At 28.7% G+C, this 115,281-nt stretch carries 103 protein-coding genes, 10 tRNA genes, 3 pseudogenes and 2 riboswitches; of the genes and pseudogenes, 12 read left to right on the top strand and 104 right to left on the bottom strand.

Annotation, left to right across the window (positions count from 1 at the left end; translation table 11 throughout):
• Positions 1 to 67: 67 nt before the first annotated feature.
• The 10 genes and pseudogenes from Q0Y03_RS03755 to Q0Y03_RS03710 all read right to left on the bottom strand — a co-directional run.
• Positions 68 to 141: transfer RNA gene (locus Q0Y03_RS03755), tRNA-Gly, on the bottom strand.
• Between the two features lie 74 nt (positions 142 to 215).
• Positions 216 to 290: transfer RNA gene (locus Q0Y03_RS03750), tRNA-Glu, on the bottom strand.
• A gap of 97 nt (positions 291 to 387) precedes the next feature.
• Entirely contained in the window at positions 388 to 975 is a 588-nt protein-coding gene (locus tag Q0Y03_RS03745) for a nucleotidyltransferase family protein (protein WP_297712488.1), read from the bottom strand.
• A 520-nt stretch (positions 976 to 1,495) separates the two neighbouring features.
• Positions 1,496 to 3,775: a molybdopterin cofactor-binding domain-containing protein gene (locus Q0Y03_RS03740; protein WP_297712487.1), complete on the bottom strand. Its 2,280-nt coding sequence runs from the start codon at positions 3,773 to 3,775 to the stop codon at positions 1,496 to 1,498.
• Between the two features lie 2 nt (positions 3,776 to 3,777).
• Entirely contained in the window at positions 3,778 to 4,236 is a 459-nt protein-coding gene (locus Q0Y03_RS03735; protein WP_297712486.1) for a (2Fe-2S)-binding protein, read from the bottom strand.
• Positions 4,226 to 5,023 carry an FAD binding domain-containing protein gene (locus Q0Y03_RS03730; protein WP_297712485.1) on the bottom strand — a complete coding sequence of 266 codons (798 nt, stop codon included), beginning with the start codon at positions 5,021 to 5,023 and terminating at the stop codon, positions 4,226 to 4,228. The genes Q0Y03_RS03735 and Q0Y03_RS03730 overlap by 11 nt, the downstream gene beginning before the upstream one ends.
• 140 nt (positions 5,024 to 5,163) lie before the next feature.
• On the bottom strand, positions 5,164 to 6,486 hold the full coding sequence (locus Q0Y03_RS03725; protein ID WP_297712484.1) for a nucleobase:cation symporter-2 family protein: 1,323 nt from the start codon (positions 6,484 to 6,486) through the stop codon (positions 5,164 to 5,166).
• Between the two features lie 269 nt (positions 6,487 to 6,755).
• Positions 6,756 to 7,790, bottom strand: coding sequence for an XdhC/CoxI family protein (locus tag Q0Y03_RS03720; RefSeq protein ID WP_297712483.1), 1,035 nt, complete (start codon positions 7,788 to 7,790; stop codon positions 6,756 to 6,758).
• A 165-nt stretch (positions 7,791 to 7,955) separates the two neighbouring features.
• The gene (speC, locus tag Q0Y03_RS03715) at positions 7,956 to 10,106 is read right to left on the bottom strand and encodes an ornithine decarboxylase (protein WP_297712482.1); all 2,151 of its coding nucleotides are present in this window, start codon (positions 10,104 to 10,106) and stop codon (positions 7,956 to 7,958) included.
• Positions 10,107 to 10,316: 210 nt separating this feature from the next.
• Positions 10,317 to 10,520, bottom strand: a pseudogene (locus Q0Y03_RS03710) (Sir2 silent information regulator family NAD-dependent deacetylase); the annotation flags it as partial.
• Positions 10,521 to 10,701: 181 nt separating this feature from the next.
• On the opposite strand from Q0Y03_RS03710, the pseudogene Q0Y03_RS03705 reads away from it, so the two are divergent.
• Positions 10,702 to 10,971: pseudogene (locus tag Q0Y03_RS03705) on the top strand (helix-turn-helix domain-containing protein).
• A gap of 51 nt (positions 10,972 to 11,022) precedes the next feature.
• Here Q0Y03_RS03705 and Q0Y03_RS03700 read toward each other — a convergent pair.
• A pseudogene (locus Q0Y03_RS03700) lies at positions 11,023 to 11,319 on the bottom strand (pyridoxamine 5'-phosphate oxidase); the annotation flags it as partial.
• Positions 11,320 to 11,425: 106 nt separating this feature from the next.
• Here Q0Y03_RS03700 and Q0Y03_RS03695 point away from each other — a divergent pair.
• Positions 11,426 to 14,206 carry an ABC transporter ATP-binding protein/permease gene (locus tag Q0Y03_RS03695; RefSeq protein WP_297712481.1) on the top strand — a complete coding sequence of 927 codons (2,781 nt, stop codon included), beginning with the start codon at positions 11,426 to 11,428 and terminating at the stop codon, positions 14,204 to 14,206.
• Positions 14,207 to 14,287: 81 nt separating this feature from the next.
• Here Q0Y03_RS03695 and Q0Y03_RS03690 read toward each other — a convergent pair whose 3' ends face one another.
• The 6 genes from Q0Y03_RS03690 to Q0Y03_RS03665 all read right to left on the bottom strand — a co-directional run bounded on the left by Q0Y03_RS03690 (position 14,288) and on the right by Q0Y03_RS03665 (position 19,560).
• Positions 14,288 to 14,668: a thioesterase family protein gene (locus Q0Y03_RS03690; protein WP_294140640.1), complete on the bottom strand. Its 381-nt coding sequence runs from the start codon at positions 14,666 to 14,668 to the stop codon at positions 14,288 to 14,290.
• Between the two features lie 273 nt (positions 14,669 to 14,941).
• Positions 14,942 to 15,931: a choloylglycine hydrolase gene (gene bsh / locus Q0Y03_RS03685; RefSeq protein ID WP_297712479.1), complete on the bottom strand. Its 990-nt coding sequence runs from the start codon at positions 15,929 to 15,931 to the stop codon at positions 14,942 to 14,944.
• Between the two features lie 199 nt (positions 15,932 to 16,130).
• Entirely contained in the window at positions 16,131 to 17,486 is a 1,356-nt protein-coding gene (gene rlmD, locus Q0Y03_RS03680) for a 23S rRNA (uracil(1939)-C(5))-methyltransferase RlmD (protein WP_297712478.1), read from the bottom strand.
• A gap of 133 nt (positions 17,487 to 17,619) precedes the next feature.
• Positions 17,620 to 18,027 (bottom strand): hypothetical protein, encoded by a 408-nt coding sequence (locus Q0Y03_RS03675; protein ID WP_297712477.1) that lies wholly within the window; start codon positions 18,025 to 18,027, stop codon positions 17,620 to 17,622.
• A 45-nt stretch (positions 18,028 to 18,072) separates the two neighbouring features.
• The gene (locus tag Q0Y03_RS03670; RefSeq protein WP_297712476.1) at positions 18,073 to 18,741 is read right to left on the bottom strand and encodes a hypothetical protein; all 669 of its coding nucleotides are present in this window, start codon (positions 18,739 to 18,741) and stop codon (positions 18,073 to 18,075) included.
• A 126-nt stretch (positions 18,742 to 18,867) separates the two neighbouring features.
• Positions 18,868 to 19,560: a helix-hairpin-helix domain-containing protein gene (locus Q0Y03_RS03665; protein WP_297712475.1), complete on the bottom strand. Its 693-nt coding sequence runs from the start codon at positions 19,558 to 19,560 to the stop codon at positions 18,868 to 18,870.
• Positions 19,561 to 19,700: 140 nt separating this feature from the next.
• Between Q0Y03_RS03665 and Q0Y03_RS03660 the strand changes: the two genes are divergently transcribed.
• Positions 19,701 to 21,011 carry a D-alanyl-D-alanine carboxypeptidase family protein gene (locus Q0Y03_RS03660; protein WP_297712474.1) on the top strand — a complete coding sequence of 437 codons (1,311 nt, stop codon included), beginning with the start codon at positions 19,701 to 19,703 and terminating at the stop codon, positions 21,009 to 21,011.
• 73 nt (positions 21,012 to 21,084) lie between these two features.
• Here Q0Y03_RS03660 and Q0Y03_RS03655 read toward each other — a convergent pair whose 3' ends face one another.
• From Q0Y03_RS03655 to Q0Y03_RS03485, 35 genes are all read right to left on the bottom strand, one after another.
• Complete coding sequence (locus Q0Y03_RS03655) at positions 21,085 to 21,984, bottom strand: RluA family pseudouridine synthase (protein WP_297712473.1); 900 nt, start codon at positions 21,982 to 21,984, stop codon at positions 21,085 to 21,087.
• Between the two features lie 54 nt (positions 21,985 to 22,038).
• On the bottom strand, positions 22,039 to 23,394 hold the full coding sequence (locus Q0Y03_RS03650) for an LCP family protein (protein ID WP_297712472.1): 1,356 nt from the start codon (positions 23,392 to 23,394) through the stop codon (positions 22,039 to 22,041).
• A 53-nt stretch (positions 23,395 to 23,447) separates the two neighbouring features.
• Complete coding sequence (gene yqeK / locus Q0Y03_RS03645) at positions 23,448 to 24,023, bottom strand: bis(5'-nucleosyl)-tetraphosphatase (symmetrical) YqeK (protein WP_297712471.1); 576 nt, start codon at positions 24,021 to 24,023, stop codon at positions 23,448 to 23,450.
• 1 nt (position 24,024) lies between these two features.
• Positions 24,025 to 24,633 carry a nicotinate-nucleotide adenylyltransferase gene (gene nadD, locus Q0Y03_RS03640; RefSeq protein ID WP_297712470.1) on the bottom strand — a complete coding sequence of 203 codons (609 nt, stop codon included), beginning with the start codon at positions 24,631 to 24,633 and terminating at the stop codon, positions 24,025 to 24,027.
• Positions 24,634 to 24,635: 2 nt separating this feature from the next.
• A complete protein-coding gene (yhbY, locus tag Q0Y03_RS03635) occupies positions 24,636 to 24,941 on the bottom strand; it encodes a ribosome assembly RNA-binding protein YhbY (RefSeq protein ID WP_297712469.1) in 306 nt (101 codons plus the stop codon).
• Positions 24,942 to 24,955: 14 nt separating this feature from the next.
• Positions 24,956 to 26,242, bottom strand: a complete 1,287-nt coding sequence (obgE, locus tag Q0Y03_RS03630; RefSeq protein WP_297712468.1) for a GTPase ObgE — start codon at positions 26,240 to 26,242, stop codon at positions 24,956 to 24,958.
• A 155-nt stretch (positions 26,243 to 26,397) separates the two neighbouring features.
• A complete protein-coding gene (gene rpmA, locus Q0Y03_RS03625; RefSeq protein WP_297712466.1) occupies positions 26,398 to 26,697 on the bottom strand; it encodes a 50S ribosomal protein L27 in 300 nt (99 codons plus the stop codon).
• 5 nt (positions 26,698 to 26,702) lie between these two features.
• A complete protein-coding gene (locus Q0Y03_RS03620; protein ID WP_297712465.1) occupies positions 26,703 to 27,077 on the bottom strand; it encodes a ribosomal-processing cysteine protease Prp in 375 nt (124 codons plus the stop codon).
• Positions 27,078 to 27,086: 9 nt separating this feature from the next.
• Entirely contained in the window at positions 27,087 to 27,398 is a 312-nt protein-coding gene (rplU, locus tag Q0Y03_RS03615) for a 50S ribosomal protein L21 (protein ID WP_133014022.1), read from the bottom strand.
• Between the two features lie 131 nt (positions 27,399 to 27,529).
• The gene (locus Q0Y03_RS03610) at positions 27,530 to 28,972 is read right to left on the bottom strand and encodes a ribonuclease E/G (protein WP_297712464.1); all 1,443 of its coding nucleotides are present in this window, start codon (positions 28,970 to 28,972) and stop codon (positions 27,530 to 27,532) included.
• Positions 28,973 to 28,984: 12 nt separating this feature from the next.
• The gene (locus tag Q0Y03_RS03605) at positions 28,985 to 29,686 is read right to left on the bottom strand and encodes a TIGR03936 family radical SAM-associated protein (RefSeq protein WP_297712490.1); all 702 of its coding nucleotides are present in this window, start codon (positions 29,684 to 29,686) and stop codon (positions 28,985 to 28,987) included.
• Positions 29,670 to 31,529 (bottom strand): TIGR03960 family B12-binding radical SAM protein, encoded by a 1,860-nt coding sequence (locus Q0Y03_RS03600; protein ID WP_297712463.1) that lies wholly within the window; start codon positions 31,527 to 31,529, stop codon positions 29,670 to 29,672. The genes Q0Y03_RS03605 and Q0Y03_RS03600 overlap by 17 nt, the downstream gene beginning before the upstream one ends.
• A gap of 348 nt (positions 31,530 to 31,877) precedes the next feature.
• On the bottom strand, positions 31,878 to 32,741 hold the full coding sequence (locus tag Q0Y03_RS03595) for a site-2 protease family protein (RefSeq protein WP_297712462.1): 864 nt from the start codon (positions 32,739 to 32,741) through the stop codon (positions 31,878 to 31,880).
• Between the two features lie 62 nt (positions 32,742 to 32,803).
• Positions 32,804 to 33,196, bottom strand: a complete 393-nt coding sequence (locus tag Q0Y03_RS03590; RefSeq protein WP_297712461.1) for a hypothetical protein — start codon at positions 33,194 to 33,196, stop codon at positions 32,804 to 32,806.
• Positions 33,197 to 33,290: 94 nt separating this feature from the next.
• Positions 33,291 to 34,427, bottom strand: a complete 1,137-nt coding sequence (gene rodA / locus Q0Y03_RS03585) for a rod shape-determining protein RodA (RefSeq protein ID WP_297712459.1) — start codon at positions 34,425 to 34,427, stop codon at positions 33,291 to 33,293.
• Positions 34,428 to 34,697: 270 nt separating this feature from the next.
• Positions 34,698 to 34,967, bottom strand: a complete 270-nt coding sequence (gene minE / locus Q0Y03_RS03580; protein WP_297712458.1) for a cell division topological specificity factor MinE — start codon at positions 34,965 to 34,967, stop codon at positions 34,698 to 34,700.
• A gap of 15 nt (positions 34,968 to 34,982) precedes the next feature.
• Complete coding sequence (gene minD, locus Q0Y03_RS03575) at positions 34,983 to 35,780, bottom strand: septum site-determining protein MinD (protein WP_297712457.1); 798 nt, start codon at positions 35,778 to 35,780, stop codon at positions 34,983 to 34,985.
• A gap of 15 nt (positions 35,781 to 35,795) precedes the next feature.
• Positions 35,796 to 36,443 (bottom strand): septum site-determining protein MinC, encoded by a 648-nt coding sequence (gene minC, locus Q0Y03_RS03570; RefSeq protein WP_297712456.1) that lies wholly within the window; start codon positions 36,441 to 36,443, stop codon positions 35,796 to 35,798.
• A gap of 255 nt (positions 36,444 to 36,698) precedes the next feature.
• Positions 36,699 to 39,629 (bottom strand): penicillin-binding transpeptidase domain-containing protein, encoded by a 2,931-nt coding sequence (locus Q0Y03_RS03565; protein ID WP_297712455.1) that lies wholly within the window; start codon positions 39,627 to 39,629, stop codon positions 36,699 to 36,701.
• On the bottom strand, positions 39,626 to 40,117 hold the full coding sequence (mreD, locus tag Q0Y03_RS03560) for a rod shape-determining protein MreD (RefSeq protein ID WP_297712454.1): 492 nt from the start codon (positions 40,115 to 40,117) through the stop codon (positions 39,626 to 39,628). Before mreD ends, Q0Y03_RS03565 begins: the two co-directional genes overlap by 4 nt.
• Positions 40,118 to 40,121: 4 nt before the next feature.
• Entirely contained in the window at positions 40,122 to 40,964 is an 843-nt protein-coding gene (gene mreC / locus Q0Y03_RS03555) for a rod shape-determining protein MreC (protein ID WP_297712453.1), read from the bottom strand.
• Complete coding sequence (locus tag Q0Y03_RS03550) at positions 40,964 to 41,983, bottom strand: rod shape-determining protein (protein WP_133014034.1); 1,020 nt, start codon at positions 41,981 to 41,983, stop codon at positions 40,964 to 40,966. The genes mreC and Q0Y03_RS03550 overlap by 1 nt, the downstream gene beginning before the upstream one ends.
• Positions 41,984 to 42,000: 17 nt before the next feature.
• Complete coding sequence (radC, locus tag Q0Y03_RS03545; protein WP_297712452.1) at positions 42,001 to 42,690, bottom strand: DNA repair protein RadC; 690 nt, start codon at positions 42,688 to 42,690, stop codon at positions 42,001 to 42,003.
• Between the two features lie 36 nt (positions 42,691 to 42,726).
• Positions 42,727 to 43,293, bottom strand: a complete 567-nt coding sequence (locus Q0Y03_RS03540) for a Maf-like protein (protein ID WP_297712451.1) — start codon at positions 43,291 to 43,293, stop codon at positions 42,727 to 42,729.
• A 270-nt stretch (positions 43,294 to 43,563) separates the two neighbouring features.
• Positions 43,564 to 44,361: a hypothetical protein gene (locus tag Q0Y03_RS03535; RefSeq protein WP_297712450.1), complete on the bottom strand. Its 798-nt coding sequence runs from the start codon at positions 44,359 to 44,361 to the stop codon at positions 43,564 to 43,566.
• A 146-nt stretch (positions 44,362 to 44,507) separates the two neighbouring features.
• Positions 44,508 to 45,959, bottom strand: a complete 1,452-nt coding sequence (locus Q0Y03_RS03530) for an aminoacyl-histidine dipeptidase (RefSeq protein WP_297712449.1) — start codon at positions 45,957 to 45,959, stop codon at positions 44,508 to 44,510.
• 234 nt (positions 45,960 to 46,193) lie between these two features.
• Positions 46,194 to 47,339, bottom strand: a complete 1,146-nt coding sequence (gene rpsA, locus Q0Y03_RS03525) for a 30S ribosomal protein S1 (protein ID WP_297712448.1) — start codon at positions 47,337 to 47,339, stop codon at positions 46,194 to 46,196.
• 109 nt (positions 47,340 to 47,448) lie between these two features.
• On the bottom strand, positions 47,449 to 47,868 hold the full coding sequence (locus Q0Y03_RS03520) for a CBS domain-containing protein (RefSeq protein WP_294139112.1): 420 nt from the start codon (positions 47,866 to 47,868) through the stop codon (positions 47,449 to 47,451).
• A 101-nt stretch (positions 47,869 to 47,969) separates the two neighbouring features.
• On the bottom strand, positions 47,970 to 48,881 hold the full coding sequence (locus Q0Y03_RS03515) for a 3'-5' exonuclease (protein ID WP_297712447.1): 912 nt from the start codon (positions 48,879 to 48,881) through the stop codon (positions 47,970 to 47,972).
• Between the two features lie 52 nt (positions 48,882 to 48,933).
• Positions 48,934 to 50,730: a DNA mismatch repair protein MutS gene (locus tag Q0Y03_RS03510; protein ID WP_297712446.1), complete on the bottom strand. Its 1,797-nt coding sequence runs from the start codon at positions 50,728 to 50,730 to the stop codon at positions 48,934 to 48,936.
• Between the two features lie 79 nt (positions 50,731 to 50,809).
• Positions 50,810 to 53,515, bottom strand: a complete 2,706-nt coding sequence (locus Q0Y03_RS03505) for an AAA family ATPase (protein WP_297712445.1) — start codon at positions 53,513 to 53,515, stop codon at positions 50,810 to 50,812.
• Positions 53,505 to 54,635 carry a DNA repair exonuclease gene (locus tag Q0Y03_RS03500; RefSeq protein ID WP_297712444.1) on the bottom strand — a complete coding sequence of 377 codons (1,131 nt, stop codon included), beginning with the start codon at positions 54,633 to 54,635 and terminating at the stop codon, positions 53,505 to 53,507. The genes Q0Y03_RS03505 and Q0Y03_RS03500 overlap by 11 nt, the downstream gene beginning before the upstream one ends.
• Positions 54,636 to 54,890: 255 nt before the next feature.
• Positions 54,891 to 55,073, bottom strand: coding sequence for an alpha/beta-type small acid-soluble spore protein (locus Q0Y03_RS03495; protein WP_133014045.1), 183 nt, complete (start codon positions 55,071 to 55,073; stop codon positions 54,891 to 54,893).
• Between the two features lie 154 nt (positions 55,074 to 55,227).
• Complete coding sequence (locus tag Q0Y03_RS03490) at positions 55,228 to 55,482, bottom strand: hypothetical protein (protein ID WP_297712443.1); 255 nt, start codon at positions 55,480 to 55,482, stop codon at positions 55,228 to 55,230.
• 69 nt (positions 55,483 to 55,551) lie between these two features.
• Positions 55,552 to 56,502: a PD-(D/E)XK nuclease family protein gene (locus Q0Y03_RS03485; protein WP_297712442.1), complete on the bottom strand. Its 951-nt coding sequence runs from the start codon at positions 56,500 to 56,502 to the stop codon at positions 55,552 to 55,554.
• 142 nt (positions 56,503 to 56,644) lie between these two features.
• On the opposite strand from Q0Y03_RS03485, the gene Q0Y03_RS03480 reads away from it, so the two are divergent.
• Complete coding sequence (locus tag Q0Y03_RS03480; protein WP_297712441.1) at positions 56,645 to 57,490, top strand: phosphatase; 846 nt, start codon at positions 56,645 to 56,647, stop codon at positions 57,488 to 57,490.
• Positions 57,491 to 57,538: 48 nt separating this feature from the next.
• Here Q0Y03_RS03480 and licT read toward each other — a convergent pair whose 3' ends face one another.
• The 4 genes from licT to Q0Y03_RS03460 form a co-directional block, all read right to left on the bottom strand.
• On the bottom strand, positions 57,539 to 58,396 hold the full coding sequence (gene licT, locus Q0Y03_RS03475) for a BglG family transcription antiterminator LicT (protein ID WP_297712440.1): 858 nt from the start codon (positions 58,394 to 58,396) through the stop codon (positions 57,539 to 57,541).
• A 259-nt stretch (positions 58,397 to 58,655) separates the two neighbouring features.
• Positions 58,656 to 58,729, bottom strand: a tRNA-Trp gene (locus tag Q0Y03_RS03470).
• 86 nt (positions 58,730 to 58,815) lie between these two features.
• Positions 58,816 to 61,014, bottom strand: coding sequence for a DNA helicase RecQ (gene recQ / locus Q0Y03_RS03465; RefSeq protein WP_297712439.1), 2,199 nt, complete (start codon positions 61,012 to 61,014; stop codon positions 58,816 to 58,818).
• Between the two features lie 140 nt (positions 61,015 to 61,154).
• Positions 61,155 to 61,228, bottom strand: a tRNA-Trp gene (locus Q0Y03_RS03460).
• Between the two features lie 135 nt (positions 61,229 to 61,363).
• On the opposite strand from Q0Y03_RS03460, the gene tsaE reads away from it, so the two are divergent.
• Genes tsaE through rimI form a run of 3 tightly spaced genes read left to right on the top strand, consistent with a single transcriptional unit; the run spans position 61,364 to position 62,968 of the window.
• Positions 61,364 to 61,825, top strand: a complete 462-nt coding sequence (gene tsaE, locus Q0Y03_RS03455; protein ID WP_297712438.1) for a tRNA (adenosine(37)-N6)-threonylcarbamoyltransferase complex ATPase subunit type 1 TsaE — start codon at positions 61,364 to 61,366, stop codon at positions 61,823 to 61,825.
• A complete protein-coding gene (tsaB, locus tag Q0Y03_RS03450) occupies positions 61,822 to 62,538 on the top strand; it encodes a tRNA (adenosine(37)-N6)-threonylcarbamoyltransferase complex dimerization subunit type 1 TsaB (RefSeq protein ID WP_297712437.1) in 717 nt (238 codons plus the stop codon). Before tsaE ends, tsaB begins: the two co-directional genes overlap by 4 nt.
• Positions 62,522 to 62,968: a ribosomal protein S18-alanine N-acetyltransferase gene (gene rimI, locus Q0Y03_RS03445; protein ID WP_297712436.1), complete on the top strand. Its 447-nt coding sequence runs from the start codon at positions 62,522 to 62,524 to the stop codon at positions 62,966 to 62,968. Before tsaB ends, rimI begins: the two co-directional genes overlap by 17 nt.
• 21 nt (positions 62,969 to 62,989) lie before the next feature.
• Here rimI and Q0Y03_RS03440 read toward each other — a convergent pair whose 3' ends face one another.
• Together Q0Y03_RS03440 and Q0Y03_RS03435 are read right to left on the bottom strand one after the other, a co-directional pair.
• Positions 62,990 to 63,574 (bottom strand): ECF transporter S component, encoded by a 585-nt coding sequence (locus Q0Y03_RS03440; protein WP_297712435.1) that lies wholly within the window; start codon positions 63,572 to 63,574, stop codon positions 62,990 to 62,992.
• A gap of 232 nt (positions 63,575 to 63,806) precedes the next feature.
• Positions 63,807 to 63,921: riboswitch (FMN riboswitch) on the bottom strand.
• A gap of 83 nt (positions 63,922 to 64,004) precedes the next feature.
• The gene (locus Q0Y03_RS03435) at positions 64,005 to 66,167 is read right to left on the bottom strand and encodes a Tex family protein (protein ID WP_297712434.1); all 2,163 of its coding nucleotides are present in this window, start codon (positions 66,165 to 66,167) and stop codon (positions 64,005 to 64,007) included.
• Positions 66,168 to 66,311: 144 nt separating this feature from the next.
• On the opposite strand from Q0Y03_RS03435, the gene Q0Y03_RS03430 reads away from it, so the two are divergent.
• Together Q0Y03_RS03430 and Q0Y03_RS03425 are read left to right on the top strand one after the other, a co-directional pair.
• A complete protein-coding gene (locus Q0Y03_RS03430; protein WP_297712433.1) occupies positions 66,312 to 66,644 on the top strand; it encodes a hypothetical protein in 333 nt (110 codons plus the stop codon).
• Between the two features lie 67 nt (positions 66,645 to 66,711).
• Positions 66,712 to 68,229 (top strand): M28 family metallopeptidase, encoded by a 1,518-nt coding sequence (locus Q0Y03_RS03425; RefSeq protein WP_297712432.1) that lies wholly within the window; start codon positions 66,712 to 66,714, stop codon positions 68,227 to 68,229.
• Positions 68,230 to 68,250: 21 nt separating this feature from the next.
• Here the strand turns inward: Q0Y03_RS03425 and prfB are convergent.
• From prfB to Q0Y03_RS03395, 6 genes are all read right to left on the bottom strand, one after another.
• A protein-coding gene (gene prfB / locus Q0Y03_RS03420) for a peptide chain release factor 2 (protein WP_297712431.1) occupies positions 68,251 to 69,355 on the bottom strand; the annotation gives its coding sequence in 2 pieces (ribosomal slippage) (positions 68,251 to 69,276 and positions 69,278 to 69,355; 1,104 coding nt in all).
• Between the two features lie 129 nt (positions 69,356 to 69,484).
• On the bottom strand, positions 69,485 to 71,998 hold the full coding sequence (secA, locus tag Q0Y03_RS03415; RefSeq protein WP_297712430.1) for a preprotein translocase subunit SecA: 2,514 nt from the start codon (positions 71,996 to 71,998) through the stop codon (positions 69,485 to 69,487).
• Positions 71,999 to 72,256: 258 nt separating this feature from the next.
• Positions 72,257 to 72,784, bottom strand: coding sequence for a ribosome-associated translation inhibitor RaiA (gene raiA / locus Q0Y03_RS03410; RefSeq protein WP_297712429.1), 528 nt, complete (start codon positions 72,782 to 72,784; stop codon positions 72,257 to 72,259).
• A 437-nt stretch (positions 72,785 to 73,221) separates the two neighbouring features.
• Positions 73,222 to 73,878 carry a ComF family protein gene (locus Q0Y03_RS03405; protein ID WP_297712428.1) on the bottom strand — a complete coding sequence of 219 codons (657 nt, stop codon included), beginning with the start codon at positions 73,876 to 73,878 and terminating at the stop codon, positions 73,222 to 73,224.
• Positions 73,875 to 74,867, bottom strand: coding sequence for a hypothetical protein (locus Q0Y03_RS03400; RefSeq protein WP_297712427.1), 993 nt, complete (start codon positions 74,865 to 74,867; stop codon positions 73,875 to 73,877). The genes Q0Y03_RS03405 and Q0Y03_RS03400 overlap by 4 nt, the downstream gene beginning before the upstream one ends.
• Before the next feature lie 18 nt (positions 74,868 to 74,885).
• Positions 74,886 to 77,117: an ATP-dependent RecD-like DNA helicase gene (locus Q0Y03_RS03395; protein WP_297712426.1), complete on the bottom strand. Its 2,232-nt coding sequence runs from the start codon at positions 77,115 to 77,117 to the stop codon at positions 74,886 to 74,888.
• A 177-nt stretch (positions 77,118 to 77,294) separates the two neighbouring features.
• On the opposite strand from Q0Y03_RS03395, the gene nagA reads away from it, so the two are divergent.
• Positions 77,295 to 78,434 carry an N-acetylglucosamine-6-phosphate deacetylase gene (gene nagA / locus Q0Y03_RS03390; RefSeq protein ID WP_297712425.1) on the top strand — a complete coding sequence of 380 codons (1,140 nt, stop codon included), beginning with the start codon at positions 77,295 to 77,297 and terminating at the stop codon, positions 78,432 to 78,434.
• Positions 78,435 to 78,473: 39 nt separating this feature from the next.
• On the opposite strand, the gene metK is transcribed toward nagA, so the two are convergent.
• The 7 genes from metK to Q0Y03_RS03355 all read right to left on the bottom strand — a co-directional run bounded on the left by metK (position 78,474) and on the right by Q0Y03_RS03355 (position 80,616).
• Entirely contained in the window at positions 78,474 to 79,649 is a 1,176-nt protein-coding gene (gene metK / locus Q0Y03_RS03385) for a methionine adenosyltransferase (RefSeq protein WP_297712424.1), read from the bottom strand.
• Positions 79,650 to 79,740: 91 nt separating this feature from the next.
• Positions 79,741 to 79,931, bottom strand: a riboswitch (SAM riboswitch).
• Positions 79,932 to 80,062: 131 nt separating this feature from the next.
• A tRNA-Tyr gene (locus Q0Y03_RS03380) sits at positions 80,063 to 80,147 on the bottom strand.
• A gap of 5 nt (positions 80,148 to 80,152) precedes the next feature.
• Positions 80,153 to 80,227, bottom strand: a tRNA-Thr gene (locus tag Q0Y03_RS03375).
• Positions 80,228 to 80,232: 5 nt separating this feature from the next.
• A tRNA-Val gene (locus Q0Y03_RS03370) sits at positions 80,233 to 80,308 on the bottom strand.
• A gap of 24 nt (positions 80,309 to 80,332) precedes the next feature.
• Positions 80,333 to 80,417 (bottom strand) — tRNA-Tyr (locus Q0Y03_RS03365).
• 3 nt (positions 80,418 to 80,420) lie between these two features.
• Positions 80,421 to 80,495, bottom strand: a tRNA-Thr gene (locus Q0Y03_RS03360).
• 36 nt (positions 80,496 to 80,531) lie between these two features.
• Positions 80,532 to 80,616, bottom strand: a tRNA-Tyr gene (locus tag Q0Y03_RS03355).
• A gap of 400 nt (positions 80,617 to 81,016) precedes the next feature.
• Between Q0Y03_RS03355 and yyaC the strand changes: the two genes are divergently transcribed.
• On the top strand, positions 81,017 to 81,550 hold the full coding sequence (gene yyaC, locus Q0Y03_RS03350) for a spore protease YyaC (protein ID WP_297712423.1): 534 nt from the start codon (positions 81,017 to 81,019) through the stop codon (positions 81,548 to 81,550).
• Between the two features lie 54 nt (positions 81,551 to 81,604).
• Here the strand turns inward: yyaC and mreB are convergent, their stop codons facing one another.
• The 23 genes from mreB to Q0Y03_RS03235 all read right to left on the bottom strand — a co-directional run bounded on the left by mreB (position 81,605) and on the right by Q0Y03_RS03235 (position 102,085).
• Positions 81,605 to 82,639 carry a rod shape-determining protein MreB gene (gene mreB / locus Q0Y03_RS03345; RefSeq protein ID WP_297712422.1) on the bottom strand — a complete coding sequence of 345 codons (1,035 nt, stop codon included), beginning with the start codon at positions 82,637 to 82,639 and terminating at the stop codon, positions 81,605 to 81,607.
• 102 nt (positions 82,640 to 82,741) lie between these two features.
• Positions 82,742 to 82,996: a sporulation transcriptional regulator SpoIIID gene (gene spoIIID, locus Q0Y03_RS03340; protein WP_133014069.1), complete on the bottom strand. Its 255-nt coding sequence runs from the start codon at positions 82,994 to 82,996 to the stop codon at positions 82,742 to 82,744.
• Positions 82,997 to 83,112: 116 nt separating this feature from the next.
• On the bottom strand, positions 83,113 to 83,937 hold the full coding sequence (locus Q0Y03_RS03335) for a M23 family metallopeptidase (RefSeq protein ID WP_297712421.1): 825 nt from the start codon (positions 83,935 to 83,937) through the stop codon (positions 83,113 to 83,115).
• Positions 83,938 to 84,063: 126 nt separating this feature from the next.
• The gene (gene murA, locus Q0Y03_RS03330; RefSeq protein WP_297712420.1) at positions 84,064 to 85,326 is read right to left on the bottom strand and encodes a UDP-N-acetylglucosamine 1-carboxyvinyltransferase; all 1,263 of its coding nucleotides are present in this window, start codon (positions 85,324 to 85,326) and stop codon (positions 84,064 to 84,066) included.
• A gap of 20 nt (positions 85,327 to 85,346) precedes the next feature.
• A complete protein-coding gene (locus Q0Y03_RS03325) occupies positions 85,347 to 85,988 on the bottom strand; it encodes a hypothetical protein (RefSeq protein ID WP_297712419.1) in 642 nt (213 codons plus the stop codon).
• A 325-nt stretch (positions 85,989 to 86,313) separates the two neighbouring features.
• On the bottom strand, positions 86,314 to 86,715 hold the full coding sequence (locus Q0Y03_RS03320) for an ATP synthase delta/epsilon chain alpha-helix domain-containing protein (RefSeq protein WP_297712418.1): 402 nt from the start codon (positions 86,713 to 86,715) through the stop codon (positions 86,314 to 86,316).
• A gap of 12 nt (positions 86,716 to 86,727) precedes the next feature.
• Positions 86,728 to 88,122 carry a F0F1 ATP synthase subunit beta gene (gene atpD, locus Q0Y03_RS03315; protein ID WP_297712417.1) on the bottom strand — a complete coding sequence of 465 codons (1,395 nt, stop codon included), beginning with the start codon at positions 88,120 to 88,122 and terminating at the stop codon, positions 86,728 to 86,730.
• Positions 88,123 to 88,137: 15 nt separating this feature from the next.
• Positions 88,138 to 88,983, bottom strand: a complete 846-nt coding sequence (gene atpG / locus Q0Y03_RS03310) for an ATP synthase F1 subunit gamma (protein WP_297712416.1) — start codon at positions 88,981 to 88,983, stop codon at positions 88,138 to 88,140.
• 36 nt (positions 88,984 to 89,019) lie between these two features.
• Positions 89,020 to 90,534, bottom strand: a complete 1,515-nt coding sequence (gene atpA / locus Q0Y03_RS03305) for a F0F1 ATP synthase subunit alpha (protein WP_297712415.1) — start codon at positions 90,532 to 90,534, stop codon at positions 89,020 to 89,022.
• A 10-nt stretch (positions 90,535 to 90,544) separates the two neighbouring features.
• On the bottom strand, positions 90,545 to 91,084 hold the full coding sequence (locus Q0Y03_RS03300) for a F0F1 ATP synthase subunit delta (RefSeq protein WP_297712414.1): 540 nt from the start codon (positions 91,082 to 91,084) through the stop codon (positions 90,545 to 90,547).
• 2 nt (positions 91,085 to 91,086) lie between these two features.
• A complete protein-coding gene (locus Q0Y03_RS03295) occupies positions 91,087 to 91,566 on the bottom strand; it encodes a F0F1 ATP synthase subunit B (protein WP_297712413.1) in 480 nt (159 codons plus the stop codon).
• A 35-nt stretch (positions 91,567 to 91,601) separates the two neighbouring features.
• On the bottom strand, positions 91,602 to 91,835 hold the full coding sequence (gene atpE / locus Q0Y03_RS03290) for an ATP synthase F0 subunit C (protein ID WP_297712412.1): 234 nt from the start codon (positions 91,833 to 91,835) through the stop codon (positions 91,602 to 91,604).
• A gap of 16 nt (positions 91,836 to 91,851) precedes the next feature.
• Positions 91,852 to 92,535 carry a F0F1 ATP synthase subunit A gene (locus tag Q0Y03_RS03285; protein ID WP_297712411.1) on the bottom strand — a complete coding sequence of 228 codons (684 nt, stop codon included), beginning with the start codon at positions 92,533 to 92,535 and terminating at the stop codon, positions 91,852 to 91,854.
• Positions 92,536 to 92,907 (bottom strand): ATP synthase subunit I, encoded by a 372-nt coding sequence (locus tag Q0Y03_RS03280; RefSeq protein WP_297712410.1) that lies wholly within the window; start codon positions 92,905 to 92,907, stop codon positions 92,536 to 92,538.
• A gap of 654 nt (positions 92,908 to 93,561) precedes the next feature.
• Positions 93,562 to 94,743 (bottom strand): acetyl-CoA C-acetyltransferase, encoded by a 1,182-nt coding sequence (locus Q0Y03_RS03275; protein WP_297712409.1) that lies wholly within the window; start codon positions 94,741 to 94,743, stop codon positions 93,562 to 93,564.
• 281 nt (positions 94,744 to 95,024) lie between these two features.
• Complete coding sequence (locus tag Q0Y03_RS03270; RefSeq protein WP_297712408.1) at positions 95,025 to 95,522, bottom strand: dCMP deaminase family protein; 498 nt, start codon at positions 95,520 to 95,522, stop codon at positions 95,025 to 95,027.
• A 113-nt stretch (positions 95,523 to 95,635) separates the two neighbouring features.
• Positions 95,636 to 96,265 carry a uracil phosphoribosyltransferase gene (upp, locus tag Q0Y03_RS03265; protein WP_297712407.1) on the bottom strand — a complete coding sequence of 210 codons (630 nt, stop codon included), beginning with the start codon at positions 96,263 to 96,265 and terminating at the stop codon, positions 95,636 to 95,638.
• Between the two features lie 27 nt (positions 96,266 to 96,292).
• Positions 96,293 to 96,742, bottom strand: coding sequence for a ribose 5-phosphate isomerase B (rpiB, locus tag Q0Y03_RS03260; protein WP_297712406.1), 450 nt, complete (start codon positions 96,740 to 96,742; stop codon positions 96,293 to 96,295).
• Between the two features lie 95 nt (positions 96,743 to 96,837).
• On the bottom strand, positions 96,838 to 97,887 hold the full coding sequence (locus tag Q0Y03_RS03255; RefSeq protein WP_297712405.1) for an L-threonylcarbamoyladenylate synthase: 1,050 nt from the start codon (positions 97,885 to 97,887) through the stop codon (positions 96,838 to 96,840).
• A 19-nt stretch (positions 97,888 to 97,906) separates the two neighbouring features.
• Complete coding sequence (locus tag Q0Y03_RS03250; protein ID WP_297712404.1) at positions 97,907 to 98,494, bottom strand: hypothetical protein; 588 nt, start codon at positions 98,492 to 98,494, stop codon at positions 97,907 to 97,909.
• A 54-nt stretch (positions 98,495 to 98,548) separates the two neighbouring features.
• Positions 98,549 to 99,634: a peptide chain release factor 1 gene (gene prfA, locus Q0Y03_RS03245; protein WP_297712403.1), complete on the bottom strand. Its 1,086-nt coding sequence runs from the start codon at positions 99,632 to 99,634 to the stop codon at positions 98,549 to 98,551.
• Positions 99,635 to 99,725: 91 nt separating this feature from the next.
• Entirely contained in the window at positions 99,726 to 101,480 is a 1,755-nt protein-coding gene (gene prmC, locus Q0Y03_RS03240; RefSeq protein ID WP_297712402.1) for a peptide chain release factor N(5)-glutamine methyltransferase, read from the bottom strand.
• 17 nt (positions 101,481 to 101,497) lie between these two features.
• A complete protein-coding gene (locus Q0Y03_RS03235; protein ID WP_297712401.1) occupies positions 101,498 to 102,085 on the bottom strand; it encodes a thymidine kinase in 588 nt (195 codons plus the stop codon).
• 166 nt (positions 102,086 to 102,251) lie between these two features.
• Here Q0Y03_RS03235 and rpmE point away from each other — a divergent pair, with 166 nt between their 5' ends.
• Positions 102,252 to 102,458 (top strand): 50S ribosomal protein L31, encoded by a 207-nt coding sequence (gene rpmE / locus Q0Y03_RS03230; RefSeq protein WP_005212373.1) that lies wholly within the window; start codon positions 102,252 to 102,254, stop codon positions 102,456 to 102,458.
• A gap of 171 nt (positions 102,459 to 102,629) precedes the next feature.
• On the opposite strand, the gene rho is transcribed toward rpmE, so the two are convergent.
• The 10 genes from rho to Q0Y03_RS03180 all read right to left on the bottom strand — a co-directional run bounded on the left by rho (position 102,630) and on the right by Q0Y03_RS03180 (position 114,754).
• On the bottom strand, positions 102,630 to 104,060 hold the full coding sequence (gene rho / locus Q0Y03_RS03225; protein WP_297712400.1) for a transcription termination factor Rho: 1,431 nt from the start codon (positions 104,058 to 104,060) through the stop codon (positions 102,630 to 102,632).
• 259 nt (positions 104,061 to 104,319) lie between these two features.
• Positions 104,320 to 105,921, bottom strand: a complete 1,602-nt coding sequence (locus Q0Y03_RS03220; RefSeq protein ID WP_297712399.1) for a CTP synthase — start codon at positions 105,919 to 105,921, stop codon at positions 104,320 to 104,322.
• 152 nt (positions 105,922 to 106,073) lie between these two features.
• A complete protein-coding gene (locus Q0Y03_RS03215) occupies positions 106,074 to 106,376 on the bottom strand; it encodes a ribose-5-phosphate isomerase (protein WP_297712398.1) in 303 nt (100 codons plus the stop codon).
• 97 nt (positions 106,377 to 106,473) lie between these two features.
• On the bottom strand, positions 106,474 to 106,890 hold the full coding sequence (locus tag Q0Y03_RS03210) for a DUF1934 domain-containing protein (RefSeq protein WP_297712397.1): 417 nt from the start codon (positions 106,888 to 106,890) through the stop codon (positions 106,474 to 106,476).
• Positions 106,891 to 106,899: 9 nt separating this feature from the next.
• On the bottom strand, positions 106,900 to 107,889 hold the full coding sequence (locus Q0Y03_RS03205; protein WP_297712396.1) for a tRNA 4-thiouridine(8) synthase ThiI: 990 nt from the start codon (positions 107,887 to 107,889) through the stop codon (positions 106,900 to 106,902).
• Between the two features lie 13 nt (positions 107,890 to 107,902).
• The gene (gene spoIIR / locus Q0Y03_RS03200) at positions 107,903 to 108,595 is read right to left on the bottom strand and encodes a stage II sporulation protein R (RefSeq protein ID WP_297712395.1); all 693 of its coding nucleotides are present in this window, start codon (positions 108,593 to 108,595) and stop codon (positions 107,903 to 107,905) included.
• Positions 108,596 to 108,666: 71 nt separating this feature from the next.
• On the bottom strand, positions 108,667 to 109,512 hold the full coding sequence (ispE, locus tag Q0Y03_RS03195) for a 4-(cytidine 5'-diphospho)-2-C-methyl-D-erythritol kinase (protein WP_297712394.1): 846 nt from the start codon (positions 109,510 to 109,512) through the stop codon (positions 108,667 to 108,669).
• A 126-nt stretch (positions 109,513 to 109,638) separates the two neighbouring features.
• On the bottom strand, positions 109,639 to 112,254 hold the full coding sequence (gene cphA / locus Q0Y03_RS03190; protein WP_297712393.1) for a cyanophycin synthetase: 2,616 nt from the start codon (positions 112,252 to 112,254) through the stop codon (positions 109,639 to 109,641).
• A complete protein-coding gene (locus tag Q0Y03_RS03185) occupies positions 112,238 to 113,071 on the bottom strand; it encodes a cyanophycinase (RefSeq protein ID WP_297712392.1) in 834 nt (277 codons plus the stop codon). The genes cphA and Q0Y03_RS03185 overlap by 17 nt, the downstream gene beginning before the upstream one ends.
• 114 nt (positions 113,072 to 113,185) lie before the next feature.
• A complete protein-coding gene (locus tag Q0Y03_RS03180; RefSeq protein ID WP_297712391.1) occupies positions 113,186 to 114,754 on the bottom strand; it encodes an SPOCS domain-containing protein in 1,569 nt (522 codons plus the stop codon).
• Positions 114,755 to 115,281 lie beyond the last annotated feature (527 nt).

Genomic DNA, 115,281 nt, shown 5'->3' with positions numbered 1-115,281 from the left:
GAGATTCGAACTCCTGGCCCACGCCTTAGAAGGGCGTTGCTCTATCCAGCTGAGCTAAACACGCTTATGGAGCGGGTAGTGGGAATCGAACCCACCTTTCCAGCTTGGAAGGCTGGAGTATTACCGATATACGATACCCGCACAAATGACATTCTAAATCTTTGATTTAGTTAATGGAATTTACTCAACAAAGTTGATATTCCTTTTAGTCAAAATGGTGACCCCTAGGGGAATCGAACCCCTGTTACCACCGTGAAAGGGTGGTGTCTTGACCGCTTGACCAAGGGGCCTTGCACATGTCTTGCTGACTACTTTTTGTATATTACAGTGTTTTTAAACAAAAGTCAACACTATTTTTAAAAATTTTTATAAAAATAAAAAAATATTTTAATACAAACATTTTAAATCAGTAAATTCACCAAATTCTTCTTGTGTATCTATATCAATTAACTCAATTTCATTATCAACATTTACTATATTTAAATCATTTAAATGCCTTTTTAATATTCTCTTTCCACCTATATCTCCTTCTAGTAATAATAATTCATTAATATATCTTTTTGAAAATATAACCGGATTACCTGTATTATCTCCATAACCAATACAAACTATACCTTTATCTCCATTAATAAAATTATATATTATCGAATTTAATGTTTCTATTGATATAAATGGTTGGTCACATACCATAAACATATAGCCATCAGCATTTTTATCAAAATTTATACCTAATTTTATAGAACTAGAAATTCCTAAACTACTATTATCATTCATAACAACATTAATATTAGTATTTAATAAAGCTTCTTTTATCTCTTCATATTGAGTTACACATATTATTTTATCTACTTTCAAATCAAGCACTTTTTCAACTATATACATATATATTGGCTTATCTTTATAAATTGCCAATAATTTATTTCCATTAAACCTCTTACTATTTCCCGCCGCCAAAAGTATTAAATTAATCCTCATCCCTCATCCTCCTATATAAATTATTCATCAATATTTGAATGCCGTGATGACGAAAATTAATGATATTACCTCCAGGAATAGTGTAATTTACGTTAAGAATTTAATTACAATATTCCTTCCGATAATATCATTAATTTTTCTCTATCACTGGTTTTCAAACCAAAAGATATAATTTTCCTCATAACAAACTTAAAGGTTAACGACTTCTACTATATTTTATTTAAATATCATATGAGAAAAATTTGTAGCAGAAAACATTAACTATAAAAGTGTCATCTTATAGGTAAACACATGAAAAAAGAAAAAATGAAATATTAATTTGGAGAGAACATTGAAATTAAGCCGTAGAATTTAATCTTTGTGGAATTGAACTTGCGTAAAGAAGTTGTATTGAAGCGTAAGCGACTTTTACAACTTTAGCAAGTTCAATGGAACAAAGATATAAATTCTAGGTGAAAATTTCACAGTTCCCGGAAAATAAATATTTCACTTTTTCGCTCCCATGTGGTGCGTAATACTATTATTTTTTAAGCATTCCCATAACTATTTTTTCTGATGTTATTGGTAATGTTCTTATATTAACCTTAGTTGCATTATATACTGCGTGAGCTAATGCTGGAGATGGCGTATTAATAACAATTTCTCCTATAGACTTAGCTCCAAATGGTCCTGTTTGCTCAAAACTTGATTCAAATTCAACTCTAATATTACCAACATCAAGTCTTGTAGGTATCTTATATTGAAGGAATGAATCATTTCTCATCTTTCCTTTTTCAGTATAAGTTATATCCTCATAAAGTGCCATTCCTATACCTTGAGCTATTCCACCTTCTGCTTGAATTCTTGCTAAGTTAGGATTAACAACTGTTCCACAGTCTACAACTGCAACATAATCAATTATATCCACTTTACCTGTTAACTTATCAACTTCTGTTTCCACAATTCCAACCATAAATGGAGGAGGTGAAACTTCTGAATAATGTGATTCACTTTCGCTTATAGTTCTAAATCCACCAACTAAAGTGTTATTAGCTATATCAGCTAATGTTATTTCTTTTTCATCAATTACTGAAAATACTTTTTTACCATCAAATTCTAAATTTTCAACTGGACAGTTTAATGCTTTTGCGGCCTCTTCAATAATTCTCTTTCTCATTTTTTCACAAGTTTTAATAACAGCTCCACCTGTTATATAAGTTGTACTAGATGCATATGAACCTGTATCATATGGACTTTGATCTGTATCAACACCATGAACAATAATATTATCTATATCACAATCTAAACAATCTGCTGCCATTTGGGCTAATATTGTATCACATCCTGTTCCCATATCAGCAGCACCAATCATTAATGTATAGAATCCATCATCATTAAGTTTTATTTCAACTGCAGCAGTATCTACTGCTGATATACCAGATCCTTGCATAGCCATAGCCACACCAACAGACCTTACTTTTCCATTTCCCATATCTCTACATGGATATTTATTACCCCAATCAATCATTTCCTTAGCTTTTGATAAACATCTATCTAAGGCGCAGCTATTTGCTTGCTCATTATAATATGCAGGCATTATTTGTCCTTCAGCAACCATATTCATTTCTCTTAACTTAATAGGATCAATATTAAGCTTGTCTGCCAATTCATTTACAGCTGATTCTAAAGCAAATAATCCTTGAGTAGCTCCATAACCCCTATAAGCTCCTGCCCCCATAGTATTAGAATAAACAACATCATATTCAAATTTATATGCCTTTGCTCCGCTATAAAGAGGCATTGACTTATGACCTGATAAACCTACAGTTGTTGGTCCATGATCTCCATATGCACCTGCATTAGATAATGTATACATATAAATAGCTTTTATTATACCATTTTCATCTGCACCTAATTTAACTTTAATCTCCATTTCGTGTCTTGGACTACCATTAGTCATACTTTCTTCACGAGTATAAACCATCTTAGCAGGCTTTCCAGTCTTCATTGTAACTATAGCTGGGAATATTTCTGCAACAACACTTTGCTTTGCCCCAAATCCTCCACCTATTCTCGGCTTAATTACCCTTATATTAGATTTTGGAATATCTAAGGCATTAGCTAATATACGTCTTACATGGAAAGGAACTTGAGTTGCACTTGTTATATTTAATCTTCCATATGTATCAAGCTCTGTAAATGCTCTAAAAGTTTCCATCATAGCTTGGCTATTAGCTTTAGTATGATAAGTTTGCTCTATTATATGAGCACATTTACTTAATTCTTCATCTACATCACCATAAGTAAAATCACCTTTTGAACATACATTTCTCTTTTTATCTGCATTAATCCAATCATTTAAAACAACAAAATTTTCTTCTGGATGAACTACAACTTTATTATCTAAAGCCTCTCTAAAGTCTAAAACAGCTTCTAAAACTTCATATTTAACTTTAATTAAATTTAAAGCTTTATTAACAGCCTTCTCATTTTCACCAGCAACTATAGCAACTGGATCTCCAACACATCTAAGTCTTTTATCTAAAATTAATCTATCATATGGACTTGGTTCTGGATAAGATTGTCCTGCTGTTGTGAATCTCTTTTGTGGAACATCCTTATATGTTAATATACACTCTATTCCTGGAACTTTACTTGCTATTGTTGTATTTATGTCTTCTATTAAAGCATGTGCATGAGGACTTCTAAGAACTTTAACTACTAAACAATTACTTGGTACTATATCATCTGTATAAACTGGCTTACCAGTAAGTAATGACATGGCATCCTTTTTTCTTATACCTTTATTAACGTATTTCATCTCTAGTCCTCCTTTTTAGCTTCTAAGAAATTTTTAATTGCTCTTAATTGGCTCATATAGCCTGTACATCTACAAAGATTACCTGCTAAATAATGCTTAATTTCATCTTCAGTAGGATTTTCTAATTCTTTACTCATTGCTAACACATTCATTACAAATCCAGGACTACAGAATCCACATTGTTCTGCACCTTGATCTGCCATAAATGCACCAAATTCCTCTGCTTCTTCTTTTAACCCCTCAAGAGTAGTTACCTTTTTACCATTTGCTTTCATTACAAGAGTACTACATGATAAAACCGGCTTTCCATCTAAATGAACAGTACATAAACCACAGTTAGCAGTTTCACAACCTCTTTTTACACTTAAAAAGCCTTTACTTCTTACATAATCAATTAGTAACATATCTGCTTCTACATTCTCTTGAAAAAGTTTATTATTTATCCATAGCTTAATTTCCATAGCTTCCTCCTGTAATTTCACTTATTGCTCTATTTATAAATACCTTAGCAAGTATTTGTCTATACTCTTTACTTCCTCTCATATTACTATCAAATTTAACATTTCGCATAACATATTCAACAACTTCATCAATTTCTTTTTGAGTTGGAATTTCACTTAAAAGTTCTGCTGCATTTAAAGTCATAGCCTTTTGTGGTCTAGCTCCAATTACAATATTCCATTTATCCTGTAATCTTGATACTGCTACTGCTAAAGTAGGAATATCAGTTGCACTATTTCTATGAGTTAAATATGTAGTTCTTCTATTATCTTTCTTTATTATAATTCTTACTAAAATGTCATTATCATAAGGCATATCTCTATATTGAGAAAGTGGAATAATTCCTTTATTAAATAATTCTACATATGTATCTAGTGATAAAAGTGCTGTTAATATATCTGAAAATCCAAATCTTGAATAAACACTTCCACCAATAGTTGCACAATTTCTAAATTGTACACCAACTATATGTATAACTGATTTTGCTATTATTCCATCAAAATAAGAATTTAAAGATTCATGAGTTTCTAATTGTCTTAATGTGCACATACACCCTATTTTAAAACATTCTTCATCCTCTTCAATTTTATCTAAACCTAATGCTGATAAGTCTATAGCAGTTTGAATGTTTCTTCCCCCCATCTTTAGCCATCCTATTCCACCTAATACAACATTATTTTTCTTTTGATTTAATTCATAAGCCTGTTCTAAACTCTCTGCTATTACATAATTTCTAATCGTAAACAATATCTTTTTACCTCCATCTATAAAATATACCTTTAATGCTTTTTAGTTATATAATTTTATTACATTAAAATACCCACTAAACCTTTTACAAAATTAGTGGATATTTTTTCATATTTATATTTTAAACTTTATACCATACCTTATTCAACTTCAATACTATTCTCTTTAGTTTCTTCTTTTTTAGGTAATATTAAATTTAGCACTGTTGCAATAACAAAAGTCATAATAATACTATTATTTCCAAAGACTTGTGTTACCCATTCTGGTAAATGTCTTAATATTTCAGGCATTTCTCCAATCCCAATACCTAATCCTATTGAAACTGCAACAATTATTCCATTTCTAGAATCTAATCCTTCTCTTAGCAATGATTGAAGCCCACTTACAAGTATCATTGCAAACATGATAACAGCTGCCCCTCCAAGAACTGATTGTGGCATAACTGAAAATAATGCGCTTAACTTTGGAATAAACCCTGCTAAAATTAAGAAAACTGCTCCTGTCATAATTGAAAATTTATTAACTACCTTAGTAACAGCTACAAGCCCAGCATTTTGACCAAATGCTGTATTGGGAAGAACTCCAAATGCTGATGCAACCGCACTTGCTATACCATCTGCAACTACTCCACCTGAGAATTCACGATTAGTGGCATTTCTATCAAGCCCCCCAAGTGCAATTGCCGATATATTTCCTACAGTTTCTACTGCTGTAGCTATATACATTATACTCATAGCAATAATTGCGTCTATTTTAAACTCAAACCCCATAACAAATGGTTTTGGCAAACTAATCCAAGCTGCATTCTTAACCTCTGTAAAATCAACCATACCTAAACATATAGATACAATATATCCTACAATTATTCCTATTAATACAGATGATACACTTAAAAATCCTTCTGTGAATTGCTTTAAAATAATAATAACAACAACAACTATAGTAGCTACTAATAAGTTCTTAGGTGATCCAAAATCCTGAGAAGATGAGCCTCCCCCAAAGTAACTTATTCCAACTGGAAGTAATGATAATCCAATAGATATTATTACAAGACTTGTAACTATTGGCGGAAATAACTTTTTAAGCGGTTTAATAAAAAAACCTAATATAATTTCAAAAATTGCCCCTACTAAAGATGCTCCCATAATAGCATCATAGCCATAAGCCATACCTATTGCTTTTTCTGTTCCTATAAATCCAGAACTTGTCCCCATTACTATTGGTAGTCCACTTCCCATTTTAAAAACTGGATATAATTGAAGTAATGTTGCCGCTCCAGATATAAACATTGCATTTTGTATTAGTATTGATTTAGTCTCTAAAGGAACATTTAAAATACCACATACTATAATAAGAGGTGATACATTACCTAAAAACATAGCTAATACATGTTGAATCCCCAATGGAACTGCTTGCTTTAAAGGTACTCTTCCTTCTAAATCATAAATACTTCCTGTTTTCATTACAAATCCCCCTATAACTAGTAAACATAAATTACGAATAATATTTTTATTTTTGTTATAAAATGTACGTTTTTGTCTATATGTTGATTTTAACACATAATTTGTATTTTGTGTATAATTTTCTATATTTTTTTACATATTTTTTGTATTTTTTTATTTTAAACACCATTTTTGTAGTTAAAAAACAAAAATTAAAAGACAAACTTCATAGTAAGGTTTGTCTTTTAATTTTTTGAAAAAATAATATTACTTTAATCATTTTTCGTATTTTATTCAATATACTCAAAAAGCACTTTAATAGTTCCACCACAAGCCATACCTAATTTAGCGGCAGCTGAATTAGATAAATCATAACTTTCAATATGTGATTTTTTCTCCTTTATTAAATCTAAAGCCTTTTCATATGCTACCTTTTCAACCATTCCTCCACCAATAGTTCCAATAAAGCTACTATCATCTTTAACAAGCATCTTAGCATCTACACCTCTAGGTGATGAACCTCTCTTATGCAATATGCTAACTAAAACTTTATTATTATCACTATAAATAATATCATTCAATATTTCTTCATCAATATTAGATACATTGCCATTACTCTTTTCTTGAATAATTTGCGCCATAATACTTACTGATATTTCAGCTGGAGTCTTAGCACCTATACTAATTCCAATAGGAGCATTAACCTTATTTATATCCTCTGTAGTATATCCTTTTTCTAATAACTGATTTATTGAATGTGCTACCTTCCCTTTACTCCCTATCATTCCTAAGTATCTAAATTTATTTTGTAATATTTTTTCGACACATTCCTGATCTGCTTTATGTCCTCTTGTAACAACAACAAAATATGAATTTTTATTAAAATCTATACTATCTAACGCATTAGTAAAGTTATCACAAATTACATTATCAACTTCTGGAAACCTTTCTTTATTAGCAAATTCCTCTCTGTCATCTATAACAGTAGTATTAAAATCTAACATTTTTGCCATACTTGCTAAAGATAAAGCTATATGTCCCCCTCCACAAATTATAAGATTAGGCTTTGATATAATATTTTCTATAATAATTTCTATATCATCATCTATTTTTATTGTTTTTCCAAACTCATTAAAATTAATTTTATTTATAATTTTGTTATAAAACTCTATATTTTTCTCATCTTCAAGTAATATTTCATCATCAATCTTCAATATCTTTTTTCCTAAATGCTTGTCCTCTTTATCTTTGATAACAGTTACTATACAAATATTTTTATTATTATTTAACCCTTCTTTTGCTTTTTTGTAAAACTCTCTGTTCATTTTTATCACCTCTTGTAAATTCTGTATATATTCATATTTTATATAAAATTAAATTTATTTCTATAAAAAAATATATATTTTTGTTGAATAAATATTATTTGAACTAAAAAAATTCCGCTCTAAATATATAGAACGGATTTGTTATTTTTTAATTATATTTCATATTTACTTATCTAACACATATCCATAAGCCCTTACTTTTCCATCTTCTTTTTCTAGGTAAACACCTTGAATCTCTGGAGCAAATCCTGGGAATCTATTAATTCCTTCTTCTAAAATTGAGAAATACTTTTGAGCTACAATATTCCATCTTTCACCTGGAACTACACAAAATACTCCCGGTGGATAAGGAAGCGCTCCTTCTAAAGCAATTTCTCCAACTATATCACTTAAAGGTACCAATTTGGCATTATTTCTTTTAAGCTCAATATTTGCTTCATTAGGATTCATAACATACTCTGGAAGTGAATCTCTTCTAAATAATAGTTTTTGATAAGTCTTTGCATCATTTTTCTTATAGAAATCATGCATTTCTTGGCATAGCCTTCTTATTGTGTATCCCTTATAGCGTTCTTCATATTTAGCATAAAGCTTAGGTAAAACTTCACTTAATGGGGCATCTTCCTTTATAAGATTTTCAAATCTTACTAAGTGATCTACAAGTCCTTTCATTTTTGAAGTACTTTCTGCTGGAGTTAATAAGAATAATATTGAATTTAAATCATTCTTTTCTGGCACAACTCTATGATCCCTTAAATAGTTTGCTAAAATAGTTGCTGGTATACCAAAATCCTCATATTCACCATTTTCTACATTTATTCCTGGAGTTGTTAACATAAATTTATTAGGATCTACAAAATATTGATTTTCTCCATATCCTTCAAATGAGTGCCACTTTTCTCCTGGATAGAATTTAAAAAATTCAATATTATTTGCTATTTCTTCTGTATCATAATCCTGCCATGATTTTCCGTTAACTACAGGCGGAATAAATGGTTTTAATAATTCACATCTTTCTAAAACATCTTTTCTAGCTTCAACTCCAACCTTTATACAATCTGCCCAAAGTTTTCTTCCCGCTTCTCCATCCTGCATTCTTGCATTAACATCTAAAGCTGCAAATAAAGGATAAAATGGACTTGTTGATGCATATAACATATATGCATTATTAAATCTCTTATGATCTACATAACGCTTTTGGCCTTTAAGGTGACTATCCTTCTTATGAATTTGAGACGTTTGTGAGAATCCTGCTTGTTGTTTATGTATAGATTGTGTAACCAATATTCCTGGGTCCTCTGGTTTTAAGTCTAATAATAATGGAGAACATTCTCTCATCATTGGTATAAATTGTTCATATCCAACCCATGCTGAATCAAATAAAATATAATCACAAAGATGACCTATTTTATCAACTACTTGTCTTGCATTATATATAGTTCCATCATAAGTTCCAAGTTGAATAACAGCTAATCTAAATGGCCTCTTCTCTTTTGCCTTTTCACTATCAACTTTAGCTGCTTCACTTCTTAAATACTCTTCATTGAAACAATGAGCATCTATTCCACCGATAAATCCAAATGGATTACGTGAAGTTTCTAAATATACTGGTTTTCCTGCTGATGAAACTAAAGCTGAGTTATATACTGATTTATGATTATTTCTATCAAATAAAACTAAATCTCCGGGAGAAACTATAGCATTTATAACTACAGAGTTAGATGTACTTGTTCCATTCATTACAAAATATGTTTTATCAGCATTATATACCTTTGCTGCATAAGTTTGAGCTGACATTGCTGGACCTTCATGTATTAATAAATCACCTAAGTCAACATCTGCATTACATATATCTGATTTAAATATGTTCTCCCCAAAGAATTCATACATAGCTCTTCCAGCCGGATGTTTAACAAAATATTGACCACCTTGATGTCCTGGACATGCAAACTGTAAATTTCCTCTTCTTGAATATTCACTTAAAACATCAAAGAATGGAGGTAACATTTCTTCTTCATATTTATCAGCAGCCTTATTTAATTCTTTACTAAACTCTTCTTCATTTAATTCATTAATATGTATTATTTTATGTACTTTATTTGTAATCTCATCATTAATCTCATCACTTTCTGCCAATACAAATATTGCTATCCCAAACTTTGTATCATATATGTCATTTATACTTTCTATATCACATTCATTAACTACAGCAGCTGCTACATCAGTATAATCTGTTGTACCAACTTCTATAGTTTCCCTATCTGTGAAAAAGTAATTTCTAGTTCTTTCAGTACAAGCAATCTTTAATGATTTCATGCCTTTTCCCCCTGTCTTTTTAGTCTATACTTTTATAATTTACATAATTAATAAAATATATTTATAATCTATTTTATTAATTAATATCCTAATTATATAGTCAGCTTATTCCAATGTAAATGCTATAAATTAATATATGAATAATATGCGCCATAATAATGAATAGCATTATCGATACACATATGTCCTGGAACAAAACATCCTATCATTTACTAACTCTGTCTGAATTTTACAATATCGTTGCTTATTAATCATCTTATATATTAACTCTTCATTATCATATAATTTTTTATGACATCCTCTTGAACATTGAATTACTCCATAATCTCCTTGTGTTGTAAAGATCCTCTCTTCAGGAAATCCAGCTTTATAAAATTGATGATCCACATTTGTAGTAATTACAAAATAATCTTTTTTCCATTATATAACAAATCCAATTATCATTAACATGCATAATATCAATTACACGATCACCTACCTCATATATTCTTATTTTTATTTTAAACATTTGATATATTCTAAGTAAGTGCGCACTTTAAAGTGGTATAGTTATCTTGTAGAAACTATAAAAATATACTCTTTTCTTTTTCTTAAGATTATTGAATCCATACTTGATATAGTATAAAATTAATTAACCGGAACTAAAAGATTTAATGAGTTAATGAGATCAGTAACTGGTATTACACAAAAAGTTCTTACTAGCCACCTCAGAAATATGGAATCTAATGGCCTTTTAATACGTAAAGTTTACCCTCAGGTACCTCCTAAAGTTGAATATACTCTTACTGAAACAGGTTATAGTTTAAAACCTATTCTAGATGCCATGTATACTTGGGGTGAGGACTATAAATATAAAAATTTATAATAAAAAAAGCAAAGAAATACTTTTTTAAGTATAGCTTTGCTTTTCCATAAATTAAAGGTTATATTCTTTAGGTGGATTTCCTGAAAAATCTGCAATCACTGCATGTGCATTTTCTAAGTAAAACACTTCAAATATTGGATTATTAGCACTATTATATTGCCCCTTTACAATTAGATTATTCATACATTCTTCCTTAACTGCCATGTTGTTTTCAAATACTACTTTTCCATTTAATCTTATCCAAGCATAAGTAGGACTTGATACTGAAACTTCAATCTCAGGATTTGCCTGCATATCTTTATATACATCCTTTTGATTATTTATACAAAACCATAATTTATTATCTCTTTAATATTTAGTTTATTTTCAATTTATAAAAGTAGTATAATATAGATAATATTGCCAAAGAAAACATAACTATTATTCCAAATCTAAAAAAAGGAGTGAACGAAACATGCTTCAAATACAAAAAATATACAAAAAATATGTTACTGGCGATTTAGAACAAATTGCTCTAGATGGAGTCTCTTTAAATCTGAGAGATAATGAATTCGTTGCAATCTTAGGTCCTAGTGGATCAGGAAAAACAACATTATTAAATGTTATTGGAGGACTTGATCGCTATGATAGTGGGGATTTAATTATCAATGGAATTTCTACTAAAAAATATAAAGATAGAGATTGGGATTCATATAGAAATCATACTATCGGATTTGTATTTCAAAGCTATAACCTAATTCCTCATCAAACTGTTCTTTCAAATGTTGAGTTAGCTTTAACTATTTCAGGTATATCCAAATCAGAAAGAAAAAAACGTGCAACAGAAGCTCTAGAAAAAGTAGGTCTTGGAAAACAACTTCATAAAAAACCTAATCAAATGTCTGGAGGCCAAATGCAACGTGTTGCTATTGCAAGGGCATTAGTAAATGATCCCGAAATCTTATTAGCTGATGAACCAACTGGAGCACTTGATAGTGAAACTAGTATTCAAGTTATGGATTTATTAAAAGAAGTAGCGAAGGATAGACTAGTTGTTATGGTAACTCATAATCCTGAATTAGCAGAACTATATGCTAATCGTATTGTTAAAGTAAAAGATGGACATATTATAGATGATTCTAATCCTTATGAAGTGGATACCAAAAATATGGCTCCACCTAAACATGAGAATATGGGTAAAGCTTCAATGTCATTACTAACTTCATTATCTCTAAGCTTTAACAATTTAAAAACAAAAAAAGGAAGAACTCTTTTAACCTCATTTGCAGGATCTATAGGTATTATTGGAATTGCATTAATTTTATCTCTTAGTAATGGAGTTAATACTTATATTGATAATATTCAAAAAGAGACTATGACATCTTACCCAATATCTATTGAATCTGAAACCATTGATCTTAGTAGCATAATGTCTTCAGGTGGTCCATCAGCAGGAAAAGTTGATGATGCTAATCACGATTTAGATGCAATTTACTCAAATGGCTCTAGTATTGAAATGGCATCTACTATGACAAGTAGTTTTACTGAAAATAATTTAACTGCCTTTAAAAAATATTTAGATAATCCTGATAGTGAAATAAATAAATACGTAGGCGAAAATGGTATAATATATTCTTATGCTACAAAATTTGATGTTTATACAAAAGATCCAGATGGAACTTTAGTCAATACCAATGGAAGCACACTTACAGATAATAACAACTCTACAAATACAATGCTAGGAATGTCTAATATGTCTACAATGTCAAATATGTCTGGTCTTCCTGGAATGCCATCAAACTCAAATAACTTTAGTGAATTGCTTTCTGGTAAAGATGGTGAATCAGTTAGTGAAGCTGTTAAGGAAAGCTATGATTTATTATATGGTAATTGGCCTAATGCCTATGATGAAATTATCCTTACATTAGATAAAAACAATGAAATTTCTAGTAATACACTTTATCAATTAGGTATTTTACCAAGTTCTGAATATAAAGACTTAATGAATAAAATAGAAAATGGTGAAGAAATCAAACTTGAAAGTAAAAGCTGGAACTATGAAGATATATGTAACAAAGAATTTTATATAATTCCTGAAAGTGCTACTTATATATCAAATGGTAACGGTACATTTAAATCTATAAAAGAAGATACAACTGAAATGGAAAAATTAATGAATAATGCTGTAAAATTAAAAATAACTGGTGTTGTTCGTCCAAAAGAAGATGCTAAAAATGCTTTAATTTCTACTGCACTAGGATATACAAGAGCACTTACTAACTATATTATCCAATATACAGATGATAGTGAAATTGTTAAAGCTCAAAAAGAAACCCCAACTATTAACGTATTAAATGGTATGGAATTTTCTCCATCTAGTGATGATGAAAAAATAGCAGATGCAAAAAAATACTTAGAAAATCTCGGAGTTTCTGATAAAGCAAATCTATTTAAGACAATAATGTACTCTATGCAAACTGCAGGTGATGGAATGTCAAATATAGATAATTCATCAATTCAATCTGTAACACCAGATATATCAACTATGAGTGAAACACAACTTGCTGCTATGTTAGATGAGTATCTAAAATCACCTGATAATGATACATTACTTAAAATTTACGATACTTATATTTCTACTGGAACTTATGATGATAATATGACTACTTTTGGTGTAGTAAGCTTAGATGCACCATCTTCTATTAGCATTTATACAGATAGCTTTGAAAATAAAGAATCTATCTCTGATTGTATTGAAGATTATAATTCAACTGCAAGCGAAGAAAATAAAATTAGTTATACAGATTATATTGGAATACTATTATCTTCTGTTACTACAATAATTAATGTTATATCATATGTATTAATTGCATTCGTAGCAGTTTCACTTATTGTTTCTTCTATTATGATTGGAATTATTACATTCATATCTGTAATGGAGCGTACTAAGGAGATTGGTATCTTACGTGCTATTGGTGCATCAAAACATAATATATCTCAAGTATTTAATGCTGAAACATTTATCATTGGACTTTGCTCTGGATTATTAGGAGTTGTAATCTCATTATTATTATTAATTCCAATAAACTCCATTATCCATTCAGTATTAGATTCTAATACTGTTAATGCCTCATTACCTATACCTGCTGCAATAATATTAATTATACTTAGCATGCTTCTTACTATTATAGGTGGATTTGTACCATCAAAGAAGGCTGCTAAAAAAGATCCTGTTACAGCACTTAGATCAGAGTAATTTTAAACTATACTTTAAAATATGACTAATGAAATTAGCGATATCAATCTCTGCTTTGATATCGCTAATTTTCACTTTATATTATTTATTGTCAGTTTTCTTTTGGAAATCTTCGTTATCAATTATAAAACGCTCATGTATTCCTTCACCAATTTTTCCACGTTCATCAAATGCTTCAACTTTAAATACAAGTCTTCTTCTATCAATTTCAATTAATTCACTTTTTGCAGTTACTTCCATACCTATAGGAGTACTAGATAGATGTTTTACATTCATAAGTGTTCCAACACTACCTTTCCCCTGTTCTAATTCACTTTGAATACTTTTATAAGCAGCTTCCTCCATAAGTGCAATCATAGAAGGTGTAGCATATACATTTAACTCTCCACTTCTTAAAGTCTTTGCAATATTGTTTTCATTTACCATATCTTTAGCTTCACCAATTATCCCTATATTAATCATTCTATTTCCTCCTATTATTCCAAGTTAGTATAAAATTTTTATACTATTTTTAGTGAACCCTTTACTTATTATAATTTTTTATATCCTATTCTGTTAGACCTGTTATTCTACAAATGGTATTCATATGCAATCACTATTAATAGTTATGAATTTAATTATAGCCTACCTTAAATATTTTATAAATAACATTAGTTAGTATTATAAAAATAAAAGGGCAGTAAGCCCTAAACTTTACCCCCTCAAAAAAATTCAACTTAATAAACATAATAAGTGTTAATTTTGATAATTTATATCCTGTGTTGTTTCATATGCAAATAACTTAATTTTATCTCCATCAAGATTTTCTTTATTCATATCTATGGCATTTATTCTATTATTGTCATAAGTTTTATAGTAATAAATCCTATTTTCTTGGTCCATACAAGAAGAATATAAAGTTAAATCTTCTAATCCATCTTCTGTAATAACTCCCCCTTTTACCATTTTTACATAGTCTAACATATGAAAAAATTGAGTAATAGCTGTTATATTATCTTCTATATTTGGCATATTATTTCTAATATATGCAATTCTTATAAATCTAGATACTGATGCAAAATCTCCAGGTATACCTAAAGTACCAGCTCCAACACCTAAAGCTTTTAATTTCTGATTACTCCAGTTGGCTTCTTTAGGTTGAGTTGGTTTAATCTTTATATATTCATTTAAGTTAGTTAAATGCCAATCAAATGTTGGATTATTGGTCATTACTCCCACAGTATTATCATATACAGCAAATTTATTTTTAGTTTTCTCAACTACAATTGACTTACCTGTTTTATCTGCAATCATCCAGTGAAGGGTTGGAACTGGAGTTTTATCATTTATAGGTACATCTACTAACTCTATATTTTTAATTTCATTTTTAACTTCATCCACTGTATCATGATTAGATAATACCCACTGTATAAAATCATATGGAGCAATATTAATTTTTCCTTTAACTATATCTTTTTCAAAATAAGCATATCCTGCAAAATTTAATCCTGCACAAGCCAATCCATTTTCATTCATTGCATCCGCAATTGCCGGATGATCATCAATAACAGTTCCCATACCTATAATAGCACGATTATTAGTTATCATATTTCCTGTAACTTTATCTTTATATTTATAATTTCTTGGAATAAGCATAACTGATTGATTAAAGTTATATGATAAATCCATATTTCTTCCGAAAAAACAATTATCATTATTTGATTTTATATTTAATGCTGTACACATATTGTCACCTCATTTATATTTCTCTTATGTATTTTATCCATTAAACTTTTTTAATTATAATACTTTGAAATATTTTACTTTTAATAAAGTACACTCCTATTATTTCTCTCTTATTATTGTGTTATCCATGCTTTTGTATTATTATATATTTTTTATAATAAAAGAACAACAAGATTATCTTGAAGTTCTTATTAATTTATTATTTTTTTATAAGTCTAACAACCGTCTCAGCGTGCGGCGTATTTGGGAACATGTCTTTAACTGTACTCTTATCAACCTTATATCCATGAGCTAACAATACATCTAAGTTTTCAACCATTGTCTTAGGATTACATGAAACATAGATTATTTCAGGTGCATTAAATCTAATTACATAATCTAAAGCCTTTGGCGAAACACCACTTCTTGGTGGATCTAAAATAATTATATCTGGTTTATCCTTAACCTTCTTAATAGTTTCAGCAACATCCCCAGCTATAAACTCACAATTATTTAATCCATTAAGCTTCGCATTTTCCTTTGCAGCTTCAACAGCTTCTTCAATAAGCTCAAGTCCAACAACCTTCTTAGCATTAGGTGCCGCTATTTGACCAATCGTACCAGTTCCACAATAAAGGTCAAATACAACTTTATTTTCGCCATCTCCCATAAAATCCCTAACTATACTATAAAGAGATTCTGCTCCCTTAGAGTTAGTTTGGAAGAACGAGAATGGTGATATTTTAAATTTAAGACCAAGCAAAGTTTCAACTATGTAATCTCTTCCAAATAATACATTTACCTTTTCAGGTACAACTGCATCAGATAAAGAATTATTTTCAGTATGTAATACAGATACTAATTCACCTTTATAGTTTTGAGCTTTAAGTAATTCAGTATACTCAGTTAAATCAAAATCAATTTGAGTTGTAGTTACTAAATTAACCATAAGTTCACCAGTATTAGTAGCTTTTCTAATAACTAAATGTCTTAAATACCCTTCCCTTCTCATTACTCTATAATAAGGTAATCCAGTTTTTCTAAAATAATCTATAGTTGTTTTAAGAACAGTTCTAAAATCTTCATCAACTATCATACAGTTATCAACTGTTAATACACCAAAAGACTTTCCTTTCATGTGCATTCCTAAAGTAAGCTCTCCACCTTTTTCTAAGTCTCCAAAAGTGAACTCCATCTTATTTCTATACTCCCAGCAATTTTCACTACCCTTTACTCCAAGGTACATTCCCATGGGTAAGTCCTTTTCTTCAAAAAGATCGCAAATTTCATCACTTAATAATTCCAATTGCTTTTCATAAGTTAAATTTTGCGAACTACATCCTCCACATACTCCAAAGTGAGGACATGGTGCATCTATTTCATATCCAGCCTTTTCAATAACGTCTACAAGCTTAGCTTCTGCATATCCTTCTCTATTTTTCTTAACTGTAGCTTTTACTGTTTGGCCAGGAAAAGCACCCTTTACATAAATATTCTTTCCTTCACACTCTGCAATCCCCGTTGAAGGAAATTTCATATTGTTTATTTTTAATGTTAATTGACTTCCTCTTTTCATCTTAAGCTCCAATCTAAAAATTAATTATTTATTATAAAAAAAATCATAACTTTTAATTTCTAACTATTAGTATTATACATTAAAACAAAAATAAAAACACCTCTATAAACTATTATAAAGGTGTCTTATAAAGTTATCTAAAGATGAATTTTTTTCCTAAAGTCTTTCCGTGTAAAAGTTCTTGTAAAATTGGATAGTATAGTATGTTACTTATTACATAAATAATCATAAATACCTCTTCTCTTGAAGCTACTCTATATCCAAAAACTCTTAAAGCTAAATCAAATATTCCAAATAATATTAATGCTAAAGCTATAACAAATATTTGATCCAATATTCCACTTAAAATAACTTTTGTATAGTGAAGAAGTTTGCCATCAGCCTTTATTTCTTCATCCTTTATAAATTCTCTCGCTTCTGCCGCCTTCTCTTCAGCTAAATATACCTTAGCTTCCTCTAAAACTTCTGGTGATACGTAATCATTATTGTTTTCAGTCTCATTAACTTTATTTTTTAGATTTTCTTCATTGTTATCTACCATCTCTACCTCCATAGAATTTATATTTATATAATTAAAGCTTATTATTTACTTAAAGTTATATACTCTACTTTCTAACTTATAAAGTAAAAAGTCTTCTGTAATTGTTATTGTCTCTTTTAAACCATCAATATTATTGCTTATAGTTTGTATACCCTCATCTGTACCATTTTTAATTATATCGTATATTTGTTTATCTAACTCAGTATAATCCCTTTCATAATCACCAGTAAATGCTTGTGAAAAAGCTGATAATGATAAATTTTCAAAATCAAATTTTCCTGTTTCTAAAATGGTCTTTTTATCTAATTTATATCCTAATTTCATTTCTAATTTTCCATTAGCTAAATCTGAACCATATTGTTTAAACCCAAAGTATAAACTTTCTAATCTTTCTGCCTCTGGAATATCAAAGTATATATAAGTATCATTAACTGATTCGCCATTCTCTTCTTTTATTTCATCTTCTGTAATATCATAATCTAATGAATATCCTTTAGCTGTTGATTCTACACTTGCTAATGACTTTTCATATAATTCTTTAACCTCTTCTCTACTATAATCTTCTGACCATGTTCCTGGAAGTATATCCACATTTTCAACTGCTGTCTTTTGATTATCCTCTGTTGTCTTTACATCATCGTTGTTACTTGAGCATCCTACTACACTAATAGCTAACATTGCAACTAATGCTAAAGATATTGCCTTCTTCTTCATGTTATTACCCCCTATGCTATTATTTAACTCAATAGTATGTTTTCATAAATCCTATTAATTATAACATTAATCTTCTGTGTTTTAAAAGCATTTGGTAACATATTTATGTAAAATTCACATTATAACCTACAATTTAATGCTATCTTTTATTTTTTCAAAAGTCTTTTCTCCTATTCCATCAACATTTTTTAATTCCTCAATAGATTTGAAGCCATTATTTTTTTCTCTATATAAAATTATAGAATTAGCTTTCACTTCTCCTATTCCTGGAATTTCTTTAAGTTTACTTATATCTGAATCATTTATACTTATTTTCCCATCATCACTTTCTTCGTTCACTTCATTATTTTCTGCTTCTACATCTATATTAACATCATTTATATTCCTAATTACTATTAAATCATGATTATTAATTTCTTTAGCTCTATTTATATTTGAAATATCAGCCTCCGTTGTCAATCCCCCTGCCATTTCAATTAAATCTTTAATTATACTTCCTTCACTTAAGGTATAAACATCTGGATTCATTACTTCTCCCTTAATTTCAACAACTATTGTGTTATTAGAACTTTTTTGTAAATTGCTATTCTCATTATTATTCTCAATAAGTAAATTATTATTCTCCTCTTCAGTTTCTTTTAAATAATTACTATTATCTTTTTCAACGCTAATACTTTCTTCATCAATAAAAATATTTTGCATATATTCATCTTTAAAAACATTCTTTCTATTTTTTCCATATGTTAATAATGATACAGTTCCTGTTATAAATAGAACTATTATTACTCCTATTACTTTTTTATTCTTTAAAACATCCATTATATCACTCCTTCTGTGTTACATTATAATTATTGTCATAAATTCTATATCTAAACTTTTATAATGAATTTATCTATAGAATTCCTTTTATTTTTTTGGTAAACTTATAAAGTATAAGATATAACTTAAGGGAGAGGTTTATGAAAAAATTATTATGCAAAACGTTTGTTTTAGTGTTTTTACTTACAAGCGTACTAACTAACATAACAACGATAAACTCTTTTGCACTACCTAATTTATATTCTGAAGGTATTTATCTTATGGATGCAACTACAGGAAAAGTGCTTTATGAAAAGAATGCTAATGTACAATATATGCCTGCTTCAACTACTAAAGTAATGACAGCAATAATTGCATTAGAAAATTCTAAATTAGATGAACTAGTTACTATAGGAGAAAATCCCCCATTGGCAGATGGATCTTCACTTGGGCTCGCTCAAGGTGAAGTTTATACAATGGAAGAATTACTCTTAGGATTACTTTTGGAATCTGGAAATGATTGTGCTGAGGCTATTGCTGAACACATATCTGGTTCAAATGAAGAATTCTCAAAGTTAATGAATAAAAAAGCAATAGAACTTGGTGCAACTAACACTAATTTTAAAAATCCAAGTGGATTAACAGAAGAAGGGCATTTAACTACAGCATATGACTTAGCCTTAATAATGAGATATGCATCTCAAAATGCTGATTTTGTTAGAATTTCACAAACTCAATCCTATTTTTACGAAACTCATCCATTTTCAGATGGTAGTGAAAAATGGGCTACAAATCATAATCATTTATTAAAAGCTGATTCACAATATAAATATCAATATGCTTATTGTGGTAAAACAGGTTATACTACAGCTGCAAATCATTCATATACAGCTGTAGCCAAAAAAGATGATCAAACTATAGTTGGTGCTTTTTTAAATGCAACTGATAAAGATGGATTATACACAAGCGTAGGTCAATTATTTGATTGGGGATTTGAAAATTTTAGAACTGAAAAAGTAATTTCTAAAGGTGATAAATTAGAGGATTATTCTATAGATGACTCTACATCTATTCCTTTATTATCAACTGAAGACTTTTATTATACTTTTAATCTAAGTGAAGGCGAAAATATAACTAATCCTAACATATCTGTAGAATATGATAATAAGGATTTGACAACTACCTCTATTAAAGAAGGGGATATTTTATTTGATGCTTATCTTTTAATTAATGGTAATAAAGTTTCTAATATTAAATTAGCTAGTGGTACAGATAGAGAATATACTACTGAAGTTATGGTCAAGAATACTATTACTAAAATTACTTCAAATAAATATTTTACCTTAGGTGTAATTACTATTATTGTTATAATTATATTATTTATTATACTAATATCAATGATACGTAATAAAAAACGTAGAAGAAAATTTTTAGCAAGACGTTCTTATATAAGAAATAAACATAATTTTTAATTAAAGTAAAAGTAAAAGTAAAAGAGTTAGAAATAACCTGCTTTTTAGTAAGCTTATTTCTAACTCTTTTATTTTAAACCCTTAACTTTTCTAGTAATACTTTTATGTCCTTTGGCAATTCAGCTCTTAATTCAAGTGGCTTTTTAGTTCTTGGTGATTTAAAATTTAACCCATATGCATGAAGTGCTTGCCTTGATATAATCTCTGAATCTGATTCATCTCCATATAGAGTATCTCCATAAATAGGATGTCCTAATGAAGATAAATGTACTCTAATTTGATGTGTTCTACCAGTTTCAAGTAAACATTCAACTAAATCTGCATCCTTTAATCTTTCGACAACTTTATAGTGAGTAATACTTCTTTGTCCTCTTTCATCTACAACTCTTTTCATATTTCCTTCAAGTTCTGGTCTATATATCGGCTTATCTATTGTTCCTTCAATCTCTTCCATATGACCATGAACTAAAGCTAGATATCTTTTCTCTATTTCATTTTGTTGCATATTATTAGATAATTCCATATGAGCATATTGATTCTTAGCTATTATTATTAATCCTGATGTATCCATATCAAGTCTACTAACAAGCCTTACTATACAGTCTTGATTAGTTTCCTTAAAATAATATAATAATGCATTTGCTAAGGTTCCTGACTGATATCTTTTAGTTGGATGAACAACCATATTGGGTCTTTTGTTTACAACTATAATTTCGCTATCTTCATAAACTATATCTATCTCTATCTTTTCTGGCTCAATATTTTGACTTTCTTTTTTATTTAAACTAATTGATATATTATCATTTTCTTTTAAAACATAATTCATTCTTACAGGAGCGTTGTTTACTATTATTCTTTTATCCATAGCAGCTCCCCTTATAAATCTTGACGACAAGCCCATCTCTTCTTTTAGGTATTCCCTTATCTTTCTACCTTCAAAGCTTTTTTCTACGCTTCTTTCTAAAGTACTCATAGCTTACCTCCCTTAAATAATTAAGAGTTAAGAATTAAGAATTAAAAATGTATTTTATTCAAACTCTAAATAATCTTCACCAATTATTATCACTGCATCATAGTTTTCATATTCTGAGTCTTTATTTTTTGAAAGATTTTTAATTCCTGTATCATCACTTAATAAATTTTTTAGTTCCTTATTATTTGATAATATACTTGATTCTTTACTTTTATCAGCATTTCCAATGCTTATATTTGCATACCCTAACTTCTCTAGCTCTGTTTTCATATTCCCTGCTAAACCATTTACTCTAGTGGCATTTAAAACCATAATAGAAGAATTCTTTTTAGCTTCACTATTATCTGCCTCACTAGTAATCTTCAATGATTCTATTAAGCTTTGATTATATGAAGGGTCTGCAACTAAAAAATCTTGTCCATATATTCTTTCGTTATATCCTTGTAATGTACTCATAGATATTCCTGAATTACTTATCATTTTTAATCCATACTTTATCATATCCGTACCTGACATATTAGTTATTACATTTTCTTGTATAGCCTTTAAAATATCAGGAACCTGAGTAATTATAGTAGGATTAGTACATTTCTCAATTAATGCAGATATAAATTTTTGTTGATTCTTAATTCTTCCTAAATCTCCATCTGCAAGACCTGTACCATCATTATTCTTTCTCCATCTAAAGAATTCTTCTGCCTTTTGTCCATCTAATAATACTGTTTCACCTTTATTAAAATGTATATGTAGATCTTGGGCATCATCATCATAATACATATCTCTATCTATATACATTTCTACTCCACCAACAGCATCAATTAGATTTCTAAATGCAGCATAATCAATCTCTACAAGATAATTAACTGTTATATCCAATAAACCTTCAACCTGTTCTATAACTTCCTCTTCTCCACCTAGAACATAAGCTGCATTTATCTTCCAATAAGGAATTTTATTTCCATTACCATCATGTGCATCTTCAACCTCAATTAAAGTATCTCTTGGAATTGAAACTACTCTTATATTATCAGTACGTGGATTATAATTTAACAACATCATAGTATCAGTTCTTCTAGCAGAAGTATTTGAAGTATTCTCTGCATCTCCTATATCCATACCTAATAATAATATATTTACAGTTTCATTTGATTTAGGATCAACCTCTGCAATTATATCTCTATTATTTAAAGATCCAATAAAGGAAAACAAGTATACTCCACATAGTACTGTTAATATTACTATTGTTAAAAATGCAGCTGTAATTGCTCTTTTTATAACTGTAGATTTTTTTTCTTTTCTTCTTAATTTCTTTCTTACCTCTAACTCTTCTCTTGGGCTTAACTCCCTCTTACTATTTTTATTAGAGACTCTTCTACTATTATTTCCTCTGTTATCCTTTTTACTTGACATTGTCCCGTCCCTCACCTTATATATACTAATAAAAAATTAATTACTATTAAAATCTACTTAGTCTTCATATTATACACTAAATAATTTCTTGCTTTAACAGAGCTTATATCTACTGCACAACCTTTTGTTAATAAATATATAGTTGTATGAGTTAATGCCTTTAACATAGCTAAATCTAAATCTTTATAAGCTACTTCCCTAATTTCATCTACACCATCAAATTTTCTAGAAGGTTCTATTAAATCTGCAAGATATACTATCTTTTCAAGGTTAGTCATATTTTCTCTACCTGTAGTATGCCATCTCATAGCATTTAAAATTTCTTCATCTTCTATTTCAAAAACTTTTCTAGCTATTATAGGTGCAATTATAGAGTGCCATAATTCTCGTGTATTTTCTTCATCAATTGATAAAACAATATTCTCATCTTCTATTATTTTTTTCAACTCTTTATCGCTCATATTTTTTGCAACATCATGGCAAAGAGCTGCTATTTCAGCTTTATTTTTATCTTCTCCATAAACTTCTGCAAGCTTGATAGCTGTATTAACAACACCTAAAGTATGCCCATATCTAGCCGGCTTTAAATTATTCCTTAAATACTCTCTTATTTCCTCTAATCCCCACATTTTAATCTCCCTTATATAACTTATTCTGTTCTATATACTTCATAACTTTCTCAGGAATAAAGAAATCTACTCTTTTTCCCTTTATTATTCTTTCTCTAATCATAGAAGAAGAAATATCCAAGTTGCTTATATCTAATAAAATTATATTTGAATTATATTTATCTTGTAATTTTTTCTTTTGCTCTTCAAGAGTTTCTTTATTATATTCCCCTCTATTAAAAGCTACAAATGTACAATTACTCAATACTAATTCTGGATTTTTCCACTTTTCTATATCCATTAAAGAATCAGCTCCAGCAATGAAGAAGACTTCAACATCTCCTTCATCACCTTTTAAATATTTTAAAGTTTCATAAGTATAACTATATCCTTGCTTTTGTATTTCATAATCACTAATTTCAAAGTCAGAATAATCCTTTATAGCAATTTTAACCATATCATATCTATAGTTAGAATCTATTACTGAACTTTCTTTTTTATGTGGGGGATTTCCTGCAACCATAAATATAACTTTATCTAAATTTAAAGTTTCTTTAGCCTCATATGCAATATATAAATGTGCTAAATGTATGGGATTAAATGTACCACCCATCATACCATATCGTTTCATAACTATTTGTTTTTTCCTTGTGGTAATTCTATCTTAGGTTTCTTTTCAGATCTCTTGTATAATACAATTTTACTTCCTATAGCCTGAACTCCTTCACACCCTATAAGTTTACATATTTCATCTGAAACTTCTCTAGCAGATAATCCACTATTTTCTAAAACCTTTATTTTTATAAGTTCCCTAGCTTCCAAAGCTTCTTCTAATTGTCTTAAAAATGTTTCTTCAACACCATTTTTACCTATTTGGAATATTGGTGTCATTGTATTTGCAATCCCTCTTAAATAAGCTCTTTGTTTTCCTGTTATCATGTATTTTGTTCCTCCTATAATATGTACTCGAACTCGAATTCATTTAATCTAACCATGTCTCCGTCTTGTACTCCCATCTCTCTAATTTGTTGTAATACTCCCTTATTATTAAGTACCTTATGGAAATATCTTAATGAATCTGCATCATGGATATTTACAGATGCAAGTAATCTATCAACAAATGATCCTGTAACAACATATGTATTATAATCTTCGCCTTCTTCAACGTTGATTTCATACGTAAATCTCTTTTCTTCTTCAACGTATCTTTCTTCTTCTGGTATTTCTAATTCCATTACTGGAATTTCTGTTAACATCTTACCTGCTTCTTTAATAACCTCATCAACACCAGCTTTAGTTGCTGCTGACATCTTAAATACTTTATCAAATCCTAATTCGTTAACTTTCTTCTTAAAGTTCTCAAATGCCTCTTCATCATAAAGCATATCAGCCTTATTAGCTACAACAATTTGTGGTCTATCCCAAAGCTTCACAGAATATTTCTTAAGTTCTTCATTTATTTTTACAAAGTCCTCAAAAGCATCTCTACCTTCAATACCTGATATATCAACAACATGTATTAATAATCTTGTTCTTTCTATATGTCTTAAGAAATCAAGACCTAATCCTACACCTTCAGCTGCTCCTTCAATTATTCCTGGAATATCAGCCATAACAAATGAATTAATTCCTTCTGCTTTAACAACCCCTAAATTTGGTTTTAAAGTTGTGAAGTGATAATTTGCTATTTTAGGTTTAGCTGCTGTAACTGTTGATAATAAAGTTGATTTTCCTACATTAGGGAATCCAACTAATCCAACGTCTGCAAGTAATTTTAATTCAAGCATTAAAGTTCTTTCTTCTGCTGGCATACCTGGTTCTGCAAAATGTGGTGCCTGTCTTGTTGGTGTACAGAACTTACAGTTTCCTTTACCACCTTTACCACCTCTAGCAATAACATATGTATCATCCTTATGAGAAAGGTCAGCAATAACTTTATTACTTTCAAAATCTCTAATAATAGTTCCCATTGGAACTCTTATGTATAAATCTTCTCCATCTTTACCATAGCATTTAGAACCTGAGCCATTTCCTCCAGATTCAGCTATGAATTTTTTCTTATATTTGAAATCTAAAAGTGTTGTTAATCCAGTATCTACTGTAAATATAACACTACCGCCTTTTCCTCCATCTCCACCATCTGGACCTCCTAGTGGAACGTACTTTTCTCTTCTAAATGTAACAGCACCATTTCCACCGGCACCTGATCTAACTAGTATCTTCGCTCTATCTATAAACATAGTTACTATCCTCCTTGTAACTTCTTAATGTTAAACGTAATAATTTATCTTTATTATTCCATAACATATATATTTTATAATAGTATATATAAAAAATACATTTATTACAAGAATAAAAGCACCCTTACGGGTGCTTTTACCTATATAAAATATAATTATTCAGCTATTTCTTCAACGTTTACTGGGTAAACAGAAACTTTTTTCTTGTCTCTTCCCATTCTTTCGAATTTTACGATTCCGTCTTCCTTAGCAAATAAAGTGTCATCTCCACCCTTACCTACATTTAGACCTGGGTGAATCTTAGTTCCTCTTTGTCTGTAAAGGATGTTTCCAGCTAAAACGAATTCTCCGTCTGCAGCCTTAGCACCTAATCTCTTAGATTCAGAATCTCTACCATTCTTTGAACTACCTACCCCTTTCTTGTGGGCAAATAATTGAAGGTTCATCATTAACATACTCATTACACCTCCTCGAATTTTATTTTTATATATTTATTCCGTCTATTTTTACCAAAACTAGCTTCAAGGGACATCATCAAACTCTCTAAACTTTTTTCAAAGGTTAAAAGTAATACTTGCCCTCTCTCAATATCCTCATTTTTAAGATTAGTTAAATCTAATGATAAAAATCCATCATTTATTTCACACTTTATTGGTAGTTTTAAAACTTCCTGCATACCTATTACAGCACTTTGAGATAATACCGAAACACTATTACAGATCATATCATATGCATCACCTGTAGCGCTTTCAATTTCTTCTCTTGATAAAGCATGACCCTCTATCTTAAATCCGACAGATATATGTTTTTGCTTAAATATAATAACCTTAATCATAACTTAAAATTAAGCTTCGATTTTTTCGATTACTAATTTAGTGTAAGGTTGTCTGTGACCAGTCTTCTTTCTGTAGTCCTTCTTTGGCTTATACTTGAAAACTGTGATTTTCTTAGCTTTTCCTTGAGCTGCTACCTTAGCAACAACTTTAGCTCCAGCAACTACTGGTGCACCAACTGTTAAAGTTTCTCCGTTAGAAACAGCTAAAACCTCTGTTAATTCTACTGTTGATTCAACTTCAGCGTTTAATTTTTCAACGTATATTACGTCTCCTTCTTGAACTCTGTATTGTTTTCCTCCAGTTAATACTACTGCGTACATTAAAACACCTCCTCTTAAACGGTCTCGCCAATGTAGGTACAAAGATTTAACTTTGTTTTTATTAAAACCCGTTATGTGCGGTTTACATATGACATTCTATCACATAAAAATACATTTTGTAAAGAAGTTTATTACAATTTTTCAATTGTTTTTATCTTGTACTTTTGGTAATTTTCTTTTTGATTAGAGAATATAAGAGGTTCAACCTTATACCCTTCTATATCATCGACAAAATTCAGATAAATTTCCTTATCTAATCCATCAATATTTTTCAAAAATTTAAATAAATCTCCCTTTATGTCCTCTTCATAATTTTTATCTATCTCAACATAAAAATCATTTATAGAGTTCTCATTTGAACATTTTATAATTTCATTTCTAATAAGAGTTTCAATATAAGATAATCTCAAAAGGAATCCATTGCTTTTACATTTTCTACAAGGCTCTTCTAAATACTCATAAATAGACTTACCTTTTCTTTTTCTACTTATTTGAATTAAATCAAGCTCTGTAAAAGGAAAAACTTTAACATTTCCCTTATCTGCTTCTAACGCTTTTTTAAGTTCCTTAAGTACAAATATTTTTTGTTTTTCATCTCTCATATCAATGAAATCAACAACTATTATTCCACTTAAATTTCTTAATCTAATTTGTCTTCCTACTTCTTTTGCAGCCTCTAAATTAGTTTGCATTATAGTTTTATTAAAATCTCTACCCTTTGTATTTTTTCCACTATTAACATCTATTACATACATAGCCTCTGTTTTATCTATTACAATATATCCACCGCAAGGTATATTAACCTTTTTATGCCTTAATTTAATTATTTCTTTTTCTATTCCACCATAATCAAATAAAGTTCTCGTACCTTCATAAAGTTTAAATTCAACATTGCCATGATTGTTAACTAAACCCTTTACTATTTCTAGAAATTCTTCATCATCTACAACAATTTTAGTTTTTCTATTATCAAGTTCTTCTAAAAATCTTGTAATTAGGCTATTTGATTTAATTTTACCTATATTTTTAGAGTATTTAAGCTTTCTTTCCATATCATCTTTTTTACTTAAAAGATAATTTAGTTCTTCACTTAATTCTTCATTTGTTGCAGATTCAGCATCTGTTCTAAATACAATTCCAATTCCTCTAATTGGATTTATAAGAGTAGTTAATCTTCTTTTTTGTTCTACATCAGAAATTCGTTTTGATACAGTTATTCCTTCATCTCCTACTGTTAAAACAATAAATCTTCCCAGTATAGTAACTTTATTGCTAACTTTAGCACCTTTATTTCCTAAAGGTTCTTTTAAGACTTCTACTAATAACTCCTGACCTTTTTTTATTCCAACTCTTTTTAACTCTTCACTGTAATACATATAAGCTTCTTTTTCTAAGCCTATATCTAAAAATACAGAGTTAATTCCAGGAATTATATTCTTAACTCTAGCTTTATACACTTCTCCAATTTGTGGATTAACGGAGTCCTCCTCTACAAGGCACTCCATTAACTCATCTTGTTCTTTTACTGCAATTCTAATTAAGCTTTCTCTTTTTTCAATGAAAATTTCTCTCATATCAAAACTACCTTAAATCCCCTTATATAAAGGAACATATTTATTATTTTTTAATATATACATTTCTTCTCTTTTTATATTTACAAAAGAGTCCATATTAACTTCTGATATTTTACCCTTTAAATATGTTACTAAAAGATCTGCAGAAAGATTCTCTCTACTACCTGTTGCTATTAACGTATTTAAAACTAATTCATTATCTTTTACCCAATATTTAAATTCTTTAACAAAAGGTTTTATATCAGTAAGCTTTTCACCTTTTTTAGTTTTCTTAACTATTTCCCATTTAGATTCATTTAAAGTCTTCATCATTTCTTCTTCAACTTTAGAAGTTTCATTAAGTTTTACTTTAATTATATATCTTGCACCATCTAAAAGCGCCATAGCTTGTGGCAATCTCTTAACATTTTCTACTATTTCAACAGGTGTTGCATGTAAAAATTTAATTGTTGGAGGAGCACTAGCATTTAATTTTTCTATAACTTCTCCTACTCCAAGAGATTCTGTTAAAACTAAATCTAAATACTCACCATCAGAATAAACTCCAACTGAAAGTGGTTGTGCTATTGATAAAGACATATGTGGATTAAACCCTTTTGAATATTCAACTGGTAATCCTGATCTTTTTATTATTCTTTGAATAGTTCTCATTAAATCTAAATGACCAATAAATTTAATGTTCTCGCCTTTAGTAAATTTAATTACGTATCGCACCTTCAAAACACTTCCCTTCTTTAAAGTTTACGTTTATTCCACATCCTGTACAACCTTCTAAACAATTCCTAGTAAGCTCAGCTTTTTTAGCCTTTTCATTTTCTCTTTCAAGATATTTTCTATTAACTCCGATATCTATGAAATCCCATGGAAGTATTTCTTCATAACTTCTATCTCTATATACATAGAAATCTGGATCTAAATTACATTCAGACATAGCTTCGTTCCATATATCCATATTGAAGTATTCTGACCATCCATCAAATTTAGCACCCTTTTCAAATGCCTTTATTAAAACATCACAAGTTCTTCTATCACCTCTTGCAAATACAGCTTCCATAAATGAAGTTTCTTGCTCATGATAGTTATAAACTATACTTCTTGATTTTATAGCACCTCTAACAGCTTTAATTCTTTCATCAACTATTTCTGGTCTAGCCATTGGAGCCCATTGGAATGGAGTAAATGGCTTTGGAACTAATATAGATGTACTTACTGTAATTTTTAACCCCTTATTTCTAACATTCTTTGGAATTCCAAAGTAAACATCAGCCATTTTTTCTGCTAATTCACCAATTCCTGCTGCATCCTCTGTTGTTTCATAAGGTAATCCTAATATGAAGTATAATTTAATAGTGCTCCATCCTGATTCAAAAGCACTCTTAGCAGCTTCTAAAATTCTTTCTTCAGTTAACCCCTTATTTATTATGTCTCTCATTCTTTGAGAACCAGCTTCTGGAGCAAAAGTTAACCCAGTTTTTCTAACTTTTTGAATTTCTTTTATTAGGTCTACTGAAAAAGCATCAACTCTTATTGATGGAAGGGCTATACCAACCTTATCCCATTCATGTTCTAAAATTAAACTAGATATTAAATTTTGAATATTAGAGTAATCACAAATACTTAAAGAAGCTAACGATACTTCATTATATCCAGTAGCCTTAAGGGCTTTTCTAGCTTGCTCTAATAAAGTATTTGTAGTTTTTTCTCTAACTGGTCTATAAATCATTCCTGCTTGACAGAATCTACAACCATTAGTACATCCTCTAGCTGTTTCTAAAACAACTCTATCATGAACTATTTCAGTATAAGGAACTATCATTTCATCCGGGAATGCTACTGAATCAAAGTCATTAACTATTCTCTTTTTAACCTTAGCTGGAACATCTTCGTATTTAGGCTTAAACTCTTTTATAGTTCCATCTTCGTTATATGTAACATCATAAAGACTTGGAACATAAACTCCACCTATCTTTGATATTTCCCTTAAGAATTCTTTTTTATTAACTTTTCCATTAGCTTTATGTCTTGCATAAACCTCTAAAACATCATTCATCATTTCTTCACCTTCACCAATTTCGAAGAAATCTACGATATCATATAAAGGTTCTGGATTATATGCACAAGGGCCTCCCGCCATAATTATTGGCTCATCTTCTCCTCTTTCACTTGCTCTTATAGGTATTCCTGACATATGAAGCATATTTAATATGTTTGTATAACTCATTTCATATTGAAGAGTAAATCCTAACATATCAAATTTATCTAATGAAGTTTTAGTTTCTAAAGAAAATAACTTTATATTATTTTCTCTCATTAACCCTTCCATATCTGGCCATGGTGTAAATACTCTTTCACAATATGTATCTTTTCTTTCATTTATAGTATGATATAAAATTCTTGTTCCTAAGTGAGACATACCAACTTCATATACATCTGGAAAACAAAATGCAAATCTTATATTAACATCATCTGGATTTTTTATAACTTGATTTAATTCTCCACCTACATATCTAGATGGTTTTTCTACCTTACATAAAATATCATCAGTTATTTTATTCATAAGTACCTCCTTTAATTTATCAATAAACTTACTCATAACAACTTAAATATTACGAAGCAATATTTTAAATTAAACAATTAAGCTTTTGAACAGCATTTCGCCAGTTCAAAATATTAAGAGTTGCCTACCACAACTTTAAAATTCTTCGGATAAATAAAGAAAAAATAAGTTGAAAACTTATTTTCACATTAATTTCTTAATGTTGACACAGGCAACTCTTAACTGAGTTTAATTAGTATCAAATATATTAAACCACTTAATTAACCGCAAAATTTTTAATATATTTCTAAGCTTGTAACTTTCATAATTATCTTTACTATTCTAGCATATTAGTCATAAAAAAGTAAACTAATTCGAAGATATGCTCCTTATATTAAAATATTCCTCTAATGTAATATTTCCATAAAGTTTTAAAGCTTCTATTAATTCATCTTCATGCATTATAAACAAAAGCTTTAAATCATCGTCTAGTATATAAAATGAATTAAATCTATTTTTATCTATTATTGCCATAACATTAATTAGACCTAATTTGTAATATACCGATATACTCTTATTTTCAATATATTTATTTCTTAATAGCTTATTTCTTTTTACAAATATATTTCTCATTAATATATACATAGCTGATTTTTTCTCACCTTTAGTTATTAAACAAATTATTATAGCCGCAACAATCAAACTAACGTTTAGACTTTTACTATATATAAATACAATTAAAGTAATAGTAATTAGAAGTATTGCAATAATATAACTTATTTTAGAAATTATATCATTAACTTTTTTATATAATATTTTTTCTGATAATATAATTTCTAATATTCTAGAACCATCTAAAGGATATGCTGGAAGAATATTAAAACACAATAAACTTAAATTAATATTAATTATTTTATTTATAATATTATTATTAATTATTAAACCAACAAGAAAAAATATAAATGCAATGGCTAGATTCATGCATGGTCCAGCTAAATATATTTGAATTTTTTCCTTCTTAGATAATTCATCAATATTTATAAACTCAGCATTGGTACCATATATATGAATTTTAAAATTATTAAATTTACAGCCATTTCTTTTAGCTACAACTATATGGGATATCTCATGAAGAAATATACTTATAAATGCTAAAATAATTGATTTATTTAAACTAAGAAGTATAAAAAATAATATAATTTCAGCTAAAACACTTTTTTTCCATCTATCCATTTATAGCTCCTTTATAGGCTTACACTCTATTAATAATCACCCTCCTATTAGGATTTTTTATTTTAAAAATCAGCTTTTCCTCCATTTAAACTTGTCTTTATGTAATTATTTACCTTATTTAATATTTCTGAAATGTTAATGGATTCAATACCCTCATTGTTAATACTATAAGTTGTATCATTAATTACTGCCTTTACATTTTTATAAGAATCCTGTTCATTTGGAGAATATTTAAAATAAAAAGCTGCCATAAACATAAATATAACAACAACTAGTTGATAAATAAAAACATTAACCATACTTGAAAAAAAATCTTTATTCTCTCTCTTTTTAATTTCATCTCCATACACTTCATCAAATGTATTCCTTCTATAAACTGGAGATTTATTTCTTCCCAAATTCTTATTTTGTAATTCTTGATAGTATCTTTTGTATTGATAATTATAACTACTCATTCTTTCCTCCCGAAAAATTGCTTATTAGATTATATTTTTATAATCAAAAAAATATGCAATATATTGTATCTACAATATATTGCATTTAACTTATTTAAAAATTTAATTTTTTTCGTCTCATTCCTATATTAAGAACTAAGCCTAAGGAAAGAATAGTTGTGGCTAAAGAACTTCCACCATAACTAACTAATGGTAATGTTATACCTGTGATAGGCATTAACCCTATAGTCATTCCAATATTTTGCCATATTGCAAACAGGAAATACGCAATCATTCCTGTTGTTAATATAGTTCCAAATAAGTCCTTTGCTGTCCGTGCTATATTAATCATTCTTGATATAAGCAATCCATATAAGGCTAGTAAGCAAATTGCCCCCAAAGTCCCCCATTGTTGACATACTTGACTAAAGATGAAGTCTGTTTGTATTTCTGGAACATATTGTGATGCATATCCACCTGTCCCATCATTAGCTAGCGAATCAAGAGTTCCAAAGAATCCGCCTGAACCAATTGCTATAAGAGACTGCCTTAAATGGTACCCTGACCCCGAAGTATCAGTTTCTGGATTTCTAAATGATGTTACTCTTCTCTTTTGATAATCTTGTATCAATCCTGAGTTCCACACCAATACAATTCCTAGTATTAATGCACCTAATCCACCTAAAATTATTCTTTTATCTAGTCCACCTATAAAGAAAACACCTAAAACCATAAAGAATAATACCATTGTCATTCCCATATCTGGTTGGATTACTATAAGTCCTGCTGGTATTACTGCATAAAAAGCTAGTACAAAGAAGTTTTTTAAATTATTTATTTCTCCATCCATATCTTCTAACTTCTTACCCAGCATCATAACAGTTGCAACCTTTGCTAATTCAGCTGGCTGAAATGATAATACTCCTAATCTTATCCATCCTTGAGCTCCATTAATTCTTGAACCTATTATAAAAACTAAAACTAACAATGCAATTGATGTCCAATAAAATATTGGTGTAAATGCTTTAATTATTGAATAATCTATTGCCAATACAAAATACAATAATACTATTGAGGCTCCAAAAAATAGTGATTGTTTTAATGGAAATAACATTCCACCAGTAGATGCCTTTTTAGCAAGATATATATTAACTATACCGAACATCGTTATCAATATTATAGACATAAACATCCATATATCTACTTTTTTTAAATTTTTTAAATTCAGTTTAAACTTTGATAAAGGTATCATACTTTTACCTCCTTGAATTTATACTTACTTATTATATCCTATTTCCCACTTTTTCTCCATAAATAATTATATTGCTACATATAAAATTCATAAACTTTTAAGAATTACTAATTCATCATGTCTTACTATATATTTTTCAAGATACTAACACTCAGCATAAACCTGTTTAAACAACATAATTTACTTTATACATATATTATTTATATAAAAACTTTTAAATATTAGCTTAATTTAAAAGAGACTGCTATTATTTTTAACAGTCTCTTTATATTATCTATTTCTCATATTCTTTATTGGAATATTTGCAATTAACGCCGGTGAACCCTCTCCTTGAATATCATCACTTCTATTTAACGATATCTCTACATCATTAGCATCGATCTCTATATACTTAGAAATAACTTCTAATATTTCTTTTCTTATCTTATCTAAAGTTTCAGGAGCTAAATCACCTCTATCATGAATAAGTATTAACTTTAATCTATCTTTAGCCACTTCTTTTGGTGTACTTTTGTTAGAAAATACTCTTAATAAATCCATACAGCCTTTATCCCCCTAGCTTTTCTTAAAAATCTTTCTTATAGCTGAAAAGAATCCTGTAGATTCTGTTCCTAATTTTAATAAAGGAACTTCTTCACCTGTAATTCTTTTAGCTATGTTTCTAAACGCTTGACCTGAAAGAGCTTTATCATCTAAAACTATAGGTTCTCCTTTATTAGTTGAAACAGTTATACTTCTATCATCAGGTACAACACCTAATAACTTAACAGATAAAGTTTCTATAATATCTGAAACATCAAGCATATCTCCTCTTTTTGTCATTTCATAATTTAACCTATTAACTATAACAGAATGATCTTCTAATCCTTTTGCATCTAATTTTCCTATTACTCTATCAGCATCTCTAACTGAAGTAATTTCTGGATTAACTACTACTATAGCTTTATCTGCACCAACAACAGAATTTTCAAATCCTTGTTCAATTCCAGCTGGTGAATCAATTAATACATAATCAAACTCCTCTTTAAGCTTATTAACTAAATCAAACATATCTTGAGCTCTTATATCATCCTTGTCCTTTGTTTGAGCTGTTGGTAGTAAACAAAGATTCGTATATCTCTTATCTTTTATCAATGCTTGTTTTAATCTACATCTATTTTCAATTACATCTATTATTGTATAAACTATTCTATTTTCTAATCCCATTAGCACATCAAGATTTCTTAATCCAGTGTCTCCATCAACTACTACAACTTTTTTCCCTAATGCTGCTAATGCAGTTCCTAAGTTTGCAGTTGTTGTAGTTTTTCCAACTCCACCCTTTCCTGATGTAACAACAATCGAAATTCCCATGTAAATCCCTCCACTTTAGTAAATATATTTATTTGGCAAATACGGTTCTACTACTATATAACCATCCTTTATTTTTGCAACCTCTGGATAAGATGGCTTTAATCCATCATCCGGCGATATAGTTAATACATCTGAAATCTGCATTAATTCAGGTTGCATAAAAAATGCAGCTATTATAGATTTTTTATTTCCTCCAATACCAGCTCTCACATGTCCTTTAATGCTTCCAAGAACTATAATATTACCTCCAGCGGAAACTTCTGCTCCACTATTAATATCTCCTATTATAATAATATTACCAGGATAATCAACAGACTGTCCACCCCTTATTGTTTTCTTGATAAATTTAGTTTTTCCTTCATTAATTCCATTAAAAAATTTAACTGAATTACTCTCTTTAACTTTATTAATATCATCAAAAATACAATCTTTTATATCTATCTTTTGAAACAATTCTTCCTTCAACCTAATTATTTCAGAGTCCTGAATATGCTTAAGATTAGCTGTTATTCTTAGTATTGAATTTTTATAAAAACCCCTGTTTTTTGATAAACTAGATACTAACACCTCTAACATATTATCAAAACTTACAAACTTCTCCATATCTATTATAATATTTACACCATCTTTATTGCCTTTTATTTGTATTCTTTCATCCTTCATTGGCCATCCTCCACCAATTAAAAACTCAATTTACTTTTAATTATATCATATAACTACAATTAAAAACACAATGTACTTAAAGTATTGTAATTTTCCTAAAAATTTTCACTTATTTTGCCAATATATGTATTATCAATTATAGTTTAACAACCTTTTTAAGTAAATAATATCTTTATAAATTATTTAAATTTTAGCATTAAAATAAGAGAAGTAATTATTAAACTTCTCTTATTTTTATTGTATTTATTTATTTTGTTACTCTTGTTGAGCTTGTTCTTCTTGAACCTCTCCTTCAGCTTCCTGTTGTTGATTTTCTTCCTCAGCCTCTTGATTATTATCAGCTGGTGCTTCTACAACATACTTCTGGAAAGTTTCTGAAGTCTCTGCATAATTAGGGTTAATAGCTAACAATTCATCTTTAAAGAAAGCTTCATATATTCCTTTATGAACATAAGCACTATTTCCCCCTCTATTACCATCATATATAGTTGAAAATATAGCTATTTGAGGATTATCCATTGGTGCAAAACTTATATAATTTGCATATGCTTTTCTTCCTTGGAATTCATATTGTTCTGAAGTTCCAAAGTCAGCAGTTCCTGTCTTACCTACAACTTCAATAGGGAAATTACCAAATAATTCATATACTGTTCCATTAGAAGGTGAAGTATTAACTCTTCTCATACCTTCCTTAACAATTTGTAATATCTCTGGATCAATTGGATTACTTTCTACAACCTCTGGAGTAAACTCTTGAATAATCTCACCTGTAGGTGATGTTACCTTATCAACTATAGAAACCTTATATCTAGTTCCTCCATTTGCTAATGTAGCAACATAATTTGCCATTTGTAATGGAGTAAATGCATTCATACTTTGTCCTATAGCATCTTGCACTAAGTTAATTGGTGATGTTATTTCTGCAGTCTGATTTGTTACAGTAAAGTAAGCAATAGCATTTGCTACTGTTTTAGCCTGAGCATCAATATCTACTTCTTTATTGTTATCGGCTTCATAACTAGCCACATTTTCTTTATATTTATCAGATATTTCCATTATTTTCTTAACAGTACTAAGTATGCTTTTAGCATATTCATCTTGACTAGTAATTTGCTCATCAGTACCAACCTTAAGTAATGTTTCTTTAATATTATTTTTTAAACTAGTTTTTAACTCCTTTAATTCATCTGAATCAGTACTTATATCACTAATATCAAATGGTACAAATGAATATCCATAATATACCCCTTCTTCAAGAGCTGGAACTATTGAATATTTCGCATTTGAAGCAAGACTTTTTCTCCATGATACAAAGTTATATGTTTGCCCAAAGTTTTCATATATTTGAATACCTGTAGATGCATTTTTATTTCCTTCTACACCAAGCCCAAATTTCCATGCATACCGAGCTATTGAGTTAAGTGCATCTATATTAGCACCATTTTTCTCATATAATCTAATAGCTGTCTCATAAAAGAAATAGTTAGATGATACTTGAAGTGCTTTTCTTACATCTGTAATTCCATTGCCTATCTTTTGGAAGTTTTCAAGTACTTGATTTCCTGTATATTCACTACTCCAAACCCCAACGTCATTAACTGTAAAATCTTCTGTTATAGCTCCTTCAGTTAATGCTGCAACAGCTGTTAATGGTTTAAATGTAGATCCTGGAGGTACTAACCCTTGAGTGGCATAATTTAGCATAGATCTTGGATAAAGATCATACTTATCTTCTCTAACTCCATCTTCATTTTCATCAGGAAAAAGTTTATCTAAAGTTCCTGTAGCACCACTACTTTGAATATGTTTTGTACCAAATGACTCTAAATCTGGATTAAAATATTCGTTATATTTTTCTGTGCTTAATTCACTTGGAATTGCAAAATCATTAGGATCAAAATATGGATAGCTTGCCATAGCAATAACTCTACCAGTATTAACTTCTATCACAACAACTGCTCCTCTTGTGGCACTTGTTAATCCTTCTGATTGTAATTTTAATATTTGGTCTTTTAAAGCCCCTTGAGCTGCATATTGAACATCCTTATCTATTGTTAAATGTACATTATTCCCAGGATAAGATTCTAACTTAAATAACTCTTCTGTTGTTCTACCTTGAGAATTTACTTTTACAGTAGTTCCACCCTTTGTTCCTTTTAACTGTTCTTCAAATGCCGATTCTATTCCTGATACACCAATTAAATCAGTAGATGTATCATAGCCCTTTAATTCATAGATTTCTTGTTGTGAGCTACTTATCGACGACACATAACCTACAACAGCTGAAGCTAAAGTTGCATATGGATAGTATCTAACAGGTTTTAAACTAACATTTATTCCAGGCAAGTCATTTAATTGTTGATAAACAACAAAAGCAGTATCTCTCTTTATATTACTAGCTATTGTTATATTTGAATAACCACTATAACTTCCTATCTTTATAGCATCTTTTACTACTATATATCTTCTTATTTGTTGTATAGAGTATTCTTTTAATAAATCATCTAATATTTCTTTACCTGTTGCATCTTTATATTTTTTTGCTAACTCACTATCCTCTTCTGAAGTATAGTTTTCTGGTAATAAAAGTTTATATAAATCATAACTTTTAACAAGATAATAAAAAGTATCTTCTGCTGATATTTTCATAAGTTCATCATTAACTTGATTTATCTCATCATCAGTATAATCCCCTTCTTTATCACCAAATTTTTTATTTTCTATATCTTCATTTAATCCTCTATCTCTTTTGAACCTTACTTCAAGTGTTCTTCTACTAGATTCATTATCTGTTTTAAAATCAAAGTATATTCCGCCATTATCATCAACTTTAAGAGCCAAATCATCTTGGAACTCTTCTCCATTATCCTCTAATATCTGAAAAACCTTATCCATAGTTTTAAAAAATAAATTTTTTGAGTCCACAGTTTCCATATAAGTTAAAGTATAAGTTTGCTTGTTAGTTGCTATAACATTACCATTACTATCATATATATTTCCCCTTGGAGCTTCTTCTGAAATAAATTTAGTAGAACTTACATCAGCTTTTTCTTTATAATCCTCATATTTGTATACTTGAAGATATAACAACTTACCAACAATAGTTCCCATCATTATAAACATAATTATATAAAAAACAGAATATCTAGAGCTCTCCTTATTTTTTTTAGGTTTATTAACTATCATTTAAACCTCCATGTATTCCTATCTAAATATTTATCTAAAGTTTTTAAGATTAAAGTATAGAAAAGCATCATACAAATCGCATTTAATATACAAGAAATTAATGCTACTTGTATGTCAATTCTTTGTGAAAATAATTTAAATATAATCACTACCCCTAAAACTTTTAACACCGAAACACCTAATGCTGTCAAAACTGGTACTAATCTATTTTCCTTAAATATACTTTCTCCTATTTTTGCACATAAAAGACATAAAAGCATATTTAAAAATAAATTTACTCCAAAACCCGAAAAGAAAAATATATCTTGTAAAAATCCACTTACTATCCCTATAAAAATGGCCTTTTCTTTACCCCTAATAATTGAATAAGCCATAGCAAAAGTAAATAATAGACTTGGAAATGACCCGTATATTGAGTAGTAAGGCAATAAAGTATTATCAATAATTAATAAAAATATTAATAAAATTACTAAATATAATTTCTTCATACTCCTACTCCTCAATATTAATTTCTTCTTTTGGAACCACAACAAATAATCCCTCTAACTTATTAAAATCTACATATGGCTTAACAATAGCTTTCTTCATAATTCCAACACTATCAACTTCTACTGAAACTACTTCACCAATTCTAATTTCTTGTGGATACATTCCTCCAAGTCCAGAAGTTAAAATTACATCACCTTCTTTTATTTCGGAATCAATTGGAATATTAGATAACATAGTTAAGTTTTTATTTTTGCTATCTGTAATTCCTTGTAATATCCCTGTTGTTTCTCTAGTACTTTCCACCATAGAAGCCACTGCAATATTTTCATTTAATATAGTTTGAACTATGGAATAATTACTTTCTGATTTTGTAACTTTTCCAACTAGCCCTGCTGGAGTTATAACTATCATGTCCTTTTTTACCCCATCATTAGTACCTTTATCAATTATATATCCATTAGAAATGTTTCCTCCACTATATCCAACTATATTAGCTCCTAAATAATTATAATTTTGATTAGCTTGAGAATAATCAAACATTTCTCTTAATGTTGTATTTTCCTCTTTCATTCTATTATATTCAATTAGCTTATTTTCTAATTCCGCATTTTTTGCTGCAAGCTCTTCATTTTCTTGCTTTACCTTTGAAAAACTAATAAAAAAATCAAAAGATCCTTTTATCTTATCATTTGCATTATAAATTATTTTTTGTAATGGACTAATAACACTACCTACACCACTAGAGATAACATTCGAATTGTTTTTTAAACTGAAAATAATTATGCCTAAAAAGGCAACTGACAGTACCACTATAGTTACTGCCAGTTTGTTTTTAAAAGGTTTCATTATTGACCTCTTTGAGTCTTACTTAATTCATCAAAATTCTCTAGTGCTTTTCCTGCTCCTAAAACAACGCAATCTAATGGTGTCTCAGCAATATGAACAGGCATGTTTGTTTCGTGGTTTATTAATTTATCTAGCCCTTTTAGTAAAGCTCCTCCTCCAGCTAACATTATTCCTTTTTCCATTATATCAGCTGATAATTCTGGTGGAGTCTTTTCTAGTGTAGTCTTTATTGATTCAATAATTGAATATACCGGCTCTTTTAATGCTTCTCTTATTTGATCTTCAGTTATTGTAACTATTTTTGGAAGACCTGTTATCATATCTCTTCCTTTGATATCCATAGAAGCATTTTCATCATCTATCTTATATGCTGATCCTAATTCCATTTTTATTTGTTCAGCAGTTCTTTCACCAATCATTAAGCTAAACTCTTTTTTTACATATGCTATTATAGCTTGATCTAACTCATCTCCAGCAACTCTTAATGACTTACTAGTTACTATTCCTCCTAGTGAAATGATAGCTACTTCAGTAGTTCCTCCCCCGATATCAACTATCATACTTCCTGTAGGTTCACCAACTGGAAGTCCTGCTCCAATAGCTGCTGCCATTGGTTCTTCCATTAAAACAACATCTCTTGCTCCAGCAAATTTTGCTGCTTCTTCAATAGCTCTTCTTTCTACTTCTGTTACTCCTGATGGATAACATACTATTATTCTTGGACTTGTAAAAGCACTCTTACTTGTTACCTTTTCTATTAATTTTTTAAGCATAGTTTGTGCAACATCAAAATCTGCAATAACTCCATCTTTAAGAGGTCTTATTGCAACTATGTTACCTGGTGTTCTACCTATCATAAGCTTTGCTTCTTGACCAACTGCTAGAGGTTTTCTTGTATTACTATTTATTGCTACAACTGAAGGTTCGCTTAACACAATACCTTTTCCTTTAACGAAAACAAGCGTGTTAGCTGTTCCTAAATCTATTCCCATATCTTTATTACTACTGAAAAATCCCATATGAATTCCCCTTTCAATTATATAATTCCTTTTTCCTTTAAACTAACATATCTATTATTACCAATAATAATATGGTCTAACAATTCAATCCCCATAATATTTCCACACTCCTTTAATCTAAGAGTTATATTAATATCTTCCTTACTTGGACTGGGATCTCCTGATGGGTGGTTATGACAAACTATTATGCTTGCACTTCCTCTATGAATTGCCTCCTTAAAAACTTCCCTTGGATGAACTATAGATGAATTCAATGTTCCTTTAAATACATCTTTAGTTCCTATTACAATGTTCTTAGTATTTAATAGTATTAATTTAAATACTTCTTGTTTAAAATTGCTCATTTCATTAATTAATAATGTTGAAACATCTTTAGGCGAAGAAATTTTAAAATTTTCTCTTTGAGATCTTAAAGTTCTAAACCTATTGAACATCTCTATCATAGCAATTATCTGACAAGCCTTTACTTTCTTAATACCTTTGATTTTACTTGCTTCTTCAAAACTTACATTTAAAAGCCCGTCTAAACCATCTAGCTCAATTAGTAGTCTTTTACTTAAAGCTATGACGTTTTCTCCCTTTGTACCTGTTCTTAACAATATAGCTAACAGCTCTTCGTTACTTAAACTTTCTACTCCAAACTGAAGTAGCTTTTCAACTGGTCTTTCGTTTAATGGTATATCATTTACTCTTATATTTTCTGCCATAAGCACTCCTTTTAAGTAATAATATCCATCCCCCAATTATAAAACTTCTTTTATCATTTTATTCAGTAAGTTTAATGGTAATCCAACCACATTATAGTAACATCCATTTATCTTTTTAACAAAAACCCCACCGAAGCCTTGTATTCCGTAAGCACCAGCCTTATCTAAACATTCTTCAGTGTCTATGTACTTCCATATTTCCTCATCAGAAAGTTCAGAAAAATAAACCTCTGTATACAGACATTCACTTTTTATCACTTTTGTAGTATTATTAACAACTGTAACTCCAGAATATACTCTATGCACATTATTACTTAGTGCCTTAAGCATTCTAAAAGCATCATTCTTATCTTTTGGTTTTCCAAGAACCTTATTATCTATAACAACTATAGTATCAGCTCCTATTATTATAGAATCTTTACTACTATTTAATGATACTGACTTAGCTTTCCCTTCTGATAATATTTTAACATAACTTTCTATGTCATTATCAACCTGTACTGAATCTTCATCAAAATCACTAACTCTAATTTCAAAATCTCTTACTATCCTAGATAATAACTCTTTTCTACGCTCTGAAGCAGATGCCAATACAAACTTCAAAATATCACATCCTACAGTCATTTATTAATTATTATTCCCAATTTAACGTTAGTCTTACACTTGACTTTAAATTTTAATTTAAAACACAACAAAAAAGAGGTAAATTCTTGTCACCTATTTTTATTTCTAATATAGTTTATCACTTAATAGGTATTCAAACAAGCATTTTCCTCTTTTTATATATGAATTTTTTGTAGAATATTACATAAAAATTTCTTAATTTTTATTGTATTTTTTTACATCTATTAATATATATTGATTTTTATTTTTCTATTTATTAAAATTCAACAAAATTTTATATAAATATTGTATTTCATTAGAAACGTCTTCCTTCTTTACTTCTGTTCCTAATTCATTAATATGTTTTTTTAAATCAGATAAAACTTCATATTTATCTCCCTCTTTTATATCATCTAACTTTCCAACCCACTCTTTAAAATCTGTAGTATCTACTGATTTTACATCATCCTTAAATGCAGTATCTAATATTTCTAAATACCCATCATAAATTCCAGCTATTTGATTTTCAATGGCACTTCCACTGTTAAGATTAAATTCAACTTTAGCACATTCAATACCACTTGCAGTTAATCTATCTATAACAGCTTGCCCCTCATCTAACTCATAAACTCCAGCCAAAACTTTAAACTTATCTGCATCATTATATATAAAAGCTCCATATTCATTAGCTACTTTGTTAAATGTTTCTTTTGCATTATCCTCTTGTGCAAAGTATCCGCATTGAATAGCTACGAAACTAGTGTTAATAGTTCCTTGGGCAGTTTCCGAAGATGCATCAGTATTTGCTACTTCAGCATTTACTTGAGAATCTGCCTCTCCCTCTGAAACATCGCTACTTACATTCTCTGAATTATCTGTCTGAACTTGCTCATTTTTATTGCTAGCATCAGCTGTACTTGCATTATTTAATGGTAAAAAATGAATTATAACATTAGCAAGTAATACTCCTACTATTATTACAAATCCACTCATACCAATAAATGATACAATAAGTTTTAAAATATGATTATTTTTCTTTTTCTTATAGTTATATCTCGTATACCTCACTTTCTCATCCTCCCAACCCTTAACTTATTATGTTTTTTTACTTATTACATTACAATATATTCATTAATACTCACTTATATACATAATAAAAATAACTTTTCTTTTCATCAAAAAAACGAAGACATTACGTCTTCGCTTTTTGCTAACTATTTAATTTCTTTAAGTATTGCTTTTAAATATTCATAACAATTTCTTACTGATGAGATGCTCATATGCTCATCTGGAGTATGAACATCATAAAGATTTGGTCCAAAGCTTATCATATCAAGATTCCCTAATTTTTCATTAAATAATCCACACTCAACACCTGCATGAATTGCAACTATCTTTGCTTCATTTCCATAAAGATCCTTATGAACCTTTTGGCAAATTTCTCTTATTTTTGAATCAGGATTATATTCCCATCCTGGATAATCAGCTGTAGTTGTAAATTCTCCACCAAAAAGTTCAACTATAGTTTTACTTCTTAAAACTATTTCTTCTTTTAATGATGGTACTGAACTTCTTATCGCTGAGTCAAATTCTACAGCAGTATCACTAGTAGTTAAAACACCTAAATTAGTTGAGCTTTCTACTAATCCCTCTATTTCTACACTCTTTGAATTTATTCCATTTGGATATAGATATAATAAATCTACAACCTTTTTAGTAGATTCATCTGTGAATTCCTTTTCTTCTTTATCATTAATTGATAAAGCTTCAATCTTTAACCCTGAATCTTGAGTTCTTAATTCATTACCTATAATATCATTCCATTTTTTTATTACATCTATAACTGTACTTTCATCACTAGAATTAATAGTTATAACAGCCTCAGCTTCCCTTGGAATAGCATTATTCTTAGAACCACCATTTAAATTAACAATGTTAAAGCTAACTTCTTTTAATAGACCTTTAAGAACCCTACCTAGAATTTTATTTGAATTTCCTCTTTCCTTAATTATATCCATACCAGAGTGACCACCTTTAAGTCCTGATATGCTTATTTTCACTACCTTTTTATCCTTAACATCTTGTTTTTCTATATTTAAAGTTGCTGTGCTTCTTATTCCACCTGCACAACTTACTAAAAGATATCCCTCTTCTTCATTGTCCAAGTTTATTAATATCTTACCATCAATATGGTCTTTATTAATAGCCATTGCCCCAGACATTCCTGTTTCCTCATCTGTAGTAATTAATACTTCTATTGGTGGATGTGGAATATCATTTGAAGCTAATATTGCCATAGCATAAGCAACTGCAATACCATTATCAGCTCCTAATGTTGTATCTGTTGCATATATATAATCATCTACTATTCTTAATTTTAATGGATCTTTTTCAAAATCATGTTCTACACCATTGTTTTTTTCACAAACCATATCCATATGACCTTGAATAATAACAGTTGGAGCATTTTCATACCCTTTAGTACCTGGCTTTTTTATTATAACGTTTAATGCTTTATCTTGAATTGATTCAAATCCTAAGCTTTTACCGAAATTTAATAAATAATCACTTATTTCTTTCTCATTTCCTGACCCTCTTGGAATATTTGAAATCGCCTCAAAATACTCGAAAACTTTTTTAGGTTCTAAATTTTGTAAAATATTCATTTTTAAGTCTCCTTATTGTTTAATTCTGTTAAAATAATTATATATTAATTAGTATATCATATCTATATAGTAGTTAAATTTATTCTATATAATTTTTATTTTAATTAATTTGGGATAGTTTTATTCAAAAGACTAAAATAATTTTTACAATGATTTATAATACAAACTATAAAAAGTAATGATATTATCCTAGTAAAAATATCATTACTTTTTATTTGTATGTCAATATTAAAATTAGTTAAATAATCCTTTGAATAAATCTCCTAGTGTAACATCATCATCGTTATCATTATATTGTAAATATTCATTTGATCTTTCAACTGCATCTTTAATACTTAAAGAAATTCTCTTATTTTCTTTGTTAACATCAAGTACCTTAACTTTAACAATTTGACCTACTTCAAGCACATCTGCTGGTTTTGCTATATTTTCATCTGTAATTTCATTTATATGAACTAACCCTTCAACCCCAGGGAATAATTCTACAAATGCCCCAAACGACATAAACTTAACTACCTTACCTTCTATTATATCACCAGTTTTTATATTATCAGCATGAACTTTCCAAGGCTCTTTATCTACATCTTTTAATATTAGAGACACTCTTTCATGTTCTACATCTACATCACCTACAAATACAGTAACCTTATCTCCAATATTTACTACATCTTCAACTTTTTTAACTCTTTCCCATGCTAAATCATTGATATGAATTAACCCAGTAATTCCACCAATATCTACGATAGCTCCAGCCTTAATAATCTTCTTAACTGTACCTTCTCTTTTTTCACCACTATTTAGATTTTTCCAAAGTTCTTTTTTCTTAGCTTGGTAATCCTCTTCTTCTAGTACTCTTCTAGAAGCAACAATTTTTCTATTTCTTAAATCTAATTCTATTAACTTAACTTCAATTTCTTTTCCTAATAAAGTACTTAGTTCGATTCTTTCTCTTGAAGCTAATGATGCTGGAATAAATACTCTAATTGATCCATAGTAAGCAACTAATCCACCCTTAACCTCTTCTTTTACTACTACTTTTATAACTTCTTCATTTTTAAAAGCATTTTTTAAATCCTCTTTTTCAGTTATTTGTAATGCTCTTATCCTTGAAAGCTGAACATATCCCTCTCCATCGTTAGGTGAAATAACGTATACATCTATTGTATCCCCTGACTTAACAACTTCTAATGGAGAAACATCTCCTATTACTAATTCTTCCTTTGTTATTACACCATCAAATGCATAATTAATATTAACTGTAACTTCCTTTTCATTAACATCTATAACTTGACCTTTTAATATATCTCCTGAATTAATTTTCTTAACATCAAATTCTTTTAAAAGATCTCCCATTGAATTTTCATTTAATTCAACTGACATAGTATCCACTCCTTTGTAAAAACATCTCATTTTTAATTTTAAATCACCAGTAAATTTTATACAAGTAAAAATAAAAAGCCACTTTACAACAAGCAGCTTTAATTAAACTCTATAATATTTTTTTATCCTTTTTGATTGCATTGTAACAATAATTTATTATGTCACTGCGCTTTATTATTCCTATAAATATACCTTCATCATCAACTACTGGTACAAAATTTTGAGTTGTAGCTAACCTAATAATACTCTCAACATCCGCATTAATAGAAACACTCTTATGTTTTGTTCTTATAGCTATTTCACTAACTTTAACATTTTCTGTATTTTTAAAATTAAGATTTTCCGTGTTCTTTAATTTCCACAATAAATCTCCCTCTGTTAATGTTCCAACATATCTTCCATGCTTGTCTATTAGTGGTATTGCTGTATAACCATGATGCTCCATTCTCTCAATTACTTGTCTCATTGTTGCATCTATATATTCATAAATAACCTCATTTTTAGGAGTTAAAAGAAATGCAATATTCATATATTCTTCCTTTCCTTTAAATCATACTTCTTATTCATTTTATCATATAATAAAATATAATTGTTATATGATATTTAAATTTAATAATTTCTTAATTTAATTCAACCTTGATTATAAATTTTATTCTTTAATTTATTTTCGTACCTTAAGTAATCATATTCATCTATTACAGTTGCAACCTCTTTATATATCTCTTCATCGCATAGACTCTTTTTCACAATAAGTTCATCTAAAATTTTACTGTTACATTTTGTACATGTCCCTAAACATATAAATCTCCATCCTACTATACTAAATGGATAATCTACTCTAATCTTTCTTTGACATTTAGGACATATTTGTTTTATTTTATTATAATCTAACTCTACCCTCTCTAATGAAGTTACTTCTAAAGCCGGCATTTTATAAATATCTTCTATTATATATTTTTTTATAGCTCTAGCATTATATACATTCTTAAATACATGTGCTGTATATATAGAATCATTTAAAGCATCATGCAATGCCCCTTCATCCACTTTTATTTTTAAAGCCTTAAGAGCATTTTTTAAACTCAATGACTTTCTAAACCCCAATATCTTTGTCACATATTCTTGAATATCTAAATAGTTATCAATCCAACTTAAATCGTTATATCCATAATAATTCGCATTTCTTATTATTTCAGCTATATCATCCTTAGCCCATGAACAAATTATATCTCCTTTACTAACCATACTTTTAAGTTTATTAAGACCTTCTATAAAATGAACTCCATTTTCTAAATCTTCTATATTTATTTTTGTTATATCTAATATTTTAGGATTTATTACTGGAATAACTGATGGCTTTATAAATACTTTCAACTCTTCACAAGGTTGCATATGAGTATCTAATTTAACTGCCCCTATTTCTATTATTTCATTTACTAAATCTAACTTCTTTAAATTTGGATAATCATTATATACATTTGGAATACACTTATGTATTCCACTTAAATTATTAAATTCTAAATCTATTATTATAAAAGCCAAAATTTTCCCCACCCTTCTATTAATGATAAATTAAGAAGATTAATTTTTAAAATTAATCTTCTATATCAATACCTGCTAACTTCATAAGATGCTTTGCATTTTGTGTCTCACTTTTCCCCCTTCTAAGAACATAATCAAAATTAATTTTATTATTCTTATAATACTCTCTAAAGTTATAATTAACTAACCAACTTTTTTCTTTTTCTAAGTTACATAATTCCAAATCATGAGTGGAAACTAGCCCAACTCCTTGAAGTTTAACAAGCTGTTCTATTAATATTCTTGCCCCATCATGCCTATCATTTGAATTAGTACCTTTAAATATTTCATCTAATAAGAAAAATACCTTTTCCCCTGACTTAGCAGCTTCAATAACTAATTTTATTCTTAATATTTCAGCATAAAATGAAGATATATTTTCTTCTAAATTATCTTGTGTTCTCATACAAGTATAAATATTACTTATTCCACATTTAAATGATTTTGAGCAAGTCGGTAATCCTAAGTAAGTTAAAATCATATTAAATCCTATAGTTCTCAAAAAAGTACTCTTTCCTGACATATTTGATCCTGTAATCAAAGCAACTTTCTCACTACCATAAAGATTAAAATCATTAGACTTAGCTCTATCCCCTAATAATGGATGTGCTAAAGCTTTAGCCTCAACCTCATTTACACCTGATATAGTAGGATATGTCCATTCTTCATGTTCAAATGCTAAAGTTGATAAACTTACTAGAGCTTCTATTTCACCCATAACTTCAAGCCACTTCTCTAATTTATATCCGTTTTTAATTCTCCACTCTTCTAAATTGCAAAGAATAAAAATATCACTCATTAAAAATACATTTATTATAAGATAGTAAGCATTTGATGTACTATCCCCTAACCAATTAACTATATTTTTTAACTTCTTCATTTCAGCCTTACAATTTATATCAGAACTTACTAACTCCTTTTGGAGCTCTAATAACCTCTTAGCTGCAAACTTTTCATCTTGTATTAATGATAATAAACTACTATATTTAATTATTTCCCTCTTATTTTTTATAAAGGTATCTATTACAGTACTTAATCTTTTAGTTAATAACTTAATAACTAAATAATTTATCATCAAATCTAATAATACATATGTTATTGGAATACGTCCTATAATAGATAAGAATATAATTATTGCTGTTATAGCTATAAAAATATATGATATATACTTTGTTGTGAAGCTATTTTTCTCTTCACCTTTAGCCCAGTTTAATAATTCTTCTATATTTTCTTTTTTCTTGTTTTCTATACTAGCAACAAAATATATCTTTTCACAAAACTCTCTCTTATTTGCTAACTCTTTTATAGCTTCTTGATTATCTTGTATTTCATATCTTGTAGGTAAATTGTTTAACATCATTTTATGTGCTAATTTTTTTCTACCAAAGCTAGTTTTAGTTAAATTTATCCATTGGAATAAAGATCTTTTTCCAAATATATCCAAATCACTAGAAAAACTATGATTTCTATTAATAAACTCCTTACCAATATCATCAAATTCCTTCCAAGTATTGTCTAGTCTCTTTACACCCTTCTCATAATAATTTAACATTGTTAATAGTACTTTTTTATCATTTATCTTTTCGTTATGAAAAAATGCAATTACTAAAAATATAATTAATGTAAATAGAAAACTAAATCCCATACCTTCTATACTATTTTGCTTATAATAATAATACATTGATATTAATCCAATAATAACAACTATAAAACGTATAATTGAAAAAACTATAAGTTTTTTTTCTAATTCTTCTAATTTACCATTAACTTTACTTATATTATTTTTATAATAATTTAACGAACTTTCCATCTACTTATTACCTCTTTAAATAAATCTACACTTTTAAGTTTAGACTACTTTTTCCATTTAATCCATATTAAATTATACTTTATGATATTAATTTAATATATTTATGCTCTATATTATCTTTTGCAAGTATACTTTCCTCCCTATCCTGACAAGTAAATATAATACACTGCTTAAAATTTTGATTAACTAAATATTTAATTGTTTTTTCTAATCTTTTATTATCATATTGAACAAAGGCATCATCTAAATATATTGATACATCTTTGCTTTTAAATATCATATCTATAAATGCTAGCCTAAGAGATAAATTTAACTGATCATTAGCCCCATTACTTAATATATCTGAATTCATTATATTATTTTTATTTCTAACCTTCATTTCATAATTATCAGCTACCATAACATCAGTATATTTTTCATCTGTAAATCTACTAAACGAATCTATTACATTCTTATTAAGTATTGGTCCAAAATTATCTCTTATCTCTTGATATGCTTCCTGTAAACTTTCTATAGCCAAACTACTTGCCCTTAATTCTTTTACCTTTTCCTTTGCTTCATCCTCAATCTTTTTAATTTCTTCTTCTATATCTGGTATTGTTCTCTTTCCATTAAACCTATTTTTTATTTCATTTTCAACATCCTTAATACTCTTCTCAACTTCTAATAATCTTAAGTTTTTATCCTTAATAACGGAATCTATTTCCTCTTCATTTTTGTAGGAATATTTAAAATCAATATTAATTATATCTGATAAATCTTTCTTAATTAAATCTATATTTTTTCCTTTTGTTAAAGCAAAATATGCTTCTTCTACTGATGCTAAATCCCTATTTATTTCATCTCTAAGCTTTAGCTTATTCTCCAGCTCGTTTAAAATCCCTTCAACTTCTAAAATTTTTATATTTTCAAATCCCATAGACTCTAACTTTGCTCTTATCTTTCTCTCTCTAATCTCCATTTGTTCTTTTATTTTTTCTATCCCACTTTTTAAATTCTTTAATTCAATCTCTAATATATCTAACCCCTTAGATGCTTCTTGATATTTATTAATTTCAGCTATAAGCTCTCCTAAATTGTTTGCACCAGAAATATTTAAATACCCTTCTATTTCAGCATTTATAATATCATATTCATATATGGATTTTTCTAAACCTAATAATTCTCTTTGAGATAACTTTTCATTAATCTTTTCATTAATTTTATTTTGAAGTTTTATATAATCATCATATATCTTTAACTTTTTAAACAACTCTTTATAACTACTAATTTTTAATATATTACAATAATAATCTAAATCTTTTTCTACCTTGCTTATATCTCTTTTTATAGTGTCAATTTTTTTATTTTTACCATCTCTATTTATATAAATATTAAATAATAAAAATAAACTTGTTATACTAAAAATCATATATAATATTAAACTCAATATATTATTGTTCACAAAAATAGCCAATATTATAGATAGAAATGATATTGCTAATAAAAAACAATAAAATAAATTATTACTTTTATTTTTATTATCATCTTCCATTAAAATTTTTAATTCTTTTAATTTTTCTTCATAACTACTTATTGTAATATCTATTGCTTCTCTAAAATCATTAATAATTAAAGCATCTCCAATTATTTTTTTTGCTTCTTTTTCTTTAAGATTTAAAAAATCAATTTCATTTTCTATAGATTGATTTATATCTACCTTTTCTCTTAATATTTCTCTTCTAATGTTTAACTTTTCTAATATATTCAATATATTTTTAGGCAACTGCTCTATATAATTATACTTATCTAGGGGAGTTTTTAATTCTTTTAATTTTTCCTCTTTTTCTTGGATAACTTCTTTTTCTAATTCCTCTGTATCTAATATACTTAAATATAAAGAATGCTCTTCCCTTAACTCTTTTATAAATTCATAATTTATAAATTCATCATTATAAGTTAACAACTTACTTATATACTTTTCCTTATTTTTTAACTCTTGCTTCTTTTTAAAGTATTGTGTTATTTCTTCAAATTCCTTTTTAAGCTTTGTCTTCTTTAAAAATTTCTTATATATCTCTAAATTGCTAATTTCACTATTTAAACTTTTCTTTTCTAAATTCATATTAATTAACAATTCCTCATTGTCTAAATTATGATTTGATAAGTTGTATGCTTCATATCTTTCACTTAGTAAATTACTATGCCTTTCATTTAATACATCTAGATATCCATTTTTCCTAACGTTAGAAATAGATTTTTTATACTTATTCAATTTTGCAATTGCCACCTCTACTGATACTTGTCCATCATCTATTCCTATGGAATTAGCTATTTTATCTATTATTTCTTCTTCTTTATCTTTTCTTACCTCAACTCCTAATTGAGAAATAAATAATGTATTAATAAAGGTAGCCCTATTTATATTAAAAAAGTATTTTCCCGGTTCTTCCTTTGAAATATAATTTATCTCTTCTCCAGTAATAGCATCTATTACTAATGATGTATCTTCTTTTTTGCTCTTACCAAAAGTCCTTCTAATTATATAATCTTTATTTTTAAATTCTACATATAACTCCCCACTAATAGTTTCACCTGTACTTGGCGTATATTTAAGTCTCTCATTTTGCTTGTAGTCTTTGCCTTTATAATTTGACATTCCATATAACCAAATCTTGATGAATGCTTGAATAGTACTCTTTCCAGCCTCATTTTCTCCATATACTATATTCATGCCATTATCAAAACTTATTATTTTATCTTTTAAACCACCAAATACAATAATATTTACTTTTTTAATAATCATTTAAATTCACCTCCTCTTCTGACAGACATTTAATTCCTATCTTTAAAGCCAGCTTTAATATCTCTTTATCATCATCACTTGCATATTTTAACTTTTCAAGTATTTTTGCTATAAACTTCCCCTTTATAGAGTAATCCTTGCTCAATTCTTCTAAATCAACCTCTATACTTGTATCATTAATTATCTTAATATAGTAAAATTTATTTTTTAATTTATCTATAAGTAAATTTTCCTTTAAATTAAAATGTTCTTTTAATTCACCTTTTAATATAATCTTATAAAAATTTTTATTAATTTCCTCATCACTTAAATCTGATAATATTTTAAATATAACTTCATCATAGTTATTAGTGCCTGTTATGTTAATTTCTTTTGTAACATATTTTCTTTTGCATACTGGAAAAAACCTTAAGTTAGTTCCACCTCTATATACTTCTCCAATTACAACTCCCTTTTCTCCTTCTTCATCAAAACCCCTTCCTTGAGGACATCCACTATATGCATAAGTAGTCATTCCCGCCTTTAATATTCCTGAAAATTTATGTCTATGACCTAATGCAATATAATCAATATTAGAATTATATATGTCATTTATATATATTGGATTATATTCATTTTTACTGCTAGTAGATGCTATTTCACCATGAAGTATCATAATATTTATTTTGTCATTATCTACATTAATCCCTCTTAATAAAGTTTCATTTTCATAATTGCTCCTAAACCCAGCTCCCCATATAATTAAATTTAATTCTTTAACCTCTTTAAATTCCATATCACCATTAAAAATATAAACATTTTCTGGCCAATTTATAATATTATAGAAAGATTTTTCATTATATGGATCATGATTGCCTGGTGAAATAAACACTTTAATATTATTTATTCTTCTAATTTGATCTGATATAAAAAATAAGGTATTCTTATTTACTGTTAAATTATCAAAAACATCCCCTGCAATAAGTAATACCTCTATATTTTCATCTATAGCTAAATCTATTATATTTTTAAATACCTCTAATAACTCATTTTTGCTAGCATCTGAAACTTCTTTGCTAAGCTCTTTAAATGGCGTATCAAAATGCAAATCAGCACAATGTAACACCTTAATCTTATTCATTCTATCACCTACTCAACGAACTTTTGTTCATATTTTAACATAAATTACCTTAGTTATAAAGTCTGTTAACTCTTTATATTATTTATACATAAAAAGAAAAGAGAGATATCATCATAGATATAATCTATTTTAATATCTCTCTTTCTTTTTTCGAATGATAGATTAAATTTCAGGTGGTAATTCACCCATAACAGTACTCACCCTCTCGAAGTATTGTTTCCTCTAATCCGTCTGATCGTACCCGTTAGTGGTTGATTATTTTAATCCACTTTCGTATTGTTCTACCATTCTTTTAACCATTTCACCACCTACGGAACCACATTGTCTAGATGTTAAGTTACCATTGTAATCTGTGAATGGTACTCCCATTTCTGCTGCAACTTCGTTCTTGAATGCGCTTAATCCTTGTTTTGCTTCTGGAACTAATGTTTTTGACATAATCGATTCCTCCTCTGGTTATCGGTAATTTTGTAAACCCAACTTAAATATTTGTTTCACATCTAAGTTGTTTCTGTTTACACTATTATATTAACCAGTATAGGTTTTTATATAACAAGTAAATAATACCCAACTTTCATTATTTTGGATTGCTTTAATTAACTTCCTTACTTGCCATCTTCTTAAACTTTTTAACTATAAAATCTCTAACTATAGCAATTAACATACCTATTTGAAATGATAAAGAAACTGATATAATTTGTAAATAATTCATTTTACTAGTTTTATAAATTACTATTGTTTCTATAATCCAAACTGCACTAGCCATTAATGATGCTTTCTTTCCACCAATAATAGAACAGATAATAATACTAAAAAAAATTATAACTTGAATTTGAATAAAACTCATACTTCACCTCTTACTCTTTAAATTAATTTCTTAAACCATTTTTATAAGTTCTATCCAAATTATATTTTTTTAAACATCATCATAATCGCATAGCATTCTAAACTTACAATTACTACACCTATAATTTTTTAATGTTTTTTGAAACACTTCTTTTTTCTTTGGTTTATTTAGAACTACATCATCTAAATAATAATTTATTATTTTTAAATCATTAGAAACCTTATCTTTTATAAATTTGATATCCTGGAGCTTAAATATTACTTCTTCTGCATGTCCATCTAAAAGATATTCTATTCTACCTTTAATTCTAGAATAATGTACACCATATTCCTCCATTACGTACCATGCATATATTAATAATTGTTCCTTATCACTATCTGATATCTTTCCTGTTTTCCAATCTACAATTACATAATATCCATCATAATCCTTATATAATAAATCTATTTTAGAATATACTTTTAAACTATCATAATTAATACTACTAAATATATCTTCATCATTTTCTATAATTACTGTTTCTGGCTTTAGAATATCTTCAAATGTTTTTGAAACATAAAAACTATTTATACATTGAGTTAATCTTTCTTTTAATTCATTTCCCATTTGCTTTGATATTTTATCACCATAATAATATTCTTGAAGCATTATGCCCTTAGGATACTCATCCCACTCTTTAGTATTATACTTATTGATACTTTCCCGTATTATATTTCTCAGCTTATTTAAAGTAATTTCATTAAACCTTGTAGCATTCATAAATTTTGTTTTATCTTTTTTACATATATTTATTATCCCTCTAATTTCATTATGAACTACCTCTCCGAAACACATCCATAAATTAGTCAACTTTTTTAATCTCCATGCTATTTTTTGCTCATCTGTACTTGTATAAATCCATCCATTATGACTTCCATAGTATGTATAATAATAATCTCTTTCGCAATTTTCTAAAGTTTTCATTTTTGATATAGACCATGATTTTTCTGGATATTTTCTCTCTTGATAAGTAGAATTCATTATATCTCTCCTAATTTAAATATTATATTAATATTTTTACCATATTCATCTAATAATATAAATATTGTTTTGTGTAATTTAGAATAAATTTATTATTTAATACAAAATCTATTAATAAAATAAAATGTCGGAGGTTTTAATTATGAAAAAATTTATTTTGAAAACATTTATTTGTATTTCATTTATAGTTTTAAGTATTAATTTAATATCAGCTTCTCCATTGGATGCCCTATCTAGTAAAAAAAATGAAACTTTAATTGTTAGGGATAGCACTTCAACTACTGGCTTGCCAGATAGATTTAGAGATATACCTAATTTAAATATTTCTGGTAGTGCTCAATTTACATCTGAACAAGCAAATAATTTAAGAGATAGTATAAATAAACCTAATATCTGCATCGTAGACTTAAGACAAGAATCTCACGGATTAGTTAATGATTATGCTATAAGCTTTTTCGATCCTACTAAGGATTTGAATAATGGTTTCACTACAGAACAAACAATCAAAACGGAAGATGCTCTTTTATCTAAAATAAAACTTAATGATAATTTAAATGTTTATAGAAAAACAGGTGTACTTTTTAAAGAGTTAACTGTAAATTTTGTTAGTAATGAGTCTTCTGTAGTTAATAAAGCTGGTATGGAATATAAAAGATATGCAGTAAGAGATAATGGTGCTCCTACAGCTGAAATTGTTGATAAATTTGTAGAATTTGTTAAAACAAAACCTTCTGATTTGCATCTTCATTTTCACTGTGACGCTGGTGAAGGTAGAACAACTACTTTTATGTCAATGTATCAAATTTTAACGAATAATAATAATTTATCATTAGATCAAATATTATCATATCAATATAATGTTGGTGGTGTTAATCTTCATGATAATAAAACTCAATTTGAATTTTTAGAAGACTTTTATAATTATGTTTCAAAAAATAAATCTAATAATTATACTACACCTTATTCAGAATGGATTAAAGAAGCTTAAAAAAAATATAGCCCTAAGCAATTTAATTTTAGCTTAGGGTATTTAACTTTATAAATTTTCTTTCTTTTCTCTTGCTACAGATATAACTCTTTGTATATGCATAGTTAGATATACAAGCTCATCATCATTTACTTTATACTTATTATGAATTAATATATATTCACCTATCTTCATTGCACATCCATACGCCTCAGGATATGTTGATGATATAACTTTTGCAAAACTAGAATCAGTACTATTATGTTGATTGTTATTAACAATACGCTTTGCAAAATACTTTAGGTGAGTTAATAACCTATCATAATTTAAATCATCTTCATCTAACTCTATAGCAAAATAATACTTAATAATATTTAATACATTTTTTATTATCTTAGTTGATTCTACCGATTTCATTGTAGTTTCTTTATAACTGGCATTTACAAAATGTAACGCTATAAATCCTGCTTCATCCTCTGGAAGCTGAATACCTAACCTTTTATTTATGTGATCAACACCCCATAGCGAAACTCTAAATTCATTCCTATGAACCCTTCTTATTTCATTTAATAATTCATTTTTTATAACAATACCATTTTTAAATCTTTTTACAGCAAAAGCTATATGATCTGCTAGTGAAACATAAACTTGTTTATCTAATTCAACATTTAATTCAACTATTGCCTGTGTTATTATTTCATCTGTTAATTCAAATATCCCCTCTGGTATTTGATTAATTAACTTTTTTATTTTATTTCCTAAATTTTCATCATCCACTATAAATGTTTTTTCTATTCTTTTAGTATCAATTAATTGCCCAGGCTTTTTATTAAATGCTATACCGCTTCCCATAAGAATTACTTCTTTTCTAGTCGTAGGATCTATTGAAACAACTACATTATTATTTAAAACTTTTTCAACTATCATACATTTGCTCCTTACTTATGGTACTAAAAAGATATCCTAAATTAAGATTATTCTTAATTTAGGAATATCATAATTTTAACATTATAAATATTTTTTTGTCAATTAAATGGAACTTTATATAGTTCTTAAACTAAAATTGTTTATACTTAACTTTATACCTTATATATCATACATTTTTCTAATATATCATTTATAATAATTATAGAGCATAACCTTTTTATTTCAATATAAAAAGACTTAGCAATTTTGCCAAGTCTTTTGGCAGGGGTACTAGGAATCGAACCTAGCCTAATAGTTTTGGAGACTACTGTACTACCGATATACGATACCCCTTTAACAATGGTTATTCTACCATGTTAATATAACTATTGTCAACTAAAATATTTCTTTATCCGTGAATCTTCTTATAACTCTACCTCTTATATATTAACTTCGTTAATAATTTTTTTTAAAACTATGGCTCTTATTACATCGTATGTTATTTCTTGAGGAACTATTTCTTTTATATCTTTTAGCTTATTATATCCAACCTTATCTATAACTCCCAAAACTATTTTTTCTTCATCGTCATTAAAAAACTCATCTAAAGGTACTTCAAAATCTACTTTATTTCCTTCAGAAATATATTGTTGGATATGACTCATTACAGTAACTAAAGTTAATTCCCTTTCCTTAGCAATTTCTTTTATTGAACTACCAGCTTTAATGAAATCAATTGTTATTTCATATGATTTTTTCTTTTCTTCATTATTATATTTATCTTTTTTCTTTTTATCTTTTTCTTTATTCAAAACTTCATCAAATGATATATTATTATTTTTCTTACTAATAAAGCTCCATTTTACCTCAATATTATTTTCATCAATGTAAGCTTTAATTTTTTCCATAAACTTTTCACCATATTTATTAAGTTTAGAATTACCAACACCACTTATATCTAAGAATTGCTCATCTGTTATTGGCATTCTATTACTAAGTTCTTTTAATGTAGAATCACCAAACACCATGTATGGAGGTATTTTTTCTTCTCTAGAAATATCCATTCTTAACTCTTTTAATATAGTAAATAATTCATTTTCTTCTATTTTAATTTTCTTAACTACTTGCTCTTTAACAAATACTTGCCTTTGTCCCTTTACGATCTCTATAGATTGCTTATTTAATGTTAAAACTGGATACTCCCCATTATAGTTTAAATATCCATGGGAAATTAACATATTAATAAATTGAGTTAATTCATCCTTAGTATAATTTTTTACTATTCCATAAGTTGATAATTCATCAAATCCTAGTTCATAAACCTTCTTGTTCTTAGAGCCCCTAAGTACATCTACTACCATTCCAATTCCGAATCTTTGATTCATTCTATAGACACATGAAATAACCTTTTGAGCATCAACGCTTTTGTCTACTAATTCTCCTGGTGCCTCACAATTACTACAGTTATTGCATTTTTCATCATACTGCTCACCAAAGTAATTTAATATAAACTTTCTATAACACTCTTGAGTATATACAAGATTTATCATAGTTTGTAGCTTTGAAATCTCACTTTCTTTTCTTATACTACTTTCTGTAGCAGTATCTATAATATATTTTTGTGTTTGAACATCTCCAGGTGAAAATAACATTATACATTCACTTTCTTCACCATCTCTACCTGCTCTCCCTATTTCTTGATAATACCCTTCAATATTTTTAGGCATATTATAATGTATTACATATCTAACATTTGGTTTATCTATTCCCATCCCAAAAGCATTAGTAGCAATTATTATATTACACTTATCATATATAAAATTTTCTTGAGCCGATTTTCTATAATCATCACTAAGGCCTGCATGATATTTTTCAACTTGCAGTCCCTTTGAATTTAATAATTCATGTAAATTATCTACTTCTTTTCTTGTTGAAGCATATATTATTCCTGATTCATCTCTATTATTATTTATATAATCTAAAATGTAATTTTTCTTATTTACTCCCTTTTCTATTATTATTTTAAGATTTTTTCTATCAAACCCTGATATAAATACCTTTGGGTTATTTAATTCAAGTAAATTTATTATATCTTCTCTAACCTCATCTGTAGCAGTTGCTGTAAAAGCTGTAACTATTGGTCTATTTCTCAATAATGAAATTACCCTACTTATCCTTCTATAGCTACTTCTAAAATCATGTCCCCACTGTGATACACAATGTGCCTCATCTATAGCAACCATAGAAACATTAATGCTAGCTATAAGTTCTAAAAAAGCTTGTGATTCTAATCTTTCAGGTGCAACATATAATATTTTTATTTCATTTCTTGCAGCTTCATCTAAAATATTATTTATTTCTATATTTCTTAATGATGAATTAATATAAGCAGACTTAATCCCTAAATTATTTATATTATCTACTTGATCTTTCATAAGAGATATTAATGGTGATATAACTATTGTTATACCATCTAATAATATTGCAGGAACTTGGTAACAAATTGATTTACCCCCACCTGTAGGCATAATAGTTAAAACATCATTTCCATTCAGTATTTCTCTTATTATTTCTTCTTGCCCTTCTCTAAATGAACTGTATCCATAATATTGTTTTAAAATATCTAATGCCTTATCCATAAATTCTCCTTAATACTCAAAACTTTTTTTCTTTTTTAATTATTAACTTTATCATTAAATTTATTCAAACATTTGTTCTTTTATAAGTTTTTAAAAAAATTTATAAAAAAAGCTAGCAAGAAAATCTTACTAGCTTTTTTTGGCAGGGGTACTAGGAATCGAACCTAGCCTAATAGTTTTGGAGACTACTGTACTACCGATATACGATACCCCTAAGTACAAAAAATATTATACATTATGTTAAATATAAAAGCAATATTTTTTTCTACTATTTTTCTATTATTCTTTTCTTTTTCGTACTTTTTGGATAAAATATAAAATAGTTAATTAAAAAAGGGAGGATTTTAACATGATTTTTTCTGTTAATAGCGTGGAGGAAACTACTAACCTTGGAATAGCCCTTGGTAAACTATTAAAATCTGGCGACATAGTTTGTTTAACTGGAGATTTAGGTACTGGCAAAACTCATATAACTAAGGGAATTGCTAAAGGTCTGGAAATAACGGATTATATAACAAGCCCTACTTTTACTATTGTAAATGAATATGATTCTGGCCGTTTAAAATTAAATCATTTTGATGTATACAGAGTTTCAGATCCTGATGAAATATATGCAATAGGATTTGATGATTACATTTTTTCTGATGCAGTTTCAATTATAGAGTGGGCAAACTATATAGAAGAAATACTTCCAAAGGATTTTTTACATATTTACATAGAAAAAGAATTAGAAAAAGGCGAAGATTATAGAAAAATTACTATAACTCCATATGGAGAAAGATATGGTTATATAAAGGAGTTAAAAATATGATAGTTTTAAGCGTTGACTCTTCATCTTTAGTAACTACAGTTGCTTTACTTAAGGATGAATTTATACTTGGTGAATATACTTTAAACTTTAAAAGAGAACATTCTGTTATCCTAATGGAAAAAATAGAAATGCTATTAAAAGACTGTCAAGTTGATATAAGTGAAGTTGATGGTTTTGTAGTTTCTAAGGGACCTGGATCATTTACTGGTCTTAGAATTGGAATGGCAACCATTAAAGGATTAAGCATGGGTTCTAACAAACCTTATGTTTCAATTTCAAGTTTAGATGCATTAGCAAACTCTTTAATTACATTTGATGGCATAATATGCCCAATTATGGATGCATTAAGAGATAGTGTTTATACAGGTCTTTATAAAAATATAAATGGTAAACTAGTTAAAATACTTGAATGTACTGCTTTAGAATTAACTGAACTTGCAGATGTCTTAAATAAAAAAGGTGAAAAAGTTATATTCACTGGTGATGGTGTATCTAAACATAAAGAGTTCTTAACTAAAAATGTTAACAATTGTGAATTTGCTCCAAATCATTTAAGTATTATTAAAGCCTCTTCTTTAGGAGAGCTTGGTATGGAAAAAATTAAGATCGGTGAAGTTGATAATATGAACTCTGCTCCACTTTATATTAAAAAACCTCAAGCTGAAAGAGAACTTGAACAAAGGTTGGCTATGAAAAATGAAAATAGATTATAGTCTTATGAATGAAAGCCATGCAAAAGGTGTCTATGAATTAAGCAAAGAATGTTTTGCAATTCCCTGGACTTTAGATTCCATTAATAATGAGTTAAATAATCCATTAGCAAAATATGTTATTGCCCAAGATTTATCCACAGGTGAAGTAGTTGGATTTGTCGGGGTGTGGATAATTGCTGGGGAAGGTGATATTACAAATATAGCTGTAACCTCAAAATATAGGAAACAAGGCATTGCATCAAATCTGTTGATAAACTTATTTGAGGTGTGCAAAACTTTTAATTGTGAAGATATTACTTTAGAAGTTAGAGCTTCAAATATTCCTGCTCAAAACCTTTATAAGAAATTCAACTTCAAAGAAGAAGGTATTCGAAAAGGATATTATTCAGATAATGGTGAAGATGCCATTATAATGTGGAAAAGAGGATAGAGTTTCTATCCTCTTTTATTATTATGCTATCTCTTTTTTTCTTACTTCAAACTTGCTATCAACATTAAATATTGCACGTGATACCCTTTTATATAATAAATATGTTGCTATACAACATATTAATGCCTTCACTCCATTAAAAGGTACTAATCCTACAAAAATATAATTAATTAATGCTGCCCCTTCTAACTTCATTCCATATGCAGGTAATAAGAAATATACATTTGAAATTATCCCTAATATTTGCATAACTAATGCACCTATAACCATCCCTAATATAGCAGTCTTTTTACTTTTATTTTTATTATATATCCAAGCTGCTGGAATAACTAATGCAAGTCCAACTATAATATTTGCAGTTTCTCCTACAAATCCTGTTTCCGTTCCTTTTATTAAAAATCTTAAAAATACTTTTAATATAACTATTATTCCCCCAGCAACTGGTCCATATGCAAATCCCCCCATTAATGCAGGTACCTCACTTAAATCAATTTTAAGCCATGGAAATGCAGGTATAATAGGAAAATCAAAATACATTAATACTACTGCAATAGCTGCTAATAAAGAAATTTTAATCATTTTGTTTAAGTTTTTTGATGAATTCATATTCTTTCTCCTCCCAAAAGTTATCCTCTGGGGCATTAGCTAAGTTAAAAAATATATTTGATAATAGTTTGTACTATTTGCAATATTTAATACATATAAAAAACCCTGATGTTATAAACATCAGGGCGTTAAAAACAAGTCTTAAAATAAATATAATTTCTAATCTAATAAAATTATGATTTATTTACAAAATCATTAACTTATTATCAATAATATATTTATATAATTTAACTATTACCTTCTTTCATCCAGACTTTACTGTCGGCTTCGGAGTTACACCGAATCTGCAAAAATTGCTCGCGGGCTATACCGCCGGTAGGGAGTTGCACCCTGCCCTGAAGATATTTATTATTTATTTTACTTACAATTATATTCCAATTAAAATAAAATTTCAAGTAATTTTTTTAACAATCTAAAATAATATAAAATATTATTCTACATCCTTCATTGTCAATGAAATTCTCTTTCTCTTTTCATCAACTTCCATAATCCTAACCTTAATTACATCTCCAACCTTAACTATATCTAATGGATGTTTAACAAACTTATTAGCCATTTGACTCTTATGAACTAATCCATCTTGATGAACTCCAATATCAACAAAAGCACCAAAGTCTGATACATTTCTTACAGTTCCCATAAGCTCCATTCCTGATTGTAAATCCTTCAAGTCTATAACACCAGTTTTTAAAATTGGCTTAGGCATATCTTCTCTTGGATCTCTTCCTGGTTTTTGTAATTCTTTAATTATATCTTTTAAAGTTAATTCTCCAATTTCAAGCTCATTAACAAGATTATTTAATCCTTTTGAGCTAACTCTTTCTTCTATATCATTTAAATTTCTATTTCTTAAATCTTCCTTAGTGTATCCTAAAATTTCAATAAGCTTTCCTGCTGCTTCATATGATTCTGGATGAACTGAAGTATTATCTAAAGGCTCCTTACTCTCCATAACTCTTAAGAATCCTGCACATTGCTCATAAGCTTTTTGTCCTAATCTCTTAACCTTTAATAATTCTTTTCTGCTCTTAAATCCTCCAACTTCATCTCTATATGCAACTATATTATTTGCAATTGATGCATTTATCCCTGCAATATAAGTTAAAAGTGATGGTGTTGCAGTATTTAAATCAACTCCTACCTTATTAACAGAGTCTTCAACTACACCTGATAATGATTCATCTAATTTCTTTGGAGTAACATCATGTTGATATTGACCAACTCCAATTGCTTTAGGATCTATTTTTACAAGCTCTGCCATAGGATCCTGAAGTCTTCTACCTATAGATATAGCTCCTCTTATAGTAACATCTAAATCTGGATATTCCTTAGCGGCAAGTTCTGATGCAGAATATACAGATGCACCTGCTTCTGATACTATTACATAAGACAATTCTTTTCCTGTTTCCTTTTTAATTTCACTTATCATTTCAGAAACTACTTCTTCAGATTCTCTAGATGCAGTACCATTTCCTAATGAAATAACATCTACATCATATTTATATATAAGTTCTTTTAATATTTTCTTTGTACCCTCTACATCATTTTTAGGTAAAGTTGGATATACTGTAGCTTTTTCTAAGAATTTACCTGTAGAGTCTAAAACAGCTACTTTACACCCTGTTCTAAATCCTGGGTCATACCCCATAACTACTTTTCCCTTTATTGGTGCTTGCATTAAAAGAGCTTTTAAGTTTTCTTTAAATATTAATATTGCTCCTTCTTCACCTTTATCTGTTAATTCACTTCTTATTTCTCTTTCTATTGAAGGATATATTAATCTCTTAAGAGAATCTTTAATTGCTAACTTTAAGCACTCATCTGTAACTTCATTATTTTTTAATAGTCTATTTTGAAGATAAGTTATTATTTTATCTTCATTAGCAACTATTTTAACAGATAGTACTTTTTCTTTTTCTCCTCTATTTATAGCTAATATTCTATGAGCAGGAATTTTACTTACCTCTTCACTATATTCATAATACATTTCAAAAGGTGTTGGCTCATCACTTGATCCTTTTGATTCAATTTTTCCTTCCCTCATTACAAGTTCTCTTATCCATTTTCTAAATCCTGCATCATCAGAAATTACCTCTGCTACTATATCTAAAGCTCCACTTATAGCCTCATCTTGAGTAACTACCTTCTTTTCCGCATCTATATACTTGCTAGCCTCTTCTTTTATATCACCTTTAAAAGTTCCTTCTAAAATTAAATCAGCCAATGGCTTTAATCCCTTTTCTAAAGCTATTGTTGCTCTTGTTCTCTTCTTTTGTTTATAAGGTCTATAAATATCTTCAACTTCTGTTAAAGTATCAGCTTTTTCTAAAGCTTTAACTATATCATCATTTAACTTTCCTTGCTCATCTATTAATCTTAAAACATCTTCTTTTCTTTCTTTTAAATTTCTTAAATAAGTTAATCTTTCAAAGAATTTTCTTAAAACATCATCACTTAATCCACCTGTTTGTTCTTTTCTATATCTAGAGATAAAAGGAACAGTATTTCCTTCATCTAATAATTTAATTACGTTTTGAATTTGTTTTAAAGTTATTCCTAACTCCTTAACTAGTCTTTCTTCTACATTTACCATATTTTCCTCCTATGAAGTTTTATATTATAGATTTAACTCTAATAATTAGTATAACATAATTTTACACTCTTGATATTAAGTAAAGCTAATAGTATAATTTAATTTGTAAAATATTTACAAATTAAATTATAGGGGGAATATTCTTTGAATAAATTTATTAATAGATTTTTAAATATACTACTTATAGTTTTTATTACTCTTTTATTCCTAAATCAACTCTACGTAATTGAATTCTCAATGGATTTAAAAAATGTATTTATATTTTTGACTCTTATAATAATTTTACTTATAGCAACTAAAGAAATATTAACTGGAAAATCAAATTTTCTTAAATTTATAAATATAGTCACATTATCTAGCATAATAATTGGTGGTGTAGCTTCAGTTGTTACTAAGCAACTTAATATTTTAATTTATATCTGTATTTTATTTTCATTATTTCAATGTTTATTTGAACTTATTCAAAATAAGGCATGATTTATTATCATAATGTAAACCCTCACTTAATAGTATTTAATATAATACTATTAGTGAGGTATTTTTTATGAAGAAAAAACTTATATATTTTCCCTTATTATCAATAACTTCATTTCTATTGCTATTTACAATATGTCTTAATAATACTTATTCACCATTCAATTCTAGTAATGTTCTGAGTAATATTTATGTTTTATCATCAGATACACTTGCTGGAAGACTAGCTGGAAGCACAGAAAATTCAATGACAGGAGAAATAATAAAAAATAGGTTTATAGATAGTGGATTAACCACATTAAATGATGATGATAACTACTCTCAAAGCTTTAATACTATTTGTCCCGTTATAACTAATACTTCTCCATATTTAAAGATAGAATCTAATGGGGAAATCGAAGAAGAATTAAAGTACGGTGTTGACTTTAAAGAAGATATGATTAACTTTAAGAATAATAAATTTACTTTTTCCAAAGCAGATAAAGTTAATTCCTATTTATCATATATGGAAGTTACTTGTTCTGATGGACAATTTTTAATATATGTTCCTAAGGATAATAATTTTTCATTTAGAAGTTCATTTTTTAGTGATTTTGCTAAGGATGCAGTGATAATGGTTTCTAATAGTGCTTTTGAAAAAATATCAAACAGCTTAAATGAAGGAAAGGAAATTTCGATTCATATTCCATTTGAGGAAGAAGAAAAAATAATTTCAAATATTGTTGGTGTAATTAAAGGTTCAAATCCATCATTAGCTCCATTTGTATTAACAGCTCATTATGATCATCTTGGAAAAGATGGATTAGGAAATACTTATTCTGGTGCATTAGATAATGCATCTGGTGCTTCATTTTTATTAGAACTAAGTAGAAGTTTATCTACCTATGGAAGACCAGAAAGAGATATAATTTTTGTTGCCTTAAATGCTGAAGAATTTGGATTACTAGGATCTAAAGCTTTTGCTGAAGCTAATTTATTTGACATACAAGATTCAAAAGTAATTAATTTCGATATGATTGGTAGTGCTGATTACCCTATAAGTTTCATGCAAGGAAGTAAATTTAAGAATACAGATTCAGAATTATTAACTTCATTAAAAGAGCTTTGTGATTCTAATAATGTAGGTTATGAAGTACTTTATGAAGATTCTAGTGATCATGCTAGTTTTAATAACTTAAACATAGATGCTGTTAGTTTTTGTCATAGTGACAAAACAAGAATTCATACTCCTTCTGATACTATTGATTATATAGATAGTGATGCTATTGACGTTGTTTATAGTATAGTTGATGAAGAAATCAAGGACTCTTGTTATAGTGTGTTCACTAGATTTGTATATAGCTCACAATCATTGTTATGGATATCTATTATGTTAGTTATATTAATTGCTTGGGGATTATTTGATAAAAGTAAAATTATAACTGATAAAAAAGGCTCCATATTTTTTGCAATAATTGCATTAATATCAGTTATAACTTCTTTCATATTTTATGCTAAAGGCTATAGTAATTCTATTATAGTAACTCTTATATTTGGATTTTCAATAGTAATTATCAGTATTAAAAATTTAAAATTAATTCAAAAATAAAAAAAGTGCTTAGCACTTTTTTTATTTTGTTGATATACTCTTCAAATATGTAGTTATAAATTGATCTATTTCTCCATTCATAACAGCATTTAAATTTGACGTCTCTTCATTTGTTCTATGATCTTTAACCATATTATATGGATGGAATACATATGATCTTATTTGACTACCCCATCCCATATCTTTTAGTTCACCTGTTAAATCTTCTATTTTTTCCTTATGAGCTCTCTCTTTAAGTTCTATAAGCTTTGATTTTAACATAGACATTGCTGTATCTTTATTAGAGAACTGACTTCGTTCACTTTGACATTGAACAACAATTCCTGTAGGTGTATGAGTAATTCTTATTGCCGATTCGGTTTTATTTACATGCTGCCCACCAGCACCACTGGCTCTATAAGTATCTATTTTTAAATCTTCAGATCTAATTTCTATATCTTGATCCTTTGTAAGCTCTGGTAGTACTTCTATAGATGCAAATGAAGTTTGTCTTTTTCCATTGGCATTAAATGGAGATATTCTTACTAATCTATGAATCCCCTTTTCAGCCTTTAGATATCCATATGCAAATTCACCTTTTACTCTTAGGGTAGCACTTTTTATTCCTGCTTCATCACCTTCAAGAATATCTACTGTCTCCACTCTATAACCTTTCTTTTCACACCATCTTGTATACATCCTAAGAAGCATAAGTGTCCAATCATTAGCATCACTTCCACCAACACCAGCATGTAAATTTAATATAGCATCATTTCGGTCATATTCACCTGATAAAAGAAACTCTATCTTATACTCATCTATAAGTTTTTCTATATCTCTAATTTCTACAATAACTTCATTTACAGTTTCTTCATCCTCTTCTGCCAGCTCTGCTAATATTTCAACATCATCTAATCTATTTGCTAAACTTTCATACCTATCTATTTTATCTTTAATACTTTTGCTTTCTTTAGTGACCTCTTCCGCTCTTTTTATATCATCCCAAAAACCCTTTTCTTGCATCTGAAGCTCAAGCTCTTGAAATCTTTTTTCTAATCTTTCCTTGTCAAAGTGAAGCCCCCATTTCTTTTAATGTTTCTTTTAAACCACTAACCTTAGCTAGCTCTTGTTCTAACTTGATTAACAAAAAAAATCACCCCTTATATATATAAAAGTTAAGATTTAAGAATCATACTATCTTAAAATTTAAATTATAACTAATTACTGCTAAATTTTAAATATTGACTAAAAAAGTGCCCTTTCAGGCACTTTTTTATTATACTTCCCTACCACAGCAGTTCTTATACTTTTTACCACTTCCGCATGGACATACATCATTTCTTCCAACCCTGCTATCATTTCTTACAGGTTCTTTCTTTAAGCTCTTGTCATCACTTCCATGACTTGCAGATGTTTCTTCGGCCACTTTTTCTCTTTCAACTGGTCTTTCAACTCTTACATGGAATAAGAATTTAACAGTTTCAATTTTAATTCCTTCAATCATTTCTTCAAACATTGCACTACCTTCCATTTGGTATGCTTGGATTGGGTCTTGTTGCTTATATGCTCTTAATCCCATTCCTTGTTTTAAATGATCCATATTATCAATGTGTGCCATCCATTTTTGGTCAACAACTCTTAAAAGAACTACTCTTTCAATTTCTCTTAATTGCTCTTCACCAAATTCAAGTTCTTTACCTTTGTAGATATTCATAACAACTTCAGTTAACTTATTTTTTATTTGCTCATTAGATAAGTCTGCTATCTCTTCAACAGTTATAATACCATGTGGTAAACAGATTTCTTCTAGATATTGAAGTAATGTTTTCATTTCTGCTTCTATATCTTGAACTTCTCCACTTAAATGTGAATTTACAGAATCAGAAATAACTTCTTCTATCATTCCTTCAATTTGCTCTTTTAAGTTTTTACCTTCTAAAACTTCTGTTCTTTGTCTATAAATAACTTCTCTTTGTAAATTCATAACATCATCGTATCCAAGAAGATTTTTTCTTATATCAAAGTTATTTCCTTCAACTTTCTTTTGAGCATTTTCTATAGCTTTAGTAACCATTTTACTTTCTATAGCTTCTGATTCCTCAAGTCCTAGCTTATCAATAACTCCTTGGATCTTTTCAGAACCAAATATTCTCATTAAATCATCTTCTAATGATATAAAGAATATTGATTCACCTGGGTCACCTTGACGTCCTGATCTACCCCTAAGCTGATTATCTATTCTTCTTGATTCATGTCTTTCAGTACCAAGAACTTTTAATCCACCTGCTTCTCTAACTCCTTCTCCAAGCTTAATATCAGTACCTCTACCTGCCATATTAGTGGCAATAGTAACCATACCCAATTCCCCAGCGTGAGAAATTATTTCAGCTTCTTGAGCATGATATTTAGCATTAAGAACTTGATGTTTAATTCCTCTTTTCTTTAATAAAGAAGAAATATATTCTGATCTATCAACACTAGCAGTACCCACAAGTACCGGTTGGCCTTTTTCATGTGATTTTACTATTTCTTCAACTATAGCCTTATATTTTCCAGATTCATTTTTATAAACCATATCTGATTGGTCAATTCTTTGAACCGGCCTATTAGTTGGTATTACTATAACATCTAAATTATATATTTCTCTAAATTCATTTTCTTCAGTTAACGCAGTACCAGTCATACCTGATAACTTAGCATACATTCTGAAATAATTTTGGAATGTTATCGTAGCTAAAGTCTTTGATTCTCTTTGAATCTTAACACCTTCTTTAGCCTCTATTGCTTGGTGAAGACCATCTGAATATCTTCTACCTTCCATAAGTCTTCCTGTAAATTCATCAATTATTACTATTTCATTGTCTTTAACCATGTAGTCTTTATCAGCTCTCATTGTATAGTTAGCCTTTAAAGCTTGTGTAACATAATGTTGTAATTCTAAATTTTGAGAATCAGCATAGTTTTCTATGCCAAAATATTTTTCAGCTTTAACAATACCATCATCAGTTAATAAAACTGCATTAGCTTTTTCATCTACTGTAAAATCTTTTTCATTTACTAATGTTTTAACAAAATTATCTGCAACATTATAGAATTTAGTAGATTTATCACCCATTCCTGAAATAATAAGTGGTGTTCTAGCTTCGTCTATTAAAATAGAGTCAACCTCATCTACTATACAGAAATTAAGAGCTCTTTGAACTCTTTCTTCCATATGTATTACCATATTATCTCTTAAGTAATCAAATCCAAACTCATTATTAGTTCCATATGTTATATCACATGCATAAGCAGCTCTTCTTTGCTCTGGAGTTATTCCATGAATTATACATCCCGTAGTTAATCCTAAGAAGTTATATAGCACTCCCATTTCTTCCATTTGAGTTTTTGCTAAATAATCATTTACTGTTATTACATGAACTCCATTGCCAGTTAATCCGTTTAAGTATGCTGGTAATGTTGCAACAAGAGTTTTACCTTCTCCTGTTTTCATTTCAGCTATTCTACCTTGATGAAGAACCATTCCTCCTAATAATTGAACTCTGAAATGCTTCATTCCAAGTACTCTACTTGAAGCTTCTCTACAAACAGCAAAAGCCTCTGGTAATATACTGTCTAAAGACTCTCCTTTTTGTATTCTTTCTTTAAATTCTATAGTTTTTGCTTGAAGTTCTTCATCTGTTAATTTTTGCATTGATTCATCTAAAGCTTCTATCTTATCTGCAATTAATTGAAGTTTTTTTACTTCTCTCTCGCTATATGTTCCAAAAAGTTTTTCTAAAAATCCCATAATATATTTCCTTTCAACTTCAATATCCATTAATAATATATGGATATAAGATTAAATAATCATTTTATCTATTTTATATAAGTTACCCTTTTAATAATTTTACTTAATAAATTATACCATTTATACTGTTTATAATTCAACAAAAAACGTATATACTTACATTAAATTAAAATGTCTTTATATAAGTATAATCATATATCAATTAAAATTTATAAAAATTAAAGGGAGCTGTTAATAACAACTCCCTAATTATAATCGTTAAATATAATCTGGTTCTAAAAGCCCATAGTTTCCATCTTTTCTCTTGTATATAACATTAACATTATCTGTGTCAGAATCCTTAAATACAAAGAAATTATGTTCAACAAGTTCCATTTGTAATATTGCTTCCTCTGTACTCATTGGTTTTATATTAAATTTTTTAACTTTTACAATTTCGCCTTGATCATCCTCTTCTAATGCAACCTCATCAAAGTTGCTAAATCTTAAAGATTCATTACTTCTTCTTTGTAACTTAGTTTTTTGTTTTCTAATTTGTCTCTCTAATTTTGCTTGTACTAAATCAATAGACTTATACATATCGTCTGTTGATTCCTCACATCTTAAAATTACACCATTAAATGGTATTGTTACCTCAAAAATTTGGCTATTCTTTTGAACAGTTAATGTGGCTCTTGCCGCTACATTAGGTTTGAAATATTTATCTAATTTTGAAATCTTTTTTTCTACTATCTCCCTTAATGCAGGTGTCACATCAATGTTCTTTCCTATTACTGTTACTCTCATAAGGTCAGCCCCTCTCTTTAAGTTATAATCATACTATTTAAGATTTGAATATATATTTATTTTATATATATATTTTACCATTTTAAATACTATTCCTCAAAGCCTTTTTTCTGAATTTACAGAAAATTTAAACTTATTTACTCTACATAACTCCCTATATCTTCATTTATCTCATTATTAAAAATAAAAAAACATCAATTCGTATGAATTGATGTTTTTTTATAAAGTTAGCTGACCTGGATTTTGACCCCACACTCGCCTGCTGGAGCTTTTGCTACCCGGAATTAACCTCTCACTACTAACACTCTCAGTATTTCTACTGGCAGGACTTACTTCTATACCGCACCATGCTCATTAAAACTTTGTTTAACTTACGTGGATCGTTTCGCCTGCGACTGGCATCGACTTTCATCCACAGACCTAACTTTACATTACTATTATATATTGCTTTTAGCAATTGTCAATACTGTAATTCTATTTGCTCCTGATTTTTTTAATACTTCTTTACATTCATTAATAGTAGCTCCTGTAGTCATAACATCATCAATTAATATAACATTTTTATTTTTTATATCTTTAACTCTACTAACTTTAAAGGCTCCCATTAGATTTTTAACTCTTTCTTCTTTTGTCAATGTTTTTTGTTCTTTAGTATTTTTTATCTTTTTAATGCAATGACTTACTGGTATATTTATATGGTATCCTATATGTCTTGCAATTACTTCACACTGATTAAATCCTCTTTTTTTCTCAGATTTTTTTGTCATAGGAACATAACAAATAACCTCTGCATGAATCTTATTCTCTTCTATCATCTCTACCAACAACTTGGATAATAAGTATCCTGCAGTAAAGTCACTCTCATATTTAAACTTTAAAATTAAAGTTTTTATAATCCCACCATAAAAACCATATGATAAATTGTCACTTACAATTGTAGTCCTGTTAATTCTACTTTTGCAATATGGACATAATCCTATAAACCCATCAGTTTTGCAAATTATGCACTTTTCTTCTATTGGATAAACTATATCTAGAATTTCTTTGTATATTCTTAATATAATTTTGTTAAATAAATTTAAAATTTTACTCATAATTTTAAATATTTCTTTTCCCATAATCTCTTATTAAATTCCCTAGTAATACTTCTTGCATAGTCCATATCTTGGGAAATCTCCCGTGAAACCATTATTAGTTCTGATTGAATTTCTCTACTATTATCAAGTGAAGCACACATATAAACTATCCTTTTATATGAATAGTAGATATCATCAGCAAATAATATTATTATATTTAAATTTAAAATATTATTCATATATTGACCACAATTATTTGTAACTATAAATAATGAATCACTATATCCATCCATAATTTCTTTTATAAAATTAAAACCTTGATTTTTAGTATACCTAACTACTCTAATATCTAACTCTCTTAACACCTTATAGTAATGATTATAAACTTTATTCAATTTTTCTTCGGATGGTACAACTACTAATACTATTCTTTTACTTTCCTTAAACCACTTAAAGTACTCAAATAAAGATAGAGGTATATTTTCTTCCAAACGTATTCTAGTACTCATTAATCTTGGTTCTACCATAGGCTCATCTGATAATATATAAGGTAGTTCAATTTTCTCACCTATGGGAAAAATATATTCACTTGAATAAATTATAATTTTGCTACTTTTCCAATAAATATTTTCTATAGACTCTCTAATATATTCACTACTTATTTTTGAAAATAAACTTATATCATCAACTATAACTAAATCATAAGATTCGTCTATATCTTCTATATCTCCTATAGTCACGAAGTGTATGTTATTCTCTAATTGCTTGCTACTTATAGTCTTATATAAAAATTCATATATCCCATTAATTCTTACTTTTATATACTCCTTCTCTTCGCTACAAAATACATATAAAATATTTTTATTTTCATGTAAAACTTTATTTATTATATTAGAAAAAATTTCTATAGAATTGAAAGGTCTTGTCTTTAGATTTAGTACTTTCGTTTTTTTTTCATACCATTTATTTATTTTCTTAAAAGCATTACTCAATTCCTTATAATTCATAGTATCGACTCCATTTATCTATTCTTCACTTATTTTATCATCAGATACAATATCTAAAATTCTCTCTTTTAATGATGAATATCTCTCCATACTATTTGTATTATCAACCATATATTTTAGTGCTTTTTGATTTCCAACCACTACTACAAGTTCCTTTGCTCTAGTTATTCCTGTATATAATATATTTCTATTCATTAAGAAGGCTGATCCCATAAAAGCAGGTGTAATTACTACCTTAAATTCACTTCCCTGACTTTTATGTATTGTTATAGCATATGCTAGCTCTAATTCTTCTACATATACATTATCATAAACAATTCTTCTTTCATCATCAAAAACAACAGTTACTGTTCTACTTTCTTCATCAATTGATTCTATAAATCCCATATCTCCATTAAATACACCCACACCTTCATTATCACCATATCCACCTATCCTATTCCACTTTAAAGAATAATTATTTTTAGTCTGCATTACTTTATCGCCAACTCTAAAAATAAAATCTTTAACCTTCTTTTCCTTTTTATATTTATCAGGTGGATTTAAAATAGCTTGAAGTTCATTATTTAAATTTTCTACTCCTAAGATTCCCTTTCTAGTAGGTGATAATACTTGAATATCTCTAACCTTATTCCATTTTGAATTAAACATTGGTAATCTTCTATTTACTAAGTCTAATATAGTAGCTAAAATATTTTCATTATCTTCTCTATTATCAAAAAAGAAGTCTCCACCTTTTTTATTTAAGTATGGTAACTCGCCATTATTTATTCTATGAGCATTTAAAATTATCATACTCTCTTTTCCTTGCCTAAAAATTTCATTTAATCTTACTACTTTAATAAAATCACTATTTATTAAGTCTCTTAATACATTTCCAGGCCCTACTGATGGTAATTGATCTACATCTCCAACTATAATAACTCTTGTACCTAATTTAATAGCTTTTAATAGACTATTCATAAGCATTATATCAATCATAGATGCTTCATCAATTATTATTACATCTCCTTCTAACGGTTCACCTTCACCTTTTCCAAAGAATGAATTTTCATCATCACTTACTCCCATCTCTAGTAATCTATGTATCGTTTTCGCTTCACGCCCTGTTGATTCTGTCATTCTTTTAGCCGCTCTTCCTGTTGGTGCTGCTAAAAGAACTTTCATTCCATTATTTTCATATATTTCTATTATACATTTAATTATTGTAGTTTTTCCAGTACCAGGTCCCCCAGTTATTATTTCAATTCCATTTTCAAAAGCTCCGATTATAGCACCTTTCTGAGAATCAGCAAATTTAATATTATTTTTACTTTCAAAACTTGATATCTCAAAAGAAATATCTGAATTTATGGTTTGAAAATTCTCTATACTTAAAGTAATAATCTTATTTGTAACACCTAATTCACAAAAATAATATGGTAATGAATATACTGCCTCAACATCATTAATTTTTTCTACCTTTATCTTTCCCTCTAAAACACTATTGTATATATTAGCTTCTATTAACTCTTTATCAACCATTAAAACCTTTTGACATTCTGCAATTAATTTATCTTTAGGCATATATGTATTTCCAAGTCCTGAAAAATTATTTAAAACATATCTTATTCCACTTTGAATTCTAAAATCTGATTGTGGTTCAATACCTAAGCTTTTTGCAATTCTGTCAGATGTTAAGAAACCAATACCTGATATTTCATCATTTAATATATATGGATTTTTTGAAACTATATCTATAGAATCTGGACCAAACTTTTTGTAAATTTTCAAACATTGGTTTATTGTAACTCCATGCTTTTGAAAAAACATTATAATATCTTTTAGCTCTTTACTTTCAAGATAAGATTCATATATTATATTAAATTTTTTTTCCCCAATTCCCTCAACTTCTTTTAATCGTTCAATATTATTATCCAGTATGTCTAATGTTTCTACTCCAAATGCCTTAACTATCTTCTTAGCAGTAACAGGACCTATACCATGAATTATTCCCGTACTTAAATATTTTTCAATCTCTTTTGCTGATGTTGGAAGAATTTCTTTGTATTCTTCTACACTAAATTGTCTACCAAACTGTTTATGATTTATCCAATTTCCCTTTATTTCTATTTGTTGTCCTTCTTTTATTAATGGCATTATTCCAACAATTGTTACTACTTCTTTATTTGCCGTTATTTTTGCTACTATATATCCACTATCTTCGCTCTTAAATATTATTGCTTCTACTAAGCCCTCTAATATTTCCATATTATCGCTCCAAACATTTTATTTTACTTATTAATATTATATAATTATATCATAAGTAAATTTTTCATTGTTTAATTTAAATTATACATTTATATTTAAATTAAATACTTATATTTTATTTATTAATTACTATTAACTATTATTAAATAGTTAAACATTAAACTGGAGGGAATTTAAATGTTATTAAAAAATTGCAACATAGTCTTTTTAGATAGAATCGAAAAAGGCTCAATATTAATTGAAGACGGTATAATTAAAGAAATTAATCCATCTGAAATCAACATTCAAAACACGATAGACTGTAAAGGTTTATATGTTTCTCCCGGATTTGTCGATATTCATATTCACGGTGCCGGCGGTCATGATACAATGGACGGAACATTTGAATCAATTAATGAAATATCAAAAACTATTTGTAAATATGGTACAACATCATTTACTCCAACAACAATGACTATGTCTGCTGATGACATATTGAAATCTATGATTTCTATAAAAAAAGCAAAAATAGAGGGAACCGATGGTGCTATTGTTTTAGGTGCTCACTTAGAAGGTCCTTTCATCAGTCCTAGTGCAATAGGTGCACAAAATCCAAACTACTTAATAGCACCTTCATATGAAAACTTTGAATTAATGACTGGTAATGCCATGGATGCAGTAGTTTCAATTACTATGGCACCTGAAGTTGAAGGAGCTAAAGAGCTTGCTTCAATTTTATCATCTAAAGGAATTCGTTGCTCTATGGGACATACTAAAGCAACTTATGAACAAGCTATCGATGGTATAAAACACGGCTTCTGTCATTCCACTCACCTATTTAATGCTATGACTGGATTTACTCATAGGGAACCTGGTGTAGTTGGAGCAACTTTTGATTCAGATATAACTACTGAAACTATTTCTGATGGTATTCATATATCATATCCATCTTTAAGAGTTGCATATAAACAAAAAGGAACTGATAAAACTTTACTTGTAACAGATGCAATGTGTGCTTGCGGAATGCCTGACGGTACATATGCTTTAGGTGGGCAACCTGTAATCGTTAAAAATGGTGCTGCAAGATTAGAAAATGGTGCCTTAGCTGGTTCAATATTAACATTAAATAGAGCTGTTAAAAATATATATGATAATACAGATTATCCATTATATGAAATTGTTAAAATGGCTTCTTATAACGGTGCTAAATACTGTAGAGTCGATGATAGAAAAGGTCAAATAAAAGAAAACTTTGATGCTGATTTAACTATTTTTGATGAAAACATAGATGTTAAAATGACTATAGTTGGTGGGGAAATAGTTTATAATAACTTATAAAAAAATTTAAGCGAGATACTATTTGTATCTCGCTTTGTTTTATAGATATTTTTTAATTTCTTCTACTTTATTTAATTCTTCCCATGGAAGGTTTAAATCATTTCTTCCAAAATGTCCATAAGCAGCTGTTTGTCTATATAAAGGTCTTCTTAATTCAAGATCTCTTATTATTGCTCCTGGTCTTAAATCAAATACTTTTTCAACAATACTTGTTATTTCTTGATCTGAAATTTTACCTGTTCCAAAAGTATCTACTTCAATAGAAACTGGTTTTGCAACACCTATTGCATAAGCTAATTGTATTTCTAACTTATCAGCAACTCCTGCTGCAACTAAATTCTTAGCAACCCATCTTGCTGCATATGCTGCTGATCTATCAACCTTTGTTGGATCTTTTCCTGAGAATGCACCACCACCGTGTCTTCCATATCCTCCATAAGTATCAACTATAATTTTTCTACCAGTTAATCCACTATCACCTTGTGGACCTCCAACAACAAACCTTCCTGTTGGATTTATATAGTACTTAGTTGATTCATCTAATAATTCATCTGGAATAACAGCCTTTATAACATGTTCCATTAAATCTTCTCTTATTTGTTCTTGAGTAACATGATCATCATGTTGAGTAGAAATTACTATTGCATCAATTCTAACAACTCTATTATCATCATATTCTACTGTTACTTGAGTTTTCCCATCTGGTCTTAAGTAAGGTAAAGTTTTATTTTTTCTTACTTCTGTTAATCTTCTAGATAATCTATGTGCCATAGCTATTGGTGATGGCATATATTCTGGTGTTTCATTAGTAGCAAAACCAAACATCATACCTTGATCCCCAGCTCCAACAGCTTCAACATCATCCTTTTCACCAACTCTAGATTCTAACGCTTCATCAACCCCCATAGCAATATCCCCTGATTGTTCATCAATAGATGTTAAAACTGAACATGTATCACAATCAAATCCGTATTTTGCTCTATCATATCCTATTTCTCTTATTGTTTTTCTAACTAATTTAGGAATATCTACATAACAAGATGTTGATATTTCTCCCATTACTAATACCATACCAGTTGTTACTGCTGTTTCACAAGCAACCCTTGCCATAGGATCCTTTTCTAGTATATTATCTAAAACTGCATCTGATATTTGATCACATATTTTATCTGGATGCCCTTCTGTTACTGATTCTGAAGTAAATAATCTTTTCATTTTTGCTTAGCTCCTTTCATTTTTTGATATTAATTCTAAGCAATAAAAAAAGCCTCTTCAAGATAGAAGAGACTAAAATTATCTAAGGTCTTTCTTATCTTGCAAAAATAACTTTATGCAGGAATTTGCACCACACTAATAGTCAATAAGTAATAAATAATAGATTTAACATAAGTTTTAAAAACTTAGCTTTTAACTATTAACTCTTACTTCTTACCTTTAACTTATTAATAGGTTGCCGGGTTTCATAGGGCCTTTTCCCTCCACCTCTCTGGATAAGAACTAATATCAAGTTTTATTCATTGAATATTTTAACAATATATTCATACTATGTCAATAGTAATTATATACATGATTTTTAATATGAAACTTAAATTATTTAAAAAAATAAAAGCATGGTTAATACCATGCTTTGGTGGGGGAGGACGGATTCGAACCATCGAAGCGAATCGCAACAGATTTACAGTCTGCCCCCTTTGGCCACTCGGGAACTCCCCCTTATTTGGAGCTTCATGTCGGAGTCGAACCAACAACCTGCTGATTACAAGTCAGCTGCTCTGCCATTGAGCCAATGAAGCTTATTTGGTGGAAACAACAGGGATCGAACCTGTGACCCTCTGCTTGTAAGGCAGATGCTCTCCCAGCTGAGCTATGCTTCCATATCAATAAAATTAAATTTTAAATGGTGGGGGAGGACGGATTCGAACCATCGAAGCGAATCGCAACAGATTTACAGTCTGCCCCCTTTGGCCACTCGGGAACTCCCCCATTTGGAGCTTCATGTCGGAGTCGAACCAACAACCTGCTGATTACAAGTCAGCTGCTCTGCCATTGAGCCAATGAAGCATATTCCAATTTAATTTTATTTACTTTAGTTATTAATGGTGGGGGAGGACGGATTCGAACCATCGAAGCGAATCGCAACAGATTTACAGTCTGCCCCCTTTGGCCACTCGGGAACTCCCCCATATCTTGTATTAATAACTTTATTGCCATTCGTTATGTTACTGCCGAACTGACAAGGACTAGTATATAATTAAAGTTAACATAAATCAACCCTTATTTTTAGTGTTTTTTCAATATTATTTTAATTTATCTCTTATTTTCTCTTTTTTTCTCTATTTAAATACAATATTCATTTTTTATTAGAAAAATAATCAACATATTAACGCAAGTAAAACTAGCCTTGGGTTATGCATTTTAGTAACATATATGTACCTATAAAAATATATTATAATTGCAAGAATATTTTTATATTGAAAGTTAATCTATATTATTTTCCTAATAAAATTATATTGTCAAATTTCCAATCATATATTTTTATATATGATATTCTTTCATCTATTATCATGATAGGGGTGAATTATTTGATAAAACGAAAATTTAACTATAAATCTAATTTAGCATACTATGAAATTGCTGAATTTATGAGAAAGTATATTAACTCTGATACTATAATAGTTTGTATTGGCACTGATAAATGTGTAGGTGATTGTTTGGGACCATTAGTCGGAACATTTCTTGAAGAACATAATTTTCCTTTACCTGTATATGGTACATTAAAAGATCCTATTCATGCACTAAATCTTGACAAAAAGTTAATTGAAATAAACAAAATACATCCTAATGCCTCTATAATAGGCATTGATGCATGTTTAGGAGACACGAACTCAATAGGGGAAATTCATACTCGCGATTATCCAATTCATCCTGGAAAGGGTGTTGGAAAATCTTTACCTGATGTTGGTACTGCTTCAATAATAGGAATAATTGACTCAAGTGATACTGCTGAATTTTTTACCTCTAGGAGTATACGACTTCACTTGGTATTTGAAATGGCAAAAATTATTTCTCACGGCTTAATTCACGCATATTATCTAAATACTATAATTAATAAATAAAGCTAGAAGTTAATCACTTCTAGCTTTGTTATCTAATAAAAAATATCATAATAATTAATTTATTAATTGTATCTCTCTACTTGAAAAATCGTTGTCCAATTTGTTGACATAACTTAAAACTTCACCAGTTCCTATTGCAACAGCCTCAACTGAATCTTCTGCTATTTTAACTGATATACCTGTATTTTCTTCAATAAGCTTATCCAATCCATCAATTAATGCACCACCACCGGTCATTAGTATTCCCTTTTCTATTATGTCTGCAGATAACTCTGGTGGAGTTTTCTCCAACACTGATTTTACACTATCAACAATTAATGATACAGGCTCCATTAATGCTTCTCTTAACTCTTCAGTAGAAATAACTATTTCATCAGGTAAACCTGTGATTAAATTTCTTCCTTTCATTGTAGTCGTTAAATTTCTAGATCCTTTAAATACTGATCCAATCGTCACCTTTAAATCCTCAGCTGTTTTTTCTCCAATTAGAATCTTATATCTATTTCTAACATATCTTGTAATTGCCTCATCAAATTTATCACCAGCAACCTTAATTGACTCTCTTATAACTACTCCACCTAATGAAATTACAGCTATATCAGTTGTCCCACCACCAATATCAACTATCATATGCCCATCTGGTTTAGTTATATCTAATCCTGCACCAATTGCTGCTGCCAATGGTTCTTCTATAAGATGTACTCTTTTAGCTCCTGAGTTCATTGTTGCATCTACAACAGCTCTTTTTTCTACCTCAGTTGCTTGAGATGGTATACATACCATCACTTTAGGAGCTATTACTCTACCTTTTCCACATGCCTTTTTTATAAAAGCTTTAAGCATTTTTTCTGTTATATCATAATCTGAAATAACACCGTCCCTCAATGGTCTGACTGCAACTATATTTCCTGGTGTTCTACCAATCATTTTTCTGGCCTCTTCACCAACTGCTAACACTTTATTGTTGTTTTTATTAATAGCCACAACTGATGGCTCTTTTAATAAAATACCTTTTCCCTTAACATAAACAAGTACAGTAGCTGTTCCTAAATCTATTCCTAAATCGCTACCACTTTTCCAAAACCACATTTAATTCACTCCTAAATATATAATAATTTCAAAATAATTGTTTTTTCTACAAATTTATTCCTACTATAATTATATATGTAATGAATTTATCATTCAATATTTTTATAATTCGTTTTCCTTGTATTTCATTTTTGTAGCTTCTCCGCCTCTTATATGTCTTTCTGATTTATTTAATTCCAATATTAAATGTGTTTGTTCTGCTATTGCTGGATTAATTTTAGGTAACCTTTCAGTCATATCCTTATGAATAGTACTCTTACTTACACCAAATACTTTTGCTGTTTTTCTTATTGTAGCCTTTGAGTCAATTATATACTGCGCAACTTCTAAAACTCTTTCTTCAATATAATCTTTCAAAACTCTACCTCCTTAACCTCTATTTATTATTTACTCAACATAAAAAATTCATAAAGTTTAGATAAAAAATAAATATTTTTAAGTATCAACCATAAAATGGTTGATACTTAAAATAATTACTTTAAATCAAAGTATGCACTAGGATCAACATCATTTCCATTTGCATCTTGTACTTGAACATTTAGTACATCACCACAAACTTTTGATGTAAATATACCTGAAGTGTTACCAACTGTACCTATTTCTGTTCCAGTACTAACAACATCTCCAACTGCAACTTTAACCTCTTCGCTTAAGTTAGTGTACTTTGTCTTTAATCCATTTGCATGGGCAATAACTACATAAGTACCATCAGTAGTGTTACTTGCTACTTCTTCGACCTGTCCTTCAGCAGCAGCTTTAACTATAGTTCCTACTGAAGCATTAATATCAATACCTCTTCTAGATATATCTTCACTTCTAGTTTCATCTACATAAATTCTAATCATTGTTCCAAACTCTCTTGAAATAGCTACACTACCATCTATAGGTAATGATAAAACTACTTGTGTATCTGTTCCTGCAGAAACATCTGCCACTTCTTCTTCTGTAACTTGATTTTCAGCAACTTCTTCTTGATCATTAATTGCTACTTCTTCCTCTGCATTTACAACCTCTGGCTCAGATAAACTTTCCTCATTACTATTAGCTAATTCATCGTTATTTTCTACTCTTTCAGCATTTTGCTTATTAAAGTTAGAATCTGTTTCTGAAGAAGTATTATCCTCCACCTCATTTAAAGATAATTCGTTATTTACCTTATTTTGTTCATTAGCAACAGAGTTTTTTCTAATTGTAAATGCTGCTACAGTTGCAACAATACATAGGCAAACAAATAATACTAAGTAAAAGCCCTCCTTTCTGAAAAAGTCCTTTACTTTATTTTTTTTATTTTGGTCCATTTAAACACCTCCTGTTTTGTATTCTTGCCCGTAAAAGTAAATTAATTCATTTTAAATACAACTTTTATACGTCAAATTTCTACAAAAAACAAAAAAAATTAGGAGCCATCAAGTGACTCCTAAGTGTTATCTATAAGTTCTATATATTTCTGCTCCAAGTTTTCTAAACTTATCCTCTATATTAGTATATCCCCTATCTATATGATATATTTCTCCTATCTCTGTTTGCCCATTTGCAACTAACCCAGCTAAAATCATAGCTGCTCCAGCTCTTAAATCAGTAGCCTTAACTTCACATCCAGTAAGATTATTTACCCCTTCAACAATTGCAACTCTTCCATCAATCTTAATGTTTGCTCCCATTCTACCAAGCTCTCCAACATGCATAAATCTATTTTCAAATACAGTTTCAGTTATTACACTAGCACCCTTAGTAATTGATAATAATGCCATCATTTGTGCCTGCATATCAGTTGGAAATCCAGGATAAGGCATTGTTTTTATATCTACAGGTCTTTTTTCTCCTGTTCCATCTACTATCATCTTTTCCCCATCCATATTGCAATAAACACCACACTCTTTTAATTTTTCAATTGTTGGCATCAAATGTTCTTGATTAACTCCATTTATAGCTATCTTACTATTTGTTATTCCTGCTGCAACCATAAATGTACCAGCTTCAATCCTATCAAAAATCGGTGTAAATGGTTCAGGCTGCTTTAATTCTGATACACCATGTATGGTTATTCTTCCATATCCAGCCCCTTCTATTTTTGCACCCATACTATTTAAAAATCTTGCCAAATCCCATATTTCTGGTTCTTCAGCTGCATTTTCTATAATTGTAATTCCAGATGCTAACACAGAAGTCATCATAATATTTTCAGTAGCTCCTACAGATGGGAAATCTAAGTATATTCTATTTCCATGTAGATTTTTAACTTTAGCTTCAACATATCCATATCCTATTTCAGAATCTATTCCTAATGTTTTAAATCCTTTCAGGTGAAGATCTACAGGTCTACTTCCTATATTACATCCTCCTGGCATTGATATTTTACATCTTCCAAATCTAGCTAACATCGGCCCCATTACTAAAAACGATGCTCTCATCTTACGTATTAACTCATTATTTGCTTCTATTTCTCTTAAGTTTGAAGTATTTATTTTTAAATCTCCTGTTATTGGCGAAAACTTCACTTCACAGTTTAACTCCCTTAATAAATTTATTAAAACTGTTACATCTTCTAACATAGGTACTTTTTTTAGAATTATCTCTGTGGGATTTAAAATAGTTGCAACTATTATAGGTAATACTGCATTCTTTGCAACACTTATATCAACTTCTCCTTGAAGTTTTCTTCCACCTCTAACTATAATCTTTTCCATATTATCCTCCATATTTATTGTTAGTATGTTACGAAAATTATCGGCGTTCCTATAATTAAATATGAACCTGTATCGTAAGTAATTTGTCCAATGTTTAAATTTGTTCCATCTATCATTGTTGCTTTTGCTATACTACCATTGCTTATATCTAAATTTTCATTGATTTTTATTTTTAATTTATTTTCTACATCTTCAAATATATTTTTATCTTCTGTTTTTATCTTTCCCTTTATAAATGAAAAATACCTCTCATTTATAAAATTACTACTTCTAATTTCCTCAACTAATCCCCTTAAATAACTTTCAGATAAAGTCCTATCTGTATTAATAACTATCACTTCAACTTTCGTTAATCCACTATAATTATAAATATTAACACTATAATTAATATTTTCACTTTTTGCAGATATAGAATTTTCACTTCTGGTTACTATTAAATCATTTTTATATTGAAAAATTTTATCAATTCTATCAAGTTCATCATCAATATCTACTTTTGTTGTATACTCTAATTTCATTCCATTTTGTATAAATTCATATTCATTTAATACATATCGCTCAACTTCATTAAATAAATCCTTCTTTGCTTCACACTCATATTCTTTTCCATTAATAATTAATAGAGAAAAGATTGAAAGAAATACAAAAAATATCTTTTTCATATTATAATCCCCTGCCCTTCCTCTAAAATTATTGTCCAAACTATATTTTTTTATACAATAAAATTAAGAAATTTAATAATGTGTTTGCTTATAAGTGATGTTATAAACTTTTGATTTAGTTAACTGAAGTTACATCTACAATTTTGATGCGTAGTATATTTTCTTATAATATATATATATTATAATCCCCCTAGAATAGTTCGCTTTCATCTTAAAATTTTATAAATCTCTACTATATTCGTCTATATACAACAGTATGTTCAAAATTTTCTACTTTTATATATAATATTCAAAAAAATAAAGAAGCCACTTATTAGTGACTTCTTTATTTCAGTTCTAATCTAGCTTTAGCTCTTGCCTCTGCCCTTTTAGCTCTTTCAATATCAATATTATTCTTTTCTTTATTATTTAATCTATCTTGAGCTCTCTTAAGAGACTGCTCAGCACGATCTCTATCAATCTCTTCTGGTAAATTAAAAGAATCACAACAAAAATTAATTATATTATCTTTAATATAAACAATTCCTGATGATGTAAATAATTTTTTCTTATTTCCATCTATAGTAGTATACGTAGTTATAGTCGGTATAGTTGCTATTATAGTTGGTGCATAATTTGCTAAAAATTCTATTTTACCATCACCTTCAGTTGTTGCTAAACTAACTATTTCCTCAGTTAGTACCTCACGTCCTGGAGCTACAATATTAAGTTTTATTAATTTTCCCATAAAGCATATCTCCTATTTCATGCTATTTGCTTTTTCTACAACTTCTTCAATTGTACCTGCAAATAAGAATGCTGATTCAGGTAAGTGATCGTATTTTCCTTCTAATATTTCTTTAAATCCTCTTACTGTTTCCTTTACTGGAACATATCTTCCTTGCATTCCTGTAAATTGTTCAGCAACTGTAAATGGTTGAGATAAGAATCTTTGAATTCTTCTTGCTCTAGCAACTACAGCTTTATCTTCATCTGATAATTCATCTACACCTAAAATTGCAATGATATCTTGTAATTCTTTATATCTTTCAAGTATATTTTTCACTTCTGTTGCAACTTCATAATGTTCTTTTCCTACTATTCTTGGATCAAGTATTCTAGAAGAAGATTCTAGAGGATCAACTGCAGGATATATACCTAATGCTGAAATAGATCTAGATAATACAGTAGTAGCATCTAAGTGTGTAAATGTAGTTGCTGGTGCTGGGTCTGTTAAGTCATCGGCTGGAACATAAACAGCTTGAACTGATGTTATAGATCCATTTTTTGTTGAAGTAATTCTTTCCTGAAGAGCACCCATTTCAGTTGCAAGTGTTGGTTGATAACCAACTGCTGATGGTATTCTTCCTAATAATGCTGATACTTCTGAACCAGCTTGTGTAAATCTAAATATATTATCTATAAATAATAGTACATCTTGCCCTTGATCTCTAAAGTATTCAGCCATAGTTAATCCAGTTAATGAAACTCTCATTCTAGCACCTGGTGATTCATTCATTTGACCAAATACTAATGCAGTTTTATTAATAACTCCTGAATCCATCATTTCATGATAAAGGTCATTACCTTCTCTTGATCTTTCTCCTACTCCTGTAAATACAGAAAGTCCACCATGTTCTTTTGCAATATTATTAATTAATTCTTGAATTAAAACTGTTTTTCCTACTCCAGCTCCTCCAAATAGACCTATCTTACCACCTTTTTGATATGGTGCAATTAAGTCGATAACCTTAATTCCTGTTTCAAACATTTCAGGCTCTAAAGATTGTTCTTTAAAACTAGGTGCTGGTCTATGTATAGGATATGACTCTTCAGTCTCTATTTCTCCTCTATTATCTATAGGAGCACCTAATACATTAAATAGTCTTCCTAATACATTTTTCCCTACTGGTACTGATATTGGCTTTCCCGTATCTAAAGCCTTCATTCCTCTTTTTAATCCATCAGTAGATTCCATTGCTATAGCTCTAACAATATCATCCCCAACATGTTGCTCTACTTCTACAACCAGTTCTCTATCTCCCATATCAATTTTTATCTCATTGTATATGTTTGGTAAAGAATCTGAATCGAACTTTATATCAACTACAGGTCCAATTACTTGAACTACTTTTCCAATTTTACTTTCAGCCATACTTCTTCCTCCTTGCTACTTTTGAGCTTCGGCTCCCCCAACAATTTCTGAAATTTCTTGTGTTATAATACCCTGTCTAATTCTATTGAATTTAAGATTAAGAGTTTGTAGTATGTCATCTGCATTTTCAGTAGCTCCATCCATTGCCGTCATTCTGGCACTGTGCTCACTTGCTTTTGCACTAAGCATACATGTTTTTAGCTGACTTTTTAAATACATATCCATTGCATTTTTAAATACAGCCTCTTCATTTGGTTCAATTATATATTGCCCTGCATGACTAGCTTTTTTCTCTACTGGTAATATTTTAACACTCTTTACCTCTTGCTTAACAGGGGAAATGAACTCTGTATATACTATATTTACTTCAGAAACTTCTCTCTTTTCATATAAATATATAGCATCATTATATATTTTATTAACATCTTTGGTAGCAGGCATATCTGGTAAATCTACATATTCAGTATATGTATTTATTCCATATCTAGAGACATATGAAATTCCTTTACTACCTACAACTATAACTTTTGCTCCGCCACTCTTTTTAACTAAATTGTTTAAATACATAACCACATTATTATTGTAACCTGCACATAATCCAGTGTCTGAAGTTAATACAATATAGAGTTTATCTCCTTCAAAGCTATTATAATAAATTGAATCAAAATCTTCTGGCATACTAGAGACAACCTCATTAATAACTTCTTTACACAAATTATTATATTGCTCATTAGCTACAAGTTCTTTTCTTGCTTTTCTGAGTTTAGAAGTGGCGACAAGTCCCATAGCTTTAGTTATTTTTCTAGTACTTTCAACTGACTTTATTCTTCTTTTTATTTCTATAAGTCCCGCTGCGCCCACTGTTTTACCTCCTAAAGAATTGCATAGCTATTTAAGCTATGCATCTTTTAAAAATTCTTTTTTAAATTCAACTATACATTTTTCAATGCTTTCTTTTAATTCATTGTTTAATTGTTTTTCAACAATTATTTGTTTTAACACATCTCTATGATGAGTATCCATATATTCTAAGAATTCTTCTTCAAATTTTCTAATATCTTGAACTTTTATGTCTGATAAAAAGTCATTTACAGTTGCGTATAGTATAACTATTTGCTTTTCAACATCCATTGGCTTATATTGATCTTGCTTTAATACTTCTATTATTCTCTTACCTTTTTCTAATCTTCTCTTAGAGTCAGAATCTAAATCAGATCCAAATTGAGAGAATGCTGCAAGCTCCGTATACTGTGCAAGCTCTAATCTTAATGTTCCTGAAACTTGTTTCATTGCTTTAATTTGAGCATTACCACCAACTCTTGATACTGAAATACCTGCATTTACCGCTGGTCTTTGACCTGCATTAAATAGTTCACTCTCTAAGAATATTTGACCATCTGTAATTGATATTACATTAGTTGGAATATATGCTGTTACATCTCCAGCTAGTGTTTCTATAATTGGAAGTGCTGTTAATGAACCTCCTCCATTTTCTTTAGATAGCTTTGCAGCTCTTTCTAAAAGTCTTGAATGTATATAGAATACATCTCCTGGATACGCTTCTCTTCCTGGTGGTCTTCTAAGTAATAATGACATTGTTCTATATGCTACTGCATGTTTAGATAAATCATCATATATTATAAGAACATCTTTCCCCTTATGCATAAAGTATTCACCCATACTACATCCTGCATATGGTGCTAAGTATTGAAGTGGAGCACTTTCTGATGCTGTTCCTGCAACAACTATTGAATAATCTAAAGCTCCCATTTCTTCTAATGTGTTAACTATATGTGCAACTGTTGATTGTTTTTGTCCAATAGCTACATATACACATATAACATCTTTACCTTTTTGATTTAATATAGTATCTATAGCAATAGCTGTTTTACCAGTCTGTCTATCACCTATAATAAGCTCTCTTTGACCTTTTCCTATTGGAACCATAGAATCTATTGCTTTAATCCCTGTTTGTAAAGGTTCATTAACTGAAGATCTATCAATTATACTTGGTGCTGGTACCTCTATAGGTCTGCTGCCTGAATAATTAATAGGTCCCTTTCCATCAATTTCTTCACCAAGAGAGTTTACAACTCTACCTAAAAGTCCTTCACCTACAGGAACTTCAACTATTCTATTAGTTCTTTTAACTATATCGCCTTCTTTTATTCCTTCTTCAGAACCTAATAAAACACATCCAACATTATCTTGCTCTAAATTTAAAGCCATTCCAAATATTCCATTTGGAAATTCTAAAAGCTCACCTTGCATACAATCATCTAATCCATATACTCTAGCAATACCATCACCAATTTGGATTATTGTTCCTGAATCTGAAGTTTGGATTTGATTTTCATATCTTTGTATTTCCTTTTTAATGATAGATGTTATTTCTTCTGGTTTTATATTCATGCAATCACCTCTATTCTGTAGCAAGCATTAGCTTTTCTAAATCGTCTAATCTTGTCTTTACAGTCCCATCTATAACGTCATTTCCTATTCTTACATAAATTCCGCCTAGAATTTCTGGATCTATTTCTTTTTTTAATATAACTTCTTTATTATACTTTTTTTCAAGCTTTTCTACCAATGAATTGTACTCATTTTCTTCTAATGGTACAGTAGTTTTTACAATTCCTTGTAATACATTTAACTTTTCTAAATGGATTTTCTCCATTTCTCTTAATTTTTCTTTTAAGAATAAAATTCTATCTTTTTCTATTAATATTAATAAAAATGATAAAAGCTCTTCATCTATTTTACCTTTAAATATATTAATAAAAGTCTTTTTCTTTTGCTTTGTACCTATTTGTGGATGTTTTATTACTTCAAAGAAATCTTTATTACTTTCAATTAGTTCACAAATCTCTCTTAAGTCACCTAGGTACTCATCAACTTTTCCCTTTTTTTCTGCCACTTCATATAGTGCCAGTGCATATCTTCGGTCTAAATATTCGTACATATTTAATTACCCACCTCAGAAATAAATTCATCAATTAATTGTCTATTTTTTTCTTCATCAATATTTTTTTCTATTACTTTTCTAGAAAGGTCTAAAGCTAAATCTATAGCTTCTTTCTTTAAAGCATATTCTGCTTTTTCTTTTTCTCTTTCTATTTCTACTTTTGCTCTTTCTATAATTAAATTTGCTTCTGATTTTGCCTCTTCAACAATTTCATCATATATTTTTTCAGCTTTTTTCTTATGTCTTTCTGTAATAGCTTTACCTTCTTCTCTAGCTCTTTGTAGCTCTCTTTCATTATTAATAGCTAAAGTTCTTGCTTTTTCAAGCTCTTCATCTGCACTATCTAACTTGTGAGATATTTCATTTTCTCTAGCTTCAACTATTAATTTAACTTTTTCAAAGAAGAAATATTTTAATCCAAAGAATAGAATTAAAAAGTTAACTATTGTGGCTAATATAATACCTGGATTAAATTCCATTACTTATTCTACCCCCTTCTGGAGTTATTAAAATATTATGCTACTCCAACAAATATTAATAAGATTGATACTAGTAATCCATAAATAGCAGTTGCTTCAGCAAACGCAGAACCTATAACTAATGTTGTAGTAATTTTTCCTGTTGCTTCTGGATTTCTTGCAACACCTTCAACAGCTTTTCCTGTAGCATTTCCTATACCAATACCTGCTCCTAAACCTACTAATACTGCAATTGCTGCTCCTAATGCTCTCATTCCTAAATCACTCATTTTAAATTTCCTCCTCTTAATTATGTTCAGATACTATTTTAATATTTATCATTGTTAACATTACAAAAATTACTGCTTGAATACCACCATCAAATATATCGAAATATAAATGTAATGGAATAGGTATAACAAGCTGTGCAAACCATGCTATTTTCTCTAAACTTTCATAAACAAGTTCAACTATAAAAGTAGCTGCTAGCATATTACCAAAAAGTCTTAACGACAATGATATTGGTAACATTACCCTTTCTAATATTGTAATAGGTAATATAAAAGATACGGGCTCTAAATAGCCTTTAAAATAACCTCCAATACCATTCTTTTTAATGGCATATCCTTGTACCATTACAAACGACATTAAGCCTAATGTTAATGTAACACTAAAATTCTTTGTTGGTGGAGATATTCCTACTAATCCAGTTAAATTCATTACTAGAACAAATATTCCTAGTGTTCCTATAAAAGGAACTATCCCTATAAAGCTTTCTCCAACATTGCTTACTACTGCATTATTTAGCATATTATAAATCCATTCAACAATAGTTTGCTTCTTAGTTGGTCTTATCTGCATATTTCGTGTAGACCACCATGCTAATGCTAAAATTAGTAATACAATTACTAATTCAACTATTACTTCTGGCTTTATATCAATTGCTATTTTACCTAAGTAAAAAGAAAATATAGCTTCTGATTGTTCCATCTATTCACTTCCCTTCTGCACTTTTATAGTAGTTATTACTAGTATTATATAATGTATAAAAAATCCTATTAGAAAAGCTAGTAAATAGCTTATCTTTTTAGAAAAAACTACCGCTATAGCAACTATACTTACTATCCTTATTAAATAACTTAAGAAAAATAAAATTGATTTATTTTTTTTAGATTTCCTTAAAAATTTATTGGTAGCGAATGCTGAAACAATAAAGTTTACCATTGAAACAATTGTTCCAACTAATAATATAGCTCCACTTTTATATTTCCCTAAAAATACGAATATTAAAAATAAAACAATCCCACTTATTAAATCATTTTTTGCTACAGATTTGACTATTTTATTTAAGTCTTCAGTCATTTTTATCTCCTAGTAAATAACTTATTTGGGATATAGTGATTTTTCCTTATTCCTATATAAAAACTAACTACGCCTTATAGTTTTATATGTATAAAAAAGCTCTTATATAGGAATACTATTAATTTATTAGTATCTTCATATCCCGGTAACAGTAGCAATTATATACCTACTTTGAAATTAATAAAAACCTAGTTTTTACTTATTTTTTACAGTTTATCGCTAAAATCGCCTATTATTAGATAATACTTCACTAATGCTCACGCAAAATCTCTTTTTTGCCTATTTTAATTTTTTTTTACACACAATTATTATTTCTTGCATTTTTTTTAATTTTCTTAAAATTCTTATTTTTTTATTTTTTTCTTTTGATAACGTTTTATAGTTTTATTATGTTATTTTTTTCTAATAATATTATTATTTTAAAATTTTTTCAGTTTTTTTTTATCATTTTCAAACTTGCATTCTACTATATTATGTGATTTTTTTATTGTATTTGAATAATTAAAATGCAATTTATTCATTATTTTTTTCAAATTTGTTATTATTTATTCAAATAACTATCATTAAATTTCTTTATAATATGCTAAATAGTAAAAGGAGCCTCTAAAAAGCTCCTTTTTTCACTTGCTTTTATTAATTTACTAAATAAAAAAACTAAACTCTCTCAACTACTAAAGCAGTTCCCATTCCTCCACCTATACATAAAGTTGCTAATCCCTTTTTAGCATCTCTCTTTTCCATTTCATGAAGTAATGTAACTAATATTCTAGCCCCTGAAGCTCCTACTGGATGTCCAAGTGCAATAGCACCACCATTTACATTAACTTTTTCCATATCAAAGTTTAAATCCTTAGCTACAGCTAAGCTTTGAGCCGCAAATGCTTCATTTGCTTCTATTAAATCCATATCTTCAACAGTTAATCCTGCTACTTCTAATGCTTTCTTTGTTGCATGGAATGGACCATATCCCATGATAGCAGGATCTAATCCTTTACTTCCATAAGAAACTATTTTAGCCATTGGTTTTACACCTAATTCTTGAGCTTTTTCTGCACTCATAACTACAAATGCAGCAGCTCCATCATTAATTCCTGATGCATTAGCAGCTGTTACAGTTCCATCTTTAATGAATGATGGTCTTAATTTAGCCATCTTTTCAATTGTTGATCCGAATCTTGGGAATTCATCTTGAGCAAATACTTTAGGTTCACCTTTTCTTTGAGGAATAACCACTGGTACTATTTCATCTACAAATTTACCTTCTTTAATTGCCTTTTCAGCTTTTAATTGAGAATTTAATGCAAATTCATCTTGCATTTCTCTTGTTAATCCCCATTCTTTTGCTATATTCTCAGCTGTAACTCCCATATGATAATCATTAAATGCATCCCATAAAGCATCTTTAATCATTGTATCAACCATTTTTCCATCGCCCATTCTTTGACCCCATCTAGCACCTGGCATGGCATATGGCGCTAATGACATATTTTCCATACCTCCTGCAATAACTACATCACAATCACCAGCTTTTATCATTTGAGCAGCTAAAGCAACACATCTTAAGCCTGATCCACACACTTTATTTATTGTCATTGCAGGAACTCCTACTGGTAACCCAGCTTTTACAGCTGCTTGTCTAGCTACATTTTGTCCTTGTCCTGCTTGAATAACATTTCCCATAACTACTTCTTCTACTAATTCTGGCTTAATTCCAGCTCTATTTACAGCTTCTTTAATTACTATTGATCCTAGTTCTGCTGCTGGAATATCCTTTAATGATCCTCCAAATGAACCAATTGCAGTTCTTACTGCACTAACTATTACTACTTCTCTCATAAAAACTTCCTCCCATTACTATACCCATAAAATCATAATAGTGTTAATTGTTAAACAATTAACACTATTATTATACCACTTTATTTTTTCCATTATCAACTAATTTTAAAAATATTTTACCTTATATTATTTTTTTACCTTTTATTCTCTTTATATTCTTATATTTTATTGTTTCCGATACAATATCATATGTATATGCACATTAAATAAATTAATACTTAAATAATTATAGTTATATTCTCTCTTTTTATGTTGTCATTATTTTATCAAAATCATCAATACTAAATATCATTAATATCAAATGATAATTCTATTTTTCCATGGGTTGCTTCTAATTGATTTAATTTTACTCCAGCACATTTAAACATAAGTTTTGATGCCTTTACTGAATCTGTATTTGCATATTTATCACTCAAATATATAACTTCACTTATTCCTGATTGTATTATTGCTTTTGCACATTCATTACAAGGAAAAAGTGCAACATATATTCTACATCCTGATAAATCTTTTCCTTTGGCATTTAAAATTGCATTTAATTCAGCATGAACTACAAATGGATATTTTGTATTTAAAGTTTCTCCTTCTTTATCCCATGGAAACTCATCATCTGAACATCCCTTTGGAAGTCCATTATATCCTATACTTTCAATTATATTGTTTTTATTTACTATACAAGCACCGACCTGTGTATTTGGGTCCTTACTTCTCTTTCCTGATAACAAGGCAACAGACATAAAATAATCATCCCATGATAAATAACCTTCTCTTTTCCCCATAATATTTGTCCTCCTATTTCTTTTACCAAATTAATTTTAGCTTACCATTATTTCAGTTTATCATATAACATATTAATTTAATAAAAAGCGAAGACTGCTGTCTTCGCTTTTTATTACTTAGTTCCAAAAAGTCTATCTCCAGCATCTCCAAGACCTGGTACAATATATCCCTTTTCATTTAATTTTTCATCAATAGCTGCAACATAAATATCAACATCTGGATGTTGCTCTTGAACTAACTTAATTCCTTCTGGAGAAGAAATTAAACACATTAATCTTATTTTCTTAGCTCCTCTTTGTTTTAATAAAGTTATAGCATCAGCTGCAGAGCCCCCTGTTGCTAACATTGGATCAACTACAATTACATCTCTTTCAGCTATATCTTGTGGAAGCTTACAAAAATACTCTACTGGTTGAAGAGTTTCTTCATCCCTATATAAACCTATATGTCCAACCTTTGCTGCTGGAATTAAGTTTAATATTCCATCTACCATTCCAAGTCCAGCTCTTAATATTGGAACTATCGCCATCTTCTTTCCTGCTAACATTTGACACTTAGTTTTGCATATTGGAGTTTCTACTTCAACTTCTTCAGTCTCTAAATCTCTAGTAACTTCATATGCCATTAACATAGATACTTCTTCAACTAACTCTCTAAAGTATTTTGATCCTGTATCCTTACTTCTTATGTATGCTAATTTATGTGATATTAAAGGGTGTTTCATTTCTGTTACTTTACTCATTTTCTTATTCCTCCTAAGTAAATTTTATTATTTAGAATATTTTTTTTCAATTTCTGTGACTTTATTAATTCTTCTTGCATGTCTATCGCCTTCAAATTCAGCGCCTAAAAATGCCTTAACTATGTCTATCGCTAATCCCTTGCCAACAACTCTTTCCCCCATAGTTAATATATTAGCATCATTATGTTCTCTAGTGGCATGTGCACTAAATGTATCTGAACAAAGTGCTGCTCTTACTCCTGGAACCTTATTTGCCGCAATTCCTATTCCTATTCCTGTACCACAAATTAATATACCAAAATCAAACTCTTTAGCTACTACAGCCTCAGCAACTGGTAATGCTATATCAGCATAATCGCATGATTCTTCAGTATATGTTCCAAAATCCTTAAACTCAATATTTTGAGTTTCTAGATATTTAGCTATTTCTTCTTTTAAGTTTAATCCACCATGGTCACAACCTAACGCAATCTTCATAAAAACCAACCTTTCTGTTATTTAATATATAACAATTATATTATTATATCTTTATTTTATAAAAAAAGAAGAATAGGTTCCCCCATCCTCCTTATTTATACATCTACAATATCATATCCAGCAGCTTTACTTAACCTATTCATTATTGCAACACCAACACCTTTTTCTTCAAATCCCTGACATAAAATATATTGTACACCTAGGTCATCACATTTTCGTAAGGCTTCAAAAAGATGTTTGGCAATTTGACTTAAATCTTTCTCACTACCTAAAGATATCACACTACCTTTATCAAATTTATTTAAGTTCTCATCTGTAGTCAGTACAGCTACATCATTATTTTTTTCTATATAATTTTCTAACATTTCTTTAATAATTTCAATAGTTTTTTCATTTTTGCCTCTAATTATTTTTAAATGTGCCTTTGGAGCATAGTGCCTATACTTCATTCCAGGTGCCTTTGGTTTTAAGTCAGCACTTGGTTTTGATTTTAATGCTTTATCTATATCTATATTAGAATCTATTTCCCTAAGCATTTCTAAAGTTATTCCACCTGGTCTTAATATCATCGGAGGGTTAACTGTACAATCAATAATAGTAGATTCAACTCCAATATCACTACTTTCTCCGCCAATTATATAATCAACTCTACCATTTAAATCTTCCACGCATCTTTCTACTTCAGTTGGACTTGGTCTCCCTGATATATTAGCTGATGGTGCAGCAATTGGTCTTTCTGAAAGTTCTATAAGTTTAAGTGCTATCTCTGAGTTAGGCATTCTTATACCAATAGTATCAAGGTTTGCACTTGTCATATTAGGTATAATATATTTTTTTTCTAAAATTATAGTTAACGGACCTGGCCAAAATTTATTAATTAACTCTTGAGCTATAGTAGGAACCTCTTTTACTAAGCTAGAAATATCTTTAGAGCTAACATGAACAATTAATGGATTATCTTGTGGTCTCCCCTTAGCAATAAATATCTTTTTTACAGACTCTTCATTTAATGCATTTGCGCCTAAACCGTATACTGTTTCTGTAGGAAAAGCTACTGTTCCACCAGCTCTTATAACTTCTGCAGCTTCCTCTATAAATTTAATATCTTTTTTAATATCTTTAATTATGGCAACCTTAGTTTCCATAAGGGATTACCTTCTTTCTTTAAATTTCTTTTTGACTTCTTGCTATTTTTATACTATCTATAGCTGATGCCGTATATGTAGCATTAACACAATTTCTATATATATTATCTAAAAGTATATATTTTTTTAATTCTCCATATTTAATAACCTTAAAATAAAAAGCTACATCTTGATTTATTCTTTTTATCCGTCTATACTCAAGTGCTGCCTCTTCATATTTTTTCATAAACTCTTTATTTATTAGTTTCATCTTTTGATTTTTAACTTTTCCTCTAGTAACAATTATAATTTCCATATCTTCATTATTTTTATTAGTATGTACAATAGCCATTCTATCACATTGAATATATGTATAAGATGAAAATAACCCATCTCTAAACTTTAATTTATTATTAGCACAAATAAAGTTCAATGTACAGTCATTAACTTTTCTTATAATTGCTATGAAAATAAGAATTTCTATTAATAATAGAAATGCTAACATATTAAAAGTCCTAATATATGCTAAGTAAGTTATAATCGGAAGGAATATTGCTAAAAAAAACATAAAAATAATAAATAGCTTATTATACCTATTTTGTTTCTTTATTGCTTTTTCAATCTTCATATTATCACCTATTTTAAAAGCCTTACATTAAATAATGCAAGGCTTCTAAACGCATTATATTGAATCAGTATTACCCATTGCTTGCATTTTTTCTGCTTGGTCTGCAGTAATTAACGCATTTATAACTTCTTCAATATCTCCATTCATAAAAGTATCTAATTTATATAATGTTAATCCAATTCTATGATCAGTAACTCTTCCTTGAGGATAGTTATAAGTTCTTATTCTTTCACTTCTATCCCCTGTACCAACCTGGCTCTTTCTATCTTCTGCAATTCCTGCAAGCCTTTCAGCTTCTGCAACTTCATAAAGTCTAGCTCTTAATACTTTCATAGCTTTTTCTTTATTCTTAAGTTGTGATTTTTCATCTTGACATGCAACAACTGTACCTGTAGGTATATGTGTTATTCTAACTGCTGAATCTGTTGTATTAACACATTGTCCTCCATTACCTGAAGATCTGTAAACATCAATTCTTAAATCTTTATCATTGATTTCTATTTCAACATCATCAACTTCTGGTAAAACCGCAACTGTAGCTGTAGACGTATGAATTCTACCTGAACTTTCTGTATCTGGTACTCTTTGTACTCTATGTACACCACTTTCATACTTAAGCTTTGAATAAGCTCCATTACCTTTAATCATAAATACAACTTCTTTAAATCCACCAAGGTCATTTTCATTTGAGCTCATCATTTCAACTGACCATCTTTGAGATTCTGCGTATCTTGTATACATTCTGAAAAGATTTGCTGCGAATAATGCTGCTTCATCTCCACCAGCTCCACCTCTGATTTCAACAAATACGTTTTTATCATCGTTAGGATCTTTTGGTAATAATAAAATTTGTATCTTATTTTCTAATTCTTCTTCTTGTTCTTTAAGACTTGAAATCTCTTCAGATAACATTTCTTTCATTTCTTTATCTGTTTCTTCTTCTAACATTTCTTTGTTAGCTTCTAAATCTTCAACTACCTTTTTATATTCTCTATATGCTGTTACTATTATTTCTAAGTCAGCATGTTCCTTACATAACTTTCTCCACTCTTTTTGGTTAGCCATTATTGAAGGATCTGATATTTTAACTGATAGTTCTTCGTATTTATTTTCCGTAAATGCTAATTTATCTAATAACATAGTATCACTCCGTACTGTATTTTTTCATATTGAAATATTATAACATAATAATCATGATTTTATCAAGTTCTAACAAGCACATAATATTTTTCTAAAGTTCACCAATAACTACTCTATCATGCCCTGCTAAATCCTTAACTACCCTTACATTTTTATATCCTTTTTCAAGCATTAAATCACTAACCTCTTCACCTTGATCGTGCCCTATTTCAAAGGCTAATATTCCATTCTCATTTAATATTTTATCACTATCATCAACAATTTTTTTATAGAAATATAGCCCATCTTCTCCACCACTTAAGGCTGTATGAGGTTCATAATTTTTAACATCATCCATTAATGTCTCTATAATTTCTTCCTTTATATATGGTGGATTAGAAACTAATATATCATATTTATTTTGTTGATTTATAGGTTCTTCTAGTAAATCACTTTTTATAAATGTTGCTCTAGAGTTTAAATTATGCTTTGTTATATTCCTCTTAGTTACTTTTTCCGGAATATCATAATAATCAATTAAATCTACCTTAGTGTTTTCTCTTAAATAAGCAACAGATATACCTATAGCACCACTTCCACAACATAAATCACAAACTGTGTACTCTCTATCATCCTTAATAATATTAAGAATTTCTTCTACTAATATTTCAGTATCTCCTCTTGGAATAAGTACACCTTCTTTAACATAAAAATCTAATCCCATAAATTCAGCACTCTTTAATATATACTTAATAGGCATTTTTTCTTTTCTTTTCTTTATTAATCTATAAAATTCTCTTTCCTTGAATTTGCTAACTTCCTCTTCCTTGTTAGTAATTAAATAAAGTTTATCTTTTCCAAGAACTTTTCCTAATAATAATTGAGTATCTAATATATAAGTTTCTATATCGACTTCCTTTAATATCTTGTTCCCATCTATTAATAATTCCCCAATTGTCTTCTTATATTCAATTCCTTCTGCTGCCATTAAAGATTTTATAGCAACTTCTAATTGAGAATCATCAGGCTCCTTAGTAGTAAGCTCTTGTAATTTTAAACCTGGATATGCAATAATCTTTCCCAATTTACTTTCAGTCCTTCCAAGCCATTTTATTAATTCATACGTAATTCCAGCAACTATAGGCATAAGTACTATTCTCAATATAAGTCTTTGCCAAAATCCACCCCATCCTGTTAAAGTAAACAAAATAATACTAACTATCATAGTTAAAAATAGAAAATTAGTTCCACATCTAGGATGTAATCTTCCAAACTTTCTTACATTTTCAATCGTTAGTTTTTCTTCAGACTCATAACAAAATATAGTTTTATGTTCTGCACCATGATATTGAAATACCCTGTATATATCATCTAACTTACTTATTAAATACATATAAGTTACTAAGATAGCTATTCTTATAGCTGATTCAATTAAATTTAATACTATAGGATGTAATCCTATATTTTTAAATATTGATGCTACTGCAGTAGGTATACCAAGAAACAATCCAGCAGCAATTAAAAGAGAAATCATCATAGTTATTGTAACAAGCAAATCATTAGCACCTTTATCTCCTAATTTACTTTTAAGCCAAAGATCAAATTTTGATTCTTCTTCATCTTCTTCAAAAAAACTTGCTGAATAATTTAGCGTATTAATACCAACTATTAATGAATCTATTAATGTAGCTGCTCCTCTAATTATAGGAATATTTAAAATTCTATATCTTTTTGTTATTGGCTTTGTTTTTTTAACTTTAACTTCTATTTTTCCATTTGGAGTTCTTACCGCAGTTGCTAATCCTTTAGAACCACGCATCATAACTCCTTCAATTATAGCCTGACCCCCAACATCACATTTTCTCATATCATCACTCTTTCATTTTATTTTTCATTTTTAAATTTAAAGTAACAATGTCCACACAAAGATTCATATTCAACATTGTCTACATTATCTATAGCAACTTGCTCACCCTCAAAAACAAATTTTCCATTTATTCTTCTACCATTTAAAACTGCTTTTCTTCCACATTTACATATAGTTTTTAACTCCTCTACACTATGCGCTAATAATAGTAATCTTGTACTTCCTTCAAAGCCTTGCATTTTAAAATCTGTTCTAAGCCCATAGCAAATAACTGGTATATCTAAGCAAACTGCAATTTCAAAAAGTTCATCTATTTGATGAGATTTTAAAAACTGTACTTCATCTACTAATATACAATCTATTTTATATTTGTTATCTTCCCATTTTTTAATCTCTTCATATATGTTTTGTTCATCATTAATTAATAAGTCAACTTTACGCTCAACACCTAATCTAGATACTAACTTATCTCCACCTTTTTTATCAGTTGATGGTTTAATTAATACAACCCTCATTCCACGCTCCTCATAATTGTGTGCTACCTGCATAAGGTTTGTAGATTTTCCTGAATTCATGGCCCCATATCTAAAATATAATTTACTCATAACGTCTCTCCTTCTCATATTTGTCTATTTCGATTATAGCATTTTAATATATACTTAAAAAGATGTTTTTATTTCCTAGTTATATTGACTGTTTTTCACCCTTATGTTATAATTCATTAGGTCATTGAATTAATTCAATGAATGTATTTTGAAAGAGGTGAATCAAATGAAACAAGGCATACATCCAGAATACCATCACGATGCTGTGGTTAAGTGCGCATGTGGAAACACTTTCACAACTGGTTCAGTTAAAGAAGAGTTAAAAGTTGATATATGTGCTAAATGCCACCCATTCTTCACTGGTAAGCAAAAAATCGTTGATATCGGCGGTAGAGTTGACAAGTTCAATAAGAAGTTCGGTCTTAACAAATAAGATTAAATTAGAATTTATGAGAAAGAATTACATTCTTTCTCATTTTTTCTTTTAATAAAAAAATTAATAAAAGAGGCTTTTTATTTAATAGATATTAGTAATACAAACTTTTCAACTATGGAATTTGTATTTATCTACTTTAAAAATAAGCCTCTTTATATATGCTATTAACTATTTTTTAAATATATCATTCTTAGGAAAAACTTGAATAAACTCTTTATTATTTTTTGTTTTAGATAACATATTTATTAGATTTTCTGTAACATTTTCAATATTACCATCTCTATACATAACTTTTCTAATAGCAAATGCTACTTCTTTCTCTTCATCTGATAATAATAAATCCTCTTTTCTAGTTCCAGACTTATAAATATCAATTGCAGGGAATATTCTTCTTTCTTGAAGTCTTCTATCTAAGTGAACTTCCATATTACCAGTTCCCTTAAACTCTTCAAATATCATATCATCCATTCTTGATCCTGTCTCAACTAGTGCTGTAGCAAGAATAGTTAAACTTCCGCCTTCTTCTATATTTCTTGCTGCTCCAAAGAACTTTTTAGGCATTATTAATGCACCTGGATCTAATCCTCCTGATAATGTTCTACCTGTTGGATTTATTGTTAAATTATAAGCTCTAGATAACCTAGTTATACTATCTAATAATATAACAACATCCTTCCCTTGCTCTACCATTCTTTTGGCTCTCTCTAACACCATTTGAGCTACCTTTGCATGGTTTTGTGGTTCCTCATCAAATGTTGAGTAAATAACATCTCCATTTATAGATCTTTTCATATCAGTAACTTCTTCAGGTCTTTCATCTATTAATAAAACTATAAGCTTAATATCAGGATGGTTCTTACTAATATTTTGTGCAACTTTTTTTAATAAAGTAGTTTTACCAGCTTTTGGTGGAGCAACAATTATTCCTCTTTGTCCTTTTCCTATTGGACAAATAATATCCATTAATCTAGAAGACAAATCTTTCTCATTATTAGTTTCTAAATGTAATCTTTCATTAGGATATATAGGAGTTAATGTTTCAAAATTCTTTCTTCCTATAGCCTTTTCCGGATTATCACCATTTACTTTTTCTACAAATAATAAAGCTTTAAATTTTTCTCCCTCTTTAGCTTCTCTTACTTTCCCTTGAACTTCATCACCTGTTCTTAAGTTAAATCTTCTTATTTGTGATGGAGATACATATATATCATTTTCTCCAGTTAAATAGTTATTGCACCTTAAGAATCCAAAGTTATTATTTTCTTGAACTTCTAATACTCCCTTAGAAGAGCCAGATTCATTTATCATAACTTTTAGTCTCTCTTTCTTCTCTTCTTTTTGTTCATCCGTCATAGAGTAATTTTCTCTATTTTCATAATTATTTGAAAAAGTATTATTAGAATTTTCTTGTTCCTTTACTTTAGGAGCTATTCTTTCTGTTAAAATCACTCCATTTTTTTCTATAGTATTCGGAGTAACCTTTACTAATTCATCAATTATTTCGCTTTTCTTTAATTTACTTATGTTTTTTATTCCAAGCTCTTTAGCCTTATTTTTTAAATCAACTAAAGTCATCTCAGCATATGCCTCTCTTGTCAAATTGACACCTCCAATAGTTTTGTTTACTTCGGGATAATAATAGATTAAACCTAAGGTTTGATATATTTGAAATGAAATACAATCTTATTAAAATAAAATATACAATATAGCTATAATTAATATAATGCATATTTAAGTTTATATATAATTATGAACTAATAAACTTTAAAATTCAATAGAAAGTTATATTATAAGATTATCCACTTTAAATAATTTTATAACATTAAAAAGAAAAGTGAAGGATATCTTCACTTTCCTTTTACTTTTCTTCTATTGCAGCTTTTACAAAAGCTTTAAATAATGGATGTGGATTATTTGGTCTAGATTTTAATTCTGGATGGAATTGTGCTGCTACAAACCATGGATGATCTTCAACTTCTACTATTTCAACTAATCTACCATCTGGACTTGTACCTGTTATTTTCATTCCAGCCTCAATTATTTGTTTTCTATATTCATTATTAAACTCATATCTATGTCTATGTCTCTCATATATTAATTCATCTTCATAACATTCATAAGCTTTTGATGTTTTATCTAATTTACATGGATATAACCCTAGTCTCATTGTACCACCTAAATCTTCAACATCCTTTTGCTCTGGCATAAGATCTATTACAGGATATTCTGTTTCTGGATTAATCTCAGAGCTATTAGCCTCCTTATAATCTAATACACTTCTTGCAAATTCAATTACTGCTGTTTGCATTCCTAAACATATTCCTAAGAAAGGTATCTTGTTTTCTCTTGCATATTTAATAGCTTCAATCTTACCTTCTACCCCTCTATCTCCAAATCCACCTGGAACTAGGATTCCATCAACATCACCTAATAGTTCATTAGAATTATTTTCTGTAACATCTACTGCATTTACCCATTTAATTTCTACATTCGTTCCATTAGCTAGTCCGCCATGATTTAATGCCTCTACTACAGATATGTAAGCATCATGTAACTCAACGTACTTTCCTACTAGTGCAATTTTAACATTACCTTCTAAATTCTTTAATCTAGAAACCATGTCAATCCACTCTGTATTATCTATATCCCTGCATCCTAATTCTAATTTTTCAACTACTAATCTATCTAAACCTTCCTTGTGAAGCATTAATGGAACTTCATATAAATGATCTGCATCTAAATTTTGTATTACACACTTACCTTCTATATTACAGAATAATCCTATTTTAGATTTTAAATCATCTGATATTTCTTTTTCCGATCTACAAACTATAATATCTGGTTGAATCCCAATACTCCTTAATTCCTTAACAGAATGTTGAGTTGGTTTAGTTTTTAATTCACCTGATTTTCCTAAGAAAGGTACTAACGTAACATGTATAAAGCATACATTTTCTCTACCCACATCATATTTTATTTGTCTTATAGCTTCAAGGAATGGTAATGATTCAATATCTCCAACCGTTCCCCCTATTTCAGTTATTACAACATCCACATCAGTCTCTTTTGCTACTCTATAAACTCTTTCCTTTATAGCATTGGTAATATGCGGTATAACTTGAACAGTTCCTCCAAGGTATTCTCCTCTTCTTTCCTTAGATATAACTGACCAATAAACTTTCCCTGAAGTAATATTGCTATTTTTAGTTAAATTTTCATCTATAAATCTTTCATAATGTCCTAGATCTAGATCTGTTTCCGCTCCATCATCAGTTACAAAAACTTCACCATGTTGATAAGGACTCATTGTTCCTGGATCTACATTTAAGTATGGATCAAATTTTTGTATAGATACTTTTAATCCTCTATTTTTTAATAATCTCCCTAATGAAGCTGCTGTTATTCCTTTTCCTAATCCTGATACAACTCCACCTGTTACAAAAACATATTTAGTACTCATGCTTACCCCCAATATATCTAAAATTTAATTTAAATTTTCTATTGACTATTGATTTTTATAGTAGTATAATTTAAATTATCTCTCTTATTGTCAAAAGAAGAATAATCATAGATATTATAGTATCACATTAGTTAGAATTAGGCTAGTGTTTTTTATGCATTTTTAAAATTTTCTTTTATTTTATCTTCTAATTCAAAATATTCATCTCTAAATCTTTTATTTATTAATATTTTTTCTTCTGCTTTTTTCATTTTATAACTTAACATTCTATTATTGGAAATCCCTAAGCTTTGTTGAATAACTTCTAAATTCAAACATTTGAATTTCTTCATAAGTAAAATTGTTAAATATAGATTATCTTTCTTTTTAAGTCTCTTTTTAAAGTCTTCATAACTCATGCCATAATAACTGCTTAAAATGAATATTATAATTTCATACTTATTTATATTATCCACGCCCCTTTATAGCTCTTTTCTTTAATTATTTCCTATGTGACTTTTTTTATTCAAAAAAATACTTCTATGAATAAATAATTTCATAGAAGCCTAAAATTTAATTTACTTTAATTTTTATATTTAACTCAGTGATTATGCCTTCTTGCCCCTCAAGTCCTAAAATATACTTAGAGTAAATTTCTCCACCATTTTCATTAACATTTATATCTAACTTTTCAGTATCAATATTTAAATTTAATACTCCATATGGCGTATTATATAAGGAAACAGCCATTTCCCCTTCTTTAAATTCCATATTTGTAGTAGTTGATCCTACTCTCTCTAATACCATTATGTTGTCTTGTATGTTTAAAGTAGTAGTTGTCCCTTCCATTCCTGATATTTCTGATTCCTCATATATCGCCTTAAATCCCTTCTCCTTAATTATAAATTTACCAGGAGTCACTACTTCAATTGCATCATTAGGCTCTAAATTTGATGAACTTTTTACAGATATAATTGCTCTCTTCTCCATTTTATCCCCCTACTTTATAGAAATCATATATTTTTCTAATTCTTTATCACTTATAGGCTCTACAACTATAATATTTTCTAGCTTTTGTCCATATATGCCGTATTTAACCTTTAACTCTGTTTTTTCTCTTCCTTTGCTATACCTTGCAGCTATTCTAGCAGCTAAATGTACATCTCTTTCTGTTCCACTTCCTTCTAGTAATACAAGTGCTCCAGAAAAATCAGTTGTATGAAAAGAATAATATTCATTATGTATAAATGATTTAATTGCTTCTCCCTCTTCTTGAGTTCTTGCAACTATTATTTTATTGTTATCATCTGTCCTAAAATGTCTTCCATATCTTAAAAGACTTAATTCATTTTCTTCAACTTCCTCTTTAAAGTTTAAAAGATCTTTTAATCTTAATGCATAATTTGGTTCTGTTAATTTACATCCACCTGCTGGTGATGGATATTCTGTAATTCCCCATTTTGCAGCTAACTCCATTTGTGGCTTTCTACTTCTTCCAGTAATATTTAATAATTTTTCTCTATCAACTAATCCACTTAACTCCATTTCTGTAGGATCCATATTTTTAGCACATAAAGGCCTTAAAATTTTATTAGCAAATCCAGATTCTTTTTTTACAATATTTAAAGCTTGTCTGTTTTGAGACATAGGTCGTTGATTTAATACTTCACCTGTAATAATAAAATCTGCATTATGTTCCTCTAATAATTTTCCTGCATAATTCATCATCATAGCATGACAATCTATACATGGATTCATATTTTTACCTCTACCATGCTTAGGATTTTTAACTAACTCTAAATGCTCTGGTGAAAAATCTACTACTAATAGTGGTATATCTATTTGCTTTGCCATCTTTATTGCACTTTCTTCACTAAAAAAGTATGATCTAAAACAAATTCCTAATACATCTATACCTTGTTCCTTTATTAATTTTGCTGCTAAAATACTATCTAGCCCTCCTGAAACCATAGCTAATGCCTTTGCCATACTATTCCTCCTATTAATCAAGAATTTCCTTTATAACTTCTACTATCTTAAACTTAAATTTTACTCCATTATTAACATTACTTGATTCTTTATTTTTTTCTTTATTTTTTTCTTTATTTTCATTTGTTGTCTCATTATTTTTAGGTTCTATATTTTCGATTTCTTCTTTTAAATCACTAGAATCTACTGAGTTTTTACTTTCATCAACAAAACATAATGATGGAAACATAACACACCACCAATTTTGTCCTTTTCCTTCTCCTATTATAACTCTAAATGCTTCATAATTTCCTTGCGGAAAAATATAATCTCCATATACCTTATCAGGAAAATTCTCATAAGACAACATTGTATTCACTTCATAAGTATAATTATTTTCTTCAATAACCTCTTTTGCAATTTCATTAACATAATCTATATTTTCCTTTAATACATTTTCTGCTTCCTCTAATGAATTTACATTACTTAATTTTTCACTTAATGCTTCAACTACTTTATCTCTAACTTTTAGCTTAAGATTTTGATCTTCATCTGTATCACTATTTGCTATTACATGAAATCTTATAAGCTTGTCCTTAATATCATCATAATTTAATTCTGTTAACTCTAAACTAGATTCCTTTGTATTGATTGCAATAGATTGACATCCATTAAAAATTACAACTGTTAAAACCATAGGTATTATAAAATAAATATACTTTCTCATAAACATAACCCCTTTCTAGTTTTAAGTATTGACATTATAAAGGGGTTTATTCATTTATATTTAATTTTTATTTAAATAGTTCTAGTTAAAAATACTTCTCTATGATTTTCCTTCATTTTTTCATAGCATCTTTGTGCCTTTAACATATCATCAAAAAAAGCAAATACACTTGGCCCACTTCCACTCATCATGCTACCTACTGCACCGTATCTATTCATTTCTTCTTTTATTTTAATTAATATATTATGCTTTCTTAAAGTCACATTTTCTAATAAGTTTTTCATATTATTTGCTACATAATACAAATCATCTTGTTCCATAGCTTTTATTAAATTCTCAGTTTTAGGATGTACTCTAACTCTATCTAAATTAAAAGCTTTATATACTTCTTTAGTTGAAACTCCAAAACTAGGCTTTACTAAAACTAATATTTTATCCTTAAAAGGTTGTAAAGCTGTTATTTTTTCTCCAATGCCTTCACAAAGTGCTGTTCCACCATTAATACAATATGGAATATCAGCACCTAATTTTAACCCAAGTTCCATAAGTTCTTCATTAGATGCATTCACCTTAAATATCTTATTCATAAGCTTTAAAACAGCAGCTGCATCTGTACTTCCCCCAGCTAGACCAGCTGATACAGGAATATTCTTTACAATATCAATATGAACTCCATCTTCAATATTATATGTCTCTTTAAATAAATTTGCTGCTTTATAAGCTAAGTTTCTTGAATCTGTCGGAACATAGCTTTTATTACAACTTATTCTTATATCTTTCTTCTGTTTTTCTATAGATATTTCATCGTACAAATCTATATTCTGCATTATCATTTTTAATAAATGATATCCATCACTTTCTCTTTTTCCTACTATATCTAAAGAAATGTTAATTTTTGCATAAGCTTTTATTTTCATATATCCAAATCCTTTCAATGGAAAGTTCATAATTCTAAATTAAAGTTCAGAGTATAAACCCTGAACTTTATAAATAATATTATATATATTATTTTTCTTATAGTAAATATGTCATTGTTGTATTCTTTAATTTGAATTAACAACATTCCCTAAATCTGTATCATTATTTTTATTGGATTTGATATAATTTATTAACGGAACCAATCTTTCAAAAAATACAATTATAATATCTCCCTCAGCAGATTCATTTAGTGCCTTTCCTAAAGCTTCAACTTCATCCAACACTATATTTACATTTGCATCTTTCTTTACCTTTAATACACCATCTTTAATTAAATTAGGTATTTCTCCACTTTCTCTTCCTCTTCTATCTTTATCTTCCTTAATTATTATTTTATCAAGATATCTAGCACTTATACTTCCTATTTCCCTCGCAACATAATCACTTCTATCCCCTGGAACACCAATTATCCCAGTAATATTCCCACTGCCAATACGTTCTAATGTAGGTAAAACTTTTTTATACCCTTCTATATTATGACCATAATCCAATATAACCTTTATACCATTATAATCATAAACGTTAAACCTTCCTGAATTATCTTCAGAGTTAAAATTCTCTAACCCTATTCTTATCATGCTATAATCTATTTCCATACCTACTAATGCTGCACAAGCTGCCATTGCATTTTCAATATTAAATTCTAATGTACCATTTAATGATATTGGAATATCTTTAACATTTATTATTTTATATTCTATTCCCTTATTATTAACACATAGATAATCATCTTTTCTGTATACAGCAATAAGCTTCTTACTTATATTTTCTCTTATTAATTCATTATTAAAATCAGAAGAATAGTAAATTATATTTGAATTTATTCTATTTATAATCTTTCTACTCCACTCATCATCAGCATTAATTACTACGTTTCCATTTTCTTTTACAGCTTCCGCTACTAATGATTTTACCTTACAAAGCTCCTCCATAGAATTTATATTATCTATTCCTAAATGATCATCAGTAATATTAGTTATTACTGCAACATCAGCTAAATCATATGCTAATCCTTTTCTTATAATCCCACCTCTTGCAGTTTCTAAAACTGCTATATCAACATCTCTATTGTATAATATACATTTAGCACTCTCAAAACCGGTATCATCACCTATATCAATACATTTACCATTAACATATATTCCATCAGTACTTGTCATTCCAACACAATATCCCATTCTAGATAATGTACTATTTATTATCCTAGTAGTTGTTGTTTTACCATTTGTCCCAGTAACAGCAACTACAGGTATATTTTGAGGATTATTATTATACATCATATTAATTATGTCATTTCCAATATTTCTACTAACTCCTTTATAAGGATATGAATGCATTCTTAAACCTGGTGCTGCGTTAACCTCAAGTATGGCTCCATTATTCATTAAGGATTCACTAATATCAGTTGTACAAACATCAATACCACATATATCTAATCCTATGGCCTTAGCTGCCCTTACACATATTTCCTTATTTTCTTCTGAAATAACATCTGTATAATCTATAGCTATTCCACCAGTAGATAAATTTGAATTCTTTCTTAAAAATAATTTCTCTCCATTTTTTAATATAGAATTTAAATTATAGTTATGTTTACTTAAATTTCTTTCTAACTCATCATCAATATTTATCTTAGTTAAAGGTTTTTCATGGTCTTCCCCTCTAAGCTCATCATTATTTAATTCATCTATAAGTTCTTTAATATTTCTTTCTCCATCTCCTATTACAAATGGCGGAATTCTTTTTGAAACTGCTACAACATTATATCCAACTACACAAACCCTATAGTCATCACCTTCACAGTATCGTTCAACTATTATCTCTTTAAACTCCTCAGTTAATTTTTGATAATACTTTAATAATTCCTTCTCATTATTTATATTTAATATAACTCCTCTTCCCTTGCTCCCAAATTCAGGTTTTAAAACAACAGGATATCCTATTTCTTCAGCAGTTCTTAATAAATCAATAACATTATTTACCCTTTCACCTTTCGGAACAGGCAAATTTTGTATTCTTAGCAACTGCTTTGTTAATAATTTATCACATGAAATATCAGCAGATACACAACTTGTAGCATTAGTAATTGCTGATTCTATTATTCTTCCTTGTTTTCCATATCCAATTTGATAAAATCCACTATTCCCCATTTTAAGTACTGGTAATCCAGCCTTTTTAGCCGCATTACATATTTCTAAAGCACTAGGTCCTATAAGTTCTTCTGGAATTATAGATTTTATTATATTTAACCTATGATTAAAACTAATTTTTTTGCCTTCTATAAGTGAGTTAATAATATCCACAGCTAATTTTGCAACTTCAATTCCTACCTTAGGATATTCATATTGATATACAATTATATATCTATCACCTTCAACTTCTCTAGCCTTTCCATAAGCTACATCTATTCCTAAAATATTTTGTATAGCTATAATAGTATGTTCACAAATATGAGCTAAATAAGTTCCTTCATTTAGTCTCTTTACAAATCCACCTTCCTCATCTATCCCACACCTATGAGTATTAAGAATTGGAAGCATCTCTACCAAATTTTTATTAAAGCCTTTTATATCCTTACTAGGTATCTCAGAATATCCTTCTAAATCTACGTCGAGTTGTATGCACTTTTTATGAGAATGTATATTTCTTCCAGAATAAACAGTGCTATTTATGATTTTCATAAAAATCCTTATCCTCCTCAAATGGTACTTTATCTAGTAAATTAAATCTATTACCTTCTTTTAATACATGAAGCTTTACATTAAACATACTAAGTACCTCATCACTATATTGCTCCGATACATTACTATAATCAATTGAACTTCCATCTATGAAATATACTGCACCAGATCCAATAACTTCTGCAGTTCCTTTATCACTTACTACTATTGCTGTATCTTCATCTATTCCTATACCCAAAACTTCAGGATTTTGAGCTATAGCCGTTAATAATCTTCCTATTCTACCTCGTTGAGCAAAATGTTGATCAATTATTATATTGTTTACTAACCCTAAACCTGGTGACATTTTTAAAGTACATTTATGTGGAGATTCATCATCTTCTCCTTGAACTATCATGGTATCACTCATAACAGATGCCCCTGCGGATGTTCCAGCAATTAATCCACCATTAGCACATAGATTCTTTACTGCATCATATATTGGGCTGCCCCCTATCATACTAGTTATTCTCAATTGATCACCACCAGTAAAGAATAATAAATTTGAATTATTTATTAATTCAACGTTTTTCTTATTAAATGCATCTTCTCTAGTACTAATGTCTAGTTTATCTATATTTTTAATTCCTAAATTAGAAAATACATTTTTATAATTTTCATAACTTTTTTCTGGATATTCTGTTGCTATAGTTGCTATTATTAACTTTTCCTTTTCAGGATCTATATATTTTGCTACTCTTTTTAATATTTCTTTATCGCCTTCTTTATCCTCAGCTCCTCCTATTATTATTAAGTTACCACTTACTTTTTCGCTCAATTTATCACCTCAAATCACATATTTCTTATTTTATCCAATCAAATGAAATATATTCAAAAATACAAAAAAGCTATTGCATAACTTTGCAATAGCTTTTTTGTATTTTAAACCTTATTAAAACTTACATTTTCCTGGTATTATTATCTTTTTACCTTCAGTTAATGATTCTGGTCCATCTAATTCATTTATTTCTATTAATGAATCCATTGTAGTATTATATTTTTTAGCTAAATCCCAAAGTGTGTCACCTATATTAACTACATATATTGTAACTGAAGCTTTTTTACATTCTTTTTCTTCTTCACCTTCAATAATATCAACTATCCACTCTTTATTAACCTTATAACAAGCCTTAACTAAAACAGATAATGTAGCCCTTACACCAATTGTATTAGCTTCAACAGTAGCATCTAAATTTTCTAAGTGAACTTTACATAAGGCAACCATATCTGGTTTTGTGCCTTTTAAATCAATTACTGAAGTAAATGGAATTTCTCCATTACACATATCTATCTTGCAATTATCATCAGTTGTCTTATAAAGGACTAACACTTTTATTATTCCTTCAACCTTTATTTTATCTTCTTCAACAACCCTATCTGTTATAACTGGGCATCCTGTAGCAGATATTACACAACTAATTTTATCATTTTCATCTTTAGGGTATAAATTATCTTTTACTATTAATTCTGATGTAATTATTCCATGAACTAATCCTGTCTCATACTTCTTCTTAGTTAACTCTATTGATTTAGTTGGTGAATAAGCATCTTTAATTACATCAATAACCTCTTTAGATATAACCTTAATAGTTCCCTTAATCATAAATTCAACATTTACAACTCTACTCTCACCTAAATCATCAGCATTGATTATACTATCAAAACTTACTATATCTATTTGATGAGATGTCATCATATCACTATTTACACCAATAGCTTCTTCCTCTTTTGATAAGTATATATCATCTTGTAATAAGAATATATCATTTTCATCTTTTCCTTTGCATAGTACTTCTATCTTGCAATAACATCCAAAATATATCTTTCCATCTCCAAGTTTAACCTCTTTTTTGTGTAAATTCATGGAGCATTTTAATATTTCATCAACTTCAGGTTTATCCATTGTTACTTTTATCATAGATTTTCCCATTAACTCTATGTCTTTTTCACACTTTATTTGATTCATCTCTTCACTTTTTGTCTTAACTTGTATATCATCTCTTCCTTCAATTTCTTTAACAAATTCAAATTCTTCAACCTTATAAACTTGCCATTTAGTTGACCTTATTCCATCAATAGCAATCTTACGCTCATTCATAATACTAGCTTGAATATGTTCTATTACGCACTCGACTTCACAAATCACTTTATGTTCTTCATTATTAAGATCAAGATAGTCTGCGAACTTTTCTGATAAATAAACTGAGTTTATACTAGTTACTTTACTTTCATCTTCTGATAAATACATAACAGAATAATTAATTTGACCTTCTATCATTATTTTATCAGCTAACGTTTCTTTGTTTGTTATAGTTGCTTTAGCTTCTACTCCCAATATTTGATATACATCTGGATGAGAGTCTTTTATTAAATATTCACCCTTTAGTACATTATTAGTAGCACTTTCTCTTAGTAATTGTTCATTTTGAATACTTTCTTTAATAACATCTATCTGAGACATAATATCCCTCCCTATAGTATAACTACTATAATTTATATTCTTTAAATATATATTTATTCTAATATGTATTAACTGTTTACTAATTTTTATATAATATTTTCATGAAAATTTTTACAAACCATTTATTTTTACCATTTAATTACATGTTTTGTCGAATTTTTGTACCTTTTAAAAAAAATTTTATTTTTTTTTAAATAAATTGTTGACTTTATTATAAATATGTCATATTATAAATATGGTTATTGACCATATAACCTCTCATAAATTCTCAATACCCTTTTATACCATAGTTGAAAGATGGATACCCGCCATCTTTCTTTTTTTTATTTCTTTATAAATATATTATTAAAAGTTAATTCTTAGAAATAAATTAAAAATATTTTTAAATAAATCGAGTAGGAGGTAGATAATTATTTTATCTACCGACCTCTCACACCACCGTGCGTACCGGTCTGGTACACGGCGGTTCTTTAAGTTTAATGAATTTTAATATATTGACGCGTTAGGCTTTTCAAGCCTAAGTCGTT

The organism is Clostridium sp. (genome assembly GCF_026168755.1).
GTDB lineage: Bacteria > Bacillota > Clostridia > Clostridiales > Clostridiaceae > Clostridium.
The sequence above is the reverse complement of the archived record's forward strand: the minus strand, read 5'-3'. Positions and strand labels throughout refer to the sequence as shown.

Coding starts and splice junctions, on each gene's coding strand:
- Q0Y03_RS03745 (WP_297712488.1), bottom strand. CDS start 975: ATGAGGATTAATTTAATACTTTTGGCGGCGGGAAATAGTAAGAGGTTT.
- Q0Y03_RS03740 (WP_297712487.1), bottom strand. CDS start 3,775: ATGAAATACGTTAATAAAGGTATAAGAAAAAAGGATGCCATGTCATTA.
- Q0Y03_RS03735 (WP_297712486.1), bottom strand. CDS start 4,236: ATGGAAATTAAGCTATGGATAAATAATAAACTTTTTCAAGAGAATGTA.
- Q0Y03_RS03725 (WP_297712484.1), bottom strand. CDS start 6,486: ATGAAAACAGGAAGTATTTATGATTTAGAAGGAAGAGTACCTTTAAAG.
- Q0Y03_RS03720 (WP_297712483.1), bottom strand. CDS start 7,790: ATGAACAGAGAGTTTTACAAAAAAGCAAAAGAAGGGTTAAATAATAAT.
- speC (WP_297712482.1), bottom strand. CDS start 10,106: ATGAAATCATTAAAGATTGCTTGTACTGAAAGAACTAGAAATTACTTT.
- Q0Y03_RS03695 (WP_297712481.1), top strand. CDS start 11,426: ATGCTTCAAATACAAAAAATATACAAAAAATATGTTACTGGCGATTTA.
- Q0Y03_RS03690 (WP_294140640.1), bottom strand. CDS start 14,668: ATGATTAATATAGGGATAATTGGTGAAGCTAAAGATATGGTAAATGAA.
- bsh (WP_297712479.1), bottom strand. CDS start 15,931: ATGTGTACAGCATTAAATATAAAATCAAATAATGATAATTGTTTTTTC.
- rlmD (WP_297712478.1), bottom strand. CDS start 17,486: ATGAAAAGAGGAAGTCAATTAACATTAAAAATAAACAATATGAAATTT.
- Q0Y03_RS03675 (WP_297712477.1), bottom strand. CDS start 18,027: ATGGTAGATAACAATGAAGAAAATCTAAAAAATAAAGTTAATGAGACT.
- Q0Y03_RS03670 (WP_297712476.1), bottom strand. CDS start 18,741: ATGAAGAAGAAGGCAATATCTTTAGCATTAGTTGCAATGTTAGCTATT.
- Q0Y03_RS03665 (WP_297712475.1), bottom strand. CDS start 19,560: ATGGATGTTTTAAAGAATAAAAAAGTAATAGGAGTAATAATAGTTCTA.
- Q0Y03_RS03660 (WP_297712474.1), top strand. CDS start 19,701: ATGAAAAAATTATTATGCAAAACGTTTGTTTTAGTGTTTTTACTTACA.
- Q0Y03_RS03655 (WP_297712473.1), bottom strand. CDS start 21,984: ATGAGTACTTTAGAAAGAAGCGTAGAAAAAAGCTTTGAAGGTAGAAAG.
- Q0Y03_RS03650 (WP_297712472.1), bottom strand. CDS start 23,394: ATGTCAAGTAAAAAGGATAACAGAGGAAATAATAGTAGAAGAGTCTCT.
- yqeK (WP_297712471.1), bottom strand. CDS start 24,023: ATGTGGGGATTAGAGGAAATAAGAGAGTATTTAAGGAATAATTTAAAG.
- nadD (WP_297712470.1), bottom strand. CDS start 24,633: ATGAAACGATATGGTATGATGGGTGGTACATTTAATCCCATACATTTA.
- yhbY (WP_297712469.1), bottom strand. CDS start 24,941: ATGATAACAGGAAAACAAAGAGCTTATTTAAGAGGGATTGCAAATACA.
- obgE (WP_297712468.1), bottom strand. CDS start 26,242: ATGTTTATAGATAGAGCGAAGATACTAGTTAGATCAGGTGCCGGTGGA.
- rpmA (WP_297712466.1), bottom strand. CDS start 26,697: ATGTTAATGATGAACCTTCAATTATTTGCCCACAAGAAAGGGGTAGGT.
- Q0Y03_RS03620 (WP_297712465.1), bottom strand. CDS start 27,077: ATGATTAAGGTTATTATATTTAAGCAAAAACATATATCTGTCGGATTT.
- rplU (WP_133014022.1), bottom strand. CDS start 27,398: ATGTACGCAGTAGTATTAACTGGAGGAAAACAATACAGAGTTCAAGAA.
- Q0Y03_RS03610 (WP_297712464.1), bottom strand. CDS start 28,972: ATGAGAGAAATTTTCATTGAAAAAAGAGAAAGCTTAATTAGAATTGCA.
- Q0Y03_RS03600 (WP_297712463.1), bottom strand. CDS start 31,529: ATGAATAAAATAACTGATGATATTTTATGTAAGGTAGAAAAACCATCT.
- Q0Y03_RS03595 (WP_297712462.1), bottom strand. CDS start 32,741: ATGGATAGATGGAAAAAAAGTGTTTTAGCTGAAATTATATTATTTTTT.
- Q0Y03_RS03590 (WP_297712461.1), bottom strand. CDS start 33,196: ATGAGTAGTTATAATTATCAATACAAAAGATACTATCAAGAATTACAA.
- rodA (WP_297712459.1), bottom strand. CDS start 34,427: ATGATACCTTTATCAAAGTTTAAACTGAATTTAAAAAATTTAAAAAAA.
- minE (WP_297712458.1), bottom strand. CDS start 34,967: ATGGATTTATTAAGAGTATTTTCTAACAAAAGTACACCAAAAGAAGTG.
- minD (WP_297712457.1), bottom strand. CDS start 35,780: ATGGGAATTTCGATTGTTGTTACATCAGGAAAGGGTGGAGTTGGAAAA.
- minC (WP_297712456.1), bottom strand. CDS start 36,443: ATGAAGGATGAAAGAATACAAATAAAAGGCAATAAAGATGGTGTAAAT.
- Q0Y03_RS03565 (WP_297712455.1), bottom strand. CDS start 39,629: ATGATAGTTAATAAACCTAAAAAAAATAAGGAGAGCTCTAGATATTCT.
- mreD (WP_297712454.1), bottom strand. CDS start 40,117: ATGAAGAAATTATATTTAGTAATTTTATTAATATTTTTATTAATTATT.
- mreC (WP_297712453.1), bottom strand. CDS start 40,964: ATGAAACCTTTTAAAAACAAACTGGCAGTAACTATAGTGGTACTGTCA.
- Q0Y03_RS03550 (WP_133014034.1), bottom strand. CDS start 41,983: ATGGGATTTTTCAGTAGTAATAAAGATATGGGAATAGATTTAGGAACA.
- radC (WP_297712452.1), bottom strand. CDS start 42,690: ATGGCAGAAAATATAAGAGTAAATGATATACCATTAAACGAAAGACCA.
- Q0Y03_RS03530 (WP_297712449.1), bottom strand. CDS start 45,959: ATGAATATTTTACAAAATTTAGAACCTAAAAAAGTTTTCGAGTATTTT.
- rpsA (WP_297712448.1), bottom strand. CDS start 47,339: ATGTCAGTTGAATTAAATGAAAATTCAATGGGAGATCTTTTAAAAGAA.
- Q0Y03_RS03520 (WP_294139112.1), bottom strand. CDS start 47,868: ATGAATATTGCATTTCTTTTAACTCCTAAAAATGAGGTTATTTATGAA.
- Q0Y03_RS03510 (WP_297712446.1), bottom strand. CDS start 50,730: ATGGAAAGTTCGTTAAATTATTATAAAAATAATATAAGTAAAGTTAAT.
- Q0Y03_RS03505 (WP_297712445.1), bottom strand. CDS start 53,515: ATGATTATTAAAAAAGTAAATATTATTGTATTTGGTGGTTTAAAAGAT.
- Q0Y03_RS03500 (WP_297712444.1), bottom strand. CDS start 54,635: ATGAATAAGATTAAGGTGTTACATTGTGCTGATTTGCATTTTGATACG.
- Q0Y03_RS03495 (WP_133014045.1), bottom strand. CDS start 55,073: ATGTCAAAAACATTAGTTCCAGAAGCAAAACAAGGATTAAGCGCATTC.
- Q0Y03_RS03490 (WP_297712443.1), bottom strand. CDS start 55,482: ATGAGTTTTATTCAAATTCAAGTTATAATTTTTTTTAGTATTATTATC.
- Q0Y03_RS03485 (WP_297712442.1), bottom strand. CDS start 56,502: ATGAATTCTACTTATCAAGAGAGAAAATATCCAGAAAAATCATGGTCT.
- Q0Y03_RS03480 (WP_297712441.1), top strand. CDS start 56,645: ATGAAAAAATTTATTTTGAAAACATTTATTTGTATTTCATTTATAGTT.
- licT (WP_297712440.1), bottom strand. CDS start 58,396: ATGATAGTTGAAAAAGTTTTAAATAATAATGTAGTTGTTTCAATAGAT.
- recQ (WP_297712439.1), bottom strand. CDS start 61,014: ATGGATAAGGCATTAGATATTTTAAAACAATATTATGGATACAGTTCA.
- tsaE (WP_297712438.1), top strand. CDS start 61,364: ATGATTTTTTCTGTTAATAGCGTGGAGGAAACTACTAACCTTGGAATA.
- tsaB (WP_297712437.1), top strand. CDS start 61,822: ATGATAGTTTTAAGCGTTGACTCTTCATCTTTAGTAACTACAGTTGCT.
- rimI (WP_297712436.1), top strand. CDS start 62,522: ATGAAAATAGATTATAGTCTTATGAATGAAAGCCATGCAAAAGGTGTC.
- Q0Y03_RS03440 (WP_297712435.1), bottom strand. CDS start 63,574: ATGAATTCATCAAAAAACTTAAACAAAATGATTAAAATTTCTTTATTA.
- Q0Y03_RS03435 (WP_297712434.1), bottom strand. CDS start 66,167: ATGGTAAATGTAGAAGAAAGACTAGTTAAGGAGTTAGGAATAACTTTA.
- Q0Y03_RS03425 (WP_297712432.1), top strand. CDS start 66,712: ATGAAGAAAAAACTTATATATTTTCCCTTATTATCAATAACTTCATTT.
- secA (WP_297712430.1), bottom strand. CDS start 71,998: ATGGGATTTTTAGAAAAACTTTTTGGAACATATAGCGAGAGAGAAGTA.
- raiA (WP_297712429.1), bottom strand. CDS start 72,784: ATGAGAGTAACAGTAATAGGAAAGAACATTGATGTGACACCTGCATTA.
- Q0Y03_RS03405 (WP_297712428.1), bottom strand. CDS start 73,878: ATGAGTAAAATTTTAAATTTATTTAACAAAATTATATTAAGAATATAC.
- Q0Y03_RS03400 (WP_297712427.1), bottom strand. CDS start 74,867: ATGAATTATAAGGAATTGAGTAATGCTTTTAAGAAAATAAATAAATGG.
- Q0Y03_RS03395 (WP_297712426.1), bottom strand. CDS start 77,117: ATGGAAATATTAGAGGGCTTAGTAGAAGCAATAATATTTAAGAGCGAA.
- nagA (WP_297712425.1), top strand. CDS start 77,295: ATGTTATTAAAAAATTGCAACATAGTCTTTTTAGATAGAATCGAAAAA.
- metK (WP_297712424.1), bottom strand. CDS start 79,649: ATGAAAAGATTATTTACTTCAGAATCAGTAACAGAAGGGCATCCAGAT.
- mreB (WP_297712422.1), bottom strand. CDS start 82,639: ATGTGGTTTTGGAAAAGTGGTAGCGATTTAGGAATAGATTTAGGAACA.
- Q0Y03_RS03335 (WP_297712421.1), bottom strand. CDS start 83,937: ATGGACCAAAATAAAAAAAATAAAGTAAAGGACTTTTTCAGAAAGGAG.
- murA (WP_297712420.1), bottom strand. CDS start 85,326: ATGGAAAAGATTATAGTTAGAGGTGGAAGAAAACTTCAAGGAGAAGTT.
- Q0Y03_RS03325 (WP_297712419.1), bottom strand. CDS start 85,988: ATGAAAAAGATATTTTTTGTATTTCTTTCAATCTTTTCTCTATTAATT.
- Q0Y03_RS03320 (WP_297712418.1), bottom strand. CDS start 86,715: ATGGGAAAATTAATAAAACTTAATATTGTAGCTCCAGGACGTGAGGTA.
- atpD (WP_297712417.1), bottom strand. CDS start 88,122: ATGGCTGAAAGTAAAATTGGAAAAGTAGTTCAAGTAATTGGACCTGTA.
- atpA (WP_297712415.1), bottom strand. CDS start 90,534: ATGAATATAAAACCAGAAGAAATAACATCTATCATTAAAAAGGAAATA.
- Q0Y03_RS03300 (WP_297712414.1), bottom strand. CDS start 91,084: ATGTACGAATATTTAGACCGAAGATATGCACTGGCACTATATGAAGTG.
- Q0Y03_RS03295 (WP_297712413.1), bottom strand. CDS start 91,566: ATGGAATTTAATCCAGGTATTATATTAGCCACAATAGTTAACTTTTTA.
- atpE (WP_297712412.1), bottom strand. CDS start 91,835: ATGAGTGATTTAGGAATGAGAGCATTAGGAGCAGCAATTGCAGTATTA.
- Q0Y03_RS03285 (WP_297712411.1), bottom strand. CDS start 92,535: ATGGAACAATCAGAAGCTATATTTTCTTTTTACTTAGGTAAAATAGCA.
- Q0Y03_RS03280 (WP_297712410.1), bottom strand. CDS start 92,907: ATGACTGAAGACTTAAATAAAATAGTCAAATCTGTAGCAAAAAATGAT.
- Q0Y03_RS03275 (WP_297712409.1), bottom strand. CDS start 94,743: ATGAGAGAAGTAGTAATAGTTAGTGCAGTAAGAACTGCAATTGGTTCA.
- Q0Y03_RS03270 (WP_297712408.1), bottom strand. CDS start 95,522: ATGGGGAAAAGAGAAGGTTATTTATCATGGGATGATTATTTTATGTCT.
- upp (WP_297712407.1), bottom strand. CDS start 96,265: ATGAGTAAAGTAACAGAAATGAAACACCCTTTAATATCACATAAATTA.
- rpiB (WP_297712406.1), bottom strand. CDS start 96,742: ATGAAGATTGCGTTAGGTTGTGACCATGGTGGATTAAACTTAAAAGAA.
- Q0Y03_RS03255 (WP_297712405.1), bottom strand. CDS start 97,887: ATGGAAACTAAGGTTGCCATAATTAAAGATATTAAAAAAGATATTAAA.
- Q0Y03_RS03250 (WP_297712404.1), bottom strand. CDS start 98,494: ATGAAGATTGAAAAAGCAATAAAGAAACAAAATAGGTATAATAAGCTA.
- prfA (WP_297712403.1), bottom strand. CDS start 99,634: ATGTTATTAGATAAATTAGCATTTACGGAAAATAAATACGAAGAACTA.
- prmC (WP_297712402.1), bottom strand. CDS start 101,480: ATGAGAAAATGTGATGTTGGGGGTCAGGCTATAATTGAAGGAGTTATG.
- Q0Y03_RS03235 (WP_297712401.1), bottom strand. CDS start 102,085: ATGAGTAAATTATATTTTAGATATGGGGCCATGAATTCAGGAAAATCT.
- rpmE (WP_005212373.1), top strand. CDS start 102,252: ATGAAACAAGGCATACATCCAGAATACCATCACGATGCTGTGGTTAAG.
- Q0Y03_RS03220 (WP_297712399.1), bottom strand. CDS start 105,921: ATGAGTACTAAATATGTTTTTGTAACAGGTGGAGTTGTATCAGGATTA.
- Q0Y03_RS03210 (WP_297712397.1), bottom strand. CDS start 106,890: ATGGAGAAGAGAGCAATTATATCTGTAAAAAGTTCATCAAATTTAGAG.
- Q0Y03_RS03205 (WP_297712396.1), bottom strand. CDS start 107,889: ATGGCAAAGGCATTAGCTATGGTTTCAGGAGGGCTAGATAGTATTTTA.
- spoIIR (WP_297712395.1), bottom strand. CDS start 108,595: ATGAGAAAGTATATTTATTTTATAATACCTATGGTTTTAACAGTTGTA.
- ispE (WP_297712394.1), bottom strand. CDS start 109,512: ATGAAAATAAAAGCTTATGCAAAAATTAACATTTCTTTAGATATAGTA.
- cphA (WP_297712393.1), bottom strand. CDS start 112,254: ATGAAAATCATAAATAGCACTGTTTATTCTGGAAGAAATATACATTCT.
- Q0Y03_RS03180 (WP_297712391.1), bottom strand. CDS start 114,754: ATGTCTCAGATAGATGTTATTAAAGAAAGTATTCAAAATGAACAATTA.